Annotated in this window: 105 protein-coding genes, 2 tRNA genes, 1 pseudogene and 1 CRISPR repeat array (2 of these 109 cut by a window edge); of the genes and pseudogenes, 59 read left to right on the top strand and 49 right to left on the bottom strand. The window is 64.9% G+C overall.

All coding sequences use genetic code 11. The features are described from left to right. Together P2T57_RS06705 and P2T57_RS06700 are read right to left on the bottom strand one after the other, a co-directional pair. A protein-coding gene (locus P2T57_RS06705; protein ID WP_276301713.1) for an adenine deaminase C-terminal domain-containing protein crosses the window boundary here: on the bottom strand, positions 1-1,647 show its 5' portion. The gene continues 90 nt to the left of window position 1, outside the view; 1,647 of the gene's 1,737 nt are visible here — the first part of the coding sequence; its start codon is at positions 1,645-1,647; its stop codon lies beyond the left edge, outside the window. Further along, complete coding sequence (locus P2T57_RS06700) at positions 1,644-2,633, bottom strand: MBL fold metallo-hydrolase (protein ID WP_276301712.1); 990 nt, start codon at positions 2,631-2,633, stop codon at positions 1,644-1,646. The genes P2T57_RS06705 and P2T57_RS06700 overlap by 4 nt, the downstream gene beginning before the upstream one ends. A 167-nt stretch (positions 2,634-2,800) precedes the next feature. Beyond that, a CRISPR array of direct repeats spans positions 2,801-3,650; the repeat unit is 37 nt; unit sequence GTTTCAATCCCGATGTGGGTTTTCTGGGTCCTGCAAC. Positions 3,651-4,006: 356 nt separating this feature from the next. Between P2T57_RS06700 and P2T57_RS06695 the strand changes: the two genes are divergently transcribed. Then, complete coding sequence (locus P2T57_RS06695; protein ID WP_276301711.1) at positions 4,007-4,240, top strand: DUF7553 family protein; 234 nt, start codon at positions 4,007-4,009, stop codon at positions 4,238-4,240. Positions 4,241-4,331: 91 nt separating this feature from the next. Further along, a tRNA-Val gene (locus P2T57_RS06690) sits at positions 4,332-4,406 on the top strand. Between the two features lie 248 nt (positions 4,407-4,654). Here P2T57_RS06690 and P2T57_RS06685 read toward each other — a convergent pair. The 3 genes from P2T57_RS06685 to P2T57_RS06675 form a co-directional block, all read right to left on the bottom strand. Beyond that, on the bottom strand, positions 4,655-5,884 hold the full coding sequence (locus P2T57_RS06685; RefSeq protein ID WP_276301710.1) for a M24 family metallopeptidase: 1,230 nt from the start codon (positions 5,882-5,884) through the stop codon (positions 4,655-4,657). 50 nt (positions 5,885-5,934) lie between these two features. Next, positions 5,935-7,209, bottom strand: a complete 1,275-nt coding sequence (locus tag P2T57_RS06680) for a carboxylate--amine ligase (RefSeq protein WP_420028533.1) — start codon at positions 7,207-7,209, stop codon at positions 5,935-5,937. 156 nt (positions 7,210-7,365) lie between these two features. Next, the gene (locus P2T57_RS06675) at positions 7,366-8,142 is read right to left on the bottom strand and encodes a DUF7282 domain-containing protein (protein ID WP_276301708.1); all 777 of its coding nucleotides are present in this window, start codon (positions 8,140-8,142) and stop codon (positions 7,366-7,368) included. Positions 8,143-8,457: 315 nt separating this feature from the next. On the opposite strand from P2T57_RS06675, the gene P2T57_RS06670 reads away from it, so the two are divergent. After that, positions 8,458-8,688 carry a DUF7511 domain-containing protein gene (locus tag P2T57_RS06670; protein ID WP_276301707.1) on the top strand — a complete coding sequence of 77 codons (231 nt, stop codon included), beginning with the start codon at positions 8,458-8,460 and terminating at the stop codon, positions 8,686-8,688. A gap of 481 nt (positions 8,689-9,169) precedes the next feature. After that, a complete protein-coding gene (locus P2T57_RS06665; RefSeq protein WP_276301706.1) occupies positions 9,170-9,502 on the top strand; it encodes a DUF7577 domain-containing protein in 333 nt (110 codons plus the stop codon). 167 nt (positions 9,503-9,669) lie between these two features. On the opposite strand, the gene P2T57_RS06660 is transcribed toward P2T57_RS06665, so the two are convergent. From P2T57_RS06660 to P2T57_RS06635, 6 genes are all read right to left on the bottom strand, one after another. Continuing rightward, positions 9,670-9,921, bottom strand: coding sequence for a DUF7127 family protein (locus P2T57_RS06660; RefSeq protein ID WP_276301705.1), 252 nt, complete (start codon positions 9,919-9,921; stop codon positions 9,670-9,672). A gap of 66 nt (positions 9,922-9,987) precedes the next feature. Continuing rightward, a complete protein-coding gene (locus P2T57_RS06655) occupies positions 9,988-10,365 on the bottom strand; it encodes a hypothetical protein (protein WP_276301704.1) in 378 nt (125 codons plus the stop codon). 124 nt (positions 10,366-10,489) lie between these two features. Further along, on the bottom strand, positions 10,490-11,359 hold the full coding sequence (gene sucD, locus P2T57_RS06650) for a succinate--CoA ligase subunit alpha (RefSeq protein ID WP_276301703.1): 870 nt from the start codon (positions 11,357-11,359) through the stop codon (positions 10,490-10,492). Beyond that, complete coding sequence (gene sucC / locus P2T57_RS06645) at positions 11,356-12,501, bottom strand: ADP-forming succinate--CoA ligase subunit beta (protein ID WP_276301702.1); 1,146 nt, start codon at positions 12,499-12,501, stop codon at positions 11,356-11,358. Before sucC ends, sucD begins: the two co-directional genes overlap by 4 nt. A gap of 523 nt (positions 12,502-13,024) precedes the next feature. After that, positions 13,025-14,218, bottom strand: a complete 1,194-nt coding sequence (locus P2T57_RS06640) for a redox-regulated ATPase YchF (RefSeq protein WP_276301701.1) — start codon at positions 14,216-14,218, stop codon at positions 13,025-13,027. 74 nt (positions 14,219-14,292) lie between these two features. Then, on the bottom strand, positions 14,293-14,967 hold the full coding sequence (locus tag P2T57_RS06635; protein WP_276301700.1) for a glycerophosphodiester phosphodiesterase: 675 nt from the start codon (positions 14,965-14,967) through the stop codon (positions 14,293-14,295). A 133-nt stretch (positions 14,968-15,100) separates the two neighbouring features. On the opposite strand from P2T57_RS06635, the gene P2T57_RS06630 reads away from it, so the two are divergent. The 5 genes from P2T57_RS06630 to P2T57_RS20290 all read left to right on the top strand — a co-directional run bounded on the left by P2T57_RS06630 (position 15,101) and on the right by P2T57_RS20290 (position 20,873). Then, a complete protein-coding gene (locus P2T57_RS06630) occupies positions 15,101-15,820 on the top strand; it encodes an SDR family NAD(P)-dependent oxidoreductase (RefSeq protein ID WP_276301699.1) in 720 nt (239 codons plus the stop codon). A gap of 141 nt (positions 15,821-15,961) precedes the next feature. Continuing rightward, a complete protein-coding gene (locus P2T57_RS06625) occupies positions 15,962-17,296 on the top strand; it encodes a sodium-dependent transporter (protein ID WP_276301698.1) in 1,335 nt (444 codons plus the stop codon). A gap of 275 nt (positions 17,297-17,571) precedes the next feature. Continuing rightward, positions 17,572-18,936, top strand: coding sequence for a sodium-dependent transporter (locus tag P2T57_RS06620; protein ID WP_276301697.1), 1,365 nt, complete (start codon positions 17,572-17,574; stop codon positions 18,934-18,936). A gap of 82 nt (positions 18,937-19,018) precedes the next feature. Further along, the gene (locus tag P2T57_RS06615) at positions 19,019-20,563 is read left to right on the top strand and encodes an acyl-CoA carboxylase subunit beta (protein ID WP_420028532.1); all 1,545 of its coding nucleotides are present in this window, start codon (positions 19,019-19,021) and stop codon (positions 20,561-20,563) included. Next, positions 20,544-20,873 (top strand): DUF8022 family protein, encoded by a 330-nt coding sequence (locus P2T57_RS20290; protein ID WP_337250812.1) that lies wholly within the window; start codon positions 20,544-20,546, stop codon positions 20,871-20,873. The genes P2T57_RS06615 and P2T57_RS20290 overlap by 20 nt, the downstream gene beginning before the upstream one ends. A 402-nt stretch (positions 20,874-21,275) precedes the next feature. Here the strand turns inward: P2T57_RS20290 and P2T57_RS06605 are convergent, their stop codons facing one another. After that, a complete protein-coding gene (locus tag P2T57_RS06605) occupies positions 21,276-22,673 on the bottom strand; it encodes a cytochrome P450 (protein ID WP_276301695.1) in 1,398 nt (465 codons plus the stop codon). Positions 22,674-22,790: 117 nt separating this feature from the next. Between P2T57_RS06605 and P2T57_RS06600 the strand changes: the two genes are divergently transcribed. Next, positions 22,791-22,913: a hypothetical protein gene (locus tag P2T57_RS06600; protein WP_276301694.1), complete on the top strand. Its 123-nt coding sequence runs from the start codon at positions 22,791-22,793 to the stop codon at positions 22,911-22,913. Between the two features lie 42 nt (positions 22,914-22,955). On the opposite strand, the gene P2T57_RS06595 is transcribed toward P2T57_RS06600, so the two are convergent. Continuing rightward, a complete protein-coding gene (locus P2T57_RS06595) occupies positions 22,956-24,965 on the bottom strand; it encodes a sodium:solute symporter family transporter (RefSeq protein ID WP_276301693.1) in 2,010 nt (669 codons plus the stop codon). A gap of 286 nt (positions 24,966-25,251) precedes the next feature. Next, a complete protein-coding gene (locus tag P2T57_RS06590; protein WP_276301692.1) occupies positions 25,252-26,136 on the bottom strand; it encodes a class I SAM-dependent methyltransferase in 885 nt (294 codons plus the stop codon). A 192-nt stretch (positions 26,137-26,328) separates the two neighbouring features. Between P2T57_RS06590 and P2T57_RS06585 the strand changes: the two genes are divergently transcribed. The 3 genes from P2T57_RS06585 (at position 26,329) to P2T57_RS06575 (ending at position 29,653) form a co-directional block, all read left to right on the top strand. Next, positions 26,329-28,176 (top strand): acetyl-CoA carboxylase biotin carboxylase subunit, encoded by a 1,848-nt coding sequence (locus P2T57_RS06585; protein ID WP_276301691.1) that lies wholly within the window; start codon positions 26,329-26,331, stop codon positions 28,174-28,176. Between the two features lie 100 nt (positions 28,177-28,276). Continuing rightward, complete coding sequence (locus P2T57_RS06580) at positions 28,277-28,600, top strand: DUF7344 domain-containing protein (protein WP_276301690.1); 324 nt, start codon at positions 28,277-28,279, stop codon at positions 28,598-28,600. 57 nt (positions 28,601-28,657) lie between these two features. Further along, positions 28,658-29,653 (top strand): biotin--[acetyl-CoA-carboxylase] ligase, encoded by a 996-nt coding sequence (locus P2T57_RS06575; RefSeq protein ID WP_276301689.1) that lies wholly within the window; start codon positions 28,658-28,660, stop codon positions 29,651-29,653. Positions 29,654-29,990: 337 nt separating this feature from the next. Here P2T57_RS06575 and P2T57_RS06570 read toward each other — a convergent pair whose 3' ends face one another. The 5 genes from P2T57_RS06570 to P2T57_RS06550 all read right to left on the bottom strand — a co-directional run bounded on the left by P2T57_RS06570 (position 29,991) and on the right by P2T57_RS06550 (position 35,601). Beyond that, the gene (locus tag P2T57_RS06570) at positions 29,991-30,491 is read right to left on the bottom strand and encodes a universal stress protein (RefSeq protein ID WP_276301688.1); all 501 of its coding nucleotides are present in this window, start codon (positions 30,489-30,491) and stop codon (positions 29,991-29,993) included. Positions 30,492-30,929: 438 nt separating this feature from the next. After that, positions 30,930-31,943: an amidohydrolase family protein gene (locus P2T57_RS06565; protein WP_276301687.1), complete on the bottom strand. Its 1,014-nt coding sequence runs from the start codon at positions 31,941-31,943 to the stop codon at positions 30,930-30,932. Between the two features lie 326 nt (positions 31,944-32,269). Further along, on the bottom strand, positions 32,270-33,790 hold the full coding sequence (locus tag P2T57_RS06560) for an aldehyde dehydrogenase family protein (protein ID WP_276301686.1): 1,521 nt from the start codon (positions 33,788-33,790) through the stop codon (positions 32,270-32,272). An 86-nt stretch (positions 33,791-33,876) separates the two neighbouring features. Further along, entirely contained in the window at positions 33,877-35,103 is a 1,227-nt protein-coding gene (locus P2T57_RS06555; protein WP_276301685.1) for an HD domain-containing protein, read from the bottom strand. A gap of 264 nt (positions 35,104-35,367) precedes the next feature. Continuing rightward, the gene (locus tag P2T57_RS06550) at positions 35,368-35,601 is read right to left on the bottom strand and encodes a hypothetical protein (RefSeq protein ID WP_276301684.1); all 234 of its coding nucleotides are present in this window, start codon (positions 35,599-35,601) and stop codon (positions 35,368-35,370) included. Between the two features lie 150 nt (positions 35,602-35,751). Here P2T57_RS06550 and cofD point away from each other — a divergent pair, with 150 nt between their 5' ends. From cofD to P2T57_RS06530, 4 genes are read left to right on the top strand one after another with little or no spacing between them, the layout of a single operon-like run. Then, positions 35,752-36,762 carry a 2-phospho-L-lactate transferase gene (gene cofD, locus P2T57_RS06545; protein ID WP_276301683.1) on the top strand — a complete coding sequence of 337 codons (1,011 nt, stop codon included), beginning with the start codon at positions 35,752-35,754 and terminating at the stop codon, positions 36,760-36,762. Then, a complete protein-coding gene (locus P2T57_RS06540) occupies positions 36,762-37,529 on the top strand; it encodes a tRNA-dihydrouridine synthase (RefSeq protein ID WP_276301682.1) in 768 nt (255 codons plus the stop codon). Before cofD ends, P2T57_RS06540 begins: the two co-directional genes overlap by 1 nt. Continuing rightward, positions 37,526-38,371, top strand: a complete 846-nt coding sequence (locus tag P2T57_RS06535; protein WP_276301681.1) for a triphosphoribosyl-dephospho-CoA synthase — start codon at positions 37,526-37,528, stop codon at positions 38,369-38,371. The genes P2T57_RS06540 and P2T57_RS06535 overlap by 4 nt, the downstream gene beginning before the upstream one ends. Continuing rightward, entirely contained in the window at positions 38,368-38,964 is a 597-nt protein-coding gene (locus P2T57_RS06530; protein ID WP_276301680.1) for a DUF447 domain-containing protein, read from the top strand. The genes P2T57_RS06535 and P2T57_RS06530 overlap by 4 nt, the downstream gene beginning before the upstream one ends. Before the next feature lie 2 nt (positions 38,965-38,966). Here P2T57_RS06530 and P2T57_RS06525 read toward each other — a convergent pair whose 3' ends face one another. Further along, the gene (locus tag P2T57_RS06525) at positions 38,967-39,164 is read right to left on the bottom strand and encodes a hypothetical protein (RefSeq protein ID WP_276301679.1); all 198 of its coding nucleotides are present in this window, start codon (positions 39,162-39,164) and stop codon (positions 38,967-38,969) included. Positions 39,165-39,275: 111 nt separating this feature from the next. Between P2T57_RS06525 and P2T57_RS06520 the strand changes: the two genes are divergently transcribed. The 3 genes from P2T57_RS06520 (at position 39,276) to P2T57_RS06510 (ending at position 41,688) form a co-directional block, all read left to right on the top strand. Beyond that, complete coding sequence (locus P2T57_RS06520; protein WP_276301678.1) at positions 39,276-39,449, top strand: 30S ribosomal protein S17e; 174 nt, start codon at positions 39,276-39,278, stop codon at positions 39,447-39,449. A 323-nt stretch (positions 39,450-39,772) separates the two neighbouring features. After that, positions 39,773-40,807: an aspartate-semialdehyde dehydrogenase gene (gene asd, locus P2T57_RS06515; protein WP_276301677.1), complete on the top strand. Its 1,035-nt coding sequence runs from the start codon at positions 39,773-39,775 to the stop codon at positions 40,805-40,807. A gap of 35 nt (positions 40,808-40,842) precedes the next feature. After that, a complete protein-coding gene (locus tag P2T57_RS06510) occupies positions 40,843-41,688 on the top strand; it encodes a hypothetical protein (RefSeq protein WP_276301676.1) in 846 nt (281 codons plus the stop codon). A gap of 27 nt (positions 41,689-41,715) precedes the next feature. On the opposite strand, the gene P2T57_RS06505 is transcribed toward P2T57_RS06510, so the two are convergent. From P2T57_RS06505 to P2T57_RS06495, 3 genes are all read right to left on the bottom strand, one after another. After that, a complete protein-coding gene (locus P2T57_RS06505) occupies positions 41,716-41,946 on the bottom strand; it encodes a glycine zipper 2TM domain-containing protein (RefSeq protein ID WP_276301675.1) in 231 nt (76 codons plus the stop codon). 49 nt (positions 41,947-41,995) lie between these two features. Beyond that, complete coding sequence (locus tag P2T57_RS06500; RefSeq protein ID WP_276301674.1) at positions 41,996-42,340, bottom strand: ArsR/SmtB family transcription factor; 345 nt, start codon at positions 42,338-42,340, stop codon at positions 41,996-41,998. 116 nt (positions 42,341-42,456) lie between these two features. Next, the gene (locus P2T57_RS06495; protein WP_276301673.1) at positions 42,457-43,416 is read right to left on the bottom strand and encodes a D-2-hydroxyacid dehydrogenase; all 960 of its coding nucleotides are present in this window, start codon (positions 43,414-43,416) and stop codon (positions 42,457-42,459) included. 165 nt (positions 43,417-43,581) lie between these two features. On the opposite strand from P2T57_RS06495, the gene P2T57_RS06490 reads away from it, so the two are divergent. The 8 genes from P2T57_RS06490 (at position 43,582) to P2T57_RS06455 (ending at position 53,225) form a co-directional block, all read left to right on the top strand. Then, positions 43,582-43,965, top strand: a complete 384-nt coding sequence (locus P2T57_RS06490) for a secondary thiamine-phosphate synthase enzyme YjbQ (RefSeq protein WP_276301672.1) — start codon at positions 43,582-43,584, stop codon at positions 43,963-43,965. A gap of 93 nt (positions 43,966-44,058) precedes the next feature. Continuing rightward, positions 44,059-45,318, top strand: coding sequence for a hypothetical protein (locus tag P2T57_RS06485; RefSeq protein ID WP_276301671.1), 1,260 nt, complete (start codon positions 44,059-44,061; stop codon positions 45,316-45,318). A gap of 167 nt (positions 45,319-45,485) precedes the next feature. After that, positions 45,486-47,300 carry a vWA domain-containing protein gene (locus tag P2T57_RS06480; RefSeq protein WP_276301670.1) on the top strand — a complete coding sequence of 605 codons (1,815 nt, stop codon included), beginning with the start codon at positions 45,486-45,488 and terminating at the stop codon, positions 47,298-47,300. Further along, on the top strand, positions 47,300-49,702 hold the full coding sequence (locus P2T57_RS06475) for a vWA domain-containing protein (RefSeq protein WP_276301669.1): 2,403 nt from the start codon (positions 47,300-47,302) through the stop codon (positions 49,700-49,702). Before P2T57_RS06480 ends, P2T57_RS06475 begins: the two co-directional genes overlap by 1 nt. Further along, positions 49,699-50,427 (top strand): coiled-coil domain-containing protein, encoded by a 729-nt coding sequence (locus P2T57_RS06470; protein ID WP_276301668.1) that lies wholly within the window; start codon positions 49,699-49,701, stop codon positions 50,425-50,427. Before P2T57_RS06475 ends, P2T57_RS06470 begins: the two co-directional genes overlap by 4 nt. Then, the gene (locus P2T57_RS06465; protein WP_276301667.1) at positions 50,424-51,392 is read left to right on the top strand and encodes a DUF7502 family protein; all 969 of its coding nucleotides are present in this window, start codon (positions 50,424-50,426) and stop codon (positions 51,390-51,392) included. Before P2T57_RS06470 ends, P2T57_RS06465 begins: the two co-directional genes overlap by 4 nt. A 25-nt stretch (positions 51,393-51,417) precedes the next feature. Beyond that, positions 51,418-52,371 (top strand): AAA family ATPase, encoded by a 954-nt coding sequence (locus P2T57_RS06460; RefSeq protein WP_276301666.1) that lies wholly within the window; start codon positions 51,418-51,420, stop codon positions 52,369-52,371. Continuing rightward, the gene (locus P2T57_RS06455; RefSeq protein ID WP_276301665.1) at positions 52,368-53,225 is read left to right on the top strand and encodes a DUF58 domain-containing protein; all 858 of its coding nucleotides are present in this window, start codon (positions 52,368-52,370) and stop codon (positions 53,223-53,225) included. Before P2T57_RS06460 ends, P2T57_RS06455 begins: the two co-directional genes overlap by 4 nt. A 74-nt stretch (positions 53,226-53,299) precedes the next feature. Here P2T57_RS06455 and P2T57_RS06450 read toward each other — a convergent pair. From P2T57_RS06450 to P2T57_RS06440, 4 genes and pseudogenes are all read right to left on the bottom strand, one after another. Beyond that, positions 53,300-53,374: transfer RNA gene (locus tag P2T57_RS06450), tRNA-Glu, on the bottom strand. A 67-nt stretch (positions 53,375-53,441) separates the two neighbouring features. After that, entirely contained in the window at positions 53,442-54,008 is a 567-nt protein-coding gene (locus tag P2T57_RS06445; RefSeq protein ID WP_420028531.1) for an NUMOD3 domain-containing DNA-binding protein, read from the bottom strand. A 54-nt stretch (positions 54,009-54,062) separates the two neighbouring features. Further along, positions 54,063-54,173, bottom strand: a pseudogene (locus tag P2T57_RS20350) (hypothetical protein); the annotation flags it as partial. Positions 54,174-54,345: 172 nt separating this feature from the next. Beyond that, positions 54,346-56,322 carry a 3-hydroxyacyl-CoA dehydrogenase/enoyl-CoA hydratase family protein gene (locus P2T57_RS06440; RefSeq protein WP_276301664.1) on the bottom strand — a complete coding sequence of 659 codons (1,977 nt, stop codon included), beginning with the start codon at positions 56,320-56,322 and terminating at the stop codon, positions 54,346-54,348. Positions 56,323-56,437: 115 nt separating this feature from the next. Between P2T57_RS06440 and P2T57_RS06435 the strand changes: the two genes are divergently transcribed. Beyond that, positions 56,438-57,589, top strand: a complete 1,152-nt coding sequence (locus tag P2T57_RS06435) for an acyl-CoA dehydrogenase family protein (protein WP_276301663.1) — start codon at positions 56,438-56,440, stop codon at positions 57,587-57,589. A gap of 238 nt (positions 57,590-57,827) precedes the next feature. Here P2T57_RS06435 and P2T57_RS06430 read toward each other — a convergent pair whose 3' ends face one another. Continuing rightward, entirely contained in the window at positions 57,828-58,256 is a 429-nt protein-coding gene (locus P2T57_RS06430) for a GtrA family protein (protein WP_276301662.1), read from the bottom strand. Between the two features lie 363 nt (positions 58,257-58,619). Here P2T57_RS06430 and P2T57_RS06425 point away from each other — a divergent pair, with 363 nt between their 5' ends. Continuing rightward, complete coding sequence (locus P2T57_RS06425) at positions 58,620-59,489, top strand: cupredoxin domain-containing protein (protein ID WP_276301661.1); 870 nt, start codon at positions 58,620-58,622, stop codon at positions 59,487-59,489. Between the two features lie 26 nt (positions 59,490-59,515). Here P2T57_RS06425 and P2T57_RS06420 read toward each other — a convergent pair whose 3' ends face one another. Beyond that, complete coding sequence (locus P2T57_RS06420; RefSeq protein WP_276301660.1) at positions 59,516-60,886, bottom strand: NAD(P)/FAD-dependent oxidoreductase; 1,371 nt, start codon at positions 60,884-60,886, stop codon at positions 59,516-59,518. A gap of 467 nt (positions 60,887-61,353) precedes the next feature. Here P2T57_RS06420 and P2T57_RS06415 point away from each other — a divergent pair, with 467 nt between their 5' ends. Beyond that, complete coding sequence (locus tag P2T57_RS06415; protein ID WP_276301659.1) at positions 61,354-63,447, top strand: serine hydrolase domain-containing protein; 2,094 nt, start codon at positions 61,354-61,356, stop codon at positions 63,445-63,447. Positions 63,448-63,513: 66 nt separating this feature from the next. Here the strand turns inward: P2T57_RS06415 and P2T57_RS06410 are convergent, their stop codons facing one another. Then, complete coding sequence (locus P2T57_RS06410) at positions 63,514-65,385, bottom strand: S9 family peptidase (RefSeq protein ID WP_276301658.1); 1,872 nt, start codon at positions 65,383-65,385, stop codon at positions 63,514-63,516. A gap of 105 nt (positions 65,386-65,490) precedes the next feature. Here P2T57_RS06410 and P2T57_RS06405 point away from each other — a divergent pair, with 105 nt between their 5' ends. The 3 genes from P2T57_RS06405 to P2T57_RS06395 all read left to right on the top strand — a co-directional run bounded on the left by P2T57_RS06405 (position 65,491) and on the right by P2T57_RS06395 (position 69,945). Further along, positions 65,491-66,693 (top strand): amidohydrolase, encoded by a 1,203-nt coding sequence (locus tag P2T57_RS06405; protein WP_276301657.1) that lies wholly within the window; start codon positions 65,491-65,493, stop codon positions 66,691-66,693. A 123-nt stretch (positions 66,694-66,816) separates the two neighbouring features. Beyond that, on the top strand, positions 66,817-69,048 hold the full coding sequence (locus P2T57_RS06400; protein ID WP_276301656.1) for a hypothetical protein: 2,232 nt from the start codon (positions 66,817-66,819) through the stop codon (positions 69,046-69,048). Between the two features lie 207 nt (positions 69,049-69,255). Next, a complete protein-coding gene (locus P2T57_RS06395) occupies positions 69,256-69,945 on the top strand; it encodes an archaellin/type IV pilin N-terminal domain-containing protein (RefSeq protein ID WP_276301655.1) in 690 nt (229 codons plus the stop codon). 18 nt (positions 69,946-69,963) lie between these two features. Here P2T57_RS06395 and P2T57_RS06390 read toward each other — a convergent pair whose 3' ends face one another. From P2T57_RS06390 to P2T57_RS06375, 4 genes are all read right to left on the bottom strand, one after another. Further along, a complete protein-coding gene (locus P2T57_RS06390) occupies positions 69,964-71,949 on the bottom strand; it encodes a SpoVR family protein (protein WP_276301654.1) in 1,986 nt (661 codons plus the stop codon). After that, entirely contained in the window at positions 71,946-73,256 is a 1,311-nt protein-coding gene (locus P2T57_RS06385; protein WP_276301653.1) for a YeaH/YhbH family protein, read from the bottom strand. Before P2T57_RS06385 ends, P2T57_RS06390 begins: the two co-directional genes overlap by 4 nt. A 43-nt stretch (positions 73,257-73,299) precedes the next feature. Continuing rightward, positions 73,300-75,609, bottom strand: a complete 2,310-nt coding sequence (locus P2T57_RS06380; RefSeq protein WP_276302087.1) for a PrkA family serine protein kinase — start codon at positions 75,607-75,609, stop codon at positions 73,300-73,302. Between the two features lie 65 nt (positions 75,610-75,674). Beyond that, positions 75,675-77,738 carry a PrkA family serine protein kinase gene (locus P2T57_RS06375; RefSeq protein WP_276301652.1) on the bottom strand — a complete coding sequence of 688 codons (2,064 nt, stop codon included), beginning with the start codon at positions 77,736-77,738 and terminating at the stop codon, positions 75,675-75,677. A gap of 569 nt (positions 77,739-78,307) precedes the next feature. On the opposite strand from P2T57_RS06375, the gene P2T57_RS06370 reads away from it, so the two are divergent. After that, entirely contained in the window at positions 78,308-78,706 is a 399-nt protein-coding gene (locus P2T57_RS06370; protein WP_276301651.1) for a DUF5820 family protein, read from the top strand. A 219-nt stretch (positions 78,707-78,925) separates the two neighbouring features. Next, on the top strand, positions 78,926-79,375 hold the full coding sequence (locus P2T57_RS06365) for a UPF0179 family protein (RefSeq protein WP_276301650.1): 450 nt from the start codon (positions 78,926-78,928) through the stop codon (positions 79,373-79,375). A 101-nt stretch (positions 79,376-79,476) separates the two neighbouring features. On the opposite strand, the gene P2T57_RS06360 is transcribed toward P2T57_RS06365, so the two are convergent. After that, positions 79,477-79,866, bottom strand: a complete 390-nt coding sequence (locus P2T57_RS06360; RefSeq protein ID WP_276301649.1) for a hypothetical protein — start codon at positions 79,864-79,866, stop codon at positions 79,477-79,479. A 487-nt stretch (positions 79,867-80,353) separates the two neighbouring features. Between P2T57_RS06360 and P2T57_RS06355 the strand changes: the two genes are divergently transcribed. Both P2T57_RS06355 and P2T57_RS06350 read left to right on the top strand, forming a co-directional pair. Continuing rightward, positions 80,354-80,857, top strand: coding sequence for a phosphate-starvation-inducible PsiE family protein (locus tag P2T57_RS06355; protein WP_276301648.1), 504 nt, complete (start codon positions 80,354-80,356; stop codon positions 80,855-80,857). 282 nt (positions 80,858-81,139) lie between these two features. Further along, positions 81,140-81,865: a ribosome assembly factor SBDS gene (locus P2T57_RS06350; protein WP_276301647.1), complete on the top strand. Its 726-nt coding sequence runs from the start codon at positions 81,140-81,142 to the stop codon at positions 81,863-81,865. A 171-nt stretch (positions 81,866-82,036) separates the two neighbouring features. Here P2T57_RS06350 and P2T57_RS06345 read toward each other — a convergent pair whose 3' ends face one another. After that, a complete protein-coding gene (locus tag P2T57_RS06345) occupies positions 82,037-82,357 on the bottom strand; it encodes an FUN14 domain-containing protein (RefSeq protein WP_276301646.1) in 321 nt (106 codons plus the stop codon). 222 nt (positions 82,358-82,579) lie between these two features. Between P2T57_RS06345 and P2T57_RS06340 the strand changes: the two genes are divergently transcribed. The 3 genes from P2T57_RS06340 (at position 82,580) to P2T57_RS06330 (ending at position 85,040) form a co-directional block, all read left to right on the top strand. Continuing rightward, positions 82,580-82,936 carry a DUF2209 family protein gene (locus P2T57_RS06340; RefSeq protein WP_276301645.1) on the top strand — a complete coding sequence of 119 codons (357 nt, stop codon included), beginning with the start codon at positions 82,580-82,582 and terminating at the stop codon, positions 82,934-82,936. Further along, entirely contained in the window at positions 82,933-84,228 is a 1,296-nt protein-coding gene (gene hflX, locus P2T57_RS06335; protein ID WP_276301644.1) for a GTPase HflX, read from the top strand. The genes P2T57_RS06340 and hflX overlap by 4 nt, the downstream gene beginning before the upstream one ends. Before the next feature lie 155 nt (positions 84,229-84,383). Next, positions 84,384-85,040: a DUF7344 domain-containing protein gene (locus P2T57_RS06330; protein WP_276301643.1), complete on the top strand. Its 657-nt coding sequence runs from the start codon at positions 84,384-84,386 to the stop codon at positions 85,038-85,040. Between the two features lie 5 nt (positions 85,041-85,045). Here the strand turns inward: P2T57_RS06330 and moaC are convergent, their stop codons facing one another. Both moaC and P2T57_RS06320 read right to left on the bottom strand, forming a co-directional pair. Continuing rightward, positions 85,046-85,621, bottom strand: a complete 576-nt coding sequence (gene moaC, locus P2T57_RS06325) for a cyclic pyranopterin monophosphate synthase MoaC (RefSeq protein WP_276301642.1) — start codon at positions 85,619-85,621, stop codon at positions 85,046-85,048. Beyond that, positions 85,614-87,062 carry an NAD(P)H-hydrate epimerase gene (locus tag P2T57_RS06320; RefSeq protein WP_276302086.1) on the bottom strand — a complete coding sequence of 483 codons (1,449 nt, stop codon included), beginning with the start codon at positions 87,060-87,062 and terminating at the stop codon, positions 85,614-85,616. The genes moaC and P2T57_RS06320 overlap by 8 nt, the downstream gene beginning before the upstream one ends. A gap of 328 nt (positions 87,063-87,390) precedes the next feature. On the opposite strand from P2T57_RS06320, the gene P2T57_RS06315 reads away from it, so the two are divergent. Further along, positions 87,391-88,554: a hypothetical protein gene (locus tag P2T57_RS06315; RefSeq protein ID WP_276301641.1), complete on the top strand. Its 1,164-nt coding sequence runs from the start codon at positions 87,391-87,393 to the stop codon at positions 88,552-88,554. An 81-nt stretch (positions 88,555-88,635) separates the two neighbouring features. Here the strand turns inward: P2T57_RS06315 and P2T57_RS06310 are convergent, their stop codons facing one another. Beyond that, positions 88,636-88,929 carry an acylphosphatase gene (locus P2T57_RS06310; RefSeq protein WP_276301640.1) on the bottom strand — a complete coding sequence of 98 codons (294 nt, stop codon included), beginning with the start codon at positions 88,927-88,929 and terminating at the stop codon, positions 88,636-88,638. A 79-nt stretch (positions 88,930-89,008) separates the two neighbouring features. Then, complete coding sequence (locus P2T57_RS06305; protein ID WP_276301639.1) at positions 89,009-89,911, bottom strand: DNA-3-methyladenine glycosylase family protein; 903 nt, start codon at positions 89,909-89,911, stop codon at positions 89,009-89,011. 86 nt (positions 89,912-89,997) lie between these two features. Between P2T57_RS06305 and P2T57_RS06300 the strand changes: the two genes are divergently transcribed. Beyond that, complete coding sequence (locus P2T57_RS06300; protein WP_276301638.1) at positions 89,998-90,468, top strand: DUF555 domain-containing protein; 471 nt, start codon at positions 89,998-90,000, stop codon at positions 90,466-90,468. 156 nt (positions 90,469-90,624) lie between these two features. Here P2T57_RS06300 and P2T57_RS06295 read toward each other — a convergent pair whose 3' ends face one another. Then, positions 90,625-90,864 carry a UPF0058 family protein gene (locus P2T57_RS06295; RefSeq protein WP_163520768.1) on the bottom strand — a complete coding sequence of 80 codons (240 nt, stop codon included), beginning with the start codon at positions 90,862-90,864 and terminating at the stop codon, positions 90,625-90,627. Positions 90,865-91,115: 251 nt separating this feature from the next. Between P2T57_RS06295 and P2T57_RS06290 the strand changes: the two genes are divergently transcribed. Next, complete coding sequence (locus P2T57_RS06290; RefSeq protein WP_276301637.1) at positions 91,116-91,523, top strand: translation initiation factor IF-2 subunit beta; 408 nt, start codon at positions 91,116-91,118, stop codon at positions 91,521-91,523. Here P2T57_RS06290 and P2T57_RS06285 read toward each other — a convergent pair whose 3' ends face one another. Next, positions 91,524-91,703: a DUF7836 family putative zinc-binding protein gene (locus P2T57_RS06285; RefSeq protein WP_276301636.1), complete on the bottom strand. Its 180-nt coding sequence runs from the start codon at positions 91,701-91,703 to the stop codon at positions 91,524-91,526. Positions 91,704-92,146: 443 nt separating this feature from the next. On the opposite strand from P2T57_RS06285, the gene P2T57_RS06280 reads away from it, so the two are divergent. Further along, the gene (locus tag P2T57_RS06280) at positions 92,147-92,725 is read left to right on the top strand and encodes a hypothetical protein (protein ID WP_276301635.1); all 579 of its coding nucleotides are present in this window, start codon (positions 92,147-92,149) and stop codon (positions 92,723-92,725) included. A 141-nt stretch (positions 92,726-92,866) separates the two neighbouring features. Here P2T57_RS06280 and P2T57_RS06275 read toward each other — a convergent pair whose 3' ends face one another. From P2T57_RS06275 to P2T57_RS06265, 3 genes are all read right to left on the bottom strand, one after another. Then, a complete protein-coding gene (locus tag P2T57_RS06275) occupies positions 92,867-93,187 on the bottom strand; it encodes a hypothetical protein (RefSeq protein WP_276301634.1) in 321 nt (106 codons plus the stop codon). Positions 93,188-93,300: 113 nt separating this feature from the next. Beyond that, entirely contained in the window at positions 93,301-93,585 is a 285-nt protein-coding gene (locus tag P2T57_RS06270; RefSeq protein WP_276301633.1) for a DUF357 domain-containing protein, read from the bottom strand. A 174-nt stretch (positions 93,586-93,759) separates the two neighbouring features. Continuing rightward, a complete protein-coding gene (locus P2T57_RS06265) occupies positions 93,760-94,104 on the bottom strand; it encodes a hypothetical protein (RefSeq protein ID WP_276301632.1) in 345 nt (114 codons plus the stop codon). Positions 94,105-94,438: 334 nt separating this feature from the next. On the opposite strand from P2T57_RS06265, the gene trxB reads away from it, so the two are divergent. Then, positions 94,439-95,755, top strand: coding sequence for a thioredoxin-disulfide reductase (gene trxB, locus P2T57_RS06260; protein ID WP_276301631.1), 1,317 nt, complete (start codon positions 94,439-94,441; stop codon positions 95,753-95,755). Positions 95,756-95,759: 4 nt separating this feature from the next. On the opposite strand, the gene P2T57_RS06255 is transcribed toward trxB, so the two are convergent. Beyond that, positions 95,760-96,758 (bottom strand): DUF7282 domain-containing protein, encoded by a 999-nt coding sequence (locus tag P2T57_RS06255; protein ID WP_276301630.1) that lies wholly within the window; start codon positions 96,756-96,758, stop codon positions 95,760-95,762. 538 nt (positions 96,759-97,296) lie between these two features. Here P2T57_RS06255 and P2T57_RS06250 point away from each other — a divergent pair. The 4 genes from P2T57_RS06250 (at position 97,297) to P2T57_RS06235 (ending at position 99,448) form a co-directional block, all read left to right on the top strand. Then, positions 97,297-97,824: a hypothetical protein gene (locus P2T57_RS06250; protein ID WP_276301629.1), complete on the top strand. Its 528-nt coding sequence runs from the start codon at positions 97,297-97,299 to the stop codon at positions 97,822-97,824. Positions 97,825-97,900: 76 nt separating this feature from the next. Next, positions 97,901-98,599, top strand: coding sequence for a hypothetical protein (locus P2T57_RS06245; protein ID WP_276301628.1), 699 nt, complete (start codon positions 97,901-97,903; stop codon positions 98,597-98,599). Positions 98,600-98,780: 181 nt separating this feature from the next. After that, a complete protein-coding gene (locus tag P2T57_RS06240) occupies positions 98,781-99,080 on the top strand; it encodes a DUF7545 family protein (RefSeq protein ID WP_276301627.1) in 300 nt (99 codons plus the stop codon). 215 nt (positions 99,081-99,295) lie between these two features. After that, positions 99,296-99,448: a hypothetical protein gene (locus P2T57_RS06235; protein ID WP_276301626.1), complete on the top strand. Its 153-nt coding sequence runs from the start codon at positions 99,296-99,298 to the stop codon at positions 99,446-99,448. Here P2T57_RS06235 and P2T57_RS06230 read toward each other — a convergent pair whose 3' ends face one another. Then, positions 99,449-100,111: a 2,5-diamino-6-(ribosylamino)-4(3H)-pyrimidinone 5'-phosphate reductase gene (locus tag P2T57_RS06230; protein ID WP_276301625.1), complete on the bottom strand. Its 663-nt coding sequence runs from the start codon at positions 100,109-100,111 to the stop codon at positions 99,449-99,451. Between the two features lie 70 nt (positions 100,112-100,181). Here P2T57_RS06230 and P2T57_RS06225 point away from each other — a divergent pair, with 70 nt between their 5' ends. The 5 genes from P2T57_RS06225 (at position 100,182) to P2T57_RS06205 (ending at position 106,558) form a co-directional block, all read left to right on the top strand. After that, a complete protein-coding gene (locus P2T57_RS06225; RefSeq protein ID WP_276301624.1) occupies positions 100,182-101,525 on the top strand; it encodes an arylsulfotransferase family protein in 1,344 nt (447 codons plus the stop codon). A gap of 227 nt (positions 101,526-101,752) precedes the next feature. Next, positions 101,753-102,622, top strand: a complete 870-nt coding sequence (locus tag P2T57_RS06220; RefSeq protein WP_276301623.1) for an FkbM family methyltransferase — start codon at positions 101,753-101,755, stop codon at positions 102,620-102,622. Positions 102,623-102,681: 59 nt separating this feature from the next. Beyond that, a complete protein-coding gene (locus tag P2T57_RS06215; protein WP_276301622.1) occupies positions 102,682-103,950 on the top strand; it encodes a Single-stranded DNA binding protein in 1,269 nt (422 codons plus the stop codon). Continuing rightward, entirely contained in the window at positions 103,947-105,791 is a 1,845-nt protein-coding gene (locus P2T57_RS06210; protein WP_276301621.1) for a hypothetical protein, read from the top strand. Before P2T57_RS06215 ends, P2T57_RS06210 begins: the two co-directional genes overlap by 4 nt. Then, positions 105,791-106,558, top strand: a complete 768-nt coding sequence (locus P2T57_RS06205; protein ID WP_276301620.1) for a metallophosphoesterase — start codon at positions 105,791-105,793, stop codon at positions 106,556-106,558. Before P2T57_RS06210 ends, P2T57_RS06205 begins: the two co-directional genes overlap by 1 nt. Positions 106,559-106,656: 98 nt before the next feature. On the opposite strand, the gene P2T57_RS06200 is transcribed toward P2T57_RS06205, so the two are convergent. Both P2T57_RS06200 and P2T57_RS06195 read right to left on the bottom strand, forming a co-directional pair. After that, positions 106,657-107,130 (bottom strand): hypothetical protein, encoded by a 474-nt coding sequence (locus P2T57_RS06200; protein ID WP_276301619.1) that lies wholly within the window; start codon positions 107,128-107,130, stop codon positions 106,657-106,659. A gap of 72 nt (positions 107,131-107,202) precedes the next feature. Then, positions 107,203-107,568: a group I truncated hemoglobin gene (locus P2T57_RS06195; protein ID WP_276301618.1), complete on the bottom strand. Its 366-nt coding sequence runs from the start codon at positions 107,566-107,568 to the stop codon at positions 107,203-107,205. 459 nt (positions 107,569-108,027) lie between these two features. On the opposite strand from P2T57_RS06195, the gene P2T57_RS06190 reads away from it, so the two are divergent. From P2T57_RS06190 to P2T57_RS06175, 4 genes are all read left to right on the top strand, one after another. Further along, complete coding sequence (locus P2T57_RS06190) at positions 108,028-110,898, top strand: DEAD/DEAH box helicase (protein ID WP_276301617.1); 2,871 nt, start codon at positions 108,028-108,030, stop codon at positions 110,896-110,898. Between the two features lie 128 nt (positions 110,899-111,026). Beyond that, positions 111,027-111,602: a hypothetical protein gene (locus P2T57_RS06185; RefSeq protein ID WP_276301616.1), complete on the top strand. Its 576-nt coding sequence runs from the start codon at positions 111,027-111,029 to the stop codon at positions 111,600-111,602. Between the two features lie 177 nt (positions 111,603-111,779). Beyond that, positions 111,780-112,472 carry a hypothetical protein gene (locus tag P2T57_RS06180; protein WP_276301615.1) on the top strand — a complete coding sequence of 231 codons (693 nt, stop codon included), beginning with the start codon at positions 111,780-111,782 and terminating at the stop codon, positions 112,470-112,472. Positions 112,473-112,546: 74 nt separating this feature from the next. Beyond that, positions 112,547-112,766, top strand: the 5' portion of a protein-coding gene (locus P2T57_RS06175; RefSeq protein WP_276301614.1) for a YihY/virulence factor BrkB family protein. It continues 572 nt past the right edge of the window; 220 of the gene's 792 nt are visible here — the first part of the coding sequence; the start codon lies at positions 112,547-112,549; its stop codon lies off the right edge, out of view.

Genomic DNA, 112,766 nt, shown 5'->3' with positions numbered 1-112,766 from the left:
CGTCTGGACCGCGAGCATGGGTCGGTCCGGCTCGGCACCGAGTCGCCGGAGCGCCGACTCCACCGCGTCGTAGAGTTTCGCGGTCTCCTCGACTTCGAGGTCCGAGCAGACGCCCGCGACTCGGGTCGGGAGTTCGGCGATTACCTCGCCGTCGTCCACGACGGCCCACCCGCCGCCCATCTCGTTGACGTGCGAGACGGCGGTTCGCCTGTCCTCGTCGTTCGTCCCGACCGCGAGGACGCCCGTGGTCTCCCAGACCACACTGGTCGCCACCGCGCCCGAGTCGAGACCGAGGCCGGTCACGAACCCGGTGAAGCCGGTTCCGTCACCCTTCGGATGCCTGTCGAGCAGGGTCGCCTTCAGCACGTCCTCGTCCGGTTCGGCGACTAACTCGCCGTCCTCGACCGGCGGGGCGACGATGGTCTCACTCGAGAGGAGACCGCCCTGCTGTTCGACCGCTCGGACCTCGCCGTCGGTGTTTGCCACGTCGGCGGGCACCCGGAACTCGGCCGGGTCGGTCGAGACGTTCACCGAGTCGTAGAAGTGGTCGGGGTACTCGTGGGTCCGGGGCGCGACCTTCGACTCGCCCTTGTTGAAGACGACTTCGCCGCCCGAGACGACCGTGGTGACGTTCACGGTATCGAGGTCGTCGATGAGAACCACGTCGGCGACGCTTCCCGGCGACAGCGACCCGACGCCCTCGTCGGCCAGTCCGAAGTGGCGGGCCGGGTTCAGGGTCGCCATCCGGATGGCGTCTGCGGGTTCGACGCCCTCCTCGATGGCCCGCCGGACCACCGCGTCCATGTAGCCATCGGAGATGAGTTCGCGGGGCCACATCCCGTCGGTCGAAAGCGAGAGTTCGGCGGTCGGGACCTCGGGGTACGCCTCGCCGATGGCGTCCATGTCGTCCCGAATCGACCCGTAGCGTCCGATTGCGTGGATACCGTTCTCGACGCGCTCCACGATGTCTTCGCCCGAGATGGCCTCGTGGTCGTCGTCGATGACGGTGGCGAACGCCGAGAGCTTCTCGTCCGAGCATCCCGCGGCGTGGCCCGAGACGGTCTTGTCCTCGGCGTCGGCGCGCTCGTAGAGGCGCTCCGCCGGGGTGTCTCTGCCGACCGCGTGAATCCAGTCGGTCTCGCCGACTCCGACCACCCGGTCGTCCGAGAGGAGATTGACGAGGGCCTCGGCGTCCTCGCCCTCGTCGCGCTGGGGTTCGAAGGTGTCGAGCAGGGGTTGGGGAGGAACCACCGCGCGCACGCGAACCGGGAGATACGACGTGGCGGTGAGGAACTGCTCGACGCCCTCAGCGCCGAACGCCGGGCCGTAGCCCGTTACCTCCGAGACGACCGTGGTGGTGCCGCCCTCCACGACGTAGTGATAGGCGTTCTCGAACGTCTGGTGGAGGTCGAGGTGGGTGTGGGCGTCCACGAACCCCGGCGCGACCACCCGGTTGCTCGCGGTGATGACCTGCGTTTCGTCGCCGATGACGGGTTGGGCGTCCTCGGGGAGCGCGGCCACTCGGTCGTCCACCACCACCACGTCGCGCGACTGGAACTCGCCCTTTTCGGGCAGACAGACCCGACCGCCGGTGATGACCAAATCCGCGGTCTCGTCGCCGAGCGCGACCGACTGGAGGTCGTTCACGCCGCCACCTCCCAGACGACCACGCCGCCCTGCTCGCGAGACTCGACCTCGCCCCGCTCGTCCAGCACGTCGAGGTGGCCGACGGCCTCGCTCATGCCCGAGAAGTACTCGGTCGCGGGGAGGTCCGAGAATAGCTCCTCCATGACCTCGACCGCAGTGGTTGGGCCACCCGCGACGATTTCTCTGACGTTCTGGGTGCGCTCCTCGTGAGCGTCTAGAATCTCGTCGATGCGCTCGGCGGGGTTCGAAATCTCCTCGCGGTGGCCCGGCAGGAAGCGGTCGAACTCCCGGTCCCGGAGGTTCGCCAGCGACCGGTTGAACGCCGGGAGGACCCGCGGTCGCTCGCCGTTTATCGTGGCGCTGGCTCCCGCGCCGGCCGCGCTTCCCTCGGGGAGGGGTGGCTGGAGGAGGGGGTTGGGCGTGATGTCGGCCAGCACGTGGTCGCCGACGATGGCTCGCTTTTCGTCGTCGGTCTCGTAGGTGAAGACGGTCTCGCCGGGAGCGTGGCCCTGCACGGCCTCACCCGTGACGCCGGTGTCCGCGACTTCGATGGTCTCGCCGTCCTCGAGAAGAACGTCGGTCTCGACGCCGGGCGCGACCTTGAGGAAGACCTCGGGGAGGTCGGTGACGGTCTCTGCGGTCTCGCGGGCCATCCCGTGGCGCTCGAACATGTCCACGAAGTAGGACTGCTCGTAGTCGAGTCGCGCGCCGAAGTCGGCGATGATGTCCGCGGTGGTCGGACTGGCGACGACCCGCGCGCCGGCCTCTCGGAGCCGACTCGCCAGTCCGAAATGGTCTGGATGGGGGTGGGTGACCAGCACTTGTTCGACGTCGGTCGGTCCCAGCCCTCTGGCTTCGAGGCCGTCGAGCAGGGCCGCCCACGCCTCCTCGCTTCCCGGTCCGGGGTCGACCAGCGTCCGCCCGGCGAGGTAGGCGTTGACTGGGCCGACTTGGAACGGCGTCGGTATCGAGAGCCGCGTGAACATACCGGGACTGTGGCCGCCTGCCGATAAACAGTTTTTGACACGCCCCGAAAGTCGGCGGGGACTCACATCGACTGCCGCGTTTCACGGATTCGGTGCAGTCCCGTGGTGGGTTTTCTGGGTCTTGCGAACACCGACACCTCAACCTGCCCAGCGTGCGACGAGGAGGTGTTTCAATCCCGATGTGGGTTTTCTGGGTTCTGCGACTGCCCCCACTGCGGCACCGACCTCTCAGAACTAGACGACCTCCTGTTTCAATCCCGATGTGGGTTTTCTGGGTCCTGCAACGGTGGATGACTTCCTCGCCGGAACTCCTCCGTCCGGTTTCAATCCCGATGTGGGTTTTCTGGGTCCTGCAACCGTCGGCGTTGGGTACTGCCTCAGTCGCTTTCGGTCAGTTTCAATCCCGATGTGGGTTTTCTGGGTCCTGCAACTCGGTGAGTCCGTTTTGGTAGTCCCGTCGCTCGCCACGTTTCAATCCCGATGTGGGTTTTCTGGGTCCTGCAACGGGTCGTGGACTGTCGCTCGTCTCGCAGGGGAACAAGTTTCAATCCCGATGTGGGTTTTCTGGGTCCTGCAACACGACGCCCTCTTGCCATTAACACCGTAAACGTGTTAAAGTTTCAATCCCGATGTGGGTTTTCTGGGTCCTGCAACCCCCACGCCGACCACTCCCTCGCGCCGCATTGCGTTTCAATCCCGATGTGGGTTTTCTGGGTCCTGCAACAAAATAACTTCTGGTGTCCTCAACGTTAGCTCATCTGTTTCAATCCCGATGTGGGTTTTCTGGGTCCTGCAACGGCGTAGAACAGTCGCCGACGTGGGCGCGAATTTGCAGTTTCAATCCCGATGTGGGTTTTCTGGGTCCTGCAACCCCGTCGTCGCGCTTGTGCAGGCTAAACGTCCGGTTCGGGTTTCAATCCCGATGTGGGTTTTCTGGGTCCTGCAACCGCGTGGAAGCGCGAGTACGCCGCGAGTGTCACGTTTCAATCCCGATGTGGGTTTTCTGGGTCCTGCAACAGGGGGTGAAAATCCACCTACAGGCTCAATAAAGCTTTCTCCTGCGCTCGCTCGGCCCCCGCGCTTCGTGGACCGGGGCCGTACACGGCATTTAAAAAGGTCCACGAAGGCCGACCCGTTTAGCGCGCAAGGTACACCACCTCCATACAGGACTCTGAGGAGCCAGCACAAAATAGAAATATGAGAAATGGTGTTAAGCAAACAAAGATATGTTCTTAAGCATTGTATAGTCGTCTTAGAGGTGAACGCTGACCCACCAGTCCTCGATTTTCCACCCGAGGACGACGCCAAAGCGGTCCACCCGAGGGTAAAAGCTATATCTGTCCTTGCCGTAAGAACATAATGGTGTGTGAGAAATGAACAAGCACTTCGAGGACGCATGGTACTACGCCCGCCGCGCCGGCAAGCACCTGACCCGCGGCCTGCGCGACGAACTCGCGCCGGTCGAGCGCCGACTCCGCGAGGCCACCGGCAGAGAGAAAGAAGCCACGACCCGCCGGGAGAAGTGGCGCACCGAACTGAAAGCGACCGAGGACGAGGCCGTGGACCGCGCTCGACGCGCCGTGCGAAAGGCGCGCCGTCGGGTTTGAGCGGTCCTCCTCGGGGAACTCCCGGACGACGGCGGATTTTCCGAGCGTAAAGTAAGTCTTAAGTCCCGGAAGGCGAAAGCATGGGATGCGCGGGTCGGTAGTCTAGTCCGGTTATGACAGCTCCTTCACACGGAGCAGGTCGGCGGTTCGAATCCGCCCCGACCCATTTCTGACGGCGCAACACGACGAGCGAAGCGAGGAGTCTGCGCCGTCGAAATGGTTTGAAGGATTCGAACCCTGCAAGTCACAGCCCGGAAGCGTGGTTCGAAAATCGAAGATTTTCGTCATCACGAGAGAGCAAAGCTCTCTCGAACGACAACGAAGTGAGCATCCCGGAATGTCTTGCTCAGGTTCGAATCCGCCCCGACCCCATACTTCGACCACGAATCCGAGGAGAACTCGGTTTACGACCAGCTATTCTCGCCAGCGCCCCGGAACCATCTCCCGCGGGTAGTCGGTCAGATTCCGGTACCCCTCCCCAGTAATCACCACCAAGTCCTCGATTCGGACGCCGCCCACCTCGGGGTCGTACACGCCGGGTTCGACCGTCACCACGTTTCCGGCTTCCAGAACCTCGTCGCCGGCAAGCGACGGACCCTCGTGCAGACTCACCCCGACGCCGTGCCCGAGGCCGTGGTACATCCCCACGTCAACGTCGCCAGCGTCGAAACCGTACTCGGCCAGCACGTCGGTCGCGGCGTCGTGGGCCGCCTCTCCTCGGGTTCCTGCACCGCCTTCCAGCACCGCGAGTGCGGCGTCCTGCGCCTCCAGCACTGCCTCGTAGGCGGTCGTCGCCCACTCGTCCGCCTCGCCGAGGACGAAGGTCCGCGTGAGGTCGGCGTAGTAGCCGTGCGGGCCTCGCGGCGAGAGGTCCAGCAGGACCGTCTCACCGGGGCGAATCACGTCCTCGCCGGTGAAGTGGAGGTCGGCGCAGGTCGGACCGGCACCGATGACAGAGTTCCCGGCGTCGGTCACGCCCCACCGCGACAGGGTAGCGTTGACCGCTCTGCGGAGTCGCTCGGTCGTGAGGAGGTCGCCCCGCCACCGAACCTCGTCGCTGTCAAGTTCGGCCGCCGAGAGGACCGCCTCGGCGCGGGCCATCCCTCGCTGTGCGGCCCGCTGGACGAAGGCGTGGCAGGCCCGCTCGGCGTCGGCCTTCCGCGCTCGGCCCACATCGACCGCTTCGGTGCGGAGTTCGCCGACGCCGCCTGCCAGCGTTTCCTTCGTCGCGGTGGAGACGGTCGGCGGGACGACGACCCGGCAGTCGTCGGTCGATACGTCGGGGCCGTCTTCCCGTCCGCCGAGGACTTCCAGCGCCCGTTCGGCGGCGTCCGAGGAGACCTGCTCGCTCGCCGCGTGAACGCTCTCGCCGGGGAATTCCCGTTCGGCCTGCTCGGCGAACAGCGACGGCGCGCAGAGGTGGGCGTCCCCGTCGGCGTAGACGAAGGCGTAGGCTCGGTCCGGGCCGCCGAACCGGGTCAGATACCGGAGCAAGTCGTCGAACCTGTCGCCGACGTGGACGAAGGCGTCGGCGTCGTTCGCGGCCAGCGCGTCGGCGAGTCGGTCGTAATCGGTCGTCGGCGGGTTCGGCGGGTCCGGCAAATTCGATGGGTCCGGTGAGTCTGGCGAGTCCGGTGCGTTCATGCAGGAACGCCCGCTTCGAATCGGCAAAAGGTTGTGGAGTTCGGTGGGTCTCACCGCGACCGGCCGGATTTCCGCCCCGTGAGCAGTTCCGACCCGACGTTCTTCAAGTCCTGCACCGCCGGCATCGGGTCGCTCAGGCCTAGATAGTCGAACCGGGGATGTGCCACGAGTGACGCCCCGACATCCCGCACCGACTCTGCGAACGAGGGGCGCTTCACGAGGGGATAGTCCTCGAACAGGATGCTGTAGAGGTGCAGGAGTTCGCCCCGGAGCAGGTGGCTCGCGGTCCCGACCTCGTAATCCGGTTCGCGTTCGGGCGGGTTTCCGCCGGCCATCTGCCAGTAGTAGTACGGGAAGTTCACGCCCGCCTGCACCGTGAAGGGGAGCGAGGTCCAGAACCGGGGGTTGATTTCCATGAGTTCGAAATCGCCGGTCTCGGGATTCCGGAGGAACTCGACCATCGCCAGTCCGTGCCAGTCCAACTCGGCCAGCAGTCGCCGGCCGGCCGAATCGAGCGCCGGAATATCGACCGACTCCCGGAAGGCGCTCGGCCCGCCAGAGTACTTGTATCCCCTGCGCTGGCGGTGCTGGAAAGTGGCAACCGGGTCGCCCTCGTCGTAGAGCGCGAAGAAGGCGTACTCGTCGGAGTCGGGCACGTACTCTTGGACCAGCGGGACGTGGCCCATCTCGGCCACCAACTCGTCGCGGTCCGGTTCTGTCCCCGGCGTCAGGAATCGCGTCGAACTGTGTTGGCTCCGGCTTTCGTCGGGGGCGCGAGCCTCGGATTCGAGGTACTCCGTGGCTCGAACCGTGTATCGAGGCTTGACGATGGCCTCGCGGTCCCAGTCGTCCCACTCGTCGAGGGTCGCGGTCTTCGGTCGGGCAACGTCGGCCGACTCCGCGGCGTCGAACAGTCGCACCCGGTCTTGGACGTTCCGAAGCGTTTCGAGGCCGGGCCACGGCGTCGCCACCTCCTCGGCGAACTGCTCGCGGTGCTTGGCCAGCACGTACACGTCCTCCTCGCGGACCGGGATGACGGTCCGCACGTCGGACCGGCCAGCGAGCGACCGGAGAACCTCGGCGTAGGCGTCCAACCGCTCGTTTGGGTCGGGGATTTTGACGACCTCCTCGCAGAACTTCGACCGGAGCGCCGGGGCGGTCCGCTGTTCGGAGACTGCGACCGTCGGGATTCCGCGCCGTCCGAGCGACCGGAGGCAGGCGGCACTGCTCGCCGCGTCGATGATGGGGACGACGACGGCCGCGTCCGCGGGCGTCTCGCCGGTCGTCGCTCCGACGCCACCGGTCTCGGCGTCTGGCGTGTTCAGAGTCACCGTCCGAGCGCACGACGCGACACCCTATGAACTACTCGGCCCGATTCATCGGGTCCTGTGATGTAACTGTCGGGTTTCGACCCCGAAAAATAGCCGCGCGGAAATCGTCGTCCCGAACCGGTGCGCGGAGGACGGTCGGAGTTCGAGGCGTTAGCTTCGCCGCCAGCCGATGAGGGCGGCCGCGACGAGGGCGACGACTGCGGTACTCGGCGTGAAGCCGGGGATACCGCCGGAGGACTCGGTGGTCGTCTCCTCGGTCTCGTCACTCATCGCAGATTCGGTGGTCGTTTCGGTCTCCATCTCGGTGGACCGGTCGGTGGACTCGTCGGCGGTCGTCTCGGCACCGCGCTTCTGGAAGTAGACGTAGGCCACGTCCGAGACTTCCTTGTCGTTGGCCGTCATGTACGACACGGAGTCCTGCGAGGCGTTGAACGTCTGGCTACCGTTGTTGCGGTAGACGCCCAGCACCAGCACCTGCGGGTCCTCGAGCGTCGCGTTCAGCGAGACGGTGAGATTGGTGTGGTTGCCAGCGTCGAGGTAGTCGGTGTGACCCAGCACAGCGCCGCTCTGGTTGTAGACGACCACGAACCCGCCGTCGGGGAGGGTCGCCGAATCGACGGACAGCGACTCGCCGTCGAACTGCTGGTCGGGGGCCGACACGGACGCCGTCTCGTTCGGCGTCGTCTCGTTCGATGCGGTTTCGTTCGCCGCCGTTTCGTTCGTCGTCTCGGTAGCGGTCGTCGTCTCGTTCGTCGCCGTATCGTTTGCCGTCGTCGTCTCGTTCGTCGCCGTATCGTTCGCCGTCGTCGTTTCGTTCGCCTGTACGTCTGCTGTCGTCGAAGTTGCGGGGCTTGCGAGGGCTACGCCGGTGAAGACGGCAAGCGCCAACAGCGCCGCAACGAGGACCGTTCGCGTCGTACCTGTCATCGTTAGTTTCCCTGTCCCGTGAGATGCATCTCGCCAACTACGCTCCGACGGGCGCAAAACACCCGGTGGCGAGACGGTTACGGAACGCGATACCTCGTTGACACGCCACTGAAAACTACTTTACGGAAGCGGATGAGATGAGATACCACCTCGGTTGTGTCAAGAGAACACGGACCACTTCTCGGGAGAGTTGCGGTCGAATCCCGACCGCTCTCCTCGGTAGTTTCGTCTCCTGAACGGTTCTAACGTATATATATCCGTCATAGAAAATACTTAACCGATTCAGGTCCCAGTCACGGATGCGGCCGGAGTACCATGAGTACGGACCCCGACACCCTCGACACCCCGACCGAGACGGACTTCGATTTCGAGACTGAACCACGCGCGGACCGGCCCTCCATCGAGTTGGATTCGGTCGTCGTCGAATACGACGAACGACCCGACCGACGGACGATTTACCCCGGCGAGGCCTCGGGCACGGAGCGAATGTCCTCGTGGCTCACCGCCGACGACGCCGGATTCGTTGACCTCGACGCGATGCGGTGACGACGACTCGCCGACGGTTGCAGACTGTCATCCATCCTCGCCCCGTCCTCTTCGTTTTCGTTTCGACTCGCTCGGGACTCCGTTCTCCGTCGTCGGACTCGGCCCCCCTCGGATTCGCCTACTGTGGTAGGATTTCGCACACCAATTCGGCCGTACCGGAATATGTCAATACCTCGATTAGTTTGATGTGGGCCGACGACTTGTACTCCGACACCCATGGACCGCTCCCGACGCGACACGACGGACCGAGAACCCCGCGTTTCCGGCAACAGGGACCTCCTCGCCGGCGACCCACGAGCGAATCGCCCGCCGACTCGACGCGACCGACGAGTCGGCCGTGCGCTGACGACGACCGGTTGCGGACGACGCCGACTCCTCCGGACGCCTCCGCATCGGACTCCGACCGCTCCCGGTTCGGTACCGACAGGCATGGATTCAAATAATCGGAACAATTAATAATCATCGCTCAAGGCTCACGCATATGGACCTCGCCCTCCGACTGCTGGTCGCCTGCTTCGTCATCGCCTCGCCGACGTTACTGTTCCTCGGGTTGATGCGCGGACTGGAGAAACTCCGGGACGACGCGCTCCTGATGCGACTGGCCGAGAGCGACGACGCACCGCGAGACGTGTCGAGCGCCGCCGCCGAGGCGCTGGACAAGGGACCGATTCGGGCCGACGGCCGCGGGTCGAGCGGTTCGTCCGCGGGCGACTCCGTGCCCACCGCCGACTCCTACGTCTGTGCTACCTGCGGCGCGACGAACATGAACGGCGCGCGCTACTGCCAGCAGTGTCTCGGCGAACTGAATCGGTAAGGCGCGTCCCGCTCTAGGGAACATTTAGAATTCTCAGAAAACGATATTTAATTCTCAAGCAATTATCTGGCTGTCTCCCGGACCCCGAGCGAGCGCACGAGACGAATCGTCTCGGTACTCGTCGGACGAGAATCGTCACCGAAGCGTCGAACCCGAATACCGCGGCCTCAGGGTTCTTCGGTGATGACGAGCATCCCCTCGTTGGTGGTGAACTCGGTGTCGTCGTCGGGGACCTCGAACTCGAACTGGCGGTCCCCCGCGACCACGATTACCGTGTCGCCGAGGATGTCGAGTGCGGCCTCGACGCCCCGGCCGAAGTCCACGACGACGACGACGCTCTCGTCGTCGTACTCCCGACGGGCGATGGTCAGGTCGTCCTCCTCGTTCGCCGCCGACCGAATGGGTTGGGGTGTCTTCACAGGCTTGCTAAGGGTTAGCCGCGGGTAAGTGCTGTGCCCGCGGCGGATTCGACCCGATTTACCGCGCTATTCCTTCGCCCACTCAAGCGCGGAGTCGAGCGATTCGAAGGTCTCCAACTCCGTGTTCGGCGCTTCGACGTTCGATTTGACCGCCAGCGCCGTGATTCCGTCCGCCACGTAGGCGGTCCGCTCCAACTCGACCGTCTGGGCGAGTTGCGACCACGCGTCCGTCATGTGGTCCTGCATCTCGGCCCCGAGGCTATCGACGTGCCCGAACTCGATAATCGTCGCGGTAATCTCGTCTTGATTTGCAGTTTCGCTGTAATGTTTCTCCGCGTCCTGTAGCCCCTCGTCGAATAGCGCCTCCCAGTCGTGTATCGTCCAGACGCCGACGTTATCGTCTCGCTCGTAGGACCACCAGTCGCCGGAACTCAGTTGAGTCACAATTCTTATTAAAATATTATAGAATTAAAATAGTTTCGAGGTCGATACGCGACACCCAACCCGGTCGAATTACTGCTCGGACGGAAAAGCGGAAAAGAATCGAGACCGGGAGTCGAGAGACGCGCTACAGGAAGTCTTCGATGTGGTCCGCGACTTCGTTCGGGGTGTCGCCGACCGGGACGCCGGCGTCGTTCAGCGCGTTGATTTTGCTCTCCGCCGTGCCGGTGCCGCTACCGGAGACGATGGCTCCGGCGTGGCCCATGCGCTTGCCCGGCGGGGCGGTCCGACCGGCGATGAAGCCAGCGACCGGGGTGTCCATGTTCTCGGCGATGTAGCGGGCGGCCTCCTCCTCGTCCTCGCCGCCGATTTCGCCGCACATGACGACCGCCTTCGTGTCGGGGTCGGCCTCGAACAGTTCGAGCGCGTCGATGAAGTCGGTGCCGATGATGGGGTCGCCGCCGATGCCGATGGCGGTGGTCTGACCGATGCCGCGGGAGGTCAGGTTGTCCACGACTTGGTAGGTGAGGGTACCGGACCGGGAGACCAGACCGACCTCGCCGGACTCGAAGATGTTGCCCGGCAGGATGCCGAGTTTGGCCTCGCCGGGGGTGATGATGCCCGGACAGTTCGGACCGATGAGGCGCGTGTCAACTTCCGAGAGTCGCTTGTTGACCTTCGCCATGTCCTGCGTGGGGATGCCCTCGGTGATGGCGACCACGAGGTCGAGCGGGGCGTCGAGAGCCTCGAACACGGCGTCTCCGGCGAATGCCGGGGGGACGAAGACGACCGAAGCGTCGGCGTCCTCCTCGCGGGCCGCTTCGTGAACCGTGTCGTAGACGGGCACCCCGTTGACCTCTTGGCCGCCCTTGCCGGGCACCGCACCGGCCACGACGTTGGTGCCGTAGTCCATCATCTGCTCGGCGTGGAACTTGCCTTCCCCGCCGGTGATGCCCTGTACGACGACTCTGGTGTCGGAATCGACTAGAACGCTCATTGTGCTTCCTCCTCGGAGTATTCGACCGTGCGCTGAACCGCGTCTTCGAGGGTCTCCTCGACCGTGACGAGTTCGTCGTTCAGAATCTCGCGGCCCTCCTCGGCGTTGGTCCCGGCGAGGCGAACGACCACGGGCTTGGGAATCTCGTCGAACTGTTCGAGCGCGGAGTTGATACCCTTGGCCACCTCGTCACCGCGAGTGATGCCGCCGAAGATGTTGAAGACCACGGCATCGACGTTCTCGTCGGAGAACACCATGTCCAGCGCGTTGGCGACTCGCTCGGCCTTCGCGCCGCCACCGATGTCGAGGAAGTTGGCGGGTTCGCCGCCGTAGTAGTCCACGAGGTCGAGGGTCGTCATGACCAGACCGGCACCGTTTCCGATGATGCCGACGTTGCCCGAGAGTCGAACGTAGTCGAAGCCGTACTCGCCGGCCTTGCGTTCGAGGTCGTCCTCGAAGGTCTCCTCCTCCATCTCGGCGAGTTCCTGCTGGCGGAACAGGGCGTCGTCGTCGATGTTCATCACGGCGTCGGCCGCGATGATTTCGTCGTCTTCCGTGACCATCAGGGGGTTGATTTCGACCTCGCTGGCGTCGCGGTCGTCCCAGAGCTGATACATCGTCTGGAGGACGCTCGCCACGTCAGAGGCGAGTTCTCGGGGGACGCCCGCGTCGTAGACCGCCTTGCGGGCCTGATAGTGGTGCATCCCGAACGCGGGGTCGATGTGTTCTCGCGCGATGGCTTCGGGGGTCTCCTCGGCGACGGACTCGATGTCCACGCCGCCCTTGGTCGAGACCATCGCCACGGGCTTGCCCTCGCCGCGGTCCATGGTCACGCCCACGTAGAGTTCGTTCTTGAAGTCCACGGCCTCCTCGACCAGCACGCGCTCGACGTGGTAGCCCTTGAGGTCCATGCCGATGATGGACTCGGCGGCCTCCTCGGCCTCCGCCTTGCTCTCGGCGAGTTTGATGCCGCCGGCCTTGCCGCGACCGCCGACGTGTACCTGTGCCTTGACGGCGACGGGGTAGCCGATGTCCTCTGCGGCCTCGACTACCTCCTCGACCGACGACGCCAGCGTCGCGTCCGGCGTCGGAATTCCTGCGTCGGCGAAGACGCTCTTCGCCTGATACTCGTGTAATCTCATTCTGGACTCGCACGCAACTTTTCCCGCCCAAGAGTTAGGAGTATCGGAATCGTCGGGGACAGCGACGCTTTTCTGTGGGATTCAATCTCATGCGTCGTTCGGGAGTCCTCGGTAGTGGGAGAATAGGTGTAATCGGCAATTTTAAATGGTCGCCGGTAGAAGTAGGCGATGTATCGTAGGCAGTACGCGGTACTGCTACGACAGTAGAGTAGCATCTCGGACATCTTTTTCGCGCGGTGCTGTAACACCGCGCTCGGCCCCTCTCAGAGTACACCGAAAAGCGTGTCGGAAAATAGTCGGCCGAGACTACTTACTCCTCGGCGTCGAGTCTCATCAACTCGAACTCAAGGCACCGCCGAGGAGAACATGAGTTACCTGACGAAACCGGACAAGCCAGAGCGGAAAAGACACTTTTCTGAATCCCCGGCCACTCGCGGCCGGGCGCTCGTTGCTAATATATCCAAATACGTTCTAAAGAAATAGAAAAACTGCTTAGAGACAACTAATTAATCTCCTTGCGCTTTCAGTTGGTCGAAACGATGTCGATAACGTCCCGACTGTCGAGTTGGGTGTCAGCGCCGACCTGCCGGTTGCTCCGGCAGTCGATGCCGTGGAGGAAGCCCTCGCCGAGGTCCGAGTGGATGTGGTGGGCGAAGTCCTCGGCCGTCGCGCCCTCGGGCAGGAGGAAGCAGTCGGGAAGGACCTCGCCGTTCTCGTTGCCCAGACCGTTCGCGCCGCCGGGGAAGACCGGCACGAGGCCCAACTCCTCGAACAGGGCTTCTTCGAGCGCGCGCTGGACGCCGGTGCCCTCGAACTCGGCGACGAACTCCTCGATTGCTTCCAGACCTTCGCGCTGGTCGCCCGACACGTCGCCGACGATTTCGAAGTCCGAGTCGCCGGGTCGGTACTCGACCGCACCCTGCTCGTCGGCTTGCTTGAGCGCCTTCTCGGCGTGGGCGCTGGCGGGAACGACCGTCAGATGCTCGTACTCGGGGTCCGACGTTATCTCCTCGAAGTTTTCCTGCGCCTCGGGGGTGTCCATCTTGTTCGCTGAGATGACCATCGGCTTGGTCGTCTTCCGGATTTCGCGGGCCAAGTCCTCTCGGTCGTCGTCGTCCCACTCGGCGGGGTCCAAGTCGAGACCGAGCGAGAGGATTTCGCGCTTGATTTCGTCCTTGTTGGTCCGGAAGGCGCTCATCTGCTCGGCGAGTTCGACCTCGATGTCGTCGTCGTTGCCGTCGTACCCGCTCTCGTAGCGGTCGATGCCCTTCTCCAGCACTTCGAGGTACCACATGTCGAGTTCGTTTTCGAGGAAGTCGATGTCCTCGCGGGGGTCGTGATTTTCGGTGGGTTCGCCCTCGATGTCGGTCTTGCCCGAGAAGTCCACGACGTGAACCAGCACGTCGGCCTCGTTGAGGTCGGTCAGGAACTGGTTGCCCAGTCCGGCCCCCTCGTGGGCACCGGGAATCAGGCCCGCCACGTCCACGAGTTTGGTCGGGACGAACCGGGTGCCCTCCTCGCAGAACCCGACGTTTGGCGTACACTCCTCGTCGAACTCCGGCGCGGCGCACTCGACCCGGACGTAGGCCTCGCCCACCGCGGGGTCGATGGTCGTGAAGGGGTAGGCCCCTTCGGGCACGTCGTTCATCGTCGCGGCATTGAAGAACGTGGACTTGCCCACCGAGGGCTTGCCCACGAGGCCGATTTTGTAACTCATTGGTCCGGTTGAAGGGGTGGCCGACAAAAAGGTCCCCGAACCGAAACGCGGTCGTCAACGCCTGTCACGCCACTCTATCGCACGTCCGGCGAGTCGGCGATGAGACCGTCAACGCCGACCGCCCGGAGCGCGTCGGCCTCCTCGGGGGTTTTCACGGTCCATGCATTGACTTCCAGTCCGGCGTCGTGGGCCTGCGCTACGAGTCCCGTTCCGGCGTCGTCCTCGGCGTCGAGACACGCCTCGAAGTGGGGATGCAGGAACTCACACCCCAGTTCGCGGGCGGTTTCGACCGCGCCGGTCGCTTCCCTCGTGATGAACGCCAGCGAGACCGAGGAGTCCGCTTCCCGAACCTCGCGCAGGGTCTCGGCGTCGAACGAGGAGACCACCACATCGTTCCCGACCTCCTCGGCGATTGCCAGCGCGTCGGCAGACAGACCGCGCTCCTTGAGTTCGACGTTGACGCCGACCGACGCCGGAATCGCCGCGAGAGCGTCTCCGAGGACCGGAACCTCCTCACCAGAATCAAGCACGTCGAGCGTCCGAAGCGTCTCCCACGGCGTCTCGGCGACCCGGCCGGACGCGCCCGTCAACCTATCCAATCGGTCGTCGTGGAAGACGACGAGTTCGCCCGACTCGCACCGGCGCACGTCGAGTTCTATCCAGTCGGCGACGGTGGCGGCGTCCTCGAAGGCCCGGACCGTATTCTCGGGGTAGCGGTCGGCGAACCCGCGGTGAGCGACGAGTCGCATGGCCGGCGGTTCGCGGTCCCGCCGGAAAACTGGCCGGGGTCCGCCCCCGAATTTGGCGGAGTCCGAGTCCGGTTCGGTCCGATGAGGACCGCGCCGCCCTTTTTATTCCATTAGGGGACGTTACCACGACTGTATGAACGTCACCTTCGACTTCACCGACGACGTGGCACTCGTGACCGGTGCCAGCGGCGCACTCGGAAGCGCGGTCTGCGAGGAGTTCGCCGAGGCGGGCGCAACCGTCGCCGCCGCGGACATGGTAGCGCCCGACGACGAGGACGCCGAACTCGATACCGACCGCGAGCGCGTCCACTTCTACGAAGGCGACTGCACCGACGAGAGCGAGGTCGAGCGCGTCGTCTCCGAGGTCACGGCGGACCACGACGGCCTCGATTACCTCGCCAATATCGCCGGTACGTGGCGCGGCGGGACTCCAATCGAGGAGACCGACGCCGAAACCTTCGACCTGCTGTTCGACGTGAACCTCAAGACGATGTTCCTCGCCAGCAAGCACGCCCTACCGCACCTCCGGGAGTCGGCGGGTGGCGGAGCCATCGTCTCGGTCTCGGCGCGCTCCTCGCTCGAAGGCGGCGAGGGAGATGGTCCATACAGAGCCTCGAAAGCCGGCGTCCGCCTGCTGACCGAGACCATCGCCGAGGAGCACACCGGCGAGGTCAGAGCCAACGCGGTCATGCCCAGCGTCATCGACACGCCCGCCAACCGCGAGATGATGCCCGACGCCGACCACGACAAGTGGGTGGACCCCGCCGACATCGCCGAAACCGTGCTGGTCCTCTGCTCGGACGCGACCGGCGTCACCAGCGGCGCGGCAGTCCCGGTTTACGGGGAGGCGTAGACTCCTCGCTGGCGCGGCCTGAACGTTCGTCTAATTTCGGCCGGACTACTGGACGTGTCAAAGAACTTCCGGCAAAAAGCGCACGCCCTCTTTCGAATCGTTCCGTTTATACCGCGTGGTTTGAAAGCTACCCTCACACACATGGCACAACGAGAAACGTGGACGAGTCGCATTGGATTCATTTTCGCCGCAGTCGGTAGCGCGGTCGGTCTCGGGAACATCTGGTCGTTCCCCTTCCAGACCGCCGCGAACGGTGGTGCGGCCTTCCTCGTGGTCTACCTGCTGGCCGTGTTCCTCATCGGCTTCCCGACCATGATGGTCGAGTTCGTCATCGGTCGGCGCGGCGAGCAGAACCCCATCGCTTCGTTCGGAAAAATCGGCTACGGTAACTGGTCGTTCACCGGCGGCCTCGGTCTGTTCTCGTCGCTCATCACGCTGTCGTTCTACAGCGTCGTCGGCGGCTGGGTTCTCAGCTACATCCTCGGTAGCGCGACCGGCGCGTACTTCGGCGACGCCGGAGCCTACTTCGGCTCTGTCGCTTCGGGACCGACTGCAATCGGCGGCCACCTCGTGTTTATGGTGTTGACCATCGGCATCGTGGCCTCCGGCGTCACCGACGGTATCGAACGTGCGACCAAGGTCATGATTCCCGGCGTTCTGCTCCTACTCGTCGCACTCGCCGGATGGGCGACGACGCTCGACGGCGCGGCCGAGGGGTACAGCTACTACCTCTCGCCGGACTTCGGCGTCATCGCCAGTAACTTCGGCTCCATCGTCCCGCCCGCGATGGGACAGGCGTTCTTCACCCTCTCGCTCGGATTCAGCGTGATGATAGCCTACTCGTCGTACCTCGGGCGCGACGACAGCCTCCCGGCCGACGGCGGCGCTATCGTCGTCGTCAACACCCTCATCGCGCTCCTCGCTGGCTTCGTCGTCTTCCCCATCCTGTTCGCCACGGGCGGCGCAGAGGGCGCAGGTGGCGGTGCCGGTACCGCGTTCGTGGCGCTGGCTGGTGCCTTCGGTAGCCTGCCGGCAGGCGGCATCATCGGTTTCTTCTTCTTCGCCGTCCTGCTGTTCGCCGCCCTCTCCAGTTCCATCAGCCTACTGGAGGTCCCGGTGTCCTACGTCAGCGAGAACTACGGCTACAAGCGCTCCACGACTGCCGTGGCGATGGGCGGCCTCATCGCCGTCATCGGCGTGCCCGCGACGTTCGGCACTTCGTGGCTCGGGTTCTACAACGACTTGGTGTTCAAGCTTCTGCTCCCCATCTCGGTCCTGCTTCTGGCCGTCTTCGTCGGCTGGGTCGCCGACCGAGAGGCCGTGGACGAACTCGGCCGCGGCTCGTCCGTCGGCGAGTCGTTCACCTCGGCGTGGCTGTGGTGGGTCCGACTCGTCGTCCCCGTCGCGGTCATCGTGACCCTCTACCTCGGCGTCGAGGCGCTCTACACCGGTCTCGCGTCGGGAGCGTACTTCTAGAACCGACCGAACACCGCAGACTGCTCGTCGTTTCTTTTTTCGTCGTGCGCGATGCTCCACTCGTTAGTTTCTCGTCACTCTCGACAGCTTGGTTAAGAATCGTAGTCAGATGTCCGGATACGCGGGGGTGAATCTACGCTTCGTAGGACCATCTCCGAAGAACTCCGGGTGCCTTCGATAGAAATACCGAATCACGCCCGAAAGAACGTCGTATTTTCGAATTAACGATTCGTAACTCGAAAAACTCTTATGGCCATGTGAGCGACTGTGTGTCAATGGCACGTGAATCGTGGCGCACCCGGCTCGGCTTCATCCTCGCCGCGGTCGGGAGCGCGGTCGGACTCGGTAACGTCTGGCGCTTCCCGTGGATGACAGCCGAAAACGGGGGAAGCGCGTTTCTGGTCGTATATCTCGCAATCGTCCTGCTAGTCGGGGTCCCCGGCTTGCTGGCGGAGTTCGTCATCGGGCGGCGCTCCCAGCGCAACCCTGCTGGCGCGCTCTACCGGCTCTCGTCCGGTTCGAAATCGTGGGGCGCGGTCGGCCTGTTCGGCGTCGTGACCGCAATCGTCCTGCTGTCGTTCTACAGCGTCGTCGGCGGATGGATTCTCCGGTACTTCGTCGCCAGTTTCACCGGCGGGTACTTCGGGGCACCCGGCGAATACTTCAAGGCCATCGACTACGGTCTCGGCGCGGTCGGCTTCCACATCGGCTTCCTCGCGCTGACGGCCCTCGTCGTGGTCGGCGGGATTCGGGACGGCATCGAGAAGGCGACCAAAATCATGATGCCCGCAATCGTGGTTCTGCTGGTCGCGCTGGCCGGGTGGGCGATAACTCGGCCCGGCGCAGGTGCAGGCCTCTCGTTCTATTTGGACTTCGACGCCGGCTACCTCCGAGCCAACTTCTTCGACGTGCTGGGCGCGGCGGCCGGACAGGCCCTGTTCACCCTCTCGCTCGGCGTCGGCACAATGATTACCTACGCCTCCTACCTCGGCGACGACCACAATCTGGCCTCGGACGGGAGCCTCATCGCAGTGCTGAACACCGGCGTCGGCGTCCTCGCGGGCTTCGTGGTCTTCCCCCTGCTGTTCGCCACCTTCGGCGAACTGACCGGCCCGGCGGCGTCCGGCGGCGGCCCCGGCGCGCTATTCGTGAGTCTGGCCGGCGCGTTCTCGCAGGTCCCCCTCGGCCAACTCCTCGCAGTCGTCTTCTTCGGCGTCATCGTCCTCGCGGCGCTGTCGTCGTCCATCAGCATGCTCGAAATCCCGGTCGCCTACCTCGTGGACGAACACGGCGTCTCTCGCCGGAGTGCGACGCTCTCGATTGCGAGCCTCGTCCTGCTGACCGGGAGTGCGAACGCGCTGAATCCCGCGCTGTTCGGCTTCGTCGCGGGAACGCTCGTGGACCTGATGCTGACGACCGGTCTCGTCGGCTTCCTCGTCTTCGTCGGGTGGGTGCTGGGCAAGGACGCCCTCACCGAGTACTCGACCGGCGCAGGGTCGCGGGTCCAGTCGGTCGGTCCGGCGTGGCTCTGGTCGGTCCGGACGATTCTCCCGCTGTTCCTCGCCGGCACGCTCGCGGTCAACTTGCTTTCGCTGGCCGGTGTCTCGCTGACCGACCTCGCGCTCTCGCTGGTCGGTTAACTTCTCTTTAGCAATGCTTTTCCGCCCCGTGGCCCTCAACTCGCCCAATGAGTAGCCATCGGAGGGTTCGACGAGCATGACGATGGAAGACAAGATAGAAGAACTCCGCGAACTCCGCGACGAGGCCCTGAAAGGCGGCGGCGAGGAGCGCATCGAGTCCCAGCACGAGAAGGGCAAGATGACTGCCCGCGAGCGAATCGACTACTTCCTCGACGACGGGACGTTCAACGAGTTCGACCAGCTTCGAACCCACCGGAGCCACAACTTCGGGATGGAAGAAAAGCAGGTCAAAGGCGACGGCGTGGTGACTGGCTACGGCGAGGTCAACGGTCGCAAGGTCTTCGTCTTCGCCCACGACTTCACCGTCTTCGGCGGGTCGCTCGGCGAGGTGTTCGCCGAGAAAGTCTGCAAGGTCATGGACAAAGCGATGGAGGTCGGCGCGCCCGTCATCGGTCTCAACGACTCGGCCGGTGCCCGGATTCAGGAGGGCGTGGCCTCGCTGGCTGGCTACGCCGAGATTTTCCGGCGGAACACCGAGGCCTCGGGCGTCATCCCCCAGATTTCGGCCATCATGGGTCCCTGCGCCGGCGGCGCGGTCTACTCGCCCGCCATCACGGACTTCATCTTCATGGTCGAGGACACCAGCCACATGTTCATCACTGGCCCGGACGTTATCGAGACGGTCACGGGCGAGGAGGTCACCTTCGAGGAACTCGGGGGCGCGAAGACCCACGAATCGACCTCCGGGGTCTCGCACTTCTCCGAAAAGAGCGAGGAGGAAGCCTTAGACGACATCCGACGCCTGCTGTCGTACCTCCCGCAGAACAACGTCGAGGACCCCCCACGAGTCGAACCGTGGGACGACCCCGAGCGCAGGGACGAGGAACTCAAGTCCATCGTGCCCGACCAACCCAAGAAGCCCTACGACATGACGCAGGTCATCGACGGCGTGGTGGACGAAGATTCCTTCTTCGAAGTCCAAGAGGGCTTCGCCAAGAACATCGTTATCGGCTTCGCGCGCCTCGACGGCCGGTCGGTCGGCGTCGTGGCCAACCAGCCGCGAGTCAACGCCGGGACGCTCGACATCGAGTCCTCCCAGAAGGGCGCGCGGTTCGTCCGGTTCTGCGACTCGTTCAACATCCCGATTCTGACGTTCGTGGACGTGCCCGGATTCATGCCCGGCACCGACCAAGAACACAACGGCATCATCCGCCACGGCGCGAAACTCCTGTACGCCTATTCGGAGGCCACCGTGCCGCTGATGACCGTCATCACCCGGAAGGCCTACGGCGGGGCCTACGACGTGATGGCCTCCAAGCACATCGGCGCTGACGTGAACTACGCGTGGCCGACCGCCGAAATCGCCGTGATGGGTCCGAAGGGCGCGGTCAACGTCCTCTACAGCGACGAACTGGACGAGGCCGACGACACCGAGGCCCGCCGGCAGGAACTCATCGACGAGTACCGCGACGAGTTCGCCAACCCCTACACCGCCGCGGACCGCGGATTCGTGGACGACGTGATAGAACCCCAAGACACCCGGCCGCGACTGGTGGACGACCTCGAAATGCTCGCGAGCAAGCGCGACGAACTCCCGGACAAGAAACATGGCAACATCCCGCTCTGAGGAGGCCGCGTCCGACGAGGAGGCCGCCGATGCCTCGGCGTCCGACGACCCCCTCGCCGGCGTGGACGTGACCATCCCGGACGACGCCACCGACGAGGAGGCCGCCGCCATCGCTGTCGCCATCGGTGCCCACCTCCGGGACCAAGAGGCCGCGGCCGCCGCAGAGGCCGCGGACGACGAGGAGACGTGGCAGGGCAAGCGGTGGTCGTTCGCGGGCCGCCTCCGCGGGCTTCAGGGCCGAGCGGGACGGGTTCCGAAGGGTGCGCCGACCGATGCGTGGGCGTCCTCGGGCCGGACCGACCGGTTCTAAGGACGCGCGCCGGGGAGATTATTTTTCGTGGTTTTCGAGTAGCGCCCCTATCGACCGGTTTCGGCCGGTGAAATAGCCGACAGGTTGCGGCCGGTGTCCCAGTCCACGCCCCTCGGCGGACTGAAAGGGCGAGCGCGGTTCGCGTTCTACTTGGTCGCCTCAGCGACCCCTATCGCGGACCGGGCGGTGCGGAGAGGGCCGCGATATGTCGCTGAGAGACCGCGAACCGCGCGAGGGCTTTCGAAGACATTGCGGTCTGGTCGGCTCCTGTGGCTCCGAGCGCGAGGGCTTTCGAAATCACATCTCCTGTCCTATTGTCTTCTCGAACACTACGATACAACTGAGAAAGACATACACTAGCTTAACAAACAAATACAATTCTAAAACAAACTATTTTATTTCTCAAACGTCCCGAACACGAACCTCCACATCCCCCGGACTCAGCGTCAGGCCCATCGAAATGTCCAGTTCCTCCGTCACGCGCTCGAACTCCACGCGCCGCGCTAACGTCGCCAGCACGAGTTTCAACTCTGTCATGGCGAAGCGCATCCCGATGCAATGTCGAGGTCCGCCGCCGAACGGGAAGTAGGCGTACTCTGGCCGGTCATCAGGCTGTTTTTCGTCTGTCCATCGCTCCGGCCGAAACTCGTCGGGCGCGTCCCACCACCGCTCGTCGCGCTGGATGCCGTAGATGGACAGTTGGAGCGTGGTGTCGGTCGTGATTCCGTAGCCATCGAGGAGCACGTCCTCCTTCGGCTGGCGGTAAATCGCGTAAATCGGCGGGTAGAGGCGCAGGGCCTCCCGGATAAATCGCTCGGTGTAGTCGAGGGCGGGCACGTCGGCGAAGGTGGGGTCCCGGTCGCCGACCACCGCGTCGAGTTCGGCGTCGAGGCGCTCGCGGGCGTCGGGATTGCCCGCCAACAGCCAGCAGGCGTAGGTCAGCGCCGTCGCGGTCGTCTCGTGGCCCGCGAACAGGAAGGTGACGAGTTGGTCCCGGACCTCCTCGGGTTTCACGCCGACCTCCTCGGCGTCCGCGGCCGCGACCAACAGCGACAGCAGGTCGTCGCCCTCGCTGTCGGCGGACTGGGTCCGGCGCTCGGCGACGAGTTCGTCCACCATCGCGTCGAGGTCGGTCATCGCCCGGTCATACCGGCGCTCGACTGGCGTGGGGACCCACTCCGGCAGGAAGGTCAGCAGGCCGAAGCGGTCCACGACCCCGTGAATCGCGTCGGCGGCCTCGCGGACGACTGCGCCGCTCTCGGCGTCGAAATCGAGGTCGAACAGCGCCCGCGTCAGGATGCGAAGGGTGAGGTCCGCGAAGGCGTCGCCGAGTTCGACCTCCTCGCCGTCGTCCCAACCGTCGGCCATCACGGCGGTTCGTTCGACCATCTCGTCGGCGTAGCCCCGAATCTTGTCGGGCGTGAACGACGACTGGAGTGCGGTCCGCTGGCGTCGCCACTGCTCGCCCTCGGTGAAGGCCAGTCCCTCCGGCGCGACCAGTTCGCCCAGCGCCATCTCGAACGCGCCCTTGACGAAGGCGTCGCTCTCGGCGACCAGCACCGTCTCGACCACCTCGGGGTCGAAGACCGCGACTATCTCCTCGCCGAAGGCGTCGTAGCCCACGAGGTCGCCGTAGGCCACCAGCGTGTCGGTGAACCCGAGACCGTCGCGTCCCGCCGTGAGGGTCGAACCGACGACCGGCAGGCCCGAGGGTCCCGGCGGGCGCTCGGCCGAGGAGGCGTCGGACCCTGACCGCTCGTCCGCCTGATTCCCGTCGTCCGGACGACTGAGTTCTGTCATATGTCCCTCTTAGGCGGGCCACGGCCTTCCAGCTTCCCCGAAGTGATTGGATTTTTTATATAACTCTCGGCTTTCCGCGCGTGAAATCTCTCGATGTGACCGTGCGACTCCCCCGAGATGCGACTCTCTGTCCCCGAACTCGCCGAGGTGGCCGCCGAACTGGATTGTACCGAGAGTACCGCGTCGGTCCTCCTGCGGAAGGCCGAGCGCGCGCTGGTAGACGCCGCACTGGTGCGGTGAGTTCAGTTTTCTCGCGCGCGCAAAGAATTATAATTATTGTCCCTACGCTTTCGGCGCGACCGCTTCGTCCTCGTCGGTCGCTCGCCCGGCGTCGGCCGACAACTCCGCCGCGATGGTGGCCCCCTCGTCGGTGGTTTCGAGTTTCTGGCGAATCTGGCCGAACCCGGAGATGTAGCCCAGTTCCAGCAGGCGCTGGACCAGCGGCACCACGTCGGGGGTGGTCTGGCCCAACTCGTCGGCCACGTCGTCGATGATGACGCCGGGGTTCTCGTCTACGACCGCCAGCACGTCGGCCATCTCCTCGGTGAGGTCGTGCTTCCGCAGGGTCGGGTCGTCCGGGCCGACACCGGCGTCTTCGAGAGCCTCGCGGCCCTTCTCGGTGAGGTCGAACTCGTAGAACTCGTGGGAGTTGCCGCCGCGCCGGTGGACGTACCGGTGTCGGTCGAGGTCCTCCACCACGTCGTTGACTTGGTGGCTGGCGACCTGCAAGGTGTCGATGAAGTCGGCGAAGCGCGTGCCGCCGGTGGCGATGGATTCGAGGACCGCCACGTGGTCGTCGGTGAGGTCGATGTCGTCGGCCGCCTCGACCTCCGCGACCGTCGGCTCGATGGACCAGCCATCGCGGGCGTAGTACTTGCTCTCGGTCAGCAGGCCGCCCAGAATCCCGACCGCGAGCGTGCTTCCGAGGGCGGGCCAGACCACGTGGACGCCGGTGGTCGCGTCGAGGCCGGCGATGGTCCACCCGAACACCGTCAGAGTGCCGACGACCGCGCCGAGCGCCGCCGACCGGGCGGTCATGACCTTCCAGCGGATGTCCACGAGGACGATGACGCTGGAGATGCCAAGCGTGGTCAGGAACAACTCCACGAGTGCCCGGACGTTGTAGGTCATCGCCAGCGCGAACGCCGCGACGACCACCGACAGCGAGATGAGCCGAGAGGGGAGGAGTAGCTCCTCGGGGTCGGCCTCGGGCGCGAAGAACCGCTGGTAGAAGTCCCGCAGGCCGATTGCGGCCGCCGCGATGACGTCGGTCGTGTAGGTCGAAATCGAGGCCGCGAGGAAGCCGATGGGAATCAGCACGCCGATTGCGGCCGGGAGCGTCGAGGCGAGGACGCCGTAGGCACCCGCCGGTGGCACCTCGCCGCCGGTGACGGTGAAGGCGTCGGGGGCCAGCGCCAGCGAGTACATCGCCAGCAGGGGCATCACCAGCGTCATCAGGAACAGCGCGAGAATCCCCGCCGTGACGAATCCGTTCCGGGCAACCCGGTCGCTCCGGGCCGACCCCGCGCGAGTCCAGTAGTAGGTCGCGCCGTAGACCAGCGCGACGAACCACAGCACGGTCCACGTGAGGTAACTCGACCCGCCGAAGGTCGTGAAGTTCCACCCGCCGGGGAAGGCGAATCCGACCGCGCCCTCGGGCACGTTCGCCAGCAACCAGCCAACGTCGCCGACGTTGACGAACAGGTAGCCCAGCACGAGGGGGAACACGACCAGTCCGTAGAGCGTGAGGACGACGTTGCTGACCGTGACGCCCCAGAGGCCGCCCAACAGCACGATGACCATCGCCACGCCGAGGATGCCCGCGACCATCGGCATGATGGGCCACCCGGCGAAGCCCTTGAGAATCGACGCCGCGCCGAGGCTACCGGCCGAGATGATGAACACCAGTCCCAGCAGTTGCGTGACCGCGATGGCGGCCCGCGTGGCGTAGTCGAAGCGCATCTCGTACCACTCGGTGATGGTCGAGGTCCCGACATTCCGGACGAATCGCACGAGGACGAGACCGTAGACGATCCACGCCACGTAGACGATACCCAGCGAGACCGAGGTGAAGTAGCCCGCGGTGAGACCGAACACCCCGAACAGCACCGAGATGTCGGTGGCGAACCCGAACGCGAGGACGCCCGTCGCCAACAGCGACGACGAGACTTCGCGCCCCGCGAGGATGTAGTCGCTCGAACTGCCGACCCATCGCTTGGTCGCGTAACTCATGGCCGTGATGAGCGACAGCAGGACGCCGACGCCCACGGCGAGGAGTAGCTGTTTGGACATTGATTTAATCGGCTAGATATAGCCGGAAAATAAATATTCTTCCAAACAGAAACTAGCAGAAATTTGTCACCTGTCGCTCACCGGTCCCGAAAATCGAGAATCTGTCGGCGTCCGACCGGGCGCTGGCCTCGCGCTATCTGGCGGTTTTCCGTGCCGACTGGCGGGTTTCGACGACCGGCCGACTCCCCCGATTCGACTCCCTGACAAAACTACATATCGTTGTTTAAAATAGAATTTTGTTTCCGAGGAAATTTCTTAAGTTGCTTTTCTCGGTCCCCAGCCGACCTCACGCCCGACAGACCGCCAGCATGTGTTCGGAGATGTCCGCCCCGGTGCGGTCCTCACGGAGCATCCGGACGACCTCCCGGACCGATTCGACGGCCTCGTCGTCGGTCTCGGCCAGTTCGCGCTTCATCCGGTGGGCGACGTTCTCCAGACCGACCAGTCGCTCGACCTCGAATCCGGCGTCCGCCAACTCGCGCTCGAACTCGTCGGCCCGGAAGCCGTGGCACTCGGCCCATCCCTCGCCATCGGCGCGCTCCGCCACGCGCTCGGCGGTGTAGTCGCCGTCCTCGGCGATGGGACGAAGCAGGCCGTGGGAGTCTTCGAGAGTGAATTTTATGATGTCTCGAAGCATGGCGAAGCGACCGATGACCGAGACGAAGACGGGCGCGCCGGGTCCGCCTCGCTCGCCGGACTTCGCCACGCGCCGGAGTTCGGCCATCGCCGTCGCGCGCTCGTCGTCGTCCACGACGTGACTCAGCGGACCCCCGAGACAGCACACCGCGTCGAAGGTATCCGCGGCGAACCGGAGGTCACGAACGTCGCCCTCCTCGGCGGTGACGCGCTCGGCGACCCCGCGCTCCGTGGCCTTCTCTCGCGCAAGTTCGACTTGCTCGGCGCTGAGGTCCACGAGCGTCACGTCGTATCCGCGCTCGGCAAGCCAGCAGGCGTACCGGCCCGCCGCACCGCCCACGTCGAGGAGTTGCGGGGTTTCAGCGCCTGTTTCCGCGTCGGGCAGATGCTCGGCGAGGTAGTCGGTCGTGTTCTCGAACTCCATCCGGGTCACGGGGTCCCGGTCGAGGCGTGCCCACTCGCGTTCGCCGAACTCGTCGTAGTACTCCTCGGGGTCCATCTCGGGCGTCTCGGTGGTATCCGTCTCGTCGGTCATGTCGAGTCCTCGTCTGGTTCGGGATTCAGGCGAGGAGGTGTTAAGCGTTCGTGAGGTGTGGGAAGGAATCGGTCGGTCCTCGGTGTTCTCACGACTCGTCAACCGACCTGCACCAAAAAGTAGACGAGTGGGTGCTTTCGCCGTCTTGAACCGACAGAATGAGGTAGCCCACCCGAATATTTGCCGCCAAGAATGTTCGACAAGGTACTCGTCGCCAACCGCGGTGAAATCGCGGTCCGAGTGATGCGGGCCTGCGAGGAGTTGGGTATCGACACCGTGGCCGTCTACAGTGAAGCCGACAAGGACTCGGGTCACGTCCGGTACGCCGACGAGGCGTACAACGTCGGTCCGGCCCGCGCGGCCGACTCGTACCTCGACCACGAGGCCGTCATCGAGACAGCGGAGAAGGCCGACGCCGACGCCATCCACCCCGGCTACGGCTTCCTCGCGGAGAACGCCGAGTTCGCGGGCAAAGTCGAGGACACCGAGGGCGTCAAGTGGATTGGTCCCTCCGCCGACTCGATGCAACAGCTCGGCGAGAAGACCCACGCCCGGAAGACGATGCGCGAGGCCGACGTGCCCATCGTCCCCGGCACCACCGACCCCGTGGAGGACCCCGCGGAAGTCGAGGAGTTCGGCGACGAACACGGCTACCCGGTGGCCATCAAGGCCGAGGGCGGCGGTGGCGGCCGCGGCATGAAGGTCGTCCGGAGCGCCGACGAGGCCGAGGACCAACTCGAATCCGCCAAGCGCGAGGGCGAGGCCTACTTCGACAACGACAACGTGTATCTGGAGCGCTACCTCGAAAATCCGCGCCACATCGAGGTCCAGATTATCGCCGACCACCACGGCAACGTCCGACACCTCGGCGAGCGCGACTGCTCGCTCCAGCGCCGCCACCAGAAGGTCATCGAGGAGGGTCCCTCCCCGGCCCTGACCGACGAACTCCGCGAGCAAATCGCCGAGGCCGCCCGCAGAGGGGCCGACGCCGCGGGCTACTACAACGCCGGCACCTTCGAGTTCCTCGTCGAAGAGGACGAAGACCGCGAGGACGGCGAACTCCTCGGTCCGGACGCGAACTTCTACTTCCTCGAAGTCAACACCCGGATTCAGGTCGAACACACCGTCACCGAGGAGCTAACCGACATCGACATCGTGAAGTGGCAGATTCGGGTCGCTCAGGACGAGGAACTCGGCTTCTCCCAAGACGAGGTTGACCTCGAAGGTCACGCGATGGAGTTCCGCATCAACGCCGAGAACGCGGCCGACGACTTCGCGCCCGCCACCGGCGGCAAACTCGCAACCTACGACCCGCCGGGCGGCATCGGCGTACGTCTGGACGACGCCCTGCGGCAGGGCGACGAACTCGTCACCGACTACGACTCGATGGTCGCCAAACTCATCGTTCACGGTTCCGACCGCGAGGAGTGCATCGTTCGCTCCCAGCGCGCGCTGGCCGAGTACGACATCGAGGGCATCCCGACCATCATCCCCTTCCACCGCCTGATGCTCGAAGACGACGCCTTCGTCTCGGGCACTCACACCACCAAGTACCTCGACCACACCCTCGACCAAGAGCGCATCGCCGAGGCCCAAGAGAAGTGGGGCACCAAGACCGAATCGCCCGCGGGCGACGACGAGGAGGTCGTCGAACGCGAGTTCACGGTCGAGGTCAACGGCAAGCGATTCGAGGTCGATTTGGAAGAACGCGGCGCGGCCGCGATTCCCGCCGGAAACGCCGGCGGCAGTAGCGGCGGCCAGAAGCCCCAACCCGCGGGCGGCGACAGCGGCGGAAGCGACGCCGGCAGTTCGGCGGCCGACGCCGAGGGCGAGAGCGTCACCGCCGAGATGCAGGGTACCATCCTCGACGTGAAAGTTTCCGAGGGCGACGAAGTGGCCTCCGGCGACGTGGTGTGCGTGCTGGAAGCGATGAAGATGGAGAACGACGTGGTGGCCGACCGCGGCGGTACGGTCACGCAGGTCGCTGTCGGCGAGGGCGACAGCGTGGACATGGGCGACGTGCTTATCGTCCTCGAGTGACGCTCCGGTAGCCTGCGAGTCGACCTCCTTTTAAATAATCTCGCAGGTAACACAGTATCACTACCCGGCGGGGAAGCCAAGTAGTACAGACGTGAGAATCATGTCGGAACACCTCTCAGTCGATGCGAACTCCGCCGACCCGTCGCTCGAACAGACGATGCAGGTCCTCTCGGACGACTACCGCCGGGAGATTTTGACCTACCTGTTCGACCGCGAGGACGACGACTCGATTCCGGTCGAAACGCTGGCCGACCACGCCAGCGACGACCGCGAACAGGTCTCCGAATCGCTCTATCACACCCACCTGCCGCGACTCGACGCGGCGGGCATCGTCGCCTACGACCAGAGCGCCGAGCGCGTCGAACTCGCGGGCGACCAGTCGTCTGTCGAGGCCCTCCTCGAAGCGGGGCGGCGCGTGGACTGACACTCGTCTCTCCGGCGAAGCGGGCCTTTCTTGTCCGATTCGACCCTATCGCGGGGTATGAACGATACTCGCCGGGCGGTCCTCGAACGCCTCGCGGACGGTCCCGTCCCCGGTCCGGAACTCGCAGACGACCTCGGCGTCTCGCGGAATGCGGTCTGGAAGCACGTCGAGGCCCTCCGCGAGGCGGGCTTCGAAATCGACAGCGGCGACGACGGCTACGACTTGGCCGGCGTCCCCGAGTACGGCGGCCTCGCCGTCGAGTTCGGTCTCGACGCGCCCTTCGAAATCGAGTACCACGACGTGGTCGGGAGTACCAACGACCGCGCCAGAGAACTGGCCGACGAGGAGGCCAGCGACGTGGTGGTGCTGGCCGACGAACAGACCGGAAGCAGGGGGCGACTCGACCGCGAGTGGTCGGCCCCGTCGGGTGGCGTCTGGATGAGTCCGGTCCTCCGGCCAAGCCTCGCCCCCGCCAGCGTTCCGGCGCTGACGCTGGCGGGTGCGGTCGCTATCACCGACGCGGCGCGCGAGGCCGGCGTCCCGGCCGAAATCAAGTGGCCGAACGACGTTCTCGTGAGCGAAGCGAACGAGAACTCGGAAGACGAGCGAAGCGAGTCTTCCGGTGTCTCGCCGAACGAAGTGGGGCGAGGAGGCAAGAAACTCGCGGGCATTCTGACCGAGATGGAGGGCGAGGCCGACCGGGTGTCGTGGGTCATCGTCGGCATCGGCGTGAACGCCAACATCTCGGCCGAGGACCTCCCGGAGGGCGCGACTAGCATCCGCGAGGAGGTCGGCGACGTGGACCGCCGGGTGTTCGTCCAGCGCCTCCTCGAACGACTCGACGAACTCCGAGACGACCCGGAGTCAGCCATCGAAGCGTGGCGCGAGCGGTCGGCCACGCTCGGCCAGCGCGTTCGCGTCGAACTGCCCGACCGAGAGGTCGTGGGCGAAGCGGTCGATGTCGCGTTCCCCGGCGCGCTGGTGGTCGAAACCGACGACGGCGAGCGGGTTCGGGTCCACGCCGGGGACTGTGAACATCTCCGGCCCGTGTGACAAGAATTTCTGATTTCCTCCTCCGGCGCGTGCTGGGCGGCGTCGTCGTGAGTGAAGCGAACGACTGCTCGGCGGACGCGGGTTGTCCGCCGGCGCTCTCGTGCGCCGCCCGAATCGCGCGAGGGATGAGGACCGCAGGCCACCGGCCGAGGACCGCAATCGGTTGGGGAGGGTGTGGTTCGCGGTAGCGGGGCGGTGCGGTTGCGGTGACGCCTCGGCTCACGCCTGAAGCTAGCACTCTCTACTTTTCTCTCCCCTCCACTCGGATTCAGTTGCTTCGGTTCCCCTCGTTTCAGATTCCGCGGCTTCGGACCCTGCAATCCCGATTTCCGACGTTTTATGACACCGACCCTTCCGCGGTCACGTCCTCCGATTCGGCCCCTGCCGACTCTCCGTCGCCCTCGTCGTCGCCGACCTGCACCGTCAGCACCGGGACCGAACAGGCCCGGACCACGCCCTCCGCGACGCTTCCGAGGAGCAGACGGTCGATGCCTCCTCGGCCGTGGGTGCCCATGACGACGAGGTCGCAGGCCTCGTCCTCGGCGTACTCCACGATGCGCTTGCTCGGCGACCCGTCGAGGAGCGTCGTCGTGACCGGGACGCCGTGGCGTGCCGCGATGTCCTCGACCCCTTCGAGGGCGGCCTCGCCCTCCTCGCGGAGGACCTCGCCGACGCCCTCCCACGAGGTTTCCATGTGGAGGCCCGCGAACGTCGCCGAGTTGACGACGTAGACCGCGTGGAGTTGTGCCCCGTGTGCAGACGCCAGTTCGGCGGCGTGTTCGACCGCGCGCTCGGTCTCGGTCGAGCCGTCGGTCGGCACGAGTATCCGGTCGTACATCTGTCTGGTGGATGGTAACACGCTACACGATATAAGGCTTTGCAGTACGACGGCGGTTTTTAGCGGGTGATTCGCTGGTTTTCGCTCGGAATCATTTCCGAGTCCGATCGGGTTGAGGACAACAACAGAACCGGTGTGAACGTTTTTTGAAGCCCCCGCCCGCTCGCGGTCGCTCGTCGGCATATCCGACGGACGTAGTTGCGACGGATAGGGGCCGACGAGCGACTAAAGTACACGCGACCGGGCGGCCCCTTCATCCCACCCAGCGGTTGGTTCGCCGAGCGCGCGCTCCGATGGAGGTTCCACCGAGCGCACGCTGGCGGTTGATGCACCGAGCGCGGCGGCCGCCAGCGCCCGCCGCTCTCTCCCACAGAGGAATGAAATTGCAGTGTAAGCAAATAATGAGTTATTCTAAAGAAACCCAATCCTATATTAGAACTACAAAATCACGTCTTCGATGTCTCCAGTCCCGGCGCGACGAACGACCGCGCGAACCACGTCCTGCGCGCCGGTGAGGTTGTCCGAGTCGCCGTCGAGGACCAACAGTTTGCCGGGTCGGCCCTCCTCCACGACCCCGCAGTCCAGACCTGCGATGCGCGCGCCGTTGACCGTCGCCATCCGGAGGACTTCGCGGGCGCTCACGTCGGCGAGTTTCGCGGTAAACTCCATCTCGCGGAACATCGAGGGGCTGTTGAGCATCACGTTGTCGGTGCCAAGCGCCACCGTCGTTCGCTCGGCCAACTCGGCGATGGGCGGAACCCCCACGCCGGTCACGAGGTTCGAGCGCGGGCAGACCACGACCGGGATGGCGCTGTCCTCCAAGCGGTCCAGATGCAGGGGTTCGGGGTGGACCATGTGGACCAGAAAGTCCGGGTCCAAATCCAGCGCCGGGTTGATGTCCGTCGGGTCGCGCTCGCCGGCGTGGATGCCGAACAGTTTGCCCGCGTCGGCGGTGGCGTTGCGCTCGCGCGAGAACTCGCCGTCTCGCGCCCCGCTCGCGCCGAACCCGTCGCCAGCCTCCATCGCTTCGACCGTCTCCCGGCCCAGAATCACCGGGTCCACGTCCGACCCCTCGACCGCCTCGCGGAGCGCGTAGACCCCTTCGACGCCGCCCTCGCGGAATTCGAGGAACGAGGCCGTGCCGGTCTCCTGCATGAACTGGACCGACCGGCGCATGGCTTCGACTTTCTCCTCGCGCGAGGCCTCGCGCAGGAGTTGGTGCTTGAGACCGTCCGGAGGAGCCACGAGTTCGTCCAGACTCAGGCCGCCGCCGGCCTCCTTGGCGATGGAGTCGCCGATGTGGGTGTGGGCGTTGACGAACGCCGGCAGGACGATGCGCGAGGAGTCCACCGGTGTCTCCTCGACTGCGGTGATGTCGCCCTCCTCGACCACGACCCGGCCCTCGATGGGTTCGAAGTCGGGGCCGCGGAGGATGGTTCCCTCGATTATCATGTGGGATGGACTCTCCGCGACGGCCTTGAAGGTCCCTATTCGTTCATCGGTGGTTCGGGTATCGGGATATACAACTCATCTGTTAGGTAGCGGTTCAGCGAGTACCTTCTGGTCGAGGAAGCTAGCTTCAGGCTTGAGCAAAGCCGTCTTCCGCCCCGCACAGCACCGTAACCGCCCGCACCGCTACCGCGGACCTCACGCCTCCCCAACCTCCTGCGGTCCTCGGCCACGGGCCTGCGGTCCTCGTCCCTCGCGCGGTAGGCGCGCGCAGAACCGCGCGCGCCGTCACGCGCCGGACCAGAATTTAAAATCGAAGCGTTGGCGACTCAATACGGATACTCTCGCGGTTCGTCCTGCACCGAGACCCACCGCGTCTCGGTGAACTCCTCCATAATCCACTCGGCGTTGTACCGGCCGATGCCCGACGCGCCGACGCCGCCGAACGCGACGCCGGGGTCGTCGTTCAGCGGTTGGTCGTTGACGTGGACCATCCCGGTTTCGAGTCGGCGGGCGATGTCCAGCGCGCGCTCTACGTCCTCGCAGTGGACCGACCCCGAGAGACCGTACTCGGTGTCGTTGGCCATTGCGATGGCCTCCTGTTCGTCCTCGTAGGGGATGACCGGCGCAATCGGGCCGAAGTGTTCCTCCTCGGCGACGGGCATGTCGTTGTCCACGTTCGAGAGGACGGTCGGTTCCACGAACCAGTCGTAGTGGTCGCCCCCGGCCTCGATTCGTGCGCCCTGTTCGACCGACTGCTCCAGCAGGTCCACGATGGACTCGTACTGCGATTCGTTCTGGACCGGGCCGACCAGCACCTCGTCGTCGCCGCGGGGGTCGCCGACCGGGAGTGATTCGGCGCGTTCGGCCAGTCGCTCGACGTACTCGTCGTAGTGGCTCTCGTGGACGATGTGGCGGTTGATGGAGATGCACTCCTGCCCTTGGTGGGTGAACGACCCGAAGACGCCGCCGTCGATTGCCCGGTCGAGGTCGGCCTCGGCGGTGACGATGTGGGCGTTGTTCCCGCCGAGTTCCAGCGCCGGGAGCGAGAGTTGTTCGGCCGCGACTGCACCGACCTCTCTGCCGACCTCGGTCGAACCGGTAAAGGAGATGACCGAGGGCGTCGAGTGCCCCGCGACGGCCTCGCCGATGTCGGACCCTCGGCCGGTCACCACGTTCAGCACGCCCTCGGGAAGACCGGCCTCGTCGAACAGTCGGGCCAGCGCGAGGCCCCCGACGAGCGAGGTGTGGGTCGAGGGCTTGAGGACCACGCTATTCCCCAGCGCGATGGCTGGCGCGACGGCCCGCATCGACAGATACAGCGGGAAGTTCCACGGCGAGATGACCCCAATCACGCCGGTCGGTTCCCGGAACAGGAGGTTGCGCTTGCCGTCCACAATCGCCTCGCGCTCCTCGGTCTCGAAGGAGTCCGCGAGGTCCTCGGCGACCGCCATCGTGCCTTTGGTCAGGTCGAGTTCGATTTCGGCCTTCAGACGCGACCCGCCGCACTCGACCGCGAACAGGCGAGCGAAGTCCTCGTGGTACGTCTCCACCAGTTCGCGGGCCGACGCGACCACCGCCGCGCGCTCCTCGGGAGCGACCTCGGCCCACTCCGGTTGGGCCGCGTCGGCGACAGCGTAGGCCTCGTCCACGTCCTCCTCGGTTCCAGCAGGGACCGTGCCAACGGCATCTCTGGCGGTCGGGTCAACCACGTCGAGGTCCTCGCGGTCGCCCTGCGGTCGCCAGTCGCCGTCCACGTAGAGCGCGTTCCACCCCTCGTCGGGGGCGAGTTCGAGGGAATCGAGTTCGGCCGGGCGTCCGTCGTCGCCAGACTCCTGCTCAGTTGCCATGTGACACAGTACCGTCCCTCTCGATTTATATCCTCCGCAAACGTATGTAATATAAAACAATGGTTTTCGGTGGTCGAGGTTCTGGGCTACTCGAACTGGTCCAGCGTCGTGCGCTGGCCGGGCGACCGAATTTCGTTGACCAGCGCGCCGTCGGTTTCCAGTCCCAGCACCGACTCGGCGGCGTGGCCGACCGCCTCGGTGTCGCCGTCGGGGGCGTAGACGCCGAGTCGCCACTGCTCGCGCTGGACGTACTGGAGCGCCGAGACCAGTGTGGACTGCTGGTCCAACTGACGAATCTCGTTGTTGACGATGACCCGCGAGGAGGACTCGGTCATGCTCGGGCGACTCAGCACGTCGATGATGACGTCGCTCGGTTCGACCTCGGCGGCGTCGGCGATGTCGGCCTCGAAATCGCGGATTTCGTCGTGGTCGGCGTCGATGACGTCCTCGGGCACGTCGTCCATCTCGACCCAGACCGCTCGCTTGTAGAGGTCACGCTCGCCGAGGCGTCGGGCGTACTCCTCGGTCGCAGAGGTCGAACGAAGCGCGGCGAAGAAGTCGTGGTCGTCCATCCGGCGTAACTCGTCGGCGGTCACGTCGGACTCCGAAAGCAGGCGCTCGCTGGCGCGCTGGAGGATGCCCCGGCAGATGCGAGTCACGTGGTGGTTGTAGACGGTCGGGTTCATCAGCGCGCGAGCGAGGAGCAGGCTCTCGGCCGTCGGGACGTTGCCCTCCTCCAAGACCAGTTCGTCGTCCACGAGGGTCAACTCCCGGACGAGGCGGGCGTGGTCGATGGTGCCGTAGGGGACGCCGGTGTGGTGGGCGTCACGCACGAGGTAGTCCATCCGGTCCACGTCGAGTTCGCCCGAGACGAGTTGGCCGAGTTTGCCGTCGCCAGCGATGAGGTCCGCGATGGCGTCGGGGTCGTGGCCGTGGTCCCGAAGCACGTCGCCGACCTCGTTCTCGGCGATGAGGTCGTGAACGTCGTCGTGGTACTTGCCGGTGTGGCGGTGGACGACCTCCTCGATGGTGTGGCTGTAAGGCGCGTGGCCGATGTCGTGGAGGATGGCCGCCGCGCGGACGCGCTCGGCCTGCTTGCCCTGAATCCGGAGGTGGTCGAGGGCCTCGCAGGCCAGATGGTAGACGCCGAGGCTATGCTCGAACCGGGTGTGGTTCGCGGAGGGATAGACGAGGTGGGCCGGTCCCAACTGCTTGATGCGCCGGAGTCGCTGGACCGCAGGCGTGTCGAACAAGGCGCGAGCGACGCCCTCGACCTCGATGTGGTCGTGAACGCTGTCCTTGATTGTCTTCATATTACGGGGTTAGCCGGCTTCGTATAAAAACCGCCGGGAGTAGATGGAGTGACGCGGGCGTTTCGGCGGGGTTGGGGAGCAGGATACAGCATTCTATTTAATTATTTAGAGATTGTAATTGTTTCTTTACCACATATTATGTTGTCTCTACTTCGGCGGAGCGACTGAAAGAGGTTCGAGAGGGGGAGCTAGCTTCAGGCGTAAGCCGAGGCGTCACCGCAACCCCCCGAACCTCGTCCTCCCCAACCTCCTCCTTCGCTTCGCTCAGTCGTCCACCGGCAGACGCTCGGTCAACAGTCCACCGAGCGCCGCCCGACGGACCAATCCACCGGCAAGCGCCCATCTGAACAACCGGTAGGGTTGGATGAAGGGGCCGCCCGGTCGCGTGTACTTTAGTCGCTGGTCGGCCCCTATCTGGGCCGGGCATTGCGGAGAGGCCCAGATATGCCGGCCAGCGACCGCGACCGGGCGGGGGCTTCGAGAAGTGTTCACAGTCACGATTGCCGTCGGGTCTGTGGCGACACAGCGTATTGCCGTCGGGTCTGTGGCGACACAGCGTAACCGGGTGAGGACTCTCGAAACCGAAATCATCCCCGACCACCGAGGGACAGCACAAGCGTTTACCTCCCCGAACACGCACCTCCCACCATGACGACGTTTCTCTCCGGGGGGACCGGAACCCCGAAGCTCCTCGCCGGTGCCGAGGAGGTCTTCGACCCGAGCGAGACCACCGTGGTCGCTAACACCGGCGACGACGTGGAGTTGGGTGGACTCCTCGTCTGCCCGGACGTGGATACCGTCCTCTTTGAGCAGGGCGGCGTGTTGGACCGCGAGTACTGGTGGGGAATCGCCGAGGACACCACCGAGACCCACGAGGAACTCCACGCGCTCGCCGACGCTGTGGGTCTCGAAGGCGGACCGCGGTACCTGCCCGACGAGGCCCAGACCGCGGGCCGCGAACTCTCGCGCTGGCGGCGCTTCTCCGGCGTCGCGGAGTTCATGGAACTGGGCGACCACGATAGGGCGGTCCACATCACCCGGACCGGCCTGCTGGACGAGGGCCAGAGCCTCACCGAGGTCACCCGCACTCTCGCCGACGCCTTCGACGTACCGGTAGACGTGGTGCCGATGAGCGACGACCCGGTGGCCTCCATCGTCCACACCCCCGAGGAGTCCGACGAGTACCGCGACGAGATGCACTTTCAGGAGTACTGGGTCGCCCACCGCGCCGACCCCGAGGTCGAACACGTCGAGTTCCGCGGTGCCGAATCCGCCGACCCGACCCCGGCCGTCCTCGGCGCAATCGAGGAGGGACCGGTCGTCATCGGCCCCTCGAATCCCGTCACCAGCATCGGGCCGATGCTCGCCCTTGACGAACTCCACGACGCGCTCGAATCGACCACCGTGGTCGCAATCTCGCCCTTCGTCGAGGACCGAGTGTTCTCCGGCCCGGCGGCCGACCTGATGGAAGGCGTCGGCTTCGACCCCTCGACAAAAGGTGTCGCAGAGGCCTACCCCTTCGCCGACGCTTTCGTGCTTGACGACCACGACGACACCGACCTCGACCGCCCGGTAATCAAGACCGATACCGAGATGAACGACGACGAGGACGCCGACCGGGTGGCCCGCGCCGTCGCCGACGCGCTGGAGGTGGTGTGATGTTCGAGCCACGACTCGTCCTCGCCAGCCTCAGCGGCCAGTCCGACGCCGACTGGGCCGAGAGCGCCGAGGAGTTCGCCGGTGCCGCCCTCCTCGGGGGCATCGCCCTCGATGGCCCGACCCGCGAGGCCGCTGTCGAGATGGTCGAACGCGACCGCGACGAGTTCCTGCCCGACGACCCAATCGCCTTCGTGGACCGCCAACTCTCTGCGCTCGAAGACGCCGACCTCCGGGCCGGATTCAACGTCCGGACCGCCTCGCTCCCGCCCCTCCGGGAAGTCGCCGCAGTCTGCGCTGACCGCGACGCCCTCCTCGAACTCAACGCCCACTGCCGGCAGGACGAGATGTGCAGAGCGGGCGCTGGCGAATCTCTCCTGCGAAATCCCGACCGACTCCGCGAGCAGGTCGAAACCGCCGCGAGCGAAGGCCCCGCAGTCAGCGTCAAAGTCCGGGCCGAACTCGACGGCGTGGACCTGCCCGAAATCGCCCGCATCGTCGCCGACGCGGGCGGTGACGCCATCCACATCGACGCGATGGACTCGGAGGGCGTGGTCGCCGAGGTGGCCGAAGTCGCCGACGAGTCGGACCTGTTCGTCGTCGCCAACAATGGCGTCCGCGACGAGGCCACCGTCAGGGAGTATCTGGCCTACGGCGCAGACGCGGTGAGCGTCGGCAGGCCGAGCGACGACCCCGCGGTCCTCCGGCGAGTTCGGCGCGCGGTAGACGACTGGTTCGAGGCAGAACACCGACTGGAGGCGAACCCATGACGCCCGCCGAGGACGCCCAACTCGCGCTCCTGCTGGAAGTCGCCGGCACGCCCAAACCGGGCAACGTGGACCGGGACCGGGATTTTCCGGACCTCCGGTTCGACCACTTCCTCGCCGGTGCGGTCGGCGCGGGACCGGGCCTCCGGGCGGCCCAGAAGGGCGCACCAGTCGGCGAGGCCTTCGAGGAGGCCGTCGCCGGGATGAGCCAGCAGGAGGGTGGCAACACCCAGTTCGGCGCGCTCCTCCTGCTGGTGCCCCTCGTCCGGGCCGCTGTCGAACATCCGGACGGGAAACCCACGCCGGAGGGGGTCGCGCGCGTGGTGAAAAATACAACAGTCGAGGACGCCGCGAACTTCTTCCGGGCGTTCGACCACGCCGACGTGTTCGTGGACGACCCGCCCGAAGACGCCGAAGACCTCGACGTTCGCCGGGGAAGCGACGCGATTCCGGCGGTCGAAAATCGCGGGGTCACCCTCTCCGACGTGATGGCGATGGGCGACGACGAGGATGGGGTGGCCCGCGAGTGGACCACCGACTTCGAGCGCACTTTCTGGGCCGCGAATCGCCTCGCGGAGTTGGATGGGCCGGCCTCGGCTCGAGGAGCGCGGGTCTATCTCGAACTCCTCGGGCGGGAACCCGATACCCTCGTGGCGAAGAAACACGGCCAGAAGACCGCCGAGAGCGTCCGGGTCCGCGCCCAGCAGGCGCTGGAGGCCGGTCCCGAGGTGGTCGAGGCCTTCGCCGACTCGCTGGTCAAGGACGGCGTGAACCCCGGCACGACCGCCGACATCACTGCTGGCGGACTGTTCGTCGCGCTGGCCCGCGGGGAGGTGTCGGTGTGACCGACGAAGACAGGTCCACCGCAGAGTGGCCGGTCGAACTCCGGGGCGTCACCGAGTCGCTCGTGACCACGCTCGGTCCCAACGACCTGTGGAACGTGGCCGCGCTCGGTCTCCACGCGCCCGAATCGGACGCCGACCCCGTGACCGCCCGAACGTGGGGCAACACCCGGACCCGGCGCAACTTCCACCGGCAGGGCGGCGGCTACGTCCAGTTCGCCCGCGACCCGGTGGACTTCGTGGACGCGACGCTCTCGATTTACGAACTCGACGAGCCACTCCTCGACTCGGCCGACGCGTGGGTCGAAGTCGAGGCCGAGCGGGTCGATTCGGGCGAGTCCGGCGAGACGCGGTGGGAGGAGTGGGCGCTTCGTCCTCGGGAGTCGGGCGTCGAGCGCGAGACGGTCCCGACCACCGGCAGGGGATTCCCCGCCGTCGTGGAGGCGACGGTTGCGGCCTCACGCCTCGACGTGCCGGAGTACGACGACAAAAAACTCCGCGAGCGTCTCGACTACTTCGAGGAGATCGGCAGAAAGTGCGGCGACGACCGAGTGCGCGCGGCGCTGGACCGATTGGGCGAGTACGTCGGCGAGTAGCCTCAGATGCCGTCCTTGCGGTCGATGGTCACGGTCCAGTTCGGAATCTCGTCCGGCTCGTATTCGAGGTCCCAGACGCCCTCTATCTCCTTGCCTTCGCCGAACGCTTGCAGGACGAGTGCTTCGAGTTCTCTCTCGAACTCCCGGTCCACAGCGTCGCCTTCGATAGCCCTGTCGGTATCTCGGTCAGTTCCACGCACGGTTATTAGCTCTTGGTGCCGATTCCACCTTCATTACCCTTACGAATTTTGCGGCGAGTCGCTCCGGCCCGAACGAATGCTTTTAAGGTCGCCAACGGGAAATTGTCGAGTATGGCAATCAAACCCGACTACGTAAAGAAGACGGGGCGAATCCTGCTGGAGCGGTACCCCGAAGCCTTCACGACCGACTTCGAGCAGAACAAGGAGAGCGTGAACAAGCTGACTAACATCGAGTCGAAGGGCGTCCGCAACCGCATCGCGGGCTACGTCACGCGCAAGCAGTAACTCGGCGAGTACTTCGGCGAGGCTATTCTCCGGCGCGTCGAAACCGACCAGCGAACAGTGGCGACTGAGCGGCGTCACTGCGCGCACGAACCGCCGAAAATGCGACTCAAGCATTCCACAGAAACTCGAAGAAAACTAGAAGTTGTCTCAAAGAAACCTATATATGTGTGGCAGGATTCAGGAGCGGTTCTGGACGGGCGAGGACATCCGTCGAACGTGACCGGGACTCGTCGTCTCCCATCACCCGCCACCGCCGTCCGAACAGTCGGAAAATGGTGGTGATACCCAAACCGTTTTGCCGGCCTGACGCCCTACCCACCAGTATGTCTGTACGAGTCGGCGTCCTCGGCGCGACGGGCGCGGTCGGCCAGCGATGTATCCAACTGCTGGACGGCCATTCCGAATTCGAACTGGCGGCAGTAACGGCGAGCGAAGACAGCGCGGGCCTCTCCTACAGCGAGGCCGCCAAGTGGCGGGTCGATTCTCCGATACCCGCAGAGGCGGCGGATTTGACGGTGCGCGCGACCGACCCCAGCGAGGTCCCCGACGACGTTGACCTGCTGTTTTCGTCGCTCCCCTCGGGAGTCGCAGACGAGGTTGAACCCGAGTTCGCAAAAGCGGGCTACGTCCTCTCGTCGAACTCGTCGAACGACCGGATGGCCGACGACGTGCCGCTCGTGATTCCGGAAATCAATCCCGGCCACCTCGACCTGCTGGAGGTCCAGCGCGACGAGCGCGGATGGGACGGCGCAGTCGTCAAGAATCCCAACTGCTCGACCATCACGATGGTCCCGACGCTGGCCGCGCTCGACCAGTTCGGTCTGGAGCGCGTTCACGTCTCGACGCTTCAGGCGGTCTCCGGCGCTGGCTACTCCGGGGTGTCCTCGATGGAAATCATCGACAACGTGATTCCCCACATCGGCGGCGAGGAGGACAAGATGGAGACCGAATCCCGAAAGCTACTGGGAACGTTCGACGGCGCGGAACTCTCTCACCACGACGCCGAGGTTTCGGCGTCGTGTAACCGCGTGCCGACCATCGACGGCCACCTCGAAAACGTCTGGGCCGAGACCGAACAGGACCCGACCGAGGCCGACGTCGAAGACGCCTTCCGAGCGGTCGAGAGTCTGGACCTACCGAGTTCGCCCGACCAACTCATCGAGGTGTTCGAGGACCCCTCCCGACCCCAACCTCGACTCGACCGGACCATCGGCGGCGGGATGGCCATCGCGGCGGGCGGCGTCCAGTCCACTCCGGCCGGCGTCCAGTACAACTGTCTGGCACACAACACCATCCGCGGCGCGGCGGGCGCGGCGGTGCTGAACGGCGAGTTGCTCCAGAGCGACGGCTGGATTTAGAGAGGATTTACGTTCTCCGGGGCGATACGAAATTCGTGGCTCCCAGTTCCGAGACGGTTTCGTGGTCGCACACTCCCGAGAACTCTCGGTTCCTCCGGACGCTGGTCGTCGTCTCGGTCGGCGTCATCGGCGGATTCGCACTCGCTGTCGCGCTCGGAGCGTTCGGTCTCGGCCTCCTCCTGCTGGTCGAAGGCCGGTACGCGCTCGGTCTCGGAACCCTGCTGGCGTTCGGCGTCGGACTGGCCCGGACCGCACCTCATCTCACCGCGAGCAGTCCGCGAAAGCGGACTCCCGCGCTCCGTAAACTCGGCCGCTGGTCACTCGCGGGAGCATCGGTCGGCGGCCTCGCGCTCCTCGTTATCGGCAGTCTCGTCGTCCCGACCGACTGGTTCTCGGCACTCGTCGTGGCGACAGTCTCGCTCCCGCTGGCGCTGGCCAGTCTGTTGTCCTCGGAGGGGGAAATCGACGCCACTGCCGGAACAGTCACCGACACCGGAACCACCATCGACTGTTCGACGCTGGCCGGTTTCCGGCGCTGGACGGTCGGCGGTTACGCCGTCTATCGACTCTCGTATGCCGAGGAGACCGCGACCTTCGGGACGCCGCGCTCGCTCGTGATTCCCCGCGAGGCCGACGCCGCGGTCCGCGGGGTCCTCGAATCCGGCGTCGCGGCCGACCCCGGCGACCCCGGCCCGACGCGGCGCGGCGTGCGACTCACGGCGGTTGCGCTCGGCGCGTGCTTCCTCGGCCTTGCAGGAGTGCTTTCGACCGTGGACCCGACGACCGCGAACCCCCGAAGCGGGGTCGTCGTCTGGTACGCTGTGCTGGCGAGCGGCGGGGTCGGCGTCCTCCTCGTCGCGGTCGGGATTCGCGGCGGGTAACACCGACCGGCCGGACGCGCTGTCCTCTCACTTCCTGCGGAGCATCTTCTGCGGGCGACTCCTCGTCTCGGTCACTTTCGTCACCGCCGCATCGACCGACCCGCGCTTCTCGCCGACCGTCGCGCCGACGAGCGCGCCGACTCCCGCGGCGGTACTGGCGGCGTTTCGACTGAACAGTCCGCCGACCGCTCCTCCGATGGCCGCTCCGACGGCCGCGTACTCGGCCCGGTTCATCGCTCGTTTGATACGCTTTCGCATGCTTCGAACGACGGTAGTCGTCGTGATAAAACTAGTTGCCGGTGGGAGGTCAGATTCTGGACCTCGACGTGTGCGACTGCTGTGACTCGCGCAACGCGCGGTGGTCGGCCAGCGCGGTCCCCACGAGGCCCGACGGGGGGCCGTCTCTGTACCGGGCCGTTCCGGTTCGGTCGTCGAACTCGACTAGTCCGGCCTCGCGGAGTCGCGGCAGGTGGTCGTGGTACAGTACCGTCTGCAACTCCTCGTCAGTCCTGTCCGGGGCGCGGTCGGCGAGTCGTTCGGACAGGTCGGTCAATTCGGCAACGCCGTCGTCTCGCCGAGCGAGGAGGCACAGGACCTCGCGCCGGAGCGGGTGCGCCATCGCCCGGAAAACGTGGTCGATGTGGCGCTTCATATTCGAAAACAGTCGCTCGATAGGGTTAGAGACACCGAAGATTGCCACAAAATGGGAAATTGGGCGAAGATTTTTGAGTGCGTAGTGGCTTCGTCCGAATCCCCGAGTCGCGCCCCTCAGACCACTCGATTCTCTAACTCCTCGTCGTCGTCCAACCGCCGGACGTTCTCGGCCACGATGTCGGCCAACCGGGAGTAGTAGTCGGGCGTGTGCCCCGAGCAGTGGGGCGTGACGAGGCAGTTCTCGAAGTTCCAGAGCGGGTGATTTTCGGGAAGCGGTTCGGGGTCGGTCACGTCCAGCGCCGCGCCGCGGATGTGGCCGCGCCGGAGGGCCGAAACCAGCGCGTCGGTTTCGACCACCTGCCCGCGGGCGACGTTGACCAGCACGCTGTCGGGCGGCAGGGTCTCGAATTCGTCGCTCCCGATTAGCCCGCGGGTCGTCTCGGTCAGCGGGCAGGCTAGTATAAGGTAGTCCGTGCGCGCGAGGACCCCGTGCAGGTCCTCCTCGCCGAAACCAACCACCTCGTCGGTCGGGCCGCCCTTCTCGGGGGTGTAGCGCACGCCGATGGTCTCGACGCCGAAGCCCTCCAGTCGCTCGACCACCGACTGTCCAATCGCGCCGAGGCCGACCACGGTGACGGTACTCCCCTGTAACTCGTGGGACCGGAAGTGTCGCCACTCGCGCTTGCGCTGGCGTCGCCACCCTTCGTGGAGTCGGCGGGCGAAGACCAACACGTTCCCCACGACGTGTTCGCCGATGTTCGGCCCGTGGACGCCCGAGGCGTTCGTCACCGCCACGCCGCGGTCTTCGAGCGCGTCCATCGGCAGGTGGCCGGTTCCGGCGTAGGCGCAGGCGAACAGTCGCAGGTCCTCGGCGTGGGCCAGCAGGTCCTCGTCCAGTTCCATCCCGGCGACGACGGGCGCGTGGGTGAGTAACTCGCGCTCCTCGCTCGGCGTGCGGGCGTGGCGCACGTCGCGGTCCGGCAGGCGCTCGCGGAGTTCGTCGGCGAACTCGGCGACAGGGACGCCGTGAGTTCCCTTCCGCAGGACGAGTACGTCGGGCGCGTCTCGGGTCATTCGTGGGTGGGAGTTGACTCTCGGGGAGTAAAGTAGCACCCGAAACCGCCGAGTCGGAGGAGTCGGACGGCTTAACCCAACGGAACAATTCTTAGAAACAACTAAAAATTGCTCGAAGCCTCGTCCTCCGGTGCAACTACGGCGGTCGCCGTCCGAGCGTCTGGCATGTTCGGAGTCGAGACCGAGGAGCGAACTGAGGCCGTGGACATCACCGACCGGGTGGCCGACGAAATCCCGGACGACGCCACGGGCGTCTGCACCGTCTTCGTCCGCCACACCACCGCCGGGGTGGTCGTCCAAGAGGCCGAGTCCGGCCTGCTGGAGGACATCGAATCCTTCGCCGAGGGCCTCGCGCCGAGCGACGGCGGCTATCGCCACGACCGAATCGACGACAACGCCGACGCTCACCTCCGGGCCACTGTGCTTGGCGAGTCGGTCAGCGTCCCGGTCGAGGAGGGCGAACTGGCGATGGGCACGTGGCAGTCCGTCTTGTTCGTGGAGTGCGATGGGCCGCGGACGCGGAAGGTGGACGTTCGAGTTACCTCCTGAGATGGTTCGACCGGTGAAACGCACGCCGATTTTGCACCCCGAACACCGATAAACCGCGGCATCGTGATACGTTCGCATGGGGGAGCAATCGAGATGAAGCGAACGAAATCCGTCCTGACGGTCCTGCTCGTGGGAGCGGTCGTAGTCGGCGGTCTGGGAGCCTTCTGGACGCCCGTGGCGTCGGCGTCCCACGAATCCATCGCCATCACGTCGCCCGACGAATCGTACTTCGTCGGACAGGCGGTCAACGTCAGCGGGACGGCCAACCAAAGCGTCGAGTCGGTCGCGCTCTACGCCCGGAGCGGCGGGAACTGGCAACTGCTGGACGTGAACCGGGACGGCGAGTTCGGCCCCGAGGACGCCGTGCCGGTGGACGACGAGGGCAACTGGTCGGTTCGGAACCTCGTCCTCTCGAACGCCAACCGGGTGCTGTCGTACCCCGGAAACTACCGACTCGGCGCGGTGAACGCCAGCGAGGTCGGCACCAACGAGTCCCTCCCGGCGAGCATCGACCCCGCCCGGTTCGTGGAGGTCGAGAGCGGCCAACTCCCGATTCGGGTGAACCGGGCGCGCCTCCGGGGCAGTTTCGTCACGGTCGACGGACAGGTGCCGACTTCGACCACCGAAGTCACCGTTCGGGGGACCTCCCGCGGCGGCCGGGAACTGCTGGTCGTCCTCGTTGACGGCCGAGGCCGGGTCGGCACCGACCGGATTCAGGTCCCGCGCGGAAACGGGTCGTTCGACGTGGACGTGCCCCTCCGGACCGCGGACGGCCAACTCCTCGCCGAAGGGCCGATACAGGCCTACGTGTTGGGCCTCGGCAGGGACGAAATCGCCGGCGACGGCCGACTCCCGGACGGGTCCAACGCGACACTCGACGCGCTGGCCGACTACCTCGGAACCCAACCCCGCCTGCTCGACGCTCAGCAGGTCCGCGAGCGATTCCTCGGGCAGACCACCGACGAGACTGGGAGCGACGACCTCCTCATCGACGAGCAGTTCCGGTACGTCGAACCCACCACCCGAATCACCACTGTCGCGCCCCAAAGCCAGTTCGGTCCCGAGGGAATCTACGGGATAACCGAGGGCGAGCAGATGGTGGTCGCCGGGTTCACCAACCTGCGCCCGGACGACAACACCATCCGGGTCGAGGCCATCGAAGGGCCGTCTGCCGGGCGATTCCCGACCGTCTGGACCCACGACTGGAACACCGACGGCAACTGGGCGGTCACGCTCGACACCGACGGTCTCGAACCCGGCGTCTACACCCTCACGGTCGAGGCCGACGGCGAAACCGACGACCAAGTGTCCTTCCGCATCCTGCGCCGGTCGGGCAACGCGACCCCCGGATGAAAAAGTATTTACACAACGAGTGAGCAAACCCATCAAATCGCCCGTTAGCCCTCCAACAGATTCCACGCGGGCGACTCCCCAACGATGGTTCGGACTCGTAGCCCCGCCCGTTCCGTTCGGCGACAGCAACCGGTGAACCTGCCCGACTCGGAGGTGACGAGCGCGCCGTGACGCTCGCAGACTCCCTCTCGTCGGTGTTCCTCCGGCCGCTCGGTCTCACTGCGATAGCGGCCGCGATACCCGTCGTCGTCCTCTACCTGCTCAAGCCCGACCCCGAGGAGCTATCCTTCCCCGCGGTCGAGTTCCTGCTCGGAGACCGCCGAGAGAGTCGCCGACACCCCGCGCTGAGGCGGCTCCAGCGAAACGCGCTGTTGGCGCTCCAGTTGTTCGCGGTCCTCGCCGTCGCCGTCTCGTTGGCCGCTCCCTACGTTCCGGTTTCGGAGGACCGGACCGTCTCGGAGACGGTCGTCGTGGTGGACGCCACCGCGAGCATGGCGACTGAGGTCGGCGGCGAAACCCGCTTCGACCGGGCAGTCGGGTCAGCGAGAGATGCCGCGACCGGGGAGACCTCCGTCGTCGTCGCGGGCACCGAGACCGCCGTCCTCACCCGGCGCGCGCCGCCGACAGAAGCCGAGGCCGTCCTCTCGGACCTGCGGGTCACTGCCGGGCACACCGACCTCCGAGGAGCAGTCAGTCGCGCTGTCGCGGTGGCAAGCGACGACGCCCGAATCGTCGTCCTGAGCGACTTCGCGGGCGGTGACTGGCGGACCGCGGTGGCGTCAGCGCGGGCCAGAGGCTACTCGGTCTCGCTCCGGCAGTTCGCGGGCGGTGGCCCAGAAAACGTCGGCGTCGTCGGGTCGTCGTTCGCCAACGGCACCGCGACGGTCCGGGTGAAGAACTTCGGGACCGAGAGAGCGACCCGCGAAGTCGTCCTCGGCGAGGCCGAGGAGTCACTCGCGCTCGGGCCGGGCGAAGTCGCCACCGCCACGCTCCCGGTTCCGGCGGGCGGCGGCCAACTCCGACTCGCGCCCGGCGACGATTTCCCGGTTGACGACCGCCTGCCAATCGCGGCCCCCGAGGAGCCAACAATCGACGTGCTGGTCGTGACCAACGACGAGAATCGGCCCCTGACCACCGCACTGGAGGTCGTCCGCGGGACACAGGTCACGGTCAAGCACCCGCCGGCGTCCATCTCGAAGTCCTACGACCTCGTGGTCTTCAGCGAGGTGGCTCCCGGCCGACTCCTTGACGGGACGCTCGGGGTCGCCCGCGAGACGCTCTCGTCGGGCGGCGGCGTCGTGATTCAGGCCCAGTCGAACCTCTCGGCGGTGGGGTACGGCGACCTCCTCCCGGTCGCACCCAACGGGACCGCCACCGACCCGGCGGTCAACCAACCAGACCCGTCGCCGGTCACGGAGGACGTGACCTTCCCGGCCCCGCAGAGCTACGTCCGGGCCGACCTGCTGGCCGGGAAAGCCCACCTCCGGACGGTCAACGGGACTCCTCTGTTGGCCACTGCACCGCTGGATGGGGGCCGGGTGTTCTACTACGGCTACCCCGCCAACAACTCGTCGTTCGAACACAACTACCGGTATCCGGTGTTCTGGAAGCGCGTCGCCTACGAACTCACCGGCCGGCGCTCGCTGTCGGCGATGAACCGCCGGACCGGGACCACCCTCCCGCTCGGGGGCAACGCGACGGTCACGACGCCCGACGGAACGCGCGAGGCCGGGGTCCTCGCCTTCCGGCAGGTCGGCTTCTACGAGGCCGGAGGACAGCGGTACGCCGCGTCGCTGGCCAGCGCCGACGAGTCGAACGTCACCGCGCCAGCAATCGAGGCCGGAGAGACGGCCGGCGGAGCGACGGCCAGCGACACCGAGACGGCGACCGTTCCCCAGAAGTTGACGCCGGCCGTCGCGGGGCTTGCGGTCCTGCTGGTCCTGCTGGAGATGGCCTTCCTGCGCTACCGGGGTGACCTGTGATGAGTCTCCTGTCGAACCTCCCCATCGGTGCGTCGGTCGAGTTCGCCCGACCGGTCGTCTTCGGGGGCGTGCCGGTCGCCGCAGTGGTCCTGTGGTTGCTGGTCGTCCGGCGAGGCGGCGACGAGTCGGAATCGGAAGCAGAACCAAAGTCGGCCGACAGCGACCCCGGCCGGCGCGCTCGTCTCGCGCTCTTTGGGACCCGACTCGTCGTCGTCGCCTGCCTCGTGACCGCCGCCGCCGGGCCGACGACCGTCACCACCGCGACCACGGCGGGCGACCCGCAGGTCACGATGCTGGTGGACCAGTCGGCCAGCATGGGCGTCCACTCGCCGGTCGCCGACAACCTCGAATCTGACATCGAGCAGGAGGGCGTCGCGGTGAACCGCGTCACGATTGGCGCGAAAAACCGGTCCCGAATCGGCGAGGGCGTGGTCGCCAACCTCCGGCCGAACGCCAGCCTGCTGGTGGTCTCGGACGGGCAGGTCACGGGCGGCACGTCGCTGTCTCGGGCCGGGGACCTCGCCGAGGAGGTCAACGCGACGGTCAACCGAGTCCGACTCACGTCGAACCGGTCTGACGTTCGGGTTACCCTCTCCGGCCCGCGGAAGGCCAGCGTCGGCGTCGAGAGCCGATTCGGCGTCCGCGTGGCGGGCGTCGAGGAGTCGCCGGCGGGTGCGAAAGTCACGGTCTCGGTGGATGGCTCGCAGGTCGTCTCCCGAGCGGTTCCGAAAGACGGCACCCTCTCGCTGTCGCACAACTTCAGCGAGACCGGTCCCCACCGGGTCACGGCCCGCGTCTCGGGCACCGTCGAGGACGCCTTCGCGGTCAACGACGTGTCCCGGAAGACGGTGCAGGTGGTCGAACAGCCTCGCGTCCTCTACGTGAGTCGGGGCGACTACGCCCTCGAAACGTATCTCCGGAACCTCTACGACGTGACCCGAGCGAAGTCGGTCCCCGCGAACCTGAGCGACTACTACGCCGTGGTCGTGCAGGACGTGGCCGGCCCGGACCTCGGCAACGTCGGCGCGCTCCAAGGCCACGTCATCGACGGCGGCGGCCTCGTCGTGGTCGGCGGCGAACGCGCCTACGAGAAGGGCCGGTACGACAACTCCCGCATCTCGTCGCTCCTCCCGGTCCGGCCCGGCGGTTCGACCGGGCAGAAGTCCCGTGTCGTGCTGGCGGTGGACGTGTCCGGAAGCGCGAAGGCCGGGATGCGAGTCCAGAAGGCGCTTGCGCTCGACGTCCTCTCGCAACTCGGGGACCGCAACGAGGCCGGCGTGGTCGCGTTCGACGGCAACGCCTACCGGGTCGCCGACCTCACGTCGCTGAAATCCGGGCGAGCGAAGTTGAAGCGCAAGATTCGGAGCCTCCGGAGCGGCGGGAGTACCAACATCGGGAAGGGACTGCTCGGCGCGTCGAAGGTCCTCGGCGACGAGGGCGGCACGGTCATCCTCCTGAGCGACGGTCGAGACTCGCCGAAACCCGCATTCGGGGCGGCCGAGACACTCGCCGACCGGAACGTCCGGGTCGTCAGCGTCGGCGTCGGGAGCGTCAACGAGGGCCTCCTCCGAGGAGTCGCCGACCGGACAGACGGCACCTTCCTGCTGGCCGACCAGACCAACCGCCTCCGGGTCGAGTTCGGCGGCCCGAACCGGCGGTACAGCGGCGACCACGCCGTCGTGGTGGACGACGGTCACTTCGTCACCCGCGGAATTTCGCCGACAGCGAGCCTTCCGGGGTCGAACGAGGTCCGCGTCAAGCCGGGCGCGGACCTACTGGTGGCCACGGGCTACGGCGCACCCGCCATCTCGACGTGGCGGTTCGGCCTCGGGCGAGTCGCCGCCGTCACCGCCTACGGACCCGACGGCGGCCTCGGCGACCTGCGGGAGAAACCCGACTCGCTGTTGCTCTCGCGGTCGGTGAACTGGGCCATCGGCGACCCCCAGCGCAAGGCGACCGGCGTGGTCTCCTCGCCCGACACCCGCGTCGGCGAACCGACGACCGTGGTCTACGCCGGACAGAATCCCCCGGAAAGCGCCGAGAAATCCGGCCTCTCGTTTTCGGCGGTCGCGCCGGGGCGCTACGAGGCCGAGGAGGTCCCGACCGAAGTTGGCTACCGCGAACTTCCGGGGAGCGCCTACGCCGTCAACTACCCGGCCGAGTACGCCAGCCTCGGCGTGGCCTCGGGACTCAAACAGGTGGTCGAGCGGACCGGCGGCCGGGCGTTCTCGCCGCGCCGACCCGCGGCCATCGCCTCGGCAATCGAGCGACAGGCGACCCGGAAGCGCCACGTTGAGCGGTCGTGGGACTGGATAGCCCTGCTGGCAGGGTTGGTCGTCCTCGTCGGGGAAATCTGCGCCCGGCGACTCGGGCGCTATCGCGGTCAGGGAGTGATTCCATGAGTTACATCGGTGACACAATCAACGTCGCGCTGGCGCTCCTCGTCGGCCTGTCGGCGTTCGGACTGGTCGGCACGACGGTCTACTATCAGGAGTCGGTGGACCAACTACGGACCGAGAACCAGCAGTTGGCCGACGAGAACGAGGAGCTATCGGCGAAAGTGAAGGCCAAGCAGAATCGGGTCGAGGAACTGAATCGCACGCTCCGGAACATCAACCAGTCGCTTCAGACCCGACTCTCGGACATTCAGGAGGTGTCCAAGCAGTTGCGGGCGACCGAGAAGCGACTCAACGCCACCCAGTCGGAACTCAACACGACCGAAGGGAAGTTGGAGACGGCCAGAAATCGGCTCGCGCGACTGAAAGACGAGCGCGACAGGCTGAAACGCCAGTTCGAGGCCGCCGAGGACCGCACCGAAGAACTCAACCGGACCATCGACCGCCTCGAATCGCGGGCCGACACTCGCAACGAGACGCTGGAGCAGGTCAACCAGACCGTCGAGCGCCAGCAGACGATGCTGAACCGCAAGAACGAGACGATACAGGAACTCCGGACGAAAATCAACCGCCTTCAGGACGAAATCGACGAGTTGGAGGACTCGTCGTCGAACGACTACCGCCGACCCGACCGACTCCGGCGGAGTCGGGCGAGCGCAGGGTCGGCGTCCGAAAGCGAACTCACCGAGGCCCGGACCGGCGACGGCCTCCTCGCGGAGGTGCGACCATGACCGACGAGTCTGTCCCCGAAGCAAATGCAAATATTTCCAAAGCAAACAAAAATAAATCTGAAACAAACAAAAAGGAGTCTGCAACGAACGAACACGCGGCCGAGGAGAACGAGGTCCGGGCCGCGCTCGCTGAGATTCGCAGAGAGTGCCGGAAGGCGACGCTGGTCTACGCCAGCGTCGATGCGGCCTGCGTCCTGCTGGCCGTCGATTTCGCGGCCACCGTGGTCGGCGTCCCCGCGCTGGAGGCCGAGGTCGGCAGGGCGGCGTTCTCCTCGGCGGGACTGCCCTCGCCTGACCTCGGCACCGTGGTCGCCGTAGTCGCCGGCATCGGTGCCTTCGCCGGGGAGTTCGTCCTCCGCTCGCGCCGCCCCGCCGCCGAACAGTTCGAGGCCGCCAACCCCGCGGTCAGCGAGGCGCTTCGGACCGCCCGCGACGCGGCCGAATCCGACTGGGGCGACGGGACTGGCCGACCGAATCCCATGACGCGAGCGCTCTACGCCGACGTGCTGGCGAAACTCCGCGAGACCTCCAGCGTCGGCCTGCTAAACGCGACCCGACTCGCGGCGACGGTGGCGGTGGCGCTCGCGCTGAGTCTGGCGACGGTCCAGACCGCGGTCGTGGGCGTCGATTTGGGCCTCGGGTCCTCGGAGGCGGGTGCGGGGCCGGATGCCGGCGGCCCCACCGACCGCCCGCTCACGAACCAGACCGCCGACCTCAAATCCGGCGACGAGATTCTGGGCGACCCGACCGACGTGACTGCCGGCTCTGAGAACCTCTCTGCCGCAGTCAGCGCGAGTCCCGGCGGTGAGGGTGACCGCGACTGGAACTACGAGAACAGCGACGGCGACTCCGGCGACGAGGAGGTCGATGCCCAGCGCGCCGGGTTCTCCTCGCCCGACCGAGTTGAGGACGCCGCGCTGGTGCAACGCTACGCGCATCGACTACAGGAGAACGCGACGGCGTGACCGACCGAAACTCGACAACCGACACATGACCGACCGACAACCGACTATCGACGACGTGACGAACCGCATTCAAGCGATTCGGTCCGAGGTGCGCAAACGCATCGTCGGACAGGAGCAGGTGGTAGACCAAGTGCTTGCCTGCCTGCTCTGCGACGGCAACGCCCTGCTCGAAAGTACGCCCGGACTGGGGAAGACCCTCCTCGTCCGGACGCTTTCGGAAGTGACCGACCTGTCGTTCTCGCGCATCCAGAACACGCCGGACCTGATGCCCTCGGACGTCATCGGGACGGAGATGGTCCGCGAGACCGAGACCGGCCGGACGTTCACCTTCGAGAAGGGACCGGTGTTCGCCAACCTCGTGCTGTCCGACGAAATCAATCGGGCGACGCCGAAGACCCAGTCCGCCCTGCTGGAAGCGATGGAGGAGGGCCAAGTCACGGCGGGCAACGAGACCTACGACCTGCCCGAACCGTTCTTCGTGCTGGCGACCCAGAACCCCATCGACCAAGAGGGGACCTATCCCCTGCCCGAGGCCCAGTCCGACCGCTTCCTGATGAAGATTCTGCTGGACTACCCCGACGCCGAGGCCGAACGCGAAATCGTTGACCGCTACACCCGCGACGTGGACGCCTCCGTCTCGGTCGAAACGAAGGTCTCGGCCGGACAACTCCGCCAGATGCAGAGACTGACTCATCAGGTCCCCATCGCCGACGACATCCGGGACACGGCGGTCGACATCGTGCGCGACACCCGGCGCGCCGACGATTTGGAGTACGGCGCGAGTCCTCGGGCCAGCATGTCGCTGGTCCGGTCCGCGAAAGCCCGCGCGCTGGTCGAGGGCCGAACCCACGTCAGTAGCGAGGACGTGACCGCGATGGCCGTGCCGGTCCTGCGCCACCGCGTCGTGGTCGATTTCCGGGCCGAACGCGAGGGGATGACTCCCGACGACGTAATCGAGGCGTTGGTCTCCGACCGATGATTACCACCGACTTTCTGGACGAACTCGACCGGTTCGAGTCCGCCCGCAATCGAGACGCCCGGTCGAACCAGCAGGGCGAGCGCACCACCGAGGCGGTCGGCGAGGGCCTGACCTTCGCCGACTACCGGTGCTACACCCCCGGCGACGAACCCCGATTTATCGATTGGAACCTCTACGCCCGGACCGACGAACTATACGTCAAGCAGTTCGAGGCCGAGCGCAACTTCACGGTCCACGTGCTGGTGGACGCCAGCGCCTCGATGGACTTCGGCGACGCCGACGCCCACAAGTTCGAGACCGCCGCCAAACTCGGGTTGGGGTTCGCCTATCTGACCGCCCGCGAACACAACGACTTCCGATTCGCGGTCTTCGACTCGACGGCGGAGCGCCTCGACCGCGGGCGCTCCAATCGAGGCGAGGTGCTGGGACTGGTCGAACGATGCAACGAGATTTCCCCCGACGGCGAGGCCGATTTCGAGACCGCGCTGGCGAACTACGCTGGCACCATCGACTCCAAGGCGCTCGTCGTCGTGTGCAGTGATTTCTTGGGCGACGTGGATGCTATCGACGCTGGACTGGAGGCGCTGGCCTCGAATCAGGTGGTCCTCGGGCACGTCGTTGCCCCCGAGGAGCGAACCCTACCAACCGGCCGGGATACCGTCTTCGAGGCACTCGAAAGCGACCAATCGCTCCGCGCCTACGTCAGCAATCGGTTAGAACGGTCCTACCGCGAGGAGTTCGACGCCCACGCCGACGCGGTGGAGAACGCGGCGCGGGACCTCCGGGCGCGCTACGAACGCGTGGATACCGGGCAATCGTTCTTCGAGTCGTTCGGGGACCTCTGGTTCGAGTAGGAGAACTGCCGCAATCCGCACGGATGTCGAATCGAAGAATCGCCACTATCCGAAGGTAGTTTTCTGGAAAAGTATGCTCCGTCTGGGATTTGAACCCAGGTCACAGGCTCGAAAGGCCCGAATGATTGGCCGGGCTACACCAACGGAGCGACTCTCGCGGTCCGGGTCCGCTTCCGGACGCATTTTGACCAATGGACCCGATACTTATAAACCCAACTAAATCGCTCTATCGCTGTGGTGCGATTTAGCACGCGAGGAGTTCCCGCGCTTGCCTTCGAATAGAAGCGCGACCGGTGCGTCGAACTCGATTTGGCCGTGTTCGGCCCGGCCGTGACAGCGATTGCAGAGAAGCACCAGATTCTGTTCGGCGTGCGCGTCCTCGATTTCGAGGTGTTCCGCGTTCCGGAATACTCTGACGGGAATGATATGGTGGACTTCCAGACGGTGGTCCGCCCCGTCGTGGCCGCAGTTCTGGCACACTTCGTCGCGCTCTCGAACGGTCTGGCGCGCGACGGACCAACCGGGACCGTAGCGCCTACTGTAGCCGCCTCGCCAGTTCGGATTCGCCTCTCCGGCAGTCGATTCGCTCATCTTCCGGCGCGTCTCCTCCGACCGAGTGAGTCCTTCGAGCGAATCGGCAATTCGTTCACGAACGTCGTCGTCTATCTCGTTACCTTCGTGGGCCTCCGACATGCGCTGGCGAGTCTCCTCGGAGAACGACCGGCCCTCCAGCGACTCGGAGATTTTCCGTTTCTCCGCTTCGGTCCGCTCACGTCCGTACATTGGGTGATTCTCGCCGCGCATCTCTCGGGTCGGAATGCCGAACCGCTTCATGTATTTCCGAATTGTCGATGGCGAGACACTGCATTTATCCGCGATTTCTCTCTGTGTGAGTCCTTCCTCCCAATACTTCGCTTCGAGCCAGTCTTCTTTCCGATAGAGCGCCATCTATCGTCTTTCTCGGCTATCGTGACTATAAATCTTCTTGGTCGATGACGAAACTATATCGACGATAGATACTGCTCAGCGGCGCAGATAGCTCCCGAGGACAGAATAGTATGGCTTTAAAACAGAAATAGATGGTCGAATCCCCGACTCGCCTACGGCCAGTTCGCTTCGCTCACTTCCCTTGGAAGTCCGGTTCACCGTCGCCCATGAACGCCGTGATGCCTTCCATCAGGTCGTCGGTGTTCATGAGTTGGCCGAAGGCCTGCGATTCGACCGCCAGACCGGCGTCGGTGTCGTCTCTGCCCGCGAGCATCGCGCGCTTGGTGTACTTCTGGGCGATGGGCGGTCCGCCGGCGAGGTCAGCGGCGAGTTCGAAGGCGCGGTCCTCGAACTCCGAGACGTCCACGACTTCGTTGAGGAAGCCGTAGTCCGCCATGGTCTCGGGGTCGAAGCGGTCGGCGGTGAAGATGATTTCCTTGGCGCGGCCTTCGCCGACGATGTGTTTGAGGCGCTGGGTGCCGCCCCAACCGGGGAGGAGACCCAAGTTATGTTCTGGCTGGCCCATCTCGGAGCGTTCGGTGGCCAGACGCATGTCGGCGCAGGTGGCCAGTTCCATCCCGCCGCCCAGACAGTAGCCGTCGATGGCCGCCACGACGGGCATCGGGCACGCTTCGAGTTTGCCGAAGGTCTCTTGACCTGTCTTCGAGAGTTCGACCGCCTGAAGCGGGTCGCCGCCGCCGGCGGTCATGCTCTGGACGTCGGCACCGGCGGAGAAGGCCTTGTCGCCCTCGCCGACCAGTAGGAGGGCGCGAACCTCGTCGTCCTCCTCCAGCGCGTCAACTGCGTCGCCGAGGTCGTCGAGGAGTTCGTCGCTGATGGTGTTCATCCGGTGGGGTCGGTCGAGGACGACCTTGCCGACCATCTCGCCGGGTTTCTCGACGCGGATGGTGTCGTAGTCGTAGGCTCCCGATTCGCTGTCGTCGTCGCCGCCGTAGAAGCCGCCCTCGTCGGCGGCCTCGCGGAGGTAGTCGGCGACTTCGTAGCGTTCCGCGCCGGTCTCGTCGTGGAGACTTTCGAGCGTCTCGACCAGCGTGTCGAGGCCTGCGTCGTCGGTCATCTTGGCGGGGCCTTCGGGGAAGCCAGCGCCGAGCATCACGGCCTCGTCGATGGCGTCGGGATTCGCCACGTCGTTGCCGACGAGTTTGGCGACTTCGTTGGCCATCACGGCCTGCAAGCGATGCACGGCGTCCTCGTTCCCGGCGTCGGTCGGGATGTCCGCGCCGCCGTCGTCGTAGTCGTAGAAGCCTTCGCCCGTCTTCTTGCCGAGTTTCTCGTCCTCGACTTTCTCGGCGAGGAGCGGGCAGGGTTCGTAGGCGTCGCCCAGCACGTCGTGCATGTATTCGAGGACGTGGTAGCCCACGTCGATTCCGACCTGATCTGCGAGTTCGAAGCTCCCCATCGGGAGACCGATGTCGAACTTGGTCGCGCTATCAACCTCCGCGATGGTGTACTCGCCGGATTCGACCATCCACGCCGCCTCGTTCATCAGCGGGACGAGGATTCGGTTGACGATGAAACCGGGGCTATCCTTCCGGACGCGAACCGGCGACTTGCCCATCGCCTCGGCGAGGTCCTCGGTCAGGTCCAACACCTCGTCGTCGGTGTGTGCGCCGGAGATGACCTCGACCAACTGCATCCGGACCGGCGGGTTGAAAAAGTGCATCCCGCAGAACCGCTCGGGGCGCTCGGTGACCTCCGAGAGTTCCGTAATCGAGAGGCTGGAGGTGTTGGTGGCGAAGACGGCCTCGTCGGGGGCGTACTCCTCCAACTCGCCGTACACGTCCTTCTTTATCTCCATCTTCTCGGGGACCGCCTCGATGACGAAATCGGCGTCCGAGACGGCCTCCTCGAAGTCTACTAGCGGCGTCACTCGGTCGAGGGTCGCCTCGGCCTCGTCGTCGGAAATCTGGTCCTTCTCGGCGAGTTTGTCGAGGCTCCACTCGATTTGGTCGTAGCCGTTCTGCACGAACTCGTCTTTGATGTCGCGCAGGTTGACCTCGTAGCCCGCGAGGGCCGCGACTTCCGCGATGCCGTGGCCCATGTTACCCGCCCCGAGAACCGCAATGGTGTTGATATCTTCGACGTCCATGTTCGTGAAGTCGTTTTCCGGGCGTTTCAACGTTTCCCTATCACAAGTTAGAAACTCTGGACGAGTTTACTTACGGTTACAAAGGAATTTAGGGGAGGGTATGTAATCTTGACTCATGGACTTCGGACTCTCCGACGAACAGAAACAGATTCGAGAGGAAGTGCGCCGGTTCGCCGAGAACGAAATCGCGCCGATAGCCAGCGAGTACGACGTGAACGAGGAGTACCCCTACGAAATCATGGACGAGGCCGCCAAGATGGGACTCCTCGGTGCCCACATTCCCATCGAGTACGGCGGCGCTGGCTACAGCAACCTCGAATCGGCCATCATCACCGAGGAGCTATTCGCCGTGGACCCCGGCATCGGCCTCTGTATCACGTCGGCGGCGTTCGGCGCGGACGCCATCATGGAGTTCGGAACCGACGACCAGAAAGAGCGATTCCTGACCCCGGTCGCCGAGGGCGACGCCATCATGGGCGCGGCGATTTCGGAACCCGACACCGGTTCCGACGTGTCCAGCGTCTCGACGCAGGCCGAGAAGGACGGCGACGAGTGGGTGATTAACGGGAACAAGATGTGGATTACCAACGGTTCGGTCGGCGACTACTACGTGGTCCTCTGTCAGACCGACCCCGACGCCGACGGCCGGTACAACGGCTTCAGCCAAATCGTCGTGGAGTCGGACCGCGACGGCTTCGAGGCCGACAAGATTACGGGCAAACTCGGTATTCGAGCGTCCGACACGGCCGAACTCGTCTTGAACGACGTGCGGGTTCCCGAGGACAACCTCGTCGGGACTCGCGGCATGGGCTTCCTCCAGCAGATGCAGTTCTTCGACGAGACCCGGACCGCCGTCGCCGCCCAAGGCGTCGGCATCGCCAAGGGTGCCTGCGAGGCCGCCCTCGACTACGCCCAAGAGCGCGAGCAGTTCGACCGGCCAATCTCGGAGTTCCAAGCCATCCAGCACAAACTGGCCGAGATGCACACCCAGACCGAGGCCGCGCGTAACCTGACCTACAAGGCCGCGTGGAACGTGGACCAAGGCGAGGACATCACGAAACTCGCCAGCATGGCCAAGGAGTTCTCCTCGCAGGTCGCCGTGGACGTGGCAGACGAGGCAGTCCAGATTCACGGCGGCGCTGGCTACGTCAACGACTTCCCGGTCGAGCGGTTCTACCGAGACGCCAAGATTACCCAAATCTACGAGGGCACCACCGAGATTCAGAAGAACATCATCGCTCGGGAACTCCTCGGTAAAGGATTCTGAAACCACCTTTTTTCTTCGTCGGGTGCCCGCAGGACACCCGACGAAGAAAAAATCTGGACCAAAAAAGGCCGCTCGGTCGCTTCGCTCCCTCGCGGTACGACTACTAGCCGACAGCAACCGTTGGTCGGCAATTGTCGCTAGCACTCCTATGTTTCGTTCATAAAAACAAAAACAATGCTTAGGAACTTGTATTTGTCCTCAAAGAATGTACTTATATGTCTGTTCGCCGCTGTCTTTCTCACGCAATCTGCCACGTCCACCGCGAGTCCAGATAGTACCGATAGAGGCCGCTGATGAAGATGGCGAACCCGTTGGCCAGCAGGTAGACCAACCCGCCCCAGTTTACGAACGCCCACAGAAGCCCCAACTGGAGGGGAATCGCGCTTCCCCGGACGATGTTGGTTCGGACGAGACCGACGAAGTAGTCGTATCTCGTGGTGTACTTGGCGTGTTGGAAGGTCCACGCGTTGTTCACCACGTACTGGAGGATGATGGTAAACTCGATGGCGATGGTGGCCCCGACGAGGTAGTTGAGGCCGCCGAACTCCACGAGGAGCCACAGAACGGCGGTTTGGACGAGCGCCGCGCTCGCGCCGACGATGACGAACCGGTAGAGTCGGACGACTGTCGGATGGCGTGCGACGGCGCGGTATCCGGAGTCTCCCACGACACGTAGGTCAGGGCTTGGAGAGGGTAGTAGGTTCTGGTTGCGCTCCGAGATATATTCTATCTGAAATTTGTGGCGACCCACGACGAGACGACTGACGACGCAACGACCGACAGTCAAATCGGCGTGGGTGCGCTCCCGACTCGCTCGGCGGGCGATTTCGCCCGCGTAGAACTGCGGGGGCGAAATCGGGTCGGGCGACGAGCGGGACGAGCGAGACGGCGGGACCTACGGCTACCGCTACGACCACAGCTACTGTCTGGTGTTCAGTGCCGAGGACTCGGCGTAATTAACTCGCGGTCGTCGGCAATCGACCCGAGAAACTAAATCATAGATAATTATATTTCTGGATGGGGAAACAGCATGACACCCAACCCCGACCGGACCAATCCAGCGGAATCGACCGACGAACCAACCGGCGTGGGGTCCGCCGTCGAGCGACGGCCCCTGTTGAAGGCGCTCGGCGTCGGGACTGCCCTCTCGCTCGGCGGCGGTCTCGCCACCGGCTCTGGCACCGGAACCGCCACCGAGGACCGCGCTGTCGAGCAGGATGGCGGTCAGATACACCCGATTTACGGCTACGCGACACCCGACGCCGAGGAGGTCCCCGAAGACCTGCGCCCGGACCACGAAGTCGTCCTCGAAGTCGTGCCGTCCGACCCCGAGGCCGGCACTCCACCGTCGTTCTTCTTCGAACCGACCGGCCTCAGCGTCGGCGCGGGCGACGTGGTGCAGTTCACCTTCCGGACGCCCGACCACACCGTCACGGCCTACCACCCCGGCAACGGCTTCCAGCGCCGGGTGCCCGACGAGGCCCCGCCGTTCTCCTCGCCGGTGGTCAACGTTGGCGGGGCGTGGTTCTACAGATTCGACCGGGAAGGAGTCTACGACGTGTACTGCGGGCCTCACCACGTCTTCGGGATGGTGGGCCGACTCGTGGTCGGTGACCTCGGCGAGGACGCCCTGCCGAACTACGTGGGCACCTTCGAAGGGTCCGAAAACCCGCCGTTGTTGGCTCCCTTCAGTCGGCAGATGCTGGAAGGCGAGTTGAACGAGTTCAGCGAGCGAAACGAGAATGCCGAGTGGGTGTGGTTGACGCCGACCGAGGTCCTCGACGCCGACGCGCTCGACCCCACCGCGATTCGGGACGCAGGGTCGGTCTCGTTCGGTGCAGTGCAGGAGGAACTCGGCCACGGCGGCGGTCCGGGCGGTGAGCAGACGACGACCGCGTAAGTCGAGCTAGTCCGTCTTTTTGGGTCTCAGACCGTGTACTCGGATTCGGCGAACTGGACGTACTTGCCGTTCCGGAACTTGCGCTTGGCCGTCTTGTACTTCGTGACGATTTTCGCGCCCGTCAGTCCCGACGAGAGTTTGTACTTCAGCAGGCCGCTCTCGCTCTCGCCGGCCAGAATGTCACTGGCGGCGGAGAACGCCTTGTCCCAGTCGCGCGGGCCGTAGTCGTCCACGATGTCCGCGAAGGTGACGTTCCGGGTAATCTCGTCGCCGATGGCGTCCTTCCAGCGGTCGTTGTAGGTTTCGAGGCGTCCTTTTCCGGCGAGTTCGCCCGCGATGGACCCGGTTCGGACCGCGACGTGGTAGCCCCCTTCGTGGAAGGCCGAGGTCGTACCCATCGCGCCGCCAGCGATGGCGATATTCGCGTCGGTAGGAGAGTCGATGGGGCGAGTCGAGGAGATTGGATACGTCTCGGTGCCCTCGCTCTTGCCGCGGTCGGTCACTCGCGGGAAATCGCCGAGGTCGTACTCGTCGCCGAACTGGCGTTCGAGCAGGCGGTCTACGTACTCGCCGGGCCGGGGGATGGCGTCGTCGTCGGGCCGGAGGAGGTCGTACTCGTCGGGATTGTCCACGTCTTCGAGGTCCATCCCGATGGGCATCGTGAGGCCGACGCGAGCCACCGTGCCGTCGTTCGGGAAAATCCACGGATACGCCGTCTCGCCGGGCATGATTCCCCACCAGAACTTGAGCGAGTTCGGTTCGAATAGCTCGTCGGGAAACTCCCGGTACTCCTGATACGCGATGTGGTTGGCCTCGTCGGGGGCCATGACCTGCGAGATGGGGCGATTCTCGGGCGAGAACCGGTCGAGTGCCCGCATCGTGACCTGTCGCTGTGGACCGTCCGCGAGGACCAGATAGTCGGCCTCGATTTCGCCGCCGTCCGAGAGGTGGAGGGTGTGGGTCGGTGCGCCCGTTAGGTCGGTTTCCACGTCGGTCACGCCGACGCCGACGCGGTACTGTGCGCCCGCTTGCTCGGCCCGGTCGCGCATCCAGTCGTCCATCCGGGTCCGGTGGAAGGTGAAGCCGAACCCGTCGTAGGACGATTCGATGCCGGTGTTCTCCATGACGCAGGCCTCGTTCGGGCCGATGAACTCCGTCCGGTCCAACTCTTGGAGGACCACGCGGTCGGGAATCTCCTCGAACGGAATGCCCATGATGTCCACCCAGTAGTCGAGCATCCCGGCGGCGTCGGTCGAATCGGGTCCTAGCTCCTCGCGGTCGGCACGCGGGACGCCCTTCTCGACGAGGAGCGCGTCGGCTCCCTCCTCGGCGGCGGCCTGCGCGGCGGCGGTCCCGGCGGGGCCGCCGCCGACGATGGCAACGTCGACTCGCTTCATACCCCTACGGTTCTTCGCAGGCTATTAAATGCTTGACCTTCCGATTCCGTGATGAGAGCGACTTGGACGTTCGCGCCGAGACGTTAGACGAACTCGGTGTTCGGTCGGATGACAGGTTCTGGAGGACCGTATATAATTGCCTTAGAATTGTACTTAGTTGTCTAGTAAATGGATAGTTGTCTCCGTCGTGAACGGCGTCTGAGGCCTCCGTTGACTCTCCGGCCCCGACGACTCGGCCGACGACGCCTCGTCACGGCCGAGGCGACCCGCCACGCTCTCCTGCCGACCGCTGGCGGGAACGAGTCGTCCGACCTCGCCGTGACCGCGGGCGGGCACGTTGTTGTACACCGTCCGGTAGCTATCGGGGTCGATTTGGTACGTCTCGTGCCGGATACCGAGCGCACTCCGGCAGTTGCGCAGTCGTGCTCGCCGGAAACATAAGTACCAGTCCGTCGTATCCGAGTGTCATGCGTCGGAGAACCCGTCTGCTGACACTTGCGCTCGTCGTCCTACTCGTCTCTGCGCCGGCCGTTCCCGCGCTGGCGGTGTCCTCGCTGGCCGGTCACGGACTCGCCGGACAGGAACCCACCGCACAGGAGACCGGACAGGACCGCGGCGTCGATTCCCGCGAGGAGGTCGAAGCCTTCGTGGACGCTGTGATGGCCGAGGACTTGAACGAACACCACGTCTCGGGAGCGACTGTCTCGGTCGTCAAAGACGGCGAACTCCTCTTTGCGGAGGGGTACGGTTACGCCGACCGCCGGAATCGCACCCCGGTCGCGGCGAACCGGACCATGTTCCGCATCGGGTCGGTCTCGAAGCTGTTCGCGTGGACCGCGGTGGCACAACAGGTCGAGCGCGGCGAACTCGACACCAGCGCCGACGTGAACCGGTACCTCGACCGAGTTCGAGTCCCCGAGAAGTACGGCGAACCCGTCACGCTCGAACACCTCGCCACCCACACCGCCGGGTTCGAAGAGCAGTTGACCGGCGTTGGCGTTCGCTCGCCCGAGGACGTGCGACCGCTCGGCGAGACCCTTCAGGAAGTGCCCGCTCGGGTCCGACCGCCGGGCGAGGTCACCTCCTACTCGAATTACGGTGCGGCGCTCGCCGGCCACATCGCCGCCAAGCAGGCGGGCACGCCGTTCAATCGCTACGCCGAGCGCGAACTGTTCGCGCCTCTCGACATGACCCACAGTACCTTCCGCCAACCGGTCCCGGCCGAGGTTCCGGGCCGGATGTCCGAGGGCTACGTCTACCAGAACGGTCGCTACGTCGAAGGCGAGTTCGAGACCATCGGCATCCCGCCCGCCGGGTCGATGAGCGCCACTTCGACCGATATGGCGAACTTCATGATAGCCCACTTGCAGGACGGCCGGTTCGAGGACTCCCGAATCCTCTCGGCGTCCGCTACCGAGCGCATGCACCGCCAGCACTTCGCCAATCACCCCGCGCTCAACGGGATGGCCTTCGGCTTCTACGAGCAGAGCAAGAACGGCGTGCGCGTCGTCGGCCACGGCGGCGACACCCAACTGTTCCACTCGGGCCTCTGGCTGATGCCCGAGCGAAATCTCGGCGTGTTCGTCTCCTACAACTCGGTCGGCGGCGTGCAGGCCCGCCAAGAGTTCTACGACGGGTTCATGGACCGCTTCTTCCCGACCGAGACCCCCGTGACCGGTCCCACGAGTCCGACCGCCGCGGACGGCGGCGAGGCGAACGCGGACGGTGGAACCCGCATCGCCGACCCGCCGATGTCGGCGTTCACCGGGGCCTTCCGCACGACGCGAATCTCCGACACCGACTTCACGAAAATCGCCGCGGTGAACGGCGACTTCCGGGTCCGAGTGGCCGGAAATGGAGGGAGTGCCGAAGGCGGCGGCGAGGAGACCGCGGTCCTCGTGACCTCCCGGCCCGGACGGGGCACCCAACGCTGGATTCGGACCGGTCCCACCCTCTTTGAGGAGGTCGGCGGCGACGGCCGGATGGCCTTCCGCGTCGAGGAGGGCCGAGCGAGCTACGTCTTCTTCGACGACGCCGCGCCCCAGAGCTTCGAGCGCATCGGGTGGTGGGAGACCACCGCGGTGCAGGGCGGCCTGTTCGGCGGCGCGCTCCTGATTCTGGCGTCCGCGCTCCTCGGGTGGCCGACGGCGGCCCTCTGGCGGCGGTTCCGCGGGTGGCGACGCCGGCGGCGCGGCCGGGGAGAGTCGGGTCTCGGCATTCGAGCGAACGGCGGCCCGAGAGCGACCGACCGACCTCGCGCTCTCCGATGGCTGGCCGGATTCGCCGGCCTGCTCGCTATCGGGTTCGTGGTCGGGTTTCTCGCGCTTCTGCTCACCGACCCCTTCAGCATCGTGACTCGTCCGCCGAGCATGCAGGCGCTCCTCGCGGTCCCGGTCGTCTTCGGCCTCGCCACGCTCGGAGTCGTCGCCGGCGCAGTCCTCGCGTGGACCGACCGCTACTGGGGCCTGTTCGGCCGAGTTCACTACACGCTGGTCGCCGTGGCGCTGGTGGTGGTCCTCTGGCAACTCGCCTACTGGAACATGCTGACCGCGTGGCTCTGAGAAATGCTGACGGCGCGGCGCTGAGCGACCGTCTTCGCGCGCAAAGAATTATATATACGCTCGCAATCACTCGTCGTCGGGGCGGTGGGGCCGACTGCTCCCGTCGTCGGGGTCCACTTCGAGGTACTTGGCGAACAGGTCGGCGACTCGCGAGTAGGCGTCGAGGACGTTCTCGCGCTTGCGGAACCCGTGGGGTTCGTCGTCGTAGGTTTGGAACTCGTAGGTCTTGCCGTGCTTGTCGAGTTCGTCAACCAACTGCTCGGACTGGCTGAGGGGGACGCGCACGTCCTCCTCGCCGTGGAGGACCAGCAGGGGTGCCTCGATGTCGGGCACGCTCCGGATGGGGCTGGCCTCGCGGTAGTTCTCGATGTCGGTCGCGGGGTAGCCCAGTTCGCGCTTCATGAGTCGCCACCCCACGTCGTCGGTGTCGTCGGAGAACGTCTCGTAGTCGTAGACGCCGTAGAACGCCGCGCCGGCGTCAAACCGGTCGGTCCTCCCGAGGGCGTTGACCGTCATCAGGCCGCCGCCGCTCCCGCCGAAGATGCCCGCCCGGTCGGGGTCCACCGCGTCGTAGCGGTCGGCCAGCGCGTCGGCGGCGTTCACCACGTCGTCCAAGTCGCCCTCGCCCCACGCGAAGTCGTTGCGGTCCCGGAACTCCCGGCCGAAACCAGACGAACCGCGGTAATTCGGCTCGATTACCGCGAAGCCCTGCCGAGCGAAGTACTGGGCGCGGTAGTTGAACTCGTAACCGTCGAACGCGGTGGGACCGCCGTGGGGGTGGACCAGCAGGGGCACCGAGTCGGGGTCGGCGTCGTCGTGGCCTTCGGGCAGGTAGACCATCGCGTGGATTTCGACGCCACCTGTCGAATCGTAGGTGATTGTCTCGGGGTCCACGAACCGGGATTCGAGGCCCGCCGGGGGTCGCCCCACCACGCGCTCGCCGGCCGAGACGTTCCGGACCTCCGGTGGCGTGGTCGGGTCCGCGGCGACTGCGAGAACGTCGCCACCCCGCCACTCGGGGAAATACCGGTCTCCCGGTTCGTCGGTCAGGACCTCGGTCTCGCCCGAGTCGGGGGCCACGGTTCGGACTTCCACGTTCCCGCTCCGGGTGGCCGTGACCGCGAGTTTCTCGCCCGCGGAATCCCACGCCGGGGCACCCAAGTCGGTGCCGGCCTCGGCCAGCAACTGCTCGGGTTCGGCGCGTTCGGGGCCGGCGAGATAGAGGGCGTCGAAGCCGCTCTCGTCGTGGACGAACGCGATTTCGTCGGTGGCCGAACCGGGGCGAGGCCGCGGCGCGTAGGCGTTCACCGAATCGCCGGCGAAGACGGGGTCGACCTCGCCGTCTCGACTCACCCGGACGACTTGACTCGCGCGGTCCGAGAGGTCCCGGTGGCGCATTCGAACCGCGTAGAGGTCGTCGTCGTCGGCCCACCGCGGGTCGGTGTAGAGGTACTCGTCGTCGCGCAGAACCTCGACGCGGCGGCCATCCGCGGAGGCCACCGCGAGGCTTCCGGGCGACCAGTTGTCGGTCACGAACGCGATTTCGTCGCCGCCCGGCGAGAATCGGGGGTTGGAGTCGAGGGCTGAGTGGTTGGTCACGCGGGTCTTCTCGCCGGACTCGGTGTCCACGGTCCAAATCGAGAGGCCGTCGTCGTCCTCGCCGGCGTAGGCGATGGTCTCTCCCTCGGGGTGCCAGTCGAACCACCGGGGGTCGAGGTGAGTGTAGCGTTGAGCGAGGAGGCCCCTGCTCGTGAGTTTGCGTGTCTCACTACCGTCTTTCAGGTAGAGGTCGGTGCGATGCTCTCTGGAGGCGGCGTAGGCGAGGCGATTTCCGTCGGTCTCCTCGGGTTCCGGAATCGCCTGCTCGGCCATCTCTGCGGTGGCGGCGTCGGCCAGCAGGTCGTCGGTCGAAGTGTCTCTAAGGTCCCGTCGGTACATGGCCGTGGTATCGAGTGACGCGGGCTTATGTCTCGGGGTAGCGGCGAGGACCGGGAGGTACTTCGAACCGAAATGCTCATGCCGACGCTTTCTCACCTTCGAGGTATGCGAGCAATCGTCAATGGGACGGTCCACACGGTGGCGGAGCGCGGGACGATACACGGCGGAACGGTACTTTTCGAAGACGGCGAGATTTCTGCGGTCGGTCACGACGAGGTGGTCGAAGTACCGGACGAGGCCGAAGTCCTCGACGCCGAGGGTGCCCACGTCACGCCGGGCCTCGTGGACGCCCATAGCCACGCCGGGATGGCCGAGTGGGGCGAACCCGAGGACGGCGACTTCAACGAGGTTTCCGACCCCGTGACCCCGCAGGTCAACGCCCTCGACGGGTTCCACCCCCGAGACGACGAACTGAAACACGCCTTTCAGGGCGGCGTGACCACCGTCTCGGCCCGGATGGGGAGCGCGAACGTGGTCGGCGGCATCATTTGCTCGATGAAGACATACGGGAAGGTGGCCGACCGAATGCTGATTCAGGAGGACGGCATGAAGGCCGCGTTCGGCGAGAACCCCAAGCGGTTCCACGGCGACGAGAAGGACCGCCAACCTTCGACCCGGCCCGGCGTGGCGGCCACGCTCCGACAGGCCCTGATGGAGGCTGAGGACTACATCGCCGAGCGAGACCACAAGCAGTCGGAGGGCGAACCCTTCGAGCGCGATTTGGGAATGGAGAATCTGGCGCGGGTCGTCGAGGGCGACTTGCCCCTCCGGGTCCACGCCCACCGCGCCGACGACATCGCCACGGTGTTCCGCATCGCCGACGAGTTCGGCATCGACAACCTCTCCATCGAACACGCGACGGAGGGCCACGTGCTGGCCGAGGAGTTCGTGGAACGCGACGTGCCCGCCGTAGTCGGTCCCACGATTTCGTCGGCCAGTAAGTACGAACTCCGCAACATCACCTTCGAGACGCCGGGCATCCTCCACGACGCGGGCGTCAAGGTCGCCATCCAGACCGACGCGCCGGTCCTGCCCCAAGAGCATCTGGACGTGTGCGTCGGACTGGCGGTCCGCGAGGGCCTTCCCGAAGAATCCGCGCTGAAGACCGTCACCCGGAACCCCGCCGAGATTCTGGGCATCGAGGACCGCGTGGGGACCGTAGAGGAGGGCACCGACGCGGACCTCGTGGTCTGGGACGGCCCGATGTTCGAGTTGGACTCGGACGCCACACAGGTCTTCGTGGAAGGCGAGCGAATCTACGACAGCGAGCGCGACGACGTGGACCCGCGAGACGAGTACGCTTGGTAGGATAAACACAATTTCATTTCCTTAAGAATCATTTATATTTCTCAAAGACATATCTAGTGCATTGAATCCCCCGCCGATATGCTAGTCGAAAACAATTTACGATGCACATAACAACACGGCGGCATGAGAAAATCGCTCTTTTTAGCCGTCGTCGTCCTGTTCTCGATGGCTGTTCCCGTCGGTGCCACCGGGGGCCAGCCAGCAGGCCACCACGTACAGACGGCGACCGACCGCGACGTTCGAGAGTCGGGTCAGACCGACTGGAACGTCACGGTGAACGAGACGGACCCGATTCAGAACCGTCTCGGTTCCGCGGGCGAGTTCGTCTTCGTCGGCGGGGCGACCTTCCCGTCGTCGTCGGGTCATACCAAGCCCGCCATCCACGTACTCGTCGGGAACAACACCACGAACATCGTGACTACCGAGGCCGTCGCGGACGCCGAGTGGACCAAAGAGAGTTCCGAGCGGTTCGACGGCCGGGTCGTCGGCGACACGCTGGTCGTCCGGTACGGGCGGACGATTTCTGCCGTGGCGAAGCGAGGCGACGAGTGGAAGCAGTTCGACCTCGGAAAACTCGACGCGCAGTTCGAGGCGATGTTTGCGACGGACTCCGCCGTGTTCGTCGTCAGTAAAGCGGGCGTCCGGAAGTACGGCGTCGGGACCGAACCGACGGAACTGGCCCGGTACGAGACCGAGTACGAACTCGAAAGCGCGGACTACGCCGACGGGACGATAACCTTCGAGACCCTCGACGACACCGACTGCCAAGCCGAGGGAGCCAGCGGGTGTTCGGGAGAAATCGGCGACGGGTCTCGGTACGGGGCCTTGGATACGGACCTGAACGAGCGGTGGACGAAGTTCGTCGCAAACGAGTACGTCCTCACCGAGCGAGTCGGCGACCTACTGCTCACGCGGCCCGGAAGCAAGGCCACCTTCTACGCCCGTGACGTGGCGACCGGCGAACCGGCGTGGACGTGGGACGCGCCGAACGACGGCTACGTCGCCGAGCGAATGCGTGGCGACGTCCGCTTCTGGACGAATCACAACCAAGAGTTCATCGTGAACCCTGATACCGGAGACGTGCGGTGGAGCTACCACAACGACGATATTCTCTACGATAGCCCGTCCCGAGTGCTGTTACACGTCGATGGCGAGTACGTCCTCAGAAACCACTCGACCGGCGAAGTCCTCGCTCGCCACTCCGGACCGGAACCACCGCGGTTGGACTCGTGGAAGTGGGACAGCGTCGCGAAGATAGACGGCGGGGCGTATCTCTCGTTCACGGTGGACCCGGCACCGACCCGCGTGTTCGTCAACACGACGACCGGCGAGACCGCGACGACGTTCGACCCGCCGGAGCGCGTCGTGACGGCCTACGAGAGGGCCAAGGAGCTACCCGACAAACTGCGCTACCTGATGTACACTATCGAATCGATGGGACCGCCGGGAAGCTTCCAACTGACGGTGCTGATTCGAGGGGAGACGAACACCTCGTACCTCTACAAGACGAGCCACTTCGCTCGGCCGACCGACCACGAGTGGTTCGAGTTCGAAGGCGACTCCTCCGGTCGCAATCTGGCCGTCGGGTCGATGATTCAGACGGACGGCGTACTCCTGTACACGACGGTCGAGAGACAGTCGGAAGCGGAGGGCGTGGCTCGACCCGAGGAGGTCCACGTCAGAGACCTGAACGGGACGTATCTGGGGCAAGCGACCCTGTATCGGACGGACCTCGGGAAGCCGATGGCCGAGAGCAGAGAGATGCCGGGATGGACCCTCGAAAATCAGTACAACCAGAACCTGACCCGTGAGAACTACCGAGTCGAGATGGCCGCGAGCGGTCCGAGCGGTGAAGTTCGGTACGTCGAACCGCACGGCCACGAGGGAGACCGGAAGGTACTCCGGTTCGGAATCGAGGACGTGTCCCCCGAGGACGTGACCGCGAGCGCCGAGATTGCGTGTCGAGACGGGCAACCGCAGGCAGTGCTGAACAACCCCACGGCGATTCCGCTCGTGTACTCGGTCGGCGGTGTCGCCGACGCGGTGACAGTGGGACCGGGCGAATCCCGGACGGTCGAACTTTCGGACGACGGCGAGTACACCTTCGAGGTTCGGACGACCAGTGGGGACTCCGTCCAACTGGAGTTCGCTGTCTCGGGTGAGAGTTCCGTCCGAGACGGCGACACGGTGGTCACGGACTGCGGTCAGGAGAGCGAGCAAGCGATGGCGGACGAGACTCGCTCGGCGGACGATACTTCAGGGACCGACGGGTCGGTTCCGGGATTCACCCCGATGGCGTCAGTCCTCGCGCTTCTGACGCTGTTCGGTCTCCGACACGTCGTGAGCGAACGGTAGTCCTCTCGTTCGCTGTCGCTCGTCTCTCAGTCTGCTGTTTGGGGTAATTGGCTAGCAGAAGTCTGTTGACGCCGACTCGTGGTCTGTGGCGGCCGATATTCGAGAGAGCAGGTGTTCGTGGAAAACGACCGTGTGACCAGCACCGGGCCGCACACTTTCCGAATAGCAGACAAATAACTTTTAGTTACGTATCCCTAACGTGATAGTATGGATTTAGTCGGTCGGGGCCGGTACCGCGCCCAAGTCGGTATCGGGACCCTCATCGTGTTCATTGCGATGGTTCTCGTCGCGGCAATTGCGGCCGGAGTTCTCATCAACACGGCCGGAGTTCTCCAGACAAAATCCGAACAGACCGGGCAAGAGAGTAGTGCGCAGGTGTCAAACCGGATTACTGTGGTGAGCGCCTACGCCGAGGTTGGCTTCGAGGACCTCTTTATTCCCGACCCGAACTATCTGGAGGGCGGCGAGGTCATCGACCACCTCGTCCTTATCGTGACTCCGAGCGCCGGGTCCGGCGACATCGACATGCGCTCGGCGACGATTACGTGGAACGGACCGAACCGGACCCAACACCTCACGTGGCGGGACCCCTTCGAGGGCGAGGAGAACCCCGCGAAGATAGCCGCCAACACGACGCGCTTCTCGGCGGTGAGTCTCACCGACGACGACCCCGCGCTCCTCGACGAAAAGAGTGACCGACTCAGGGTCGCTATCGACGCAGAAGCGATTTCGGACGGGCAGAACGACGACGCCTACAAAGGTGACACCGACCCGCCGGGCGGGTTCTATCCGGGCCAAGAGGCCACGGTTCGTATTACGACGAGTTCGGGTGCAGTCACTATCTATCGACTCGCCGTGCCCGAGACCCTCGCCGGAAAAGAAGCCGTATCGCTCTGAGCGCCGACACCATTCCCGTCACGCAAGCCAGTCGTCGGGCTTGGTGTCGTAGTCCACTTCGGTCGCCGCGATGTCCTCGACTTCGTTCCAGTCCAAGTCCTCCATCGTGAACTTCTCGCCGTCGTAGCGCAGGAGTTTGCCGACCTCCTCGGGTTCGGGTTCGCGGTCCCGGCGTCTGGCGATTTCGGCGTCCCGGTCGTCCACCTCCTTCACGATGGTCTTGAGATTCACCGGGCGACCCCAGAGGTCGAACACTCGTTCGAGGGTCCGCTTGGCTTGCTCGATGTCGAGCATCACGCCGTTGTAGTGGTGGCCCAACAGCAGTTCGTTGCGGTTGTTGTAGTTGCCGTCGTACACCGCGATGGTGGGCTTGCCGAAGTTGGTGAATTGGAGCATCAGCTTCTTCTTGACGTCCTCGTAGTCGGTGCTGGCGACCCGGTAGTCGCCCGTGGTCTGACTGAACTCGTAGGTGAAGTACTGGTTGTCGTTGACGAACTCTTGGGTGAGATAGCTATCGAGGAAGGTCACGTCGTTGTTGCTCGCCCGGACCTCGCGCATCTTGTCCCACCCGGTGGCGTAGTCCACGTCCGCGATGGCCTCCTCGACCGAGGAGAACCGGGCGTCGTCAACGATGTAGCGCGCGAACTGCTCCAAGTCCTGCTGAGAGACCGACCGGAGGAACCCGCGGTTCTGGCGCTTGCACAGCGAGAAGTGTCGTTCTGCGAGGCCCCGGTAGGTCAGGACCTTCCACGGGTAGGTTTCGAGGTCGATGACGCCCTCCTTCGCGGCGTCGAGGGCCTCCTCGTCCACCTTCTCGGGTGCCAGCGCCTCCAACTCGTCCAGATTCTCCGGGTCGATGCTGTCGATTCGCGGGTCCGGCGCGAGGAGGTCCTGCACCTGCTCGAAATCCACGGTGTCGTGGAAGTTGCGCCACGTGATGCCCTCGACGCGCAGGAGCTTTCGGCAGACCTCCCGGCGGTTCTCGGTGTTCTCGATGTACTCCCACAGCTCTTTACCGAGTTGGTAGGGGTTGAGACCGGGCGAGTTGAGGACCCGCGCTTGGTGGTCGGCGTAACTCAGAAACTCGTCGTCCCCGGCGAAGGCCTCCTCGCCCATCATCATCGACTCCCAGTAGGCGGCCCACCCCTCGTTCATGACCTTCGTGAGCTTCTGGGCCGCGAAGTAGTACGATTCGGCCCGGAGCATCTCTAAGACTTCGGTCTGCCACTCGGTCATCTCGTCGGCCTTCTCGGTCTCGGCGTCGTAGGCCTTGCCGTGGTCCCGGAGGAAGGCCAGCACGTCCATCTCGGGTTCTTCCAACTCGCCGGCGTCGGCCTGCTCGTCCATCCACTCCTCGTCGAAGACTTGGCGCTTGACCTCCTCTGAGAGGTCCATCTCGTCCAGTTTCTGGGCTAATTCGTCGTCCTCGATTTCCTCGTCGTCACCACTGCGCTGGTCGTACTGGCGCTTGAACGGTTCGTGCTGGTCGATGTTGTCTTCGAGACACAGCACGCTGTCTATCCACTGTTCGACCTCCTCGCGGTCGATGTCAGAGTCGGCCATGTACTCCTCGATGCGCCGGGCGTGGCGTTCGAGCATCGCCGCGGCGTCCAACTCGTCGGCGAACATCCGGTACCACCGGTTCTTGGCGAAGAAGTCGCTGTGGGCCTCGACGTGGGTGATGACCGCTTTCTGGTCGGCGATGGCGTTGGACTCCTGCAAGAAGGCGTGGGAGGGGTCGTCGTTGATGACGATTTCGAAGGCCTTCCCGCCGGTGTACTGGCCCTGCTTTTGCTGGCGGTCGTACTGCATCCCCCACCGCCAGTGAGGGTATCGCTCTTGGAACCCGTTGTAGGCGATGAGTTCGTTCATCTCGTCGTAATCGACCACCCAGTAGTTCACGTCGTAGGGGGCCAACCCGAGTTTGTGGGCCAGATTCCGGGCCTCGTCGGCCGGTTCCTGTAGCGGTTCCGCCGCCTGCTTGGTTCGGGGTCGCTCTCTCATGATTCGGCCTCCGTACTGAGGATTTCGTAGATGGCGTCGGTCACGTCCTCGGGGCTGTTGACGTAGCTCACGGCCACCTCTGACGACTCGCCGAAGTAGTCCTCTACCTCCTCGGCGTGGGTCGCGTTGATAGCCTTCCCGTCGGGTTGGGTCTCGACGTAGGCGTGGAGGTTCGCCGGAATCTCCTCCATCATCGGGATGACGTTCTCGCTGGTGTCGTTCCGGGAGTTTTCGCTGTCGCCGGCGGCGAAGACGTACCGGTTCCAGTCGGTCCACGGGTAGCGCTCGTCCAGAATCGCGTCCGCGACTTCGTAGGCCGACGAGATTTTGGTCCCGCCGCCCGACCGAATCCCGAAGAACTCGTCGCGCTCGACTTCCCACGCCTCGGCGTCGTGGGCGATGTAGACGAACTCGGCGTTGTCGTACTTGCCGGTCAGGTACCAGTCCAGCGGCGTGAACGTGCGTTCGACCAACTCGCGCTTCTTCTCGCGCATCGACCCGGACACGTCCCGGATGTTGACGACCACGACGTTCTTCTCGCGCTCCTCGATGATTTCGGGGTAGCGATAGCGTTCGTCCTCCTTCCGGAAGGGGACGTGCGTGATGCCCTCCTCTTTGATTTTCTGGGCGGTACTCCGACGCATGACGTTCTCCTCGACCTCCTCGATGGAGTCGTAGGTGGTCCGCTCGTCGTCCGGAATCTGGCTATAGGCCTCTTCGAGCCAATGTTTCGAGACGTTGATAGAGTTTTCTCTTGCCCACGAGAACGTCTTGTCCGGCCCCCACCCGTCGATTTTCAGGACCTCCTTCAGGAAGTCGGGGTCGAAGTCCATCGCCAGCTTTCGCTTCAGGCCCTCCTTGAACATCCGTTCGAAATCGAGGGTGGAGTCCGGGCCGGTCCGGGTCATGTCGGTGAAGTCGCCTTCCTTCTCCTCGATGACCTCCTTGCCCTTCGGTTCCAAATCGAGGCCTAACTCGTCGTCTAGCTCCTCGGCGAACTCCTCGGGGTCCATCTCGTAGTAGTCGTGGTCGCCCGACTCGTCGCCGGGGTCGCCCTCCTCGTCGCCGTCGCCGGGTTGTGGCTGTGGCTCGCCCACCGGGTCGCCCACGTCGGGGTCGCCCTGCCCGATGCCGCCCTTGTCGCGCTGGTCGTAGGCGAACTCCGGCAGGTCCACGATTTTGATGGGGATGTTGATTTCGTCGGGGAGGCTCTGGCCGAGGTCGCCGTACTGGATGAAGTCGGCGAGGTCTTGGCGCTTGGCTTCGCCGACCTCACGATACCGCTCTAAGTCCTCTCTCAGTCCCATTCGTGAATCACCTCAGTTCGCTCCGCCCGCCGACTCGCCCCGCTCAGTCCCATTTGTAACTCACCTGCCCCATGACGTGCTGGCTGGTCAGTTCGGCCGACGCCTCGGTGTAGCCGAACATCTCCACCATGTTTTTAACCGTCTCTGCCTTCACCTTAGCCGTCTCCGTATTGCTCGGCGGGTCGGCCCACTGGTTGGGGTCGAAGTCCTCGTAGACCCGACGCACGTCGTCCCAGTCGTAGTTCGCCAACACCGTCTTGATGATGGGAATCTCCTTGGGGTCGATGTCCGTGACCGCGAAGTCCTCGTCTCGGTTCTCCCACGCGTGGCGATTGAGCGCCGTGATGACCTTGTTTCGCCGGAACTCCTCGACCGCAGGCGAGGGTTCGTGGGCCGGGCCGTAGCTCTCCGGCGAGAACCGCCCGAGGTGGTCGGTCTCGAACACCTTCATCTTCAGCGCGTCCGGTTCGACGCGCTCGCCCCGGTCGTTCTCAACCTGCTCGTCGGTGGCCCACGCATAGACGTGTTCGATGTACTCCTCGACCGTTTCCTCGTCCACCCGCTTGTCGGCCATTATGGCGTCCAGCACGTCCTCCTCCTGTTGCTGGAAGATGTGGTTTTTCACCGGCACGAGGCGGTTCTCGTACTCGGTGCGCTCGGCGGTCGAGAACACCGGTGCGCCGGTCAGGTCCTCGGCCATCGCGTTGAGGATGTCGCGGGGCATGATGACCTCCTCGACCGGGAACTCGGCGTGGTGGCGGTCGCTCTCGTCATTGAGGAGGTCCGCAATCACGTCCCTCGTATAGGTCACGGGGATGCCCTGCTCGCCGTCGTCGGGGTCGTCGCTGAACTCGAAGTCGTCCTTGTCGAGTCGGTCGTCGCCGTCCAGCAGGTAGCCCCGGTCGAACAACTTGGCCTTGTCAACCAAGTCGAGACCGGCGGGCACGTCCTCGCCGTCGAGGCGGGTCACGACGCTGTAGAGCGCCGCGGCCTCGATTGCGTGGGGGGCCAACTCGCGTTCGCCGACACCTGCGCCCTCCTCGTCCTTCCGGACGCTGACCGAGAGCGGTTCCCGGATGAGGTTTTCGAGTTCGTCGTAGCTGTCGGCCTTCCAGACGTCGGTTTCGTTGGTCAACTCCCGGCGGATGAGTTCGGCCTCCAGACTCAGGTTGGTCAGGTACTTGAACCGCCGCCGGTCGAGTCGGCGCTTGAGCGCCTTGAGGGGGTCTGCGCCCCCGGCCTCGGCGTGCTGGTTCAGTTGGGCCTCCAAGTCCGGGTTGGAGATGATGAGCAGTTGGGTGTCGATGTCCATCTGGATGCCCTTGTCCAACTTGACCGTCTTCTCGTCGGGGACGTTCAGGAGCTTCTGGAGCAGGTCGGCGTGCTGGGCCGCGTCCTCCACGATGGTCAGCAGGCCGTTGCCTTGGGACAGCACGCCGTCGTAGCTGAACGCTTGGGGATTCTTCCGACCGCGCGAATCCAACTCCTGCAACATGCCTCGCATCCACGACCCGACGAGTCGCTCCTTGGGCGGACCGGAGTCCTCGGAGTGGAGGACGCCGATGCCCCGACCGATGTCCACGACGTAGTTCTTGACCCGGAGGTGGTTCTCGTCGGTGATGGCCGAAAACAGGTCGTCCTCGCCGGTCCGGCGGTACTGTTCTTCGAGGTAGTCGTAGGCTTCCCTGCTGAAGGGGTCGAGCGCACTATCGACCTTCACGTCGATGTGGTCGGCGACCCCCTCGTTGATTTGGCCGAGGATTCGCTCGCGGACCTCTCCGGGGAACACCGTCAGGGGATTGGCCTGCACCGGACTCTGAAACCAGTTTTCCTCGTCCGCCGCGGCGCGCTCCTCGCCGTAACTCAGTCCTCGGGCGTCGGTGGCGCTGGCGATGTTCCACTCGATGGTGTAGCGCCTGCCCGCCTCGGTCTTCGAGAACTCCCGAAGGCCGTTGACCAGACACCGCTTCAACTCGGACTTGCCGGTCGCGGTCGGGCCGTCGAACCAGATGATTTTCTCGGCCTTGCCTCGCTCGGCCGCGATGGACCGCAGGTCGTCCACGAAGGCGTTCAGGACTTCGGTGTTGCCCAGTATCGCGTGTTCGCCGTCGTTGGCGGGGTCGTCGAAGAACAGGTAGCGCTGTTTCTCCTCGCCCTCCTCGATGACGGTCCGGGTGCCCATCGACTCGATGGCTTCCAGCAGGTACTTGCTGGCGTGGGCCGCGACGGTCGGGTTCCGGAAGGCCTCGTCCACGAACTCCTCGAGACGCTTTGGCTCCTCGTAGGTCTCCCGGAGTTCCCGGTCGGCGGCCTCGATGAACGCCTGTCCGTCGGGGGCCTCGTCGGGGTCCAGTCCCTCGTCCTCGCGCCCGGTTCGCTCGTCGCGGCCGGTCCGGTCGTCGTGGCCGGTCGCCACGGTTAGTCCTCCATCTCCGCTCGGGCGACCTCTGCGCCGGCGAACTCCAGCACCTCCTTCGCGCCCTCGCGGGAGTAGCCTTGGTCGATGAGGGCCTCGACCCACGCGTTCTGCTCGTCGTCGTCCATCTCGTTGGACGACACCAGCGCCGAGAAGTTGATGTTGTGCTTCTTGTCCTCCCACAGTTTGCGTTCGAGGGCTCTGCGCAGGCGGTCGTTGTCCTGCGGGTCGAAGGGCGACCCCTCGCGGGCGCGGCGAGACACCCAGTTCGAGACCTCTTGGCGGAAGTCGTCCTTCCGGTCGCGGGGGATGTCGAGTTTCTCCTCGACCGCCCGGAGGAAACTCTCGTCGGGTTCCTGCTCTCTGCCGGTGAGTTCGTCCTCGACCGTATCGTCGTCGATGTACGCCATCACGTGGTCCATGTACTTCTCGCCCTGTCGCTGGATTTCCTCGATGTCGTAGGCCAGCGCGTGGCGCACGTCCTCGATGGCGCGGTCTTTGTACTCCTCGCGGACCATCTCGAGGTAGCGGTAGTAGGTCTCGAAGTTCTCCTCGGGGATGGAACCGTGGTTTTCGAGGTTCTCCTCGAAGTGGTTGAACACCGAGAGGGGACTGAGGAAGCCGCGGTCTCGGTGGGTCGAGTTCATGATGGCCTCGGCGATTTCGTCGCCGATGAACCGGGCGGAAACGCCCTCCATGCCCTCGCCGATGTCGGCGGACTCCTCGCCCTCCTCGCGGAGTTTCTTCACGTCCACGTCCTCGCCGTCCTTGATTTCGCCGTTGTAGGCCTTGACCTTCTGCATCAGGTCCACCATCTCGCTGTCGGGTTCTTCGATGCGAGTCAGGACGCCGAACAGGCCCGCCATTTCGAGGGTGTGGGGTTCGATGTGAACGTCGGGCACGTCGGCGTTGAACAGCATCTTCCGGTAGATTTCGGACTCCTCGTCGTATTCGAGGACGTAGGGGAAGTCGATGCGCTTGGTCCGGTCGTTGAACGCCTCCATCTTCTCGTCGCCCTTCTTGTCCCGGTACTCGGGCATGTTAGTCCGGCCGACGATGACTTGGTCGATGTCGATTCGAGGGTTGTTCTTTGGCTTGATGGTCTGTTCCTGCGTCGCGTGGAGGAAGTCGTAGAGGAACTCGCGCTGGAGTTTCAGCAGTTCCTCGCCCGAGAAGATGCCCCGGTTGGCGTTACAGAACGCCCCCGAGTAGTCGAAGGCTCTGGGGTCGGACTCGCCGTAGATGGCGATTTTCGAGTAGTTCACGTCGCCGGTCAACTCGGTCTCGTCCTGATTCTTCTTGTCCTTGGGTTCGAAGGTCTCGACCGCTTGGCGCTTGTTCTCGTCGGCGGTCAGTCGGATGACCTCGACGTGGTTCTCCAGCACCTGCTGGATGTCGTCGTCGTAGTACGCCAGCAGTTCGTCCATGTAGAACGCCGACGCGGGGTCTAAGCTCTGCTCGTTCTGGATGGTGTAGGGCGCGTCCAAGTTCTCGTTCAGGTCGTCGATGACGCGCTGGCGCTGTTCGAGGGGGAGCAGGACGAGGGGGTCCTGATTCATCGGCGACCGAACCGTGTCGTCTGCGGGGTCTTGGTCGTGAATCACGTCGCAGAGGTTGGTCCACCTGTAGGTGTACATCCGCCCCTCGTCGCTGAGGGTGTAGTCCTCGAAGTAGGTCCGGACCTGCCGGTCGAAGTCGGACTTGCCGGACCCGACCGGCCCGAGGAGCAACTTGATACGCTTCTCCGGGCCGAGGCCTCGCGCGCCGGACTTGACCTTGTTGACGAACTCGTGGATTGCCCGGTGAATCTCGTGGCCGTAGAAGGTGTTCTCCCCGTCGTGGAGGGGGTCCTCCGAGGCCAGCAGGTACTCGACTACCCCGGCCTCCTCGTCGTACTCGGTGCCGTAGTAGTCGAACATGTCGGCCACCCGCTGGTGGGCGTTTCTGGTTATCTTCGGGTCGTCGTAGACCTCCTCTAAATACCTGTCGAAGGATTTGGTCTCGCGGAGGTCTTCGGGCATCGATTCTTGGTAACGCTGGCTGAGTTCTTCCAGTGTTTCTGTCATCGTATCACGCTTGTTGGGAGAGGCGAGAGAGGCGAACGGCTGACCGGTGGTTCGGCACTTCGCGGTCGGAATATGTGGTAGGTAGACACGCACAAATGTTTATCGGCCCATATGGCAAGTGACAACTCGTCACAACCCCGGCGCTCGCGCCGGGGCTTCCCCATCCCGGAACATTCGGTCTCGCTGGCGAGCGAGACCCGTCCTTGCTGGCCGGTCATGTGCGTGCCATCCCCACACTCCATTCACGGCGACGAGACGTCGGAGGGCGACAAGTTCGGACGGTCGTGAACGGGGTTTGGTATGTTAGTCTGTACCGCGTGGGTCGCTACCACCGATACTATTTAATGGATGGGATGAAGCGATATATAATTGTTGGCGCATACCATGGTAATCAGTACCTAAATTAATCCGCCGGGTCGGCCACGACTATACTCGGCGACGGGAGTCGGTCGCGCGCGTCTTTCACTGGCAAACGATACCATATCCCACGTTTAAATACGAGTCGAATCGGGCGGCCTCTCTCGCCCGCGACCGGCAAGTCCTTACCCGGCAGGCCCCAATCGCCGGGCGTGACCGAACGCGACTTGCCCGAGGGTTGGACCGTCTGGAACGACGAACCCGGCGGGCGACAGGTGCTGGCCTACCGCCCGGACGTCTTCGACACCGAACAGTTTCCCCCGGCCTGCCTGCCCACGCTCTACGTCGCGGCGGGGGCACCGAACCGCCCGGCCGCCGAGACCGAACTCAATCCGACCGAGGTCTGGCGAGTGGAATTCTTTCTGGAACCCGAAGTCGAGGCCACGAACCCCCGGACCTTCGACACCCGCGAGGAGGCGCTGGAGGGTGCCCGAGACCTCGCCGACGAGTTCGCTCGGGGGGTCCTCGACTACCGCGGCGCGTATCAGGTGCCCCGCGACGAGTATCTGGACGAACTGGACGAGTTGACCGGCGACGACGGCGAGAGCTGATTTCGGCGGCAGGGGGCTCGAGGGACCAAATCACGGGATGCACTCGGTTGACCAGCCGACAGCAGAGGCCCGGCCGACCGGGCGGGGGAGCTTCAGACGACACGCCACGCTCTGTTCTGTGGTCTGCATTCGGATGACGTAGCCGATAATTTCCCAAACGCCGTCCTCTCAGTCCGGCGTGACGAGACCCTTAACCCGGAGGCCCGCATATGCCCCGCTATGTCATCCATAACCCTCATCGGAACCCGCCTCGCCGAGGACGGCCAAGAGTTCGTCTACCGGGGCGAGGCCGCCGCCTGCGAGGGATGTCCGTACCGCGACCAGTGTCTCAACCTCTCGGAGGGGGTGCGCTACCGCGTCAACGACGTGCGCGAGGGTGCCCAGACGCTGGAGTGCGGGGTACACGATACCGGCGTCACGGCGGTCGAAGTCGAACCCGTCGGCGTCAAAGCCAACGTCCCGGCGAAGAACGCCTACGCCGGGAGCAAGGCGAGTCTGTCCGGGCCGTGTCCGCACACCGAGTGCCCGAGCCACGAGTTCTGCGAACCGGCGGGCGCGGACTTCGACGAGGACTACCAGATAGCCGAGATTCTGGGCGACCCTCCCCACGACTACTGCATGCTTGACCGGGAGTTGACGCTGGTCAAGTTCGCGCCGGAAGACGAGTGACTACGCTGTCGGGGGGCTGACGAGCTTTTTGTGAAAATTTGAGGGACTGATTAGTCGGAGACCGGTGGGTGTTCTTCGAGAGAAGGATTGTTGGTACTCTTTCAGGGGTAAATAGCAGTGCCGTCAACGTAGACGACGATGTTGTCTGCGCGGTTGATTTCGATGTCACTCGGGTCAGCGTCGGTCGTAACTGCGTCAAGGTTGTCAACCCCGTCTTCGACGTTCCCGGAGAGGATGGCTTCTCCGTCCTCCGTGGTCAGATTGTCGCCTTGGTTCGGTTCGAGCGTGCCGTCTTTTCCGCTGACGGAGGTCGCACCGGTAAACTGGACCTCGTAATACTGGATTCCCGTGGAGGTGGACTGGGGCGTTATCTCGACGGTCGTGTCTTCGGTCGTGGCCGACGCCGAACCACTCGTGGCGGCCAGACTGAAACCGGTGACAGTCGTCGCGGCGATACCTTTCTTCAGCAGGGAGCGTCGGGTTTCGGACATTGCATTCCGGTCTTGGTATTGTTGGCAAATAAATTCTTTCTAGATTAAATTAATTATATGAATGATTATCATAGACGGCACTGTCTAGATAAGCGAAACCGGCAGACAGTAGTTCGGTGAATCAGCCTCCGTTGATGCGGAGTCCGTGTTTGCTTGATGAGACGAAGGATCGATAAGCCATGAGAGTCGTGAATTCACCAGTCTTCCCGAACCCCTCGACAGGCTATCATCAAGCCCCCCTCATCAAGTAATCGCCGAAGAGGCACTGTACCCGATGTCTACGCCAGAATTGCTTAACTAGACAGTGCCTCATAGACCAGTAGCTAAAACGGGGAGAATAGAACACGTACTCTGCTGTGTCTTCGCGGCGACCGCTGTAACCACTGTCGGCGTCGCTCGCGGCAGGTTCTGGTTCTACATCGGGAGTAAGGCTTCTCGCCTCTCCGACGAGACCTAGCTTCTTTGTCCTGTAGTCCTTGTCACGTGTATGGCTACCGACGAGGAGGACGCCGAAAGACAGGGCACCGCGGAGGAGGTTTCGTCCTCCGACACGTTCCCAGAGCGACTCCTCGGGGTCAGCGAATCGCTGATTCGGTACGTCGAGGTCGTCGCGGCGCTGGTGCTGGTGCTGTTGTTCGCCATCGGGGTCTTCGACCTCGGGTTGCAGATTCTCCAAAGCGCCCTCAGGGGAAACATCACCGATCCGCTCGTCGTCGTGAGCTTCATCGACACCGCGCTGTTGCTGTTCATCATCGTGGAGGTCTACCAGACCGTGGTGGCCTACACCCAAGAGAGCGAGACCCGCCGCATCGTCCGGTTGGTCATCTACACCGGCGTCATCGCCATGGTCCGGAAAGCAATCATCTTCCGGACCGGCGAGTACGGGTCCGAGCGCGCCGCGCTGTTGGCGTCGGTCGCCTACACGCTCCTCATCATGGGCCTCGCCGTCCTGCTCATCGTGGAGCGACAGAGCGGCGAGAAACTACTGTGACGCGGCTAGTGACTACGTGCAATTCCTCTCCAACCACATGCGTCGCTCGGTGGTGCAGACCTATCCTTGGTGGACTCCGAGGATATGTCGCTGAGCGGCCGTCTCGTGAGCGAAGCGAACGAGACCTCGGAAGTCACAGCCCGCGCAGGCCGAAGGCCGAGCAGGAATGTCTTCCGGCGGCGAACCGCGCGAGGGCTTTCGAAATCATCGTCGCGGCTTCCGCGGCTTAGCTGGACTCGACGGACGCAAGCTTATTTTAGACGGGGGCCACTACCGTAGCGTATGATACCACTCGAGGAGGCGGTGACTGCCCGCCTCGAATCTCACGGCGAGCGGTTCGAGGTGCTGGTAGACCCGGACGCCGCGCTCGAAATCAAGCGCGGCGAGTTCGAGGGCGAGTTAGAGGACGTCATCGCCGCCGAGGACGTATTCGAGAACGCGAGTCGCGGCGACCGACCGGCCGAGACGGCCTTAGAGGAGGTCTTCGGCACGACCGACCCCCTCGAAATCATTCCCCAAGTCATCAAAGACGGGGAGATTCAGATTACGGCCGAACAGCGCCGAGAGATGCAGGAACAGAAGCACAAGCAGTTGGTCAACCGCATCACGCGCAACGCGGTCAACCCCCAGATGGACAACGCGCCCCATCCGCCCGAGCGCATCGAAAGCGCGCTGGAGGAGACCGACTTCCGGGTGGACCCGATGGAACCCGTCGAGACGCAGGTTGACGAGGCCTTAGACGCGCTCCGGCCGGTCATCCCCATCCGGTTCGACGAGGTTACAGTCGCGGTGCAGGTCCCCGCCGACTACGCCGGGAGCGCGCAGGCCAAGATTCGCCAGTTCGGCGAACTTGAACGCGAGGAGTGGCAGAACGACGGCGGGTGGGTCGGCGTGCTGACCTTCCCCGCCGGGATGCAAAACGAGTTCTACGACCTCGTGAACGAACACACCAGCGGCGAGGCCGAGACTCGCATCATCAAGGACGAAGACGACATCAGCATGCGGTAGACGCGCGGTCCGTGGGCCTTCTCTGCCCAACTCTAAGAAATACATAGATTGTTCTAGGAAAGATATTTGTTTCTCGGGGAGAGGAACGTTCAGCGGTCGCTGTGGGCAAGCAGGACCTCGGAAAAAGTGCGGAGACGAAGCGCGACGGCGAAAAGCGGGGAGGCTTCGAAACTATCCCTTCCGGAAACCGAGCATGAAACCGCCGGTGAAGCCAGCGCCGACCGAGAGCGTCGAGAGGATGGTCGTGACCCACGACGGCGGGGCACCGCTCTGGGCGACCTCACCGGCCTCCAGAACGCCCGCGCTGAGTCGGTTCCAATCGACCGAGAGGATGCCTCGCGATTCGAGGAACTTGAACAGCGCCAGTTCGAGACCCACGATGATGGCGAGGAGTTTGGCGATTTTCTTCGCCGCGAACCCGATGATGCCGCCGACGACGGCCCCGGACCCGAATTCGAGTCCGAGTTGCTGGGGGTCAATGCCGAGTTGCATAGTCTCAACTCCCTCATTGATAGTTTAAACCCTTTGTGGTAACACACCTTCGGCCTGAAAACCGACGCCGGAATCACCTCCGCAGACGGACGATTCCGGCGAGTCATCGCGACGTATGATTGAAAAGGGTTGGGGACGTATCCGAGGATATGCGTACCGCGGCTGGGACAATCGAGGTGAAGGCCCGGCGAGGCTAGCGCCAGCGAGGCCAGCGTCGTCGGCGTGGACATCAGCGGCCGCCACGAGGAGTCCGGCGAGTACCTCATGGTGTCTGCGGCGGTTCACGCCAGCGTCGGCACGTCGCGGCTTCGAAATATCAAGGGGATGGGTTTCGCCACCAGCGACGGCCAACCGACGTTCGAGAACGCCGCCCGCGTCATCAGCGATGCGGTGGACGAACTGCCCGCACCGCCCGAGGGACCGGTCGTCGCCGAACGCGGCGAGTTCTACGAGGAGCCGGAAGTTCGCGTCGAGCAGTTCCTCGGCCCGAGTTTCAAGTACGTCGAGAGTATAGCCGAACGCAAGACCGTTCAGGCCGCACACCACGCCGCTTACGCCGCCAGAAAACTGTTCCTATGAAAGCGATAATCGTCAAGCGAGTCGATTCAGGCACGCCAGACACCGAGGAGATACGCGACTTGGCCCGCGCCGCGGGCTACGAGATAGCCGGGGAGTTCACCCAGTCAAGAACGGAGGACCCCGCGCTACAGGTCGGGGAGGGGAAGGCAGACGAAATCGGGGTTGCAGTCGCCGAGACCGGTGCAGAGGTCGTCATCTTCGACAACGAACTGGGACCGTACCAGACCTACAACCTCGGTCAGAAGTTCCCCGAGGACGCCAAGGTCATCGACCGGTTCAGGCTCATCCTCGAAATCTTCGGCCAGCGCGCACAGACCCGGAAGGCCCAACTGCAGGTCGAGTTGGCCGAACTCAGGTACGAACTCCCGCGGGCCGAGGCCAAGACCAGTCTCGCCAAGCGCGACGAGCGCCCCGGTTTCATGGGGCTTGGCGAGTACGACGAGAGCAGAGAGCAGGACATCAAAGACCAGATTTCCCGCATCAAGGACGAACTCGACTCCATCGCCCGGACCGAGGCCGACCGCCGGGACAGGCGCAGGGAGTCCGGATTCGACCTCGTGGCGATGGCTGGCTACACCAACGCCGGCAAGTCCACGCTGATGCAGAGCCTCGCCGCAGACCTCGAACTCGGCGAGAACGAGGAACTGCATCCCGACTTGGACACCACGGCGGAAGCGCAGGACCGCCTCTTTACGACGCTCGGCACCACCACCCGGAAGATGGACATGGAGCGCCGGGACGTGCTGTTGACCGACACGGTGGGGTTCATCAGCGACCTGCCCCACTGGCTGGTCGAGTCGTTCAAGTCCACCCTCGACGCGGTGTACTACGCCGACCTCGTTTTGCTCGTGGTGGACGTGAGCGAGCCAATCGAGGAGATACGCGAGAAACTCATCACCAGTCACGACACCCTCTACGAGCGAAACGAGGCCCCAATCGTGACGGTCCTGAACAAAATCGACGCCGTGAGCGACGACGAACTCGCCGAGAAGGCAGAAGCCCTGTCGGCGCTCGCGCCTAACCCCATCGCCGTCTCGGGTAAGGAACAACTCAATCTCGACGGTCTCCGGACGCGCATCGACGACGAACTCCCCGACTGGGAGCGCGAGAAGTTGGTCCTCCCGATGACCGAGGACACGATGAGCGTGGTCTCGTGGGTCCACGACCACGCCCGAGTCAACGACGTGACCTACGCCGACGACGAGGTGGTCGTGGACTTCGAGGCCCGGCCCGCCATCGTCGAGCAGTCCCGCGCCAAGGCCGGAGAGTTGGCGAGCGCGCCCTCGGCGTAGCCGGCGTAATCGTCGTTATTCTGCGCAAAACGTTCGTTATCGGTCCGGACCCCTCTGCCTAATTCAGGCGACGTTCCGGTTGTCACGAACACCGGCGAGAGACGAGCCAATAACAAAACGTCCGCCGCCCCCAGCATGTGACGACAACCTACTCGATGGACTCCGAACGAAACCGGACGCCGACTCGGAGCGCCGCCACTCGCTCCCGCGACCGATTCGTCGCGGGCGTCGTGCTGAACCGGCGTCGGCGCTACGCGCTCTACTACCTGCACGAGTCGTCCGGTCCCGTCACGCTCGAAGACCTCGCCGAGCAGGTGGCGGCGTGGGAGGCCGGGACGACGCCCGAGGAGATCGCCAGACACCGCGTCGAGTCGGTTCGCTCGTCGCTGTGCCGGACCCACCTGCCGTATCTGGCCGAGCGGGGTCTCGTCACCTACGACGACGACCGACGAGTAGCGACGGGTCACGTCGAGGACCCCGAACTCGCGGTGTTTCTGGCCAACGACCCGCGGACCGAACTCCCGTGGTACCGGGTGTATCTGGCGCTGACCGCGATTTCGGCTGTCCTCGTGGGATTGGTCCAGTTCGGCGTGTCGCCGTTCGACCGAATCGGTCCGATAGGGACGGCCGTGGTCATCGTCGGCCTGTTCGCGCTGGCGAGCGTCGGCTACTGGTACGACGTGCGCCGGTGGCGACGCCGGACCGAGAACACCCCGCCGGACTTTCTGGTCACGCTCGAAGAAGACGTGATGCTCGACCGAGACGAAGGCGAGCGAGACGGGAACTCGGACGACGCCGACGAGTCGAGGTGAGGCGTCTACAGTTCTGTCTTTCTCTTCTCGACCACTCGGACGTTCCGAATCGCGGTGTCGGGGTACTGGCCTCCAGCGTCCTCCGCGGCTTCGCCGCTCCGGTTCGCGGACGAGTCCGCGCTCTTTTCTGCGGCTTTCACCATGTCCCAGACCACGTTCAGGCCGGTGGTGACGCCTTCGAGGGCCTCCATCTCGCACCCGGTCTTGCCGGTGGTTTCGACCGCGACTTCGAGGACGACGCAATCGTCGCGCAGGTCGAAGTCGGTCTCGACGTTGGTGATGGGAATCTGGTGGCACATCGGAATCGTCTCCCACGTGTGTTTGACCGCCTGCACCGCGCCGACGCGGGCCGTGGCCAGCACGTCGCCCTTGCTGACCTCGTTGTTCTCGATGGCGTCGATGGTCGAGGACTGGAGGTGGATTTCGCCCTCGGCGACCGCCCGCCGGGCGGTGTCGGGTTTGTCGCCCACGTCAACCATCTGGACCTCGCCCTCGTCGTCGGTGTGGGTCAAATCGGTCTCGTCGGCGGTTTCACCGCCTCCGTCTCGATGCGCTTCTGGCGAATCGCTTTCGTCACTCATCGTCGTCACCCCAGATAGCGCGGGGAAGAACGTCGAGCAGGTCAGAAGCCAGCAGGCCGCCGTGGCGTGGGTCCTCCTCGTCTATCAGTTCGCCAGCGCGACCGTTGGCGTAGGCCCCCATGCAGGCCGACTGGAAGGGGTCGTGGTTTGCGAGGAGTCCGGCGACGGTTCCGGCGAGAGTGTCGCCCGTGCCGCCGACGGTCATGCCCTGCGTTCCGGCGCGTGAGACCCGAGTGCGCTCGCCGTCGGTGATTACGTCGTCTTTCGCTTTCGCCAGCACGACGTGGCCGAGGTCGTCGGCGAAGGCCTCGATTTCGTCGGCGCGGTCCCGGAGACCGTCGGCGCTCTCGATTTCCGGGCCGCCCATCTCGGCGAGTTCCTTCCGGTTGGGGGTGCAGACCAGCGTCGCGTTTGTATCGACCTCTGGAACCACGGGGAGGGCATCGGCGTCCACGACCGCCCGGCCGGAGAACTCCGAGAGGAACTGTTTCGCGGCCTCCAAGGTCTCGTCGGCGTTGCCCAGTCCCGGCCCGAGGACCACCACGTCGTCGTAGCTCTCGGCGGTGTCCACGAGGTCCGGTACGTGGTCGGGGCGGAGATACTCGCCCTCGTAGGCTTGGACGATGAGGTCCTCGGCGTAGCCCTGAATCTGGGGCGCGACGGGACCCGGCGCGGCGACGAACGAGAGGTTCGCACCGGCCCGGAGCGCGGCCTGCGCCGCGAGCGCCGGGGCACCGGTGTAGGGGCCGCCGCCGACGACGTAGGCGCGGGCGTCCTCGGCTTCCGGGCCTTCTCTGACGGGGAGCATGTCGCCGGGACCGACGAACTCCTCGGCTGAGGCGGGGATGCCGATGTCGGCGACAGTGACCTCGGCGTCCAGCGAGTCGAGGCCGGGTTTCTCGTCGTGGAAGGTGACCACGCGGTCGGCTTGGACCGCGGTTCCCTCGGCGTCCCCGGTGTTCGCATCGACGCCGGAGGGCACGTCTACCGCAATCACGGTTGCGTCGTGCTGGTTGATTTGCTCGGCGGCGGTGGCCTCGGGTTCCCGGAGCGCGCCGGTCACGCCGGTTCCGAGCATGGCGTCCACGACGACTTCGCACTCGGGGGGGTCGAAGTCGCGGGAATCGGCGACCTCCTCGGTTTCGTAGTCGGCCTGTTCGAGCGCGTCCCAGTTCTCGCGGGCGATGTCGGTCGAGATAGTCTCGGCCCGGCCGAGGAGGACCACCGAAATCTCGTAGTCGTTCAAGAATCTGGCCGCGACGAAGGCGTCACCGCCGTTGTTGCCCCGCCCGGCGACGATTGCCACTCGCGCGCCGGCGTCGGCGACCGCCCGGACCTCGCGGGCCACCGCGTTGCCCGACGACTCCATCAACTGCTTCCGGGGCACGCCGAGACCGGCGGCGTTCGCGTCCACCTGCGCCATTCGCTCGGAGGGTATCATGGCCGGGGATTCGACGGCGACGGCGTTAAGTCCTGTCTTCGCGGGGTTGGCTTCGTCGGCCACCGTCCACGTCCGACTGCGAACCCGGAGAGCGTGGTTTCGGAGGTCCTCGGCCGGGTCGCAGTCACGCGACCGAGGTTTCGCCCAGCGAAGCGAGTTACCGTTCGAAGCGAAGGTATCAGCCTGCAGATGGAAATGGAAAATTATCTTATAGAAATGAATAGATGTCCAAAAGAAATAACAATGTTTCTCTAGCGCCGTCGCCGGTCTCGCCTAGCCAGCACGGATAAGAGTCTCGCGGTCCGAACGTTTGGCGGGGAGATTACTGATGTCCAACGACGACCACTACCGACAGGGAGGCCGCGAGACGCGAAACTACGAGGAGCGCGGGCGCGGCGACCAGCGACGGGGGAACCGAGCGGAGGAGAGTCAGCGACGGGACCGACGCGAGACCCGACGGGGCGACGACCGGAGTCCGGAACAGGTCGAGCGAGAGGTCAAAGAGCGAATGCGGGGCGGAGAAGCGGTCGTTCCGACCGGCGCGCAGTCCGACCGGAGCCAGCAGGCGAGTTTCCGGTTCGGCGGCGGGGGCCGACACGAGGGCGACCACGTGCCGCGGGAGCGACAGACGAGTGGCTCCGCCGGACGAGGACGGAACTCGCAGGGCCAACGAGGTTCACAGTCGCAGGGTCGGTACCAGTCCCGCCAGACCTCGCGCCGATACCAGCCCCGACAGTCGCAGGGCCGCCAGCAGGGCCAGCAAATGCCGCAGGGCCGCCAGCAGGACCAACAATCCTCGCAGAGTCGGTCCTCGCAGGGGTCCCAGACGACGGAGGGAAGCCGCCACAGCCTCCGATTCGGCGGCGAACCTCGCCACGAGTCGAGCCACGCCGAGCGACCCCACGGCGGCGAGCAGTTCTCGGCCGACGAGCGCCAGTCGGGCCAGCGAGGCGGGCAGTTCGACCAGCAGGGCGGTCAGTTCAGCCAGCGCGGTGGACAGTCGTCGCACTCCGGCCGCTCGCAGTCCGGACACGCCCAGTCCGACCGGGGTCAGTCCCGACAGGACTACGACGCCGAACCGCCACAGCAACGGCCCTCGCCACAGCAGTCCCACCAGTCCTCGGGGCAGTCTCGACGCCAGACCGGACAGCAGACCCAACAGCAGTCCGGGCAACAGACACACCAGCTATCGGACCGGCAGACGACGCAGAAGCAACCCCACCAACAGCCGACCGGCCAACCGGCCTACTCCGAGCGACTGGAGGAGTCGCACCAGATGACCGAGCAGTCCGGGCAGTCTCGGAGCGAACAAGTCCCGACCGGACCGTCCGGCACGCCCCAACAACGCGACGAACGCCAGCAGTCCCAGCGCAACCGCTACGCGAACGGTCAGCGAGGCCGCCAATCTGGCGGTCGGTCGCAGAGACAGCAGTCCGGCGGTCGGAGCGAGGAGACGCACGGACTCGATAGCCGCCACGGCGACCGGTACTGAAACGCGGTTCTACCGGGTTCGACGCCGCTCGGCTCCGTTCTCGCTGTTTTCGTTTGGTTCTTTGCTCCCGGTGGGACACTCTCAGCGCCGAATCCGGAAGCCGTCCTCGTCCTCGGGGTCGTCGTACTCGACTTCCACGTCGTCTACGTCCGCAGAGGGACTGCCGGTGTGACACCACTCGACCATCTCCTCGACGCGCTCCTCGGGACCCTCGAAGACGGCCTCGACCCGACCGTCGGCGAGGTTCTTGACCCATCCCGAGACCCCCTTCTCTCGGGCGGTGTCGCGGGTGTTCGCCCGGTAGTAGACGCCCTGAACCTTCCCGGAGACGAAGACGTGCGCTCGGGTTCGGTCGTCGGTGGAACTGTCGGACATGGTTCACGCGGTGGTTCGGCGTTCTGGCTTAAGCCGGTTGGGTACTCGACCCGAGGAGCGCGGCGAGACCGGTTCCTGACTACTCCCGATTCCGGAGGTAGTGGAAGACGTAAGTCTGGGCGTACCCGGCGTACTCGCCGCCGAACCGCTCCCGAATCGCCCGCGAAGTCTCGGCGTAGGACCCCCTATCGCAGTCGGGGTAGTAGTCGGCGATGGCGGTCTGAATCCACGTGTCCAGCGGAACCGCCTCCAGATAGCCCAGCGAGAACAACAGCACGCAGTCGGCCACCTTGTCGCCGACGCCGACGAACGCTTGGACAGCATCGCGGGCCTCCTCGTAGTCGAAATCCCGAACGTCCTCGGCGGTGGCCTCGCCGGAGGCGACCAACTCGGCGGAACGCTGGACGTAGGGCGCACGGTAGCCCAACCCTAACTCGCGGAGGTCCTCCTCGGTGGCCTCGGCGAGTCGGTCGGGCGTCGGGTAGGCGTGGTAGGTCTCGCCGTCGAACTCGATTTCCGCGCCGAACTCGCGGGCGAGGCCGGTCTGCATCCCGTGGATTCGCCCGACCCGCATCTGGGCCGAGCAGATGAACGAAATCAGACAGGGGAAGAAGGGGTCGTCAACGATTCGGAGTCCGCGGTAGGCGTCGGTGGCCGACGCGAGGAGGTCGTCGTCGGGCATCCGGGCGAAGATGGCCGGGAGGTCGTCGTCGAGGCGCAGTCGCTCGACGAGGAGGTCGTCGGCGTCGGTGGTGGCCTCCCACTCCAGCAGGCCGTCGCGCTGACGGACGCGGACGACTTCGGGGTCCTCGTCGGCGCGATTGGCGACGGTGTAGTACCACGCGGACCCGCCGTAGGGGTCGGCCTCGTCGTAGGTGCGGCCGTCGTCGCGCCGCCAGAGGAAGGTCTGGCCGCTCTCCAGCGTGGCCTGCAAGTCGAAACCCCCCGAGAGGTCGGCGACAGGTATCGAACCAGAGTGCATCGCGGAACCCTCCGGCCCCCGGAAGTGGAAAGCTTTCGTTTTAGGGCTAAACTTGATACTGTTGGCGCTACTACTTCTACGTGGCTATGAACTGCAGAGTTGTCGTGGAAGCCGCAGTCCCGGTCTACGACGTGGAGACTCCCGACGAGGCCGTTCGGATCGCCATCTCCAAGACCGGCGAGTTGCTCAACCCCGACCTCAACTACGTCGAAATCAACATGGGCGAGCGGTCCTGCCCCCACTGCGGGGAGGAGCTAGAACCCGCCTTCATCGCCGCCGACGAAAGCCTCGTCGCGCTGGAGTTAGAGATGACGGTGTTCAACGTCGAGCGCGAGGAGCACGCCTCGCGCATCGCCCGGAAGGAAATCGGCCAGCGTCTCGAAAACATCCCGCTGACCGTCCTCGAAGTCGAAGTCATCGAGGACGAAGACGACGAGGGTGACGAAACCGAGGCCGACGAGACAGGGAACGACGACATCGAGGTCGAAACAGAGACTCAGAGCGACCGCGACGAAGACGACGAGGTTCTCCCGGAGTTCGAGGACCTCATCGAGTAACGCGACTCTGCCAGTCCCGCGCTGTCGGTCGGCGTCACCGGCGCGTACATCCTTCTCTGCGGTCGATACTCGTCGCTGACGAGGCGTAAGTGAGGCTCAGAACAGCACTGCCGCTACGGAGACGGAGCGGGTTCGTGAGAAGCGTCGTGCCGCAGTTCAGTCGGCCTTGGCGGCGACTTTCTCGTCCGCCTCGGCTTCGTTCATTTCGGATGTGATTGCGTTTGCCATCGCAAAGACTGCCGCCTTGTGGTCTGTTTTCGACTTGTGAATCGACGTTGGTCGTACGCCGAGAGAATCGTATTCGCTAAGGTCTACTTCCGTGCTGTTCTCCTCTTCGAAGTAATTCCCGACCTCTGCGAGCAGGCCGTGAAGGTGGATGAGTTCCTGCTTCTTCATAAGCAAACGAGGCTAACAGTTGCAGGGTTATAGTATTATCTTGAGTCCCGTTAACACGGTGAGGGGATTTCACGTCTTTACGCCCCCCTAATAGTACGTAACGCCTACTATCATGGTAGTGTGAAACAGTCTCACGCAGTTGTGTTCGTTCCGTATCGAAACGCAACCTTACCGTTGGGGGCGTCGGTCGTCGGCAAATCGCCCTGTGAGTCTGAAAGTTTTTTATTCGTATGCGTTCGTTACCGTCTCGTATGGAGAGTTACGACGACCACCTCGAACGGGCGATGGACGAAGCGCCCGAGATTCAAGGGAACGGCGACCGGTTCGACGTGCCCGAGGCCGACGTGCGCCAAGAGGGGAACGTCACCGTCTACGAGAACTTTCAGGACACCCTCGACCGACTCGGCAGGGACGAGGACCACGTACTGAAGTTTCTGCAAGACGAACTCGGCACGAGCGCCCACATCGACGAGAGCGGACGCGCCCGACTGACCGGCGAGTTCGGACAGCGCCGCATCGAGGACGCCATCGAGGAGTACACCGACGAGTACGTCCTCTGTCCAGAGTGTGGACTCCCGGACACGCGACTCGAACGAGAACAGGGTGCGGTGTTGCTTCGGTGCGAGGCGTGCGGCGCGCGCTCGCCGACCGGGAGCTAACTACTGGAACTGCTTGAGCGTCTCCAAGTCGTGTTCGGTCCGCGTGAACTCGGCGGTCCGGCGCGTGGCGTGGCAGTTCGGGCAGTTGAACTGCTCGTCGTGTGACGGGAGGTCGTCGGGCGACTCCTCCCAATCCTTGCCACACTCGGGGCAAACCAGCCGCACGTAGGTTTCGTTCATACAAAGAACCATGCGCGAGGCTGATAGAAAAAACTTGTCGCGGGATTCCAACTGGTGAGAACGCGGGCCGTCCAATTCTCCGAGAGTGGTCCAGCACACTGCGGGGGTAGCGTTCAAACGTGTTCTCAACCCTTGTGTCGCCCGGCGCGAGAAACCACGTCCTTGGCGGACTGAAAGGGCGAACGCGCCTTGCGGTCACGCGAACGGAGTGAGTGTGACCTCGGAAGACGGGGTTTGTCTTCCGGTGTTCACCTCGGTCGTCTCAGCGTGGCCCTATTTCGCGCGCAGTTCTGCGCGCGAAATATTCCGGTGAGCGACCGCGAGGTGCGTGAGGGCTTTCGAGGCACCGAATACTGTTTCTGTGGCGTGGCTGGACGACGATTCTCGAACCCGCCAGCACGTCTAAGGATGCGCTCGCCCAATCCCCGTTGGGGGTTTCAGAGATGGCTAATCGACACCACAGGGAGCGACGCCACGAGGAGACCGACGACCATCCCGCCGACGAGCGTCACACCAACGAGTACGGTGACGCCGCCGACCGGGACCGAGACCGACGCGAGCGACAGCGAGGAGACCGAGGACGGCCCCAGAGTCACCACGAGGAGAACGAGCGCCAGATGAAACACGACGCCACCGGGCACGGCCACGCGAACCGGTGGGGGAGCAACCGGACTGTCAACGTCCATAAGACCGACCGGTCCGACAGCGAGGGGTCGGCGAGCGAGGACCGCCAGCGTCGGAAGCGAAGCGGGAGCGAGAGCCACGACACCGGGTCGTCGCGCACCGGCAGTCAGCGCGGGAGCCACCGCGAGGAGGGAATCTCCGGCCGAGAGACGGGACAGCGCGGCGACTCGTCCCATCACTCCGACCCGCGGGACTCGACCTTCCGAGAGGGGACTGGCGGCGAGCGCGAACACCGCCACGGCGGCGCGCAGGGCACCAGCGAACGCGACCGGCGCTACGGGAGTCGCCGAGGCCACGGGAGCGAGCGCCGGACCGAGAAACGGCGCTCCTCGGAGTGAGCAGTCCGAGAAGTTTCTTCGGGTGGTCGAAGCAAATAATCTTATTTCTTTACCGATTGTAGGGGTTGCTACACGCGCCGAGACGACGGTAGCGGCTGTCGTCGGCTGTTAGCGCGCTGGCGGCCGTTAGGGCCGGTGCCGTCAGACCAGACCGCCCTCGCGCGCGAACAGGTAACTGATGAGGACGAGGAAGGCGACGCTAATCGCGCCGGTCACGAGACCGATGGTCCGGTACTCCATCCCGTTGAGGAGCCAGATGAACCCCAGCACGAGGGCGTAGATGACCCCGAGGAGGTAGAGGACGGGCCGCCAGTACCGAGTCAGGAAGAACACCACGCCAAGCAGGAACCCCGCCCCGACCACGACGAAGGGCGACTGGTCGGTCGTCACCCCGAGGTAGACGTGGATGCCCGCGAGGAGCACCCCGAGCGCGACTGCCACCCAGTCGAGCGAACTGTCCATTTCGAGGCGCAACACTCCTGACGACCCCGGTGCGTCCTCCATAGCTATCGGTTAGACGGCTTGCACGTTCTAAAGTTCCACGGGGTGTTGGCTGGTCTCGTTCGTGGGCGAACTCAGACCGTGAACAAGTGCCCCTCGCGGGGCACGTCGAACAGGCCGACCCGAGCGCCGGCGTCGAGCCACGCGTGACCGTAGGAGAAGGACGCCAGCGCGTTCACGGGGTCGCCCTGCTCGCGGAAGTGCCGACCGTCTTCGAGGTAGGAGGTCGCCATCTCCAGACACTCGGCGGCAGACTCGCCCATCGGGGTGTCGTCTGGCGGCGCGATTTCGGCGGCGTCGAGGGCCTCCGCGAGCAGGCCCTCGTATCGGTCGGTCTTCTCCTCGAGGTCGGCGGCCATGTCCGGGGAGACGAGTAGGAGCGAGGTAAGGGCTTCGGGAGCGTTTCAGTCGTCGGTCTGTTCGTCCTCGCGGTTACGTTTGACGCCAGTCGTCGTTGCACCCGGTTTCCCGAGGTCTTCGGGCCGAATTCGCACGTCCTCGTCGTCTCGTTCGTCTGTCATACGTCGTCGTTATCAGTAAAGCGCGAAAAGGATTCCGGCGAGGAGCGCCGCCGTTCCCGCGAGGAACGCGACTAACGACCGCCGGACCCACTGTTCTTTGTACTCCGCTTTCGTTACGGCGTCACCTATCCAGTCGGGATACCCGAGCGTGAGGACCCAGTTCAGATACTCGTCCTCGCGTAGCTTGTAGGTCGTGAGTTTGTCGAAGGTCCCGGTGTGGATTCCCCGGTCTACCGCTGTCGAGAGGTAGCCGACCAGCGCACAGACCGAGGACGTAACGAACAGCAGTATCGCGGCCACAGACAAGATATTGACGTACTCTCGAACGCGGACCTGCGATGCGATTGCGATTAGCATCGTGAGAATGAGCGCGTTGAGTCGAACGAGTCGAAACGACTTGTCCGAGAGGTCTGAGAACAACTGAAGCGTCTGTTCGAGGACTAACTGGGCGTCTTCGTGTGCTCGTTCGAGTGCATCGGGGTCGAGTTCGCGTCGTTCCGCGGCCTTTCGTAGCCGTTCTTCCCGTGCGACTGTCTCGTCGTGTGCGTCTCCACCGGTTATCGGCGATCAGAGCATCACGGAACCTCCTTGGCCCGTCTTCACTCAAAAACCTACGCGGGTCCTCGGCCCAAAACCGGAAACCCGACGCGACAACACAAGCTAAATACCCCCCGAAGGGCAATATTGCACCATGAGCGAACACCCGCACGTCGAGATTTACTGCAAGGAGGAGTGTCCCTACTGCGAGAAGGCCAAGGACCTCTTCGACTCCAAGGGCGTCGAGTACGAGACGTACAACGTGACCGGCGACGACGAGCGATTCGACGAGATGGTCGAGCGGGCGAACGGTCGCCAGACAGCGCCCGAGGTGTTCATCGACGACGAACTCGTCGGTGGGTGGGACGACACCCAAGCCTTGGACGAGTCCGGCGAGTTGGACGAGAAACTGGGTATCGCGGCCCCGGATGGTGGCGTCGAACACCGAAAGCTCATCATCTCCGGGAGCGGCATCGCGGGCCTGACTGCGGCCATCTACGCCGCACGGTCGAACAACGACCCGCTGGTGCTGGAGGGCGACGAACCCGGCGGTCAACTCACGCTGACGACCGACGTGGAGAACTACCCCGGATTCCCCGAGGGAATCAGTGGCCCGGACCTCATCAACAACATGAAAGAGCAGGCCCAGCGATTCGGGGCCGAGGTCAAAAACGGCGTCATCGAGGAGGTAGACGACTCGTCACGACCCTACCGCGTCGAACTCTCGAACGGCGACGTGTACACCGCGGACGCCTTCATCGCGGCGTCCGGCGCGAGCGCCCGGACTCTCGGCATCCCCGGCGAGGACGACCTGATGGGTTACGGCGTCTCGACCTGTGCGACCTGTGACGGCGCGTTCTTCCGCGACGAGGAGATGCTGGTCGTCGGCGGCGGCGACGCCGCGATGGAGGAGGCCAACTTCCTGACCAAGTTCGCCTCGAAGGTGTATCTGGTCCACCGCCGGGAGGAGTTCCGCGCAGAAGACTACTGGATAGACCGCGTGCAGGAGAAAGTCGAGGAGGGCGAAATCGAAATCGTCCGGAACGCGGAAGTCACCGAGATTCACGGGTCGGTCGAGGAGGGCGTCGATACCGTGGACCTCGTGCGCAACCCCGAGGGGTACCCGACCGACAAGTTGGACGACCCCGAGACCGAGGAGTTCGAGATGGACGTGGGTGCGGTCTTCCTCGCAATCGGTCACACGCCGAACACCGACTACCTCGAAGACACTGCGGTCGAGATGGACGACGCGGGCTACATCCAGACGGAGGGCGGCAAGGGCGGCGGCCAGACCAAGACCGGCGTGCCCGGCATCTTCGGCGCGGGCGACGTGGTGGACTACCACTACCAGCAGGCCGTGACCGCCGCGGGAATGGGTTGTAAGGCCGCGCTCGACGCCGACGACTATCTCGAAACTGCCGAACTCGAAACCGAAGAAACTGCGACCGAGGCCGCGGCGGGCGACGACTGAGCGATTAGGATTCGGTCGTCGCGTTGGCCGTCTCGTCGGTCACTTCCACGACGGCGATGCCGTTGACCGCTTCTCTCGAATCTAGCTTCGTGTACGGGCCGTCCTCCGTCCGGTTGGACTCCACGAAGTCGAACGTCTGATTGTCGTTCGAGTCCCGGTACGTGATGGCGACGAGGCGCTGGGACTGGTCCAGCGACTGGTCGAGTTCTATCGTGACGTTCTCGCTCAGACCGGGCGCGAGGTAACTGGACCGGCCGAGGATGCTATCGACGGCCTCGCCTTCGATGACGTCGCTATCGTGAACGACGACGAAGCCTCCTTCGGGGAGGGTCACGGACTGGACGGTGACCGTGCTTCCGTTCGAGTCCTGCGGTTCGAAGGTGATGGTCGCTGTCTCTGCTTCTGTCGTTGTCTCCTCGGTGGTCGTCGCGTTCGCCTCAGTGGTCGTCCCAGCCGTGGTCGTCTCGGTTGCCGGCGCAATCGTCGTGGTCGCTTGGGTCGTCTCTACGGTCGTCGGTGCGGCGGTCGTCTGGGTGGTTTCGGTCGTCGTTGCGGTGGTCGTCGTGGTCTCGGCGGTGGTCTCCTCGACCAGCGTCAGATTAGCGGTCGCCGCGACTCCCCCACTGAACACCCCGTGTGTGAACGTTCCCGCGGGGAACCCGGCCGTGTCGTTCGCCGTGACGTTGAACTGTATCGTCTCGGTCCCGTTCTCGGGAACATCGACCATCTGGGCCTCGATGACGTTCCCGGCGATGCGATAGCTGACCTGTCTCGCAACCAGTGCGTCGCCGCTGTTGACGATAGTCGCCGAGACAGTGTAGTTCGTGCCGATACGAACTCGCTCCGGCGCTGTCAGGTTCTCGAACGCGAAGTCCGCCCCCTGCGACGCAGTGGTCGTGGTCGTCTCCTGCACGCGGACAGCGTCGTTCGAGACTGTCGCTCCGGTCGTTGCCACTCCCGCTCCCGCGACGAGGAGCACTGCGACGATAGCGAGTGCTCCCACTCGACGGTGTTCGCTTCTCGGAATCACTTCGTTCTCCCCCCAACGTCGCGCATGTCGGGTTACACTTTCCACCGAGGGATAGTGACTCCCGACCGTTCACGGAGTTATCCTCGTGCTAACGCCGTATAACTAGAGGTAATTGCTCGGTTGAGTCGAAAATCCCCACCAGAAGCATAGAAACACAAATTATAGTATTTCAACCGTTAGTGTCGGCGACGGCCTCGCGGGTTACCGACCGAATAGCACGGACGACGCCGCCGACGGATTTCAGAATCAACGGTCGCGGTTCGGCGCGTTCCTCCTCGGCAGACGCGAAACGGACGACTGGGACGCGGAACGGCTTGCTGACGACGACACTATCTCGGATTGACTTAGTGGAACTCCTGAATAGGGAGATAGCAACAGATATTACAAGAGATTAATAGATAATACTACTTCTTGAACTATAGAAATAATGCATTTCTCTTAGAACAGTCGTCCTTTTTTATAAAGTAGTCAGTCACACGTTATGGACGCCCCGAGAAGGGGGAGAGAAACTATGACACGGGAAAACCAAGCAGACGAGACCGACGACACGCGACGGTCGTTCATGAAGAAGGGCGTGCTGGCGTCGAGTGCAGTCGCGCTCGGACTCGCCGGGAGCGGGAGCGTCATCGGGCAGGAAAACGCGCAGGAACCGAACACAGCCTTGGTATTCGTCAACGACTACAAACCGGGCGTTAGTTTCAGTCCGGTGAGCCGCCTCCAGCAACCGACAGTCGAGCAGATTCTCGGCTACGTGGACCCGGCCAATCCGAACGACGCGGACGCGTCGCCGGGTGCTGTCGTGGACCCGGACGACTGGAACGGCTATATGATTCACTATCAGGACTGTGGGCCGGGCAACTACGATGTCATCTTCCTGCGAGAGGGACTGCTTCAGCAGGACCAGACCTACTCGTTCACCACCAACGCCGTCTTCTTCAGCAACCGACTCGGACTGCTCGAAGCGACTATCGAATCCGGCGACAATGGTGGCGGTGGCGGCGACGGCGGCGACAATGGCGGCGGTGGCGACAGCGGGTGATGTTCCATCACCGCGTCACGATACATGGAGGCTCGCATAGCCTAGACGAATTCAGCGCGCGAGCGCCACGGAGGACATGATGCAAGAGAACGCACAGGAACCGAACACCGGTCTGGTGTTCGTGGATAGCTACAAACCCGGAATCGCGTTCCAGTCCGTGAGCCGTGTCCAACAGCCGACGGTCAACCAGATTCTCGGCTACGTGGACCCGGCCAGTCCGGATTCGGGCGATGGTGCGGTCGTGGACCCGACCGACTGGAACGGCTACCTCGTCCACTATCAGGACTGCGGGCCGGGCAACTACGAACTCGTCTTCCTGCGGGAGGGGTTGCTCCAAGACGGACAGACCTACTCGTTCACCACCGACGCCGTCTTCTTCGACAACGGACTCGGCCTGCTCGAAGCGCCGATTCGGCGAGGAGCAGGACGGGCGAGGGAGGGTGCTGGCGGGGAGACGACCGAGACCACAGACGAGGAGACTGCGACCCCAGCAGAAGAAACGACGACTGAGACGACAACCACCGAGACCACGACCGAAACGACGACGACCGAGACCACCACTGCCGGGGAAACGACCACTCCGGCCGAAACGACCACTGCTGGTGAAACGACCACTGCTGGTGAAACGACCACTACGTCCGGAACGACGACAACCGAGACGACCACCGCCGGAGAAACGACGACCACGACGCCCCCGGACGTGACCACGACGGCTAACGAGACCACCACGACGCAGGAAGTCATCGTGAACGCCACCGAGACGCAGGGCGGGTGACGGCCTACCGAGGACGGTCGGGTACGAGGCCGAAACTCGTCGTCCTCGCCGATATTTCGAGCGCAAATGCCCGCCGATGGGTCAGTCGCTCGAGGACGCGGGACCCGAATCGAGTCACGTCCGACCGGACTGCTCGGACCGGTACCCGCACTTCTTTACGTCCGCCCGAGGAAAGACGGGTATGGCCGACAACGAAGTTGAGACGGTGACGTACACCATCGAATCGCCCGACGGAGACACCGAAGACCTCACGCTCCCGAAAGGGGTCGTGGACCTCCTCCGCGAGGACGAGAGCGAGACCGACACCGAAGTACTGGGCGACCTGACGATGCTGTCGTTCGCACAGCAGGCCCACGCCCTCGTCCACCACGCGCCGGAGGAACCGGACCAGCACGTTCAGGACCTCGAAGCCGAGACGATGGACCTATTCGAGGAGCGATTCGGACAGACGTTCGGCGAGATGACCGGTCACTCGCACTAACTACCGCCGGACAGCATCCTGTCGGACGCCGATAGATTCCGGAATACGACGAAACTCCGATTTTTGCCGCTTTTTCCGCGATTACGTTCGGCTTTCGATTTCCAGACTGCAGACCGATAGCTGAGTTTATGTTTCACTCCTGTTTAAAAATGGCCTACTATGGCAGGCAACAATAACTCACCAAGTGGTTTCGAACGAGGGTACGAGCGACCGAAATGTCCGACGATGAGACCAAAATCCGGGTGCGTTGTCGTGACTGTTCGTTCGAGAAACTCGTCAACAACGACGACGCCAAACCCGCGGAGGTCCTCATCGACCACGGCCAGCGGACCGGTCACACGCTGACCATCGAACACGTCGAGGGGTAGTTAGCCCACCGCGTACCGAAGCAGGACCCCGTCGTCGATTCGTTCCACGTCGTCCAGTGCTAGTTCGGGGAACTCTGCGACGAACCCCTCGCCGTCGGCCAGCGTCGGAGCGTCCCGGCCGCCGATGACCTTCGACCCGACGAACACCCGGAGTTCGTCAACCAGTTCGTCCTCGAACAGCGAGAAGATGAGTTCGCCTCCTCCCTCGACCATGAGTTGGTCGATGCCCTCGGAGTCGAGCGCCGAGAGCGCCGCGTCCAACTCGACTCGCTCGTCGCCCGCGGTGATGAGTCGCGCGCCGGTCCCGGTCAACTCCTCGATTCGCTCTGTCGGCGCGGACTCGGACACGAGGAGGTACGTCGTCGCCGAATCGTCCAGAATCCGGGCGTCGGTGGGCGTCCGGGCCTTCGAGTCGGCCACGACCCGAATGGGGTGGGCCGACTCACCGCGGTCCCGGCGGGCCGACTGGCGCTCGGGGTCGTCCAGCGTCAGATGCGGGTCGTCCGCCAGTACCGTGCCGATGCCGACCATCACGGCGTCGCTCCCGGCCCGGAGGCCGTCTACCCGGTCGAAATCGTCCGGGCCGCTGATGGCTATCTGCTCGCGCTGACGCGAGGAGAGTTTGCCGTCGGCACTCATCGCTGTGTTGACGACCACGCGCATACCCCTGCTACTCGTCGGCCGGGAAAACCGCTTTCGGTCGATTTATGTCGTCCAAGATGGACGTTAGGGTGTGCGCCGTTACCGGGTTATCTTCGCCGTCGTCGTCCTCGTCTGCGCCAGCACGCTGGGCTACAGCTATCTCTCGTCGCCCGCCGACGCCGCGGTGACGACCTACGAGCGCCAGAGCGACTTGGGGGCCGACCAGCGCGCTTCGGTGGTCCCGCCCCGCGAGAACGTCACTGTCGTCGCCGGCCACGGGATGAAAGGCGAGTCGGCCGCGTTGGTCGCGTTCGGCCCCGGCGGCGAGGTCATCTATCACAACGACACCTTCCACGGCTACTTCGACGTGGACTCCGTGAAGGGTACCCGAATGACCGTCGAGTACGTCGCCGAACGCAACTACGACGGCGACGACTGCAACGGCAAGTGTACCGTCTCGGCAGTCGAGCGCGTCAACCTCACGACCGGCGAGGTTACCCGAATCTACGACAGAATCATCCCGCAGGACCGCGGCGCGAACTGGCACGACGTGGACCGAATCGGTAAGAACAGGCTCCTCGTGGGGGCCATCAACACCGACGAGGCCTACGTCGTCAACACCACCACGGGGATGACAACGTGGGAGTGGTCCACCAAGCAGGCCTACCCCCTCTCGGGCGGCGGTCCCTACCCAGAGGACTGGGCGCATCTCAACGACGTGGAGCGTCTGGACGACGGGCGAATCATGCTGAGCCTCCGGAATCAGGACTCGGTGGTCTTCGTGGACCCCGAAACTGGCATCCAAGAGAACTGGACGCTCGGGAGCGAAGACGACTACAGCGTCCTCTACGAACAGCACAACCCCGACTACATCAACGACTCCGAGGGCGGACCCGCGGTGCTGGTCGCCGACTCGCTCAACGACCGCATCGTGGAGTACCAGCGCGAGGAGGGCGAGGACGGGCGCGGCGAGTGGGTCCAGTCGTGGGTCTGGTCCGACGACGAGATGAAGTGGCCCCGCGACGCCGACCGCCTGCCCAACGGCAACACGCTCGTCTCGGACACCAACAGCCACCGGGTGCTGGAGGTCAACGAGTCCGGCGCAGTCGTCTGGAGCATCGACTTCTACGCGCCCTACGAGGCCGAACGCCTCGGCACCGGCGACGAGAGCGCCGGCGGCCCGAGCGCGGCGAAGGCGGGCCTGCAATCTCGGGGGACCGAGGAGACCGACGACCAGAACGTCACCACCTCTGTCGCCGGGTTCACGCCCCGGAAGGTCACCAACAGCATCGCGTTCGTCCTCCCGCTCTGGATGACCTTCGCCGACGCGCTGGTCGCGCTGGTGCTGGCGTTGACTCTGCTCGCGTGGGCCGTGGTCGAGTACCGGAACTCCTCGATTTCGGTCTCGTTCCACTGGCCGGTTCGGCTTCGTTGACCGGCGGGTCCGGCACGTAACGGCGTCTTGTCCCGTCTCGCGGGTTTCGCCGACCGGAGTAACGGACCGTCTCTGACGAGCGCGTCCGCGGGAGTTCCGTATGGTCCTCGTTACCGTTTCGATTCTTTGCCCATAACAAAGGAGACCGCTCCCCTGAGTTCGCGTATCTGCCGGACGGCGGCAGAAAGCCGAGAGATATGTTACGAGACGAATCAAACGGAACACGGTTGGAAACGCTCAAAACGGGTATTCTCGCTGTTATCGGGTTTGCACTCGGTATCGCGGCCGAATCGGCGTGGGGCGCAAGCAAAACGCTGTCGCTGAATTCGAGACAGATTATCGACGGCGTGGCCGACTGTCTCCGGAACGAGGGAGTGGTCGGGACGGCGAAGATGGGCGTCCAGTTCGGGTACGAGGAACTCCTGCGACCGTTCGTCCCCCGGTCCGGCGAGTACGTCGAGTACAACGGCGTCAAGGTGGACGAGCGCCGTGTCTTGGACTCGTTCGTGCCGGCGGCGACCATCCAAAAGTGGGAGGACAAGCCCGAGTACGAGGAACCAATCGTCGCGGCGCTCCGGGCGCACGTCGAACCCGACGACAACGTGCTGATTCTCGGTGGCGGAGCGGGGGTTTCGGCGACTGTCGCGGCCGAGTCGGTCGCGGACGGCGACGGCCACGTCACCGTCTACGAGGCGGCCCAGCGACAGTTGTCGAACATCGACCGGACGCTCGAGGTGAACGACGTCGCGGACGACGTGACGGTCAACCACGCGATAGTTGAGGAGGACCGGAACGTCTTCGGCGTCACGGGCGAGGCGGAGGCGATTTCGGCCGAAACCCTCCCCGAGTGCGACGTGCTGGAGATGGACTGCGAGGGGGCCGAGACGGCCGTGTTGCGGAACCTCCAGAGCGACCCGCGAGTCATCATCGTCGAGACGCACGGTAACTTGGACGCGCCGACCAACGAGGTCCAGCGACTGCTCGCGGAACGAGGGTACGGCGTCGTCGCCGAGAGGCCGGGGATGCCCGAGCAGGACATCTACATCCTCACGGCGGTCCGCGAGGACGCATTGCCGGACGCCGCCGCGCGCCGGTAACGCCCAACGGTTCGGCCCCGTGACGAACACTTTTAATCCATCCGGGCCAACTTCGAGTGATGAGTTTGGACGACCATGCCGAGGAGCTAGCCTCCGACCTCGGCGTAGACAAGGAGGAGGTCAAGGCGGACCTCGAAAACTTAGTAGAGTACAGCGTGCCGGTCGAGGAGGCCAAACAGAGCCTCCGGCGAAAGTACGGCGATGGCGGCGGGAGTTCCGACGGCCCCTCGAAGGTGGACATCGCCGACGTATCGACCGACGACAGCAGTGTCACCGTCACCGGCAAGGTGCTGACGGTGGGCACGCGCTCGATTCGGTATCAGGGCAACGAGCAGGTCATCCACGAGGGCGAACTCGCCGACGAGTCCGGGAAAATCTCCTACACCGCGTGGGAGGACTTCGGCCTCTCGGCGGGCGACACCATCACGGCGGGCAACGCCGGCGTCCGCGAGTGGGAAGGCGACCCCGAGTTGAACCTCGGCGAGAGTACCAACGTCGCCTTCGAGGACGACATCGACGTGCCCTACCCGGTCGGCGGGGACGCGGACCTCGCGGACCTCGAACCCGGCGACAGGGGCATCACCCTCGAAGTCGAGGTGGTCGAAGTCGAGCAGAAGACCATCGACGGCAGAGACGGCGAGACCGAAATCAAGAGTGGCGTCCTCGCCGACGAGTCGGCCCGCCTCCCGTTCACCGACTGGGAGGCCCGGCCCGAGGTCGCAGAGGGCGCGACGATGCGCCTCGAAGACGTGTACGTCCGGGAGTTCCGCGGGGTCCCGTCGGTCAACCTCTCGGAGTTCACGTCGGTTGCGCCCCTCGACCGCGAACTGGCAGTCAGCGACACCGGCACCCGGATGACCGTCAGCGAGGCGGTCGGCACCGGCGGGGCCTACGACGTGGAAATCGTCGGCAACGTCGTGGCGGTCCGCGACGGGTCGGGCCTCATCGAGCGGTGCCCCGAGTGCGGCCGGGTCATCCAGAACGGCCAGTGTCGAAGCCACGGCGACGTTGACGGCCAAGACGACCTGCGCGTGAAGGCCATCCTCGACGACGGCACCGGCACCGTGACCGCGGTGCTGGACGACGAGCGCACCGCCGAGGTCTACGGCGGCGGCGTCGCGGACGCCAAGGAACAGGCCCGCGAGGCCATGGACAAGGAAGTCGTCGCCGACGCGATTCGAGAGCGAATCGTGGGCCACGAGTACCGCGTCCGGGGCAACCTCTCGGTTGACGACTACGGCGCGAACCTCGAAGTCACGGAGTTCGCGGTGTCCGACGATTCGCCGGCCGAGCGTGCCGAGGCCCTCCTCGCGGAGGTGGCAGAATGAGTGCCAACGGAAACGGCGCGAGTGACGGCGACTCCGGGTCCGACCAAGGCGGCGCGGGCAGACGCGAAGTCGCGTGGCGCGTCTTCGCTGGCGAGTACGACGACGCCAACTTCGACTACTCCGAGAGCGACGAGGAGCGCGCCCCCAACTACGTGATTACGCCGACCGGCGCGCGAATCAATCGCCTGTTCGTGGTCGGGGTCCTGACCGAAGTCGAACAGGTCAGCGACGACGTGCTTCGGGGCAGAGTCGTAGACCCGACCGGCGCGTTCGTCCTCTACGCGGGCCAGTACCAACCCGACGAGATGGCCTTCCTCGAAAACGCCAACCCGCCCGCGTTCGTCGCGGTGACGGGCAAAGCGAGGACTTTCCAACCCGAGGACTCCGACCGGGTGTTCACCTCGATTCGACCCGAGTCCATCAACGAGGTGGACGCCGAGACGCGGGACCGCTGGGTGGTCCAGACCGCCGAGCAGACCCTCTCGCGGGTCTCGACGTTCGCCGACGCCATCGACTCGGGCGAGCGCGGCGACGCGCTCCGGGTGGCGCTGGAGGCCAACGCCGTGGATTCGGGACTGGCCTCGGGCATCCCGCTGGCGCTGGACCACTACGGCACGACCAAAGCCTACCTCGCGGAGGTCTGGGACCTCGCCATCGACTCGGCCCGCGTCGTCGCGGGCGAGATTTCGGCCGACGACGTGGGACCGCTCGAACTCGCGCCCGGCGAGGGCGGCGACGAGGTGGCCGTCAGTCTCGACTACTCGCTGATCGGCGACGGCGAGGCGGGCGAGACGGGCGACATCTCGGAGTTGGAGACCGAGAGCGAAGAACCGGCGACCGAAGCCACGGAAACGACGCCAGCGGCGACCGAAAGAACGGAATCGATTGCCGAAGACACGGAATCTGTTTCCAAAAGTACGGAAACTGTTTCCGAAAGCACTGAAGAAGTTGCCGAGGAGACGGACGACGGTCTCGGGGACGCACCCGAACCCGCAACCGAGACGGCCGCTGAATCGGCGGGCGAGACGGCCGCCGAACCGGAAGCTGAGACAGCCACCCAACCGGAAACCGAGACAACTACCGGGACGACCGCCGAGGACGACACCGGCCTCGGCGAGGCCCCGACCAGCACCGTCGAGACCGAGGCGGGCGAACCTGCGGAGACCGACACCGAGACCACGAAGGTCGAGGACGCGGACGACGCCGCCGAGTTACAGGACGAAATCGGCGACGACGAACCGCCGACCGTCGAGACCGGAGACGAGTCCTCGACCGACGAGGCGTTCTCCCCGGAGACCGACGCTGAGGACGACGGCCCGGACATCGGCACCGCCGGCGCTGGCGACGAGATGTACGAGTTCGACCAAGACGAGCGCGAGGAGGTCGAGGAGGAGTACGGCCTCGAATTCTCGTCCGGGTCCGAGGTCGGCGACCCCGGCGACGCCGACATCGACGTGCCCGACCCCGACGAGGGCGCGGCGGGCGAGTCGGCCGAACCGGCCCCCGAACCGACCGGCGACGAGACTGAGACCGAGGAACTGCGAGATGCCGAACCGGCCTCCGCCGACGAAGCCGAGGCCGAAACCGAACCCGAAACCGGGGACGCCGGCGAAACCGACGCCGACTCCGGCGAGGGCGACGTGCCCGCGAACCTCGAAGAAACCGTGATGGACACGATGCGCGAGTTGAACGAGGGCGACGGCGTCGGCCGCGAGACCCTGCTGGCGGCGGTCGTGGACGACTACGACGTGACTCCCGCCGACGTGGACGACGCGCTCGAATCCGCGCTGATGTCCGGCCGGTGCTACGAGTCGGGCGAGGACACCCTCAAGCCAATCTGATGGCGCTGGTCGAGCCGGTTCCCGGCGAGCCAGTCGCAGTCGCCACCCTCGAATCCGGTCCGGACCCGGACCGGGCGCTGGTGGTCGCGGACTTCCACGCCGGCATCGAGCAGGCGCTCCGCGCCGAGGGCGTCTCGCTCGATAGCCGGGCCGAACAGCGCCGCCAGCGCCTCGTCTCGCTAGTCGCCGAAACCGGCGCGGACCGCGTGATTTTCCTCGGCGACCTGATGCACGCCATCGGCGACCCCGGCGGGGCCGAGCGCGGCGAAATCGAGGTTCTCCTCGAAGCACTCGACGACCGGGGCGTCCCCGCGACGCTGGTCAAGGGCAACCACGACGGGGCCATCGAGTCGTGGGCCGACCTCGAAGTCACCAACGGCGCGGGGGTTCGACTCGGCGACGTGGGATTCGCCCACGGTCACACGTGGCCCGCGCCGGAAGTGCTGGACAGCGAAACCGTCTGCGTCGGCCACGAGCATCCCGCGGTCAGACTCGAAGACGAAGTGGGCGGTAGTCGGGTCGAGCGCGTCTGGCTGAGGGGGCCGCTCTCGGAGCGGCCCTTCGCCGAGCGCGAGAGCGGCGGAGGAGAGTCAATTCGTGACGGCGCGGAGCTAATCGTCTTCCCGGCGTTCAACGAACTCGTGGGCGCGACGTGGGTCAACGTCGACGGACAGGGGTTTCTGGCTCCCTTCCTGCCCGAGGGGTTGGCCGACGGACAGGCGTATCTCCTCGACGGGACGAGGTTAGGGGCCTACGCGGCGGTTTAGTCCTCGGAGGGTGCCCCAGCAGACACTGGCTCTCACCCACTATTTGTTTTGTTGACGAGGAAAAATCTCATTTCGGCCCCACGAGCGGTCGCCGGTGTTCAGACCGTTCGCTCGGTCGCTTCTTGGACCGCCGCGACGAGTTCGTCCGGGCGGTCGGACCCGACGAACATCGACTTGCCGCCGGTCCGCTCGATTCGGACACCGCTCTTGCCGCTGACGGTGTAGGCGATGCCCTGCGGACTCCACCGGATGCCCCACCCGCCGTAGCGCATCGGACTGTAGCCGGTCTCCTGCACGTCGGCGAGGTCCGAGAGGGGGATGCGCTTTGCCGACCGGTGGAAGGGCGCAAACCGGACGTAGAGGCCGTCGCCGCGGACCTCGGTCTGGAGCGTGGCAACCCGGAGGACGAGCGCGGCGGCCCCGAGCGCGGCGAGTCGCGTCACCGTCTCGCGGGCCGACCGCTTGCCCCGCGCGAGGTTCACGAGGTCGGCGAGTGCCCCGAATCCGAGGAGTCCCCAGAGCCACCGCTGGTCGAACGCTTGGGTCTCTCGGAAGTAGACTTTCGTCTCCATGGTACCGCCTCCGCCGCCTGTGGACAAAAGCCTTCCCGCGAACGCTTGTCGGAAGCGCGTCGTCGGCAGTCGCTACTGGAGAACCACGTCGTCTTCCAGCGCCGCGACCTCCGACATGATGGCCTGTACGTCGTCGTCGGGCACGTCGAACTCCCGGAGCGCGGCCTCGAGGTGGGTGGCGATGGCCGCGAAGTGGTGGGGTTCGATGCCCATTCCCTCGTGGGCCTCGCGCATGTCTTGGCCGTCGTACTCGACCGGCCCGCCGGCCACCGCGCTCAGGAACTGCGTCTGGTGGGCGCGTTGGGCCGCCATGTCTACGTCCTCGAAGAACTGGGCGACCGAATCGTCGGCCAGCACTCGTTCGTAGAACGCGTCTACGATGCTCGAAATCTGTTCTTTTCCGCCTAGTCGATGGTAGAGGGTCTCTCCTGCAGACATTCGTGATTCGTGTCGTTGGGTTCGTCGCTATTTCGGCGACAGGGGTTCAGTCGTGACTCGATTCCCGGTCGTGGCGGACCGGCGTCGGCTAAATTTGAACGCGTTACGGGTGTATACTTTCTGCCGAACGTGTTCGGGCGGTCTGAATCGGCGGCACGCCTGTTAGCGATTCTCACAACCACCGGCGAACGAAGTTTGCTATATATTCCCACTGGAACAACGAGCGGTCAGGGGATTCAAAATCCACTTTCGAGCAATCTAAAGACAGTATAAACATAGACATTTATTTCCAACCTCGGCGCGTGTGGAGTGCGGCGTCTGCGGGCGACGCGCCACGCGCGAGGCCCACGGTGCAGTTGCAGTACAGACCCACGAATCGGCTCGGAACTCCAACGAAACGAGACCCGTCAGTTTCCGCAGGCAACGCGCTTATCACCCTCTAACAGTTAAAAACGACCGATGAGTGATTCAGCGGCCGCCGGTTCTGCGGCCTTCGCGCAACTCGGCGAGGAGGTCCGTTCGGCCCTCTCCGAACGCGGGTTCTCGACGCCCACGGAGCCACAGCGGCGGGCCATCCCGACGCTCTCGCGGGGCGAACACGCGCTGGTCATTGCGCCGACCGGGACCGGCAAGACCGAGACGGCGATGCTCCCCGTCCTCGACGCGATTGCTCGGAACCAGACCGAGGACGGTCCCCGATTCGGCATCTCGGCGCTCTACATCACTCCTCTCCGGGCGCTGAACCGGGACATGCGCCAGCGACTGGAGTGGTGGGGCGAAGAACTCGATTTGGACGTGGACGTGCGCCACGGCGACACCACCGACTACCAGCGCCAGAAGCAGGCCAACGACCCGCCCGACGTGCTGGTGACGACGCCCGAGACTTTGCAGGCGATGCTCACGGGGTCGAAACTCCGGCAGGCCCTCGAAGACGTGCATCACGTCGTGGTGGACGAGGTTCACGAACTCGCCAGCGCCAAGCGGGGCGCGCAGTTGACCATCGGACTGGAGCGTCTGCGCGAGTTGGCGGGCGATTTCCAGCGCATCGGCTTGTCCGCGACGGTCGGCGACCCGGCGGAGGTCGGGCGCTTCCTCGTCGGCGACCCTGCCGAACGCGACGACCCCGAAATCGTGGAGGTTGACGTGGGGAGCAAGGTCGAGTTCGAGGTCCGCGAACCCGAGATTACCGACGAGGACGACCGACTCGCGGGGAAACTCGTGACCGACGAGTCGGTCGCCAGCCACGTCCGGACCATCCGGGAAATCGCCGAAAACCACGACTCGACCCTGATTTTCGTCAACACGCGCCAGACCGCCGAGGCCCTCGGGTCGCGGTTCAAAGAACTCGACGCCAACATCGGCGTCCACCACGGGTCGCTGTCGAAGGAGGCCCGCATCGACGTGGAGGACCGATTCAAGGCGGGCGAAATCGACGCCCTGCTCTGTACCTCCTCGATGGAGTTGGGCATCGACGTTGGCCGAATCGACCACGTAGTCCAGTATTCGAGTCCCCGAGAGGTCGCCCGCCTCCTCCAGCGAGTCGGCAGGGCGGGCCACCGCTCCGAGGAGGTCTCTCACGGAACCATCGTCACCAAGCACCCCGACGACACCCTCGAAGCCCTCGCCATCGCCCGCCGGGCCAAGCAGGGGGAAGTCGAGGACGCCGAGATTCACGACGGGAGTCTGGACACCGTGGCGAACCAAATCGTCGGCCTCGTGATGGACTTCGGCGACCTCTCGGCGATGCGGGCCTACGACATCGTGACTCGGGCCTACCCCTTCCGGGACCTCGCAGAAGCCGAGTTCAAGGAGGTCTGCCGCGAATTAAAGAGCAATCGGTTGGTGTGGCTGGACGAACAGGACGACCGTCTCGAAAAATCCAGCCAGACGTGGCAGTACTTCTACGCCAACCTCTCGATGATTCCCGACGAGCAGAAGTACACCGTCGAGGACATCGCCTCGGGGTCGCAGGTCGGCACGCTGGACGAGCGGTTCGTGGTCAACTTCGCCCAACCCGGCGAGGTGTTCGTCCAGCGCGGCGAGATGTGGCGCATCACCGAGGTTGACGACGACGACGAGGCCGTCAAAGTCTCGCCAATCGAGGACCCCGGCGGCGAGATTCCCTCGTGGGTCGGCGAGGAGATACCGGTCCCCCGCGAGGTGGCCCAAGAGGTCGGCGAGATGCGCGCGGTGGCCGGGCCGCAGTTCGAGCGCGGCGCACCCCGAGAGGGCGTGGCCCGCGAGTTCACGAATCGCTACCCGACCGACGAGTACACCGCGAGCGAGGCCCTCTCGCAGATGGACCGCCACGCGGAGGCCGAGGCCCCGCTCCCGACCGCCGACCGAATCGTGGTCGAACACGCCGCCAACACCGTGGTCCTGAACGCCTGCTTCGGCCACAAGGTCAACGAGACGCTCGGTCGGGTTCTCTCGTCGCTGGTCGGCCAGCGCACCGGGTCGTCGGTCGGCCTCGAAGTGGACCCCTACCGGATCGAGTTGGACGTGCCGGCGAAAGTGAACGGTCAAGAAGTCGCGGCGGTCCTCCGGGAGACCGACCCCGAACACGTCGAGGCCATCATCGAGTTGAGCCTCAAGCACTCCGATTCGCTGAAGTTCAAGCTTTCACAGGTCGCCGCCAAGTTCGGCGCGCTCCGGAACTGGCAGGGCGCGAGCGGGGCCTCTGGACCGGGGATAAGCCGTCTGATGGCGGCCTTGGAGGACACCCCGATGTACGACGAGGCGGTCCGCGAAGTCTTCCACGACGACTTGGCGGTCGAGGAGGCCGGCGAAGTCCTCGGGCGAATCCGCGAGGGAGACCTCGAAGTCGTGACGACCGGCGGGCGCACCCCAATCGGTACCGGCGGGCGGTCGTCGGGTCGGGAACTTCTCGCGCCGGAGAACGCCGACGCCAGCGTCATCCAGACCGTCAAGGACCGGATTCGAGACGACGACGTTCTCCTCGTTTGTCTCCACTGCGAGGACTGGAAGTACAAGAAACCGGTCCGGCGGGTCCGGGACCAACCGAAGTGTCCCGAGTGCAGTTCGACCCGCATCGCCGCGCTGAACCCGTGGGCCGACGAGGTGGTCAAAGCGGTCCGGGCATCAGAGAAAGACGACGAACAGGAGAAGATGACCCGGCGCGCTCACAAGGCCGGGAATCTGGTCCAGAGCCACGGCAAGCAGGCAGTCGTCGCGCTGGCGGCCCGCGGCGTCGGCCCCCGGAACGCGGCCCGAATCATCGCCAAACTCCGCGAGGACGAAGACGAGTTCTACCGCGATATTCTGGAGCAGGAACGGCAGTACGCCCGGACGCAATCGTTCTGGGACTGACGACTTCGACGGTTTTCCGACGACAATTGCAACTTTCGCCCGGTAACGCGAATTCCGTCGGGTTAGTCCGCGACGGACGGCGTAAACGGCCCGGACGCTATAAGCCGCGATGGGTCGGTAGTTCGGCCATGCCGGACCTCGACTCTCTGCGACGACGCGACGTTCTCCGAGCGGGCGCGGCCGGCGGTCTCGCCGCGTTCGGGTGGTCGGTCGGCGGCGTCTCGGCGCAGGACCAGACGACCGAACAGCGCCAGCAGACTGCCTACGCGTTCAGCTACAGCCTCCAATCCGGGGACCGCTTTCGGGTGTGGTCACGAATCCGCACTCCGGAGGGTGACCCCGCGACCGAGCGAATCCCGGCGGAGTGCCTCGAAGACGGACCCCGAGAGTTCGGGGCGTTCGTCGTCCGAGCGGACCGAAACGGTATCCAACTCGGCTACGAGGGCGTGTTTTTCCCGCCGGATACCGTGGAGACCGGGACGACCGAAACGACGACTGCGACGAACGAGACGACAACCTCCTCGCCCGGAAACGGGACCGCGACCATCGAGAAGGCCGCGACCACAGAAACCGCCACGGGAGGGGCGCTCCCGGCGATACGAGTCGGCGGGTGGTATCGCGTGACGGCCATGTCGAAGTGCAACGGTCTCGCTCGACTGTCGCTCGAACCCGCCGAACCGCCGACCGACTCGGACGGCGCTTAAGAGGTCGATTTCGAGTCGGGTTTCACCGCGAGGACCGAGGAGCCACGCCGGGAAATCCGGGATTTCCCGCGGATAATCCAGATGCCCCGACCGTAACGAGTGTTCTCGGGAGTTACGCCGTGATGGCCGTCCAAACGGTCGGTCTCCTATAAGACCGAACGCAGTGAGCGTTCGACCATGGCACCCGACGACGCGAAAACGAACGACGCACCGAGACGACGCGACTTGCTCAAGGCCGGCGGCGCAGTCGGTCTCCTCGGACTCGCCGGACTCACGATGAACGGCGTGTCGGCCCAAGAGACGACGACGCAGGCCGAGGGAGACGCGCCGACGTTCTTCAGTTACAGCCTACAGGCCGACGACCTGTTCCGGGTGCGGTTCCGGCCGCGCGACCCCTTCGGCGAACCGGCCACCGAGACGGTGCCGGCGGCCTGCCTCGACGGCGACCAACCGCAGGAGTATCAACTGTTCATCGTTCGGGCGTTTCGGGGTGGGGCGGACCTCGGGTTCCGCGGTCTGCTGGCACCCCAGTCCGCACTCGCCGAGGACCTGCTGGAGACGACGACTGCCGGCGGCGGCGGCATGACCGAGACTACGACGGAAGGTGCGATGCAGGACCAAACGACGACGGCGATGGGTGAAACAACGACAGAAGTTGGCGAAACAACGACAGAGATGGCCGAAACGACTCAGGCGACCGGGGATGTCACGGAAATCCAACTCGGCGACTGGTACCGCGTCTCGTCGGCCGAGGCCTGTGACGGACTCAACCGACTCAGTATCGAAACCTCGGAGCCACCCGAGACGACGCCGACGCCGAGCGGAAACCAGACGACGACTGCTGGCGGGAACGAGACGACGACACAGTAAACCCCGACCGGCACAAACGTCCGAAATGGGGGCCGTACCGCCTTTAGGCGTGGATAGCGTCTACAGGTACATCCATGGCTACTTCCCAGAGCCACCTCAAACGGGTCGTGAATGTCGCTCGGGACCGGAACATCACGTTCTTGGCGGCGAGTGTCGCCTACTACGCCTTCGTCTCGCTGATTCCGCTGGCACTGCTCACTATCGTCGTCGGAAGCATCGTCGGCGGACAAGCGTTTGCGGAGTTCCTCGTCCAGCAGGTGGCGAGTTCACTGTCCACGTCCGGCGAGCGCGTCC

It is taken from the genome of Halorussus lipolyticus (genome assembly GCF_029338375.1).
GTDB classification, from domain to species: Archaea; Halobacteriota; Halobacteria; order Halobacteriales; family Haladaptataceae; genus Halorussus; species Halorussus lipolyticus.
This window is presented reverse-complemented; position numbering and strand designations above follow the sequence as displayed.

Bases quoted from the DNA above. Each gene is read 5' to 3' on its own strand.
- P2T57_RS06700 (WP_276301712.1), bottom strand. From the start codon at position 2,633: ATGTTCACGCGGCTCTCGATACCGACGCCGTTCCAAGTCGGCCCAGTC.
- P2T57_RS06695 (WP_276301711.1), top strand. From the start codon at position 4,007: ATGAACAAGCACTTCGAGGACGCATGGTACTACGCCCGCCGCGCCGGC.
- P2T57_RS06685 (WP_276301710.1), bottom strand. From the start codon at position 5,884: ATGAACGCACCGGACTCGCCAGACTCACCGGACCCATCGAATTTGCCG.
- P2T57_RS06675 (WP_276301708.1), bottom strand. From the start codon at position 8,142: ATGACAGGTACGACGCGAACGGTCCTCGTTGCGGCGCTGTTGGCGCTT.
- P2T57_RS06670 (WP_276301707.1), top strand. From the start codon at position 8,458: ATGAGTACGGACCCCGACACCCTCGACACCCCGACCGAGACGGACTTC.
- P2T57_RS06665 (WP_276301706.1), top strand. From the start codon at position 9,170: ATGGACCTCGCCCTCCGACTGCTGGTCGCCTGCTTCGTCATCGCCTCG.
- sucD (WP_276301703.1), bottom strand. From the start codon at position 11,359: ATGAGCGTTCTAGTCGATTCCGACACCAGAGTCGTCGTACAGGGCATC.
- sucC (WP_276301702.1), bottom strand. From the start codon at position 12,501: ATGAGATTACACGAGTATCAGGCGAAGAGCGTCTTCGCCGACGCAGGA.
- P2T57_RS06640 (WP_276301701.1), bottom strand. From the start codon at position 14,218: ATGAGTTACAAAATCGGCCTCGTGGGCAAGCCCTCGGTGGGCAAGTCC.
- P2T57_RS06635 (WP_276301700.1), bottom strand. From the start codon at position 14,967: ATGCGACTCGTCGCTCACCGCGGGTTCGCCGACCGCTACCCCGAGAAT.
- P2T57_RS06630 (WP_276301699.1), top strand. From the start codon at position 15,101: ATGAACGTCACCTTCGACTTCACCGACGACGTGGCACTCGTGACCGGT.
- P2T57_RS06625 (WP_276301698.1), top strand. From the start codon at position 15,962: ATGGCACAACGAGAAACGTGGACGAGTCGCATTGGATTCATTTTCGCC.
- P2T57_RS06620 (WP_276301697.1), top strand. From the start codon at position 17,572: ATGGCACGTGAATCGTGGCGCACCCGGCTCGGCTTCATCCTCGCCGCG.
- P2T57_RS06615 (WP_420028532.1), top strand. From the start codon at position 19,019: ATGGAAGACAAGATAGAAGAACTCCGCGAACTCCGCGACGAGGCCCTG.
- P2T57_RS20290 (WP_337250812.1), top strand. From the start codon at position 20,544: ATGGCAACATCCCGCTCTGAGGAGGCCGCGTCCGACGAGGAGGCCGCC.
- P2T57_RS06605 (WP_276301695.1), bottom strand. From the start codon at position 22,673: ATGACAGAACTCAGTCGTCCGGACGACGGGAATCAGGCGGACGAGCGG.
- P2T57_RS06600 (WP_276301694.1), top strand. From the start codon at position 22,791: ATGCGACTCTCTGTCCCCGAACTCGCCGAGGTGGCCGCCGAACTGGAT.
- P2T57_RS06595 (WP_276301693.1), bottom strand. From the start codon at position 24,965: ATGTCCAAACAGCTACTCCTCGCCGTGGGCGTCGGCGTCCTGCTGTCG.
- P2T57_RS06590 (WP_276301692.1), bottom strand. From the start codon at position 26,136: ATGACCGACGAGACGGATACCACCGAGACGCCCGAGATGGACCCCGAG.
- P2T57_RS06585 (WP_276301691.1), top strand. From the start codon at position 26,329: ATGTTCGACAAGGTACTCGTCGCCAACCGCGGTGAAATCGCGGTCCGA.
- P2T57_RS06580 (WP_276301690.1), top strand. From the start codon at position 28,277: ATGTCGGAACACCTCTCAGTCGATGCGAACTCCGCCGACCCGTCGCTC.
- P2T57_RS06575 (WP_276301689.1), top strand. From the start codon at position 28,658: ATGAACGATACTCGCCGGGCGGTCCTCGAACGCCTCGCGGACGGTCCC.
- P2T57_RS06570 (WP_276301688.1), bottom strand. From the start codon at position 30,491: ATGTACGACCGGATACTCGTGCCGACCGACGGCTCGACCGAGACCGAG.
- P2T57_RS06565 (WP_276301687.1), bottom strand. From the start codon at position 31,943: ATGATAATCGAGGGAACCATCCTCCGCGGCCCCGACTTCGAACCCATC.
- P2T57_RS06560 (WP_276301686.1), bottom strand. From the start codon at position 33,790: ATGGCAACTGAGCAGGAGTCTGGCGACGACGGACGCCCGGCCGAACTC.
- P2T57_RS06555 (WP_276301685.1), bottom strand. From the start codon at position 35,103: ATGAAGACAATCAAGGACAGCGTTCACGACCACATCGAGGTCGAGGGC.
- cofD (WP_276301683.1), top strand. From the start codon at position 35,752: ATGACGACGTTTCTCTCCGGGGGGACCGGAACCCCGAAGCTCCTCGCC.
- P2T57_RS06540 (WP_276301682.1), top strand. From the start codon at position 36,762: ATGTTCGAGCCACGACTCGTCCTCGCCAGCCTCAGCGGCCAGTCCGAC.
- P2T57_RS06535 (WP_276301681.1), top strand. From the start codon at position 37,526: ATGACGCCCGCCGAGGACGCCCAACTCGCGCTCCTGCTGGAAGTCGCC.
- P2T57_RS06520 (WP_276301678.1), top strand. From the start codon at position 39,276: ATGGCAATCAAACCCGACTACGTAAAGAAGACGGGGCGAATCCTGCTG.
- asd (WP_276301677.1), top strand. From the start codon at position 39,773: ATGTCTGTACGAGTCGGCGTCCTCGGCGCGACGGGCGCGGTCGGCCAG.
- P2T57_RS06505 (WP_276301675.1), bottom strand. From the start codon at position 41,946: ATGCGAAAGCGTATCAAACGAGCGATGAACCGGGCCGAGTACGCGGCC.
- P2T57_RS06500 (WP_276301674.1), bottom strand. From the start codon at position 42,340: ATGAAGCGCCACATCGACCACGTTTTCCGGGCGATGGCGCACCCGCTC.
- P2T57_RS06495 (WP_276301673.1), bottom strand. From the start codon at position 43,416: ATGACCCGAGACGCGCCCGACGTACTCGTCCTGCGGAAGGGAACTCAC.
- P2T57_RS06490 (WP_276301672.1), top strand. From the start codon at position 43,582: ATGTTCGGAGTCGAGACCGAGGAGCGAACTGAGGCCGTGGACATCACC.
- P2T57_RS06485 (WP_276301671.1), top strand. From the start codon at position 44,059: ATGAAGCGAACGAAATCCGTCCTGACGGTCCTGCTCGTGGGAGCGGTC.
- P2T57_RS06475 (WP_276301669.1), top strand. From the start codon at position 47,300: ATGAGTCTCCTGTCGAACCTCCCCATCGGTGCGTCGGTCGAGTTCGCC.
- P2T57_RS06470 (WP_276301668.1), top strand. From the start codon at position 49,699: ATGAGTTACATCGGTGACACAATCAACGTCGCGCTGGCGCTCCTCGTC.
- P2T57_RS06465 (WP_276301667.1), top strand. From the start codon at position 50,424: ATGACCGACGAGTCTGTCCCCGAAGCAAATGCAAATATTTCCAAAGCA.
- P2T57_RS06460 (WP_276301666.1), top strand. From the start codon at position 51,418: ATGACCGACCGACAACCGACTATCGACGACGTGACGAACCGCATTCAA.
- P2T57_RS06455 (WP_276301665.1), top strand. From the start codon at position 52,368: ATGATTACCACCGACTTTCTGGACGAACTCGACCGGTTCGAGTCCGCC.
- P2T57_RS06445 (WP_420028531.1), bottom strand. From the start codon at position 54,008: ATGTACGGACGTGAGCGGACCGAAGCGGAGAAACGGAAAATCTCCGAG.
- P2T57_RS06440 (WP_276301664.1), bottom strand. From the start codon at position 56,322: ATGGACGTCGAAGATATCAACACCATTGCGGTTCTCGGGGCGGGTAAC.
- P2T57_RS06435 (WP_276301663.1), top strand. From the start codon at position 56,438: ATGGACTTCGGACTCTCCGACGAACAGAAACAGATTCGAGAGGAAGTG.
- P2T57_RS06425 (WP_276301661.1), top strand. From the start codon at position 58,620: ATGACACCCAACCCCGACCGGACCAATCCAGCGGAATCGACCGACGAA.
- P2T57_RS06420 (WP_276301660.1), bottom strand. From the start codon at position 60,886: ATGAAGCGAGTCGACGTTGCCATCGTCGGCGGCGGCCCCGCCGGGACC.
- P2T57_RS06415 (WP_276301659.1), top strand. From the start codon at position 61,354: ATGCGTCGGAGAACCCGTCTGCTGACACTTGCGCTCGTCGTCCTACTC.
- P2T57_RS06410 (WP_276301658.1), bottom strand. From the start codon at position 65,385: ATGTACCGACGGGACCTTAGAGACACTTCGACCGACGACCTGCTGGCC.
- P2T57_RS06405 (WP_276301657.1), top strand. From the start codon at position 65,491: ATGCGAGCAATCGTCAATGGGACGGTCCACACGGTGGCGGAGCGCGGG.
- P2T57_RS06400 (WP_276301656.1), top strand. From the start codon at position 66,817: ATGAGAAAATCGCTCTTTTTAGCCGTCGTCGTCCTGTTCTCGATGGCT.
- P2T57_RS06395 (WP_276301655.1), top strand. From the start codon at position 69,256: ATGGATTTAGTCGGTCGGGGCCGGTACCGCGCCCAAGTCGGTATCGGG.
- P2T57_RS06390 (WP_276301654.1), bottom strand. From the start codon at position 71,949: ATGAGAGAGCGACCCCGAACCAAGCAGGCGGCGGAACCGCTACAGGAA.
- P2T57_RS06385 (WP_276301653.1), bottom strand. From the start codon at position 73,256: ATGGGACTGAGAGAGGACTTAGAGCGGTATCGTGAGGTCGGCGAAGCC.
- P2T57_RS06375 (WP_276301652.1), bottom strand. From the start codon at position 77,738: ATGACAGAAACACTGGAAGAACTCAGCCAGCGTTACCAAGAATCGATG.
- P2T57_RS06365 (WP_276301650.1), top strand. From the start codon at position 78,926: ATGTCATCCATAACCCTCATCGGAACCCGCCTCGCCGAGGACGGCCAA.
- P2T57_RS06360 (WP_276301649.1), bottom strand. From the start codon at position 79,866: ATGTCCGAAACCCGACGCTCCCTGCTGAAGAAAGGTATCGCCGCGACG.
- P2T57_RS06355 (WP_276301648.1), top strand. From the start codon at position 80,354: ATGGCTACCGACGAGGAGGACGCCGAAAGACAGGGCACCGCGGAGGAG.
- P2T57_RS06350 (WP_276301647.1), top strand. From the start codon at position 81,140: ATGATACCACTCGAGGAGGCGGTGACTGCCCGCCTCGAATCTCACGGC.
- P2T57_RS06345 (WP_276301646.1), bottom strand. From the start codon at position 82,357: ATGCAACTCGGCATTGACCCCCAGCAACTCGGACTCGAATTCGGGTCC.
- hflX (WP_276301644.1), top strand. From the start codon at position 82,933: ATGAAAGCGATAATCGTCAAGCGAGTCGATTCAGGCACGCCAGACACC.
- P2T57_RS06330 (WP_276301643.1), top strand. From the start codon at position 84,384: ATGGACTCCGAACGAAACCGGACGCCGACTCGGAGCGCCGCCACTCGC.
- moaC (WP_276301642.1), bottom strand. From the start codon at position 85,621: ATGAGTGACGAAAGCGATTCGCCAGAAGCGCATCGAGACGGAGGCGGT.
- P2T57_RS06320 (WP_276302086.1), bottom strand. From the start codon at position 87,062: ATGATACCCTCCGAGCGAATGGCGCAGGTGGACGCGAACGCCGCCGGT.
- P2T57_RS06315 (WP_276301641.1), top strand. From the start codon at position 87,391: ATGTCCAACGACGACCACTACCGACAGGGAGGCCGCGAGACGCGAAAC.
- P2T57_RS06310 (WP_276301640.1), bottom strand. From the start codon at position 88,929: ATGTCCGACAGTTCCACCGACGACCGAACCCGAGCGCACGTCTTCGTC.
- P2T57_RS06305 (WP_276301639.1), bottom strand. From the start codon at position 89,911: ATGCACTCTGGTTCGATACCTGTCGCCGACCTCTCGGGGGGTTTCGAC.
- P2T57_RS06300 (WP_276301638.1), top strand. From the start codon at position 89,998: ATGAACTGCAGAGTTGTCGTGGAAGCCGCAGTCCCGGTCTACGACGTG.
- P2T57_RS06295 (WP_163520768.1), bottom strand. From the start codon at position 90,864: ATGAAGAAGCAGGAACTCATCCACCTTCACGGCCTGCTCGCAGAGGTC.
- P2T57_RS06290 (WP_276301637.1), top strand. From the start codon at position 91,116: ATGGAGAGTTACGACGACCACCTCGAACGGGCGATGGACGAAGCGCCC.
- P2T57_RS06285 (WP_276301636.1), bottom strand. From the start codon at position 91,703: ATGAACGAAACCTACGTGCGGCTGGTTTGCCCCGAGTGTGGCAAGGAT.
- P2T57_RS06280 (WP_276301635.1), top strand. From the start codon at position 92,147: ATGGCTAATCGACACCACAGGGAGCGACGCCACGAGGAGACCGACGAC.
- P2T57_RS06275 (WP_276301634.1), bottom strand. From the start codon at position 93,187: ATGGACAGTTCGCTCGACTGGGTGGCAGTCGCGCTCGGGGTGCTCCTC.
- P2T57_RS06270 (WP_276301633.1), bottom strand. From the start codon at position 93,585: ATGGCCGCCGACCTCGAGGAGAAGACCGACCGATACGAGGGCCTGCTC.
- P2T57_RS06265 (WP_276301632.1), bottom strand. From the start codon at position 94,104: ATGCTAATCGCAATCGCATCGCAGGTCCGCGTTCGAGAGTACGTCAAT.
- trxB (WP_276301631.1), top strand. From the start codon at position 94,439: ATGAGCGAACACCCGCACGTCGAGATTTACTGCAAGGAGGAGTGTCCC.
- P2T57_RS06250 (WP_276301629.1), top strand. From the start codon at position 97,297: ATGACACGGGAAAACCAAGCAGACGAGACCGACGACACGCGACGGTCG.
- P2T57_RS06245 (WP_276301628.1), top strand. From the start codon at position 97,901: ATGATGCAAGAGAACGCACAGGAACCGAACACCGGTCTGGTGTTCGTG.
- P2T57_RS06240 (WP_276301627.1), top strand. From the start codon at position 98,781: ATGGCCGACAACGAAGTTGAGACGGTGACGTACACCATCGAATCGCCC.
- P2T57_RS06235 (WP_276301626.1), top strand. From the start codon at position 99,296: ATGTCCGACGATGAGACCAAAATCCGGGTGCGTTGTCGTGACTGTTCG.
- P2T57_RS06230 (WP_276301625.1), bottom strand. From the start codon at position 100,111: ATGCGCGTGGTCGTCAACACAGCGATGAGTGCCGACGGCAAACTCTCC.
- P2T57_RS06215 (WP_276301622.1), top strand. From the start codon at position 102,682: ATGAGTTTGGACGACCATGCCGAGGAGCTAGCCTCCGACCTCGGCGTA.
- P2T57_RS06210 (WP_276301621.1), top strand. From the start codon at position 103,947: ATGAGTGCCAACGGAAACGGCGCGAGTGACGGCGACTCCGGGTCCGAC.
- P2T57_RS06205 (WP_276301620.1), top strand. From the start codon at position 105,791: ATGGCGCTGGTCGAGCCGGTTCCCGGCGAGCCAGTCGCAGTCGCCACC.
- P2T57_RS06200 (WP_276301619.1), bottom strand. From the start codon at position 107,130: ATGGAGACGAAAGTCTACTTCCGAGAGACCCAAGCGTTCGACCAGCGG.
- P2T57_RS06195 (WP_276301618.1), bottom strand. From the start codon at position 107,568: ATGTCTGCAGGAGAGACCCTCTACCATCGACTAGGCGGAAAAGAACAG.
- P2T57_RS06190 (WP_276301617.1), top strand. From the start codon at position 108,028: ATGAGTGATTCAGCGGCCGCCGGTTCTGCGGCCTTCGCGCAACTCGGC.
- P2T57_RS06185 (WP_276301616.1), top strand. From the start codon at position 111,027: ATGCCGGACCTCGACTCTCTGCGACGACGCGACGTTCTCCGAGCGGGC.
- P2T57_RS06180 (WP_276301615.1), top strand. From the start codon at position 111,780: ATGGCACCCGACGACGCGAAAACGAACGACGCACCGAGACGACGCGAC.